General features: G+C 72.1%; 106 protein-coding genes, 2 tRNA genes and 2 pseudogenes (2 of these 110 only partly in view). 45 read left to right on the top strand and 65 right to left on the bottom strand.

The window, feature by feature from the left end; translation table 11 throughout:
- The 3 genes from PVK74_RS21475 to PVK74_RS21465 all read left to right on the top strand — a co-directional run.
- Positions 1–109 carry the end of an NAD-dependent epimerase/dehydratase family protein gene (locus PVK74_RS21475; protein ID WP_051611303.1) on the top strand. 1,001 nt of this gene lie to the left of the window's left edge, so 109 of the gene's 1,110 nt are visible here — the last part of the coding sequence; the start codon falls outside the window, past its left edge; the stop codon is at positions 107–109.
- Positions 106–912 (top strand): WecB/TagA/CpsF family glycosyltransferase, encoded by an 807-nt coding sequence (locus PVK74_RS21470; protein WP_274477078.1) that lies wholly within the window; start codon positions 106–108, stop codon positions 910–912. Before PVK74_RS21475 ends, PVK74_RS21470 begins: the two co-directional genes overlap by 4 nt.
- 93 nt (positions 913–1,005) lie before the next feature.
- Entirely contained in the window at positions 1,006–1,608 is a 603-nt protein-coding gene (locus PVK74_RS21465) for a hypothetical protein (RefSeq protein ID WP_043327625.1), read from the top strand.
- On the opposite strand, the gene PVK74_RS21460 is transcribed toward PVK74_RS21465, so the two are convergent.
- The 3 genes from PVK74_RS21460 to PVK74_RS21450 form a co-directional block, all read right to left on the bottom strand.
- Positions 1,576–1,974, bottom strand: coding sequence for a hypothetical protein (locus PVK74_RS21460; RefSeq protein WP_043327626.1), 399 nt, complete (start codon positions 1,972–1,974; stop codon positions 1,576–1,578). The genes PVK74_RS21465 and PVK74_RS21460 overlap by 33 nt on opposite strands.
- A gap of 136 nt (positions 1,975–2,110) precedes the next feature.
- Positions 2,111–2,332: a DUF397 domain-containing protein gene (locus PVK74_RS21455; RefSeq protein WP_043327627.1), complete on the bottom strand. Its 222-nt coding sequence runs from the start codon at positions 2,330–2,332 to the stop codon at positions 2,111–2,113.
- A complete protein-coding gene (locus PVK74_RS21450) occupies positions 2,302–3,183 on the bottom strand; it encodes a helix-turn-helix domain-containing protein (protein ID WP_043327628.1) in 882 nt (293 codons plus the stop codon). The genes PVK74_RS21455 and PVK74_RS21450 overlap by 31 nt, the downstream gene beginning before the upstream one ends.
- A gap of 610 nt (positions 3,184–3,793) precedes the next feature.
- Here PVK74_RS21450 and PVK74_RS21445 point away from each other — a divergent pair.
- Both PVK74_RS21445 and PVK74_RS21440 read left to right on the top strand, forming a co-directional pair.
- Positions 3,794–4,081 (top strand): hypothetical protein, encoded by a 288-nt coding sequence (locus PVK74_RS21445; protein WP_030500482.1) that lies wholly within the window; start codon positions 3,794–3,796, stop codon positions 4,079–4,081.
- A gap of 97 nt (positions 4,082–4,178) precedes the next feature.
- Positions 4,179–4,631 (top strand): hypothetical protein, encoded by a 453-nt coding sequence (locus PVK74_RS21440; RefSeq protein ID WP_274477077.1) that lies wholly within the window; start codon positions 4,179–4,181, stop codon positions 4,629–4,631.
- A gap of 24 nt (positions 4,632–4,655) precedes the next feature.
- Here PVK74_RS21440 and PVK74_RS21435 read toward each other — a convergent pair whose 3' ends face one another.
- Positions 4,656–5,501 carry a PASTA domain-containing protein gene (locus PVK74_RS21435; protein WP_082931106.1) on the bottom strand — a complete coding sequence of 282 codons (846 nt, stop codon included), beginning with the start codon at positions 5,499–5,501 and terminating at the stop codon, positions 4,656–4,658.
- Between the two features lie 98 nt (positions 5,502–5,599).
- Positions 5,600–6,265 (bottom strand): PASTA domain-containing protein, encoded by a 666-nt coding sequence (locus tag PVK74_RS21430; protein WP_113972301.1) that lies wholly within the window; start codon positions 6,263–6,265, stop codon positions 5,600–5,602.
- A gap of 104 nt (positions 6,266–6,369) precedes the next feature.
- Between PVK74_RS21430 and PVK74_RS21425 the strand changes: the two are divergent.
- Positions 6,370–7,569: pseudogene (locus PVK74_RS21425) on the top strand (hypothetical protein); the annotation flags it as partial.
- A gap of 442 nt (positions 7,570–8,011) precedes the next feature.
- Here PVK74_RS21425 and PVK74_RS21420 read toward each other — a convergent pair.
- Together PVK74_RS21420 and PVK74_RS21415 are read right to left on the bottom strand one after the other, a co-directional pair.
- The gene (locus tag PVK74_RS21420; RefSeq protein WP_043327630.1) at positions 8,012–9,490 is read right to left on the bottom strand and encodes a glutamate-cysteine ligase family protein; all 1,479 of its coding nucleotides are present in this window, start codon (positions 9,488–9,490) and stop codon (positions 8,012–8,014) included.
- Positions 9,491–9,742: 252 nt separating this feature from the next.
- Positions 9,743–10,324, bottom strand: coding sequence for a YceI family protein (locus tag PVK74_RS21415; RefSeq protein ID WP_043327631.1), 582 nt, complete (start codon positions 10,322–10,324; stop codon positions 9,743–9,745).
- 101 nt (positions 10,325–10,425) lie between these two features.
- On the opposite strand from PVK74_RS21415, the gene PVK74_RS21410 reads away from it, so the two are divergent.
- On the top strand, positions 10,426–10,917 hold the full coding sequence (locus tag PVK74_RS21410; protein ID WP_043327632.1) for a MarR family winged helix-turn-helix transcriptional regulator: 492 nt from the start codon (positions 10,426–10,428) through the stop codon (positions 10,915–10,917).
- A 263-nt stretch (positions 10,918–11,180) separates the two neighbouring features.
- Here PVK74_RS21410 and PVK74_RS21405 read toward each other — a convergent pair whose 3' ends face one another.
- From PVK74_RS21405 to PVK74_RS21365, 9 genes are all read right to left on the bottom strand, one after another.
- Entirely contained in the window at positions 11,181–13,742 is a 2,562-nt protein-coding gene (locus tag PVK74_RS21405; RefSeq protein ID WP_274477076.1) for an ATP-binding protein, read from the bottom strand.
- A 101-nt stretch (positions 13,743–13,843) separates the two neighbouring features.
- Positions 13,844–14,992, bottom strand: coding sequence for an acyl-CoA dehydrogenase family protein (locus PVK74_RS21400; RefSeq protein ID WP_043327634.1), 1,149 nt, complete (start codon positions 14,990–14,992; stop codon positions 13,844–13,846).
- 118 nt (positions 14,993–15,110) lie between these two features.
- Complete coding sequence (locus PVK74_RS21395) at positions 15,111–16,643, bottom strand: acyl-CoA carboxylase subunit beta (RefSeq protein WP_274477075.1); 1,533 nt, start codon at positions 16,641–16,643, stop codon at positions 15,111–15,113.
- Positions 16,644–16,830: 187 nt separating this feature from the next.
- Positions 16,831–17,751, bottom strand: coding sequence for a hydroxymethylglutaryl-CoA lyase (locus tag PVK74_RS21390; RefSeq protein WP_043330791.1), 921 nt, complete (start codon positions 17,749–17,751; stop codon positions 16,831–16,833).
- Positions 17,752–17,777: 26 nt separating this feature from the next.
- The gene (locus tag PVK74_RS21385; protein WP_274479302.1) at positions 17,778–19,115 is read right to left on the bottom strand and encodes an acetyl-CoA carboxylase biotin carboxylase subunit; all 1,338 of its coding nucleotides are present in this window, start codon (positions 19,113–19,115) and stop codon (positions 17,778–17,780) included.
- Between the two features lie 77 nt (positions 19,116–19,192).
- Entirely contained in the window at positions 19,193–19,807 is a 615-nt protein-coding gene (locus PVK74_RS21380) for a TetR/AcrR family transcriptional regulator (protein ID WP_043327636.1), read from the bottom strand.
- Positions 19,808–19,865: 58 nt separating this feature from the next.
- Positions 19,866–22,712: a hypothetical protein gene (locus PVK74_RS21375; protein WP_043327637.1), complete on the bottom strand. Its 2,847-nt coding sequence runs from the start codon at positions 22,710–22,712 to the stop codon at positions 19,866–19,868.
- The gene (locus tag PVK74_RS21370) at positions 22,705–24,498 is read right to left on the bottom strand and encodes an HSP90 family protein (protein ID WP_274477074.1); all 1,794 of its coding nucleotides are present in this window, start codon (positions 24,496–24,498) and stop codon (positions 22,705–22,707) included. Before PVK74_RS21370 ends, PVK74_RS21375 begins: the two co-directional genes overlap by 8 nt.
- Before the next feature lie 163 nt (positions 24,499–24,661).
- Positions 24,662–25,801 (bottom strand): FAD-dependent monooxygenase, encoded by a 1,140-nt coding sequence (locus tag PVK74_RS21365; RefSeq protein WP_274477073.1) that lies wholly within the window; start codon positions 25,799–25,801, stop codon positions 24,662–24,664.
- A 90-nt stretch (positions 25,802–25,891) separates the two neighbouring features.
- Between PVK74_RS21365 and PVK74_RS21360 the strand changes: the two genes are divergently transcribed.
- The 3 genes from PVK74_RS21360 to PVK74_RS21350 are packed head-to-tail and all read left to right on the top strand — an operon-like array spanning position 25,892 to position 28,227.
- Entirely contained in the window at positions 25,892–26,491 is a 600-nt protein-coding gene (locus PVK74_RS21360) for a TetR/AcrR family transcriptional regulator (protein WP_069088782.1), read from the top strand.
- A gap of 15 nt (positions 26,492–26,506) precedes the next feature.
- Entirely contained in the window at positions 26,507–27,037 is a 531-nt protein-coding gene (locus PVK74_RS21355) for a SigE family RNA polymerase sigma factor (RefSeq protein ID WP_064448007.1), read from the top strand.
- Positions 27,034–28,227, top strand: coding sequence for a hypothetical protein (locus tag PVK74_RS21350; RefSeq protein ID WP_274477072.1), 1,194 nt, complete (start codon positions 27,034–27,036; stop codon positions 28,225–28,227). Before PVK74_RS21355 ends, PVK74_RS21350 begins: the two co-directional genes overlap by 4 nt.
- A 55-nt stretch (positions 28,228–28,282) precedes the next feature.
- Here PVK74_RS21350 and PVK74_RS21345 read toward each other — a convergent pair whose 3' ends face one another.
- The 4 genes from PVK74_RS21345 to PVK74_RS21330 all read right to left on the bottom strand — a co-directional run bounded on the left by PVK74_RS21345 (position 28,283) and on the right by PVK74_RS21330 (position 32,701).
- Complete coding sequence (locus PVK74_RS21345) at positions 28,283–29,185, bottom strand: sulfurtransferase (RefSeq protein ID WP_043327642.1); 903 nt, start codon at positions 29,183–29,185, stop codon at positions 28,283–28,285.
- Between the two features lie 89 nt (positions 29,186–29,274).
- Positions 29,275–31,371, bottom strand: coding sequence for a gluzincin family metallopeptidase (locus PVK74_RS21340; RefSeq protein WP_274477071.1), 2,097 nt, complete (start codon positions 31,369–31,371; stop codon positions 29,275–29,277).
- A gap of 158 nt (positions 31,372–31,529) precedes the next feature.
- Positions 31,530–31,976 carry a hypothetical protein gene (locus tag PVK74_RS21335; RefSeq protein WP_043327643.1) on the bottom strand — a complete coding sequence of 149 codons (447 nt, stop codon included), beginning with the start codon at positions 31,974–31,976 and terminating at the stop codon, positions 31,530–31,532.
- Positions 31,977–31,978: 2 nt separating this feature from the next.
- On the bottom strand, positions 31,979–32,701 hold the full coding sequence (locus tag PVK74_RS21330) for an SGNH/GDSL hydrolase family protein (protein ID WP_205797637.1): 723 nt from the start codon (positions 32,699–32,701) through the stop codon (positions 31,979–31,981).
- Positions 32,702–33,003: 302 nt separating this feature from the next.
- Here PVK74_RS21330 and PVK74_RS21325 point away from each other — a divergent pair, with 302 nt between their 5' ends.
- Both PVK74_RS21325 and PVK74_RS21320 read left to right on the top strand, forming a co-directional pair.
- Positions 33,004–34,497, top strand: coding sequence for a gluzincin family metallopeptidase (locus tag PVK74_RS21325; RefSeq protein WP_274477070.1), 1,494 nt, complete (start codon positions 33,004–33,006; stop codon positions 34,495–34,497).
- 19 nt (positions 34,498–34,516) lie between these two features.
- Positions 34,517–35,920, top strand: a complete 1,404-nt coding sequence (locus PVK74_RS21320) for a PQQ-like beta-propeller repeat protein (RefSeq protein ID WP_274477069.1) — start codon at positions 34,517–34,519, stop codon at positions 35,918–35,920.
- Here PVK74_RS21320 and PVK74_RS21315 read toward each other — a convergent pair.
- The 5 genes and pseudogenes from PVK74_RS21315 to PVK74_RS21295 form a co-directional block, all read right to left on the bottom strand.
- Entirely contained in the window at positions 35,904–37,082 is a 1,179-nt protein-coding gene (locus PVK74_RS21315; protein WP_210873290.1) for a WD40 repeat domain-containing protein, read from the bottom strand. The two genes, PVK74_RS21320 and PVK74_RS21315, sit on opposite strands and share 17 nt — an antisense overlap.
- The gene (locus PVK74_RS21310; RefSeq protein WP_043327648.1) at positions 37,079–37,609 is read right to left on the bottom strand and encodes a SigE family RNA polymerase sigma factor; all 531 of its coding nucleotides are present in this window, start codon (positions 37,607–37,609) and stop codon (positions 37,079–37,081) included. The genes PVK74_RS21315 and PVK74_RS21310 overlap by 4 nt, the downstream gene beginning before the upstream one ends.
- A 115-nt stretch (positions 37,610–37,724) precedes the next feature.
- Entirely contained in the window at positions 37,725–38,240 is a 516-nt protein-coding gene (locus PVK74_RS21305) for a putative immunity protein (protein ID WP_043327649.1), read from the bottom strand.
- Entirely contained in the window at positions 38,237–38,794 is a 558-nt protein-coding gene (locus PVK74_RS21300; protein ID WP_274477068.1) for a putative immunity protein, read from the bottom strand. The genes PVK74_RS21305 and PVK74_RS21300 overlap by 4 nt, the downstream gene beginning before the upstream one ends.
- Positions 38,791–39,116, bottom strand: a pseudogene (locus PVK74_RS21295) (hypothetical protein). The gene PVK74_RS21300 and the pseudogene PVK74_RS21295 overlap by 4 nt, the downstream one beginning before the upstream one ends.
- Positions 39,117–39,211: 95 nt before the next feature.
- On the opposite strand from PVK74_RS21295, the gene PVK74_RS21290 reads away from it, so the two are divergent.
- Together PVK74_RS21290 and PVK74_RS21285 are read left to right on the top strand one after the other, a co-directional pair.
- Positions 39,212–40,015, top strand: a complete 804-nt coding sequence (locus tag PVK74_RS21290; RefSeq protein WP_274477067.1) for a helix-turn-helix domain-containing protein — start codon at positions 39,212–39,214, stop codon at positions 40,013–40,015.
- Entirely contained in the window at positions 40,006–40,200 is a 195-nt protein-coding gene (locus PVK74_RS21285) for a DUF397 domain-containing protein (protein ID WP_104112354.1), read from the top strand. The genes PVK74_RS21290 and PVK74_RS21285 overlap by 10 nt, the downstream gene beginning before the upstream one ends.
- Before the next feature lie 211 nt (positions 40,201–40,411).
- On the opposite strand, the gene PVK74_RS21280 is transcribed toward PVK74_RS21285, so the two are convergent.
- On the bottom strand, positions 40,412–40,789 hold the full coding sequence (locus tag PVK74_RS21280; protein WP_064448017.1) for a VOC family protein: 378 nt from the start codon (positions 40,787–40,789) through the stop codon (positions 40,412–40,414).
- A gap of 173 nt (positions 40,790–40,962) precedes the next feature.
- On the opposite strand from PVK74_RS21280, the gene PVK74_RS21275 reads away from it, so the two are divergent.
- The 4 genes from PVK74_RS21275 (at position 40,963) to PVK74_RS21260 (ending at position 44,363) form a co-directional block, all read left to right on the top strand.
- A complete protein-coding gene (locus tag PVK74_RS21275; RefSeq protein WP_166456814.1) occupies positions 40,963–42,732 on the top strand; it encodes a proline--tRNA ligase in 1,770 nt (589 codons plus the stop codon).
- Positions 42,733–42,786: 54 nt separating this feature from the next.
- Positions 42,787–43,206 carry a CBS domain-containing protein gene (locus tag PVK74_RS21270; RefSeq protein ID WP_030499538.1) on the top strand — a complete coding sequence of 140 codons (420 nt, stop codon included), beginning with the start codon at positions 42,787–42,789 and terminating at the stop codon, positions 43,204–43,206.
- A gap of 78 nt (positions 43,207–43,284) precedes the next feature.
- Positions 43,285–43,710: a SufE family protein gene (locus tag PVK74_RS21265; protein WP_013283255.1), complete on the top strand. Its 426-nt coding sequence runs from the start codon at positions 43,285–43,287 to the stop codon at positions 43,708–43,710.
- 20 nt (positions 43,711–43,730) lie between these two features.
- Positions 43,731–44,363, top strand: coding sequence for a DsbA family oxidoreductase (locus PVK74_RS21260; RefSeq protein ID WP_274477066.1), 633 nt, complete (start codon positions 43,731–43,733; stop codon positions 44,361–44,363).
- A gap of 36 nt (positions 44,364–44,399) precedes the next feature.
- Here the strand turns inward: PVK74_RS21260 and PVK74_RS21255 are convergent, their stop codons facing one another.
- The 4 genes from PVK74_RS21255 to PVK74_RS21240 all read right to left on the bottom strand — a co-directional run bounded on the left by PVK74_RS21255 (position 44,400) and on the right by PVK74_RS21240 (position 47,664).
- A complete protein-coding gene (locus PVK74_RS21255; protein WP_043330797.1) occupies positions 44,400–44,948 on the bottom strand; it encodes a YbaK/EbsC family protein in 549 nt (182 codons plus the stop codon).
- A 59-nt stretch (positions 44,949–45,007) separates the two neighbouring features.
- Positions 45,008–45,205 (bottom strand): hypothetical protein, encoded by a 198-nt coding sequence (locus PVK74_RS21250; protein WP_043327658.1) that lies wholly within the window; start codon positions 45,203–45,205, stop codon positions 45,008–45,010.
- Positions 45,206–45,241: 36 nt separating this feature from the next.
- The gene (locus PVK74_RS21245; protein ID WP_274477065.1) at positions 45,242–46,021 is read right to left on the bottom strand and encodes an SDR family oxidoreductase; all 780 of its coding nucleotides are present in this window, start codon (positions 46,019–46,021) and stop codon (positions 45,242–45,244) included.
- 266 nt (positions 46,022–46,287) lie between these two features.
- A complete protein-coding gene (locus PVK74_RS21240; RefSeq protein WP_210869889.1) occupies positions 46,288–47,664 on the bottom strand; it encodes an MFS transporter in 1,377 nt (458 codons plus the stop codon).
- Positions 47,665–47,818: 154 nt separating this feature from the next.
- Between PVK74_RS21240 and PVK74_RS21235 the strand changes: the two genes are divergently transcribed.
- Positions 47,819–52,255 (top strand): cation-translocating P-type ATPase, encoded by a 4,437-nt coding sequence (locus tag PVK74_RS21235; protein WP_274477064.1) that lies wholly within the window; start codon positions 47,819–47,821, stop codon positions 52,253–52,255.
- Here PVK74_RS21235 and PVK74_RS21230 read toward each other — a convergent pair.
- Together PVK74_RS21230 and PVK74_RS21225 are read right to left on the bottom strand one after the other, a co-directional pair.
- Entirely contained in the window at positions 52,252–53,199 is a 948-nt protein-coding gene (locus tag PVK74_RS21230; RefSeq protein WP_043330800.1) for an L-threonylcarbamoyladenylate synthase, read from the bottom strand. The genes PVK74_RS21235 and PVK74_RS21230 overlap by 4 nt on opposite strands.
- A 20-nt stretch (positions 53,200–53,219) precedes the next feature.
- The gene (locus PVK74_RS21225) at positions 53,220–53,849 is read right to left on the bottom strand and encodes a winged helix-turn-helix domain-containing protein (RefSeq protein ID WP_069089560.1); all 630 of its coding nucleotides are present in this window, start codon (positions 53,847–53,849) and stop codon (positions 53,220–53,222) included.
- 65 nt (positions 53,850–53,914) lie between these two features.
- On the opposite strand from PVK74_RS21225, the gene PVK74_RS21220 reads away from it, so the two are divergent.
- Positions 53,915–54,505, top strand: coding sequence for a dienelactone hydrolase family protein (locus PVK74_RS21220; RefSeq protein ID WP_069089561.1), 591 nt, complete (start codon positions 53,915–53,917; stop codon positions 54,503–54,505).
- Between the two features lie 3 nt (positions 54,506–54,508).
- Here the strand turns inward: PVK74_RS21220 and PVK74_RS21215 are convergent, their stop codons facing one another.
- Genes PVK74_RS21215 through PVK74_RS21205 form a run of 3 tightly spaced genes read right to left on the bottom strand, consistent with a single transcriptional unit; the run spans position 54,509 to position 55,931 of the window.
- Positions 54,509–55,189: a PH domain-containing protein gene (locus PVK74_RS21215; protein WP_166456810.1), complete on the bottom strand. Its 681-nt coding sequence runs from the start codon at positions 55,187–55,189 to the stop codon at positions 54,509–54,511.
- Positions 55,190–55,242: 53 nt separating this feature from the next.
- The gene (locus tag PVK74_RS21210; protein WP_069089563.1) at positions 55,243–55,629 is read right to left on the bottom strand and encodes a VOC family protein; all 387 of its coding nucleotides are present in this window, start codon (positions 55,627–55,629) and stop codon (positions 55,243–55,245) included.
- Entirely contained in the window at positions 55,626–55,931 is a 306-nt protein-coding gene (locus PVK74_RS21205; RefSeq protein ID WP_043327664.1) for an ArsR/SmtB family transcription factor, read from the bottom strand. Before PVK74_RS21205 ends, PVK74_RS21210 begins: the two co-directional genes overlap by 4 nt.
- Positions 55,932–55,945: 14 nt before the next feature.
- On the opposite strand from PVK74_RS21205, the gene PVK74_RS21200 reads away from it, so the two are divergent.
- Both PVK74_RS21200 and PVK74_RS21195 read left to right on the top strand, forming a co-directional pair.
- Positions 55,946–56,533 carry an AAA family ATPase gene (locus PVK74_RS21200; protein WP_274477063.1) on the top strand — a complete coding sequence of 196 codons (588 nt, stop codon included), beginning with the start codon at positions 55,946–55,948 and terminating at the stop codon, positions 56,531–56,533.
- A 79-nt stretch (positions 56,534–56,612) separates the two neighbouring features.
- Positions 56,613–57,347 (top strand): LPXTG cell wall anchor domain-containing protein, encoded by a 735-nt coding sequence (locus PVK74_RS21195; RefSeq protein ID WP_113972324.1) that lies wholly within the window; start codon positions 56,613–56,615, stop codon positions 57,345–57,347.
- A gap of 66 nt (positions 57,348–57,413) precedes the next feature.
- On the opposite strand, the gene PVK74_RS21190 is transcribed toward PVK74_RS21195, so the two are convergent.
- Positions 57,414–57,812, bottom strand: a complete 399-nt coding sequence (locus PVK74_RS21190; protein WP_210883974.1) for an ester cyclase — start codon at positions 57,810–57,812, stop codon at positions 57,414–57,416.
- 147 nt (positions 57,813–57,959) lie between these two features.
- On the opposite strand from PVK74_RS21190, the gene PVK74_RS21185 reads away from it, so the two are divergent.
- Positions 57,960–58,844, top strand: coding sequence for an aminoglycoside phosphotransferase family protein (locus tag PVK74_RS21185; protein WP_274477062.1), 885 nt, complete (start codon positions 57,960–57,962; stop codon positions 58,842–58,844).
- Positions 58,845–58,890: 46 nt separating this feature from the next.
- Positions 58,891–59,454: a dihydrofolate reductase family protein gene (locus PVK74_RS21180; RefSeq protein WP_274477061.1), complete on the top strand. Its 564-nt coding sequence runs from the start codon at positions 58,891–58,893 to the stop codon at positions 59,452–59,454.
- Between the two features lie 63 nt (positions 59,455–59,517).
- Here PVK74_RS21180 and PVK74_RS21175 read toward each other — a convergent pair whose 3' ends face one another.
- Complete coding sequence (locus PVK74_RS21175) at positions 59,518–59,904, bottom strand: MerR family transcriptional regulator (protein WP_064448031.1); 387 nt, start codon at positions 59,902–59,904, stop codon at positions 59,518–59,520.
- Positions 59,905–59,999: 95 nt separating this feature from the next.
- Between PVK74_RS21175 and PVK74_RS21170 the strand changes: the two genes are divergently transcribed.
- Together PVK74_RS21170 and PVK74_RS21165 are read left to right on the top strand one after the other, a co-directional pair.
- A complete protein-coding gene (locus PVK74_RS21170) occupies positions 60,000–60,614 on the top strand; it encodes an NADPH-dependent FMN reductase (protein WP_274477060.1) in 615 nt (204 codons plus the stop codon).
- Between the two features lie 41 nt (positions 60,615–60,655).
- Entirely contained in the window at positions 60,656–60,832 is a 177-nt protein-coding gene (locus PVK74_RS21165; protein ID WP_274477059.1) for a DUF4259 domain-containing protein, read from the top strand.
- Positions 60,833–61,049: 217 nt separating this feature from the next.
- Here the strand turns inward: PVK74_RS21165 and PVK74_RS21160 are convergent, their stop codons facing one another.
- Positions 61,050–61,580: a pyridoxamine 5'-phosphate oxidase family protein gene (locus PVK74_RS21160; protein WP_274477058.1), complete on the bottom strand. Its 531-nt coding sequence runs from the start codon at positions 61,578–61,580 to the stop codon at positions 61,050–61,052.
- A 189-nt stretch (positions 61,581–61,769) separates the two neighbouring features.
- On the opposite strand from PVK74_RS21160, the gene PVK74_RS21155 reads away from it, so the two are divergent.
- Positions 61,770–62,048, top strand: coding sequence for a hypothetical protein (locus tag PVK74_RS21155; protein WP_064448033.1), 279 nt, complete (start codon positions 61,770–61,772; stop codon positions 62,046–62,048).
- A gap of 82 nt (positions 62,049–62,130) precedes the next feature.
- On the opposite strand, the gene PVK74_RS21150 is transcribed toward PVK74_RS21155, so the two are convergent.
- On the bottom strand, positions 62,131–62,628 hold the full coding sequence (locus PVK74_RS21150) for an SRPBCC family protein (protein WP_274477057.1): 498 nt from the start codon (positions 62,626–62,628) through the stop codon (positions 62,131–62,133).
- Between the two features lie 739 nt (positions 62,629–63,367).
- Here PVK74_RS21150 and PVK74_RS21145 point away from each other — a divergent pair.
- The 3 genes from PVK74_RS21145 to PVK74_RS21135 all read left to right on the top strand — a co-directional run bounded on the left by PVK74_RS21145 (position 63,368) and on the right by PVK74_RS21135 (position 66,611).
- Positions 63,368–63,877: a DUF4365 domain-containing protein gene (locus tag PVK74_RS21145; protein ID WP_274477056.1), complete on the top strand. Its 510-nt coding sequence runs from the start codon at positions 63,368–63,370 to the stop codon at positions 63,875–63,877.
- A gap of 86 nt (positions 63,878–63,963) precedes the next feature.
- On the top strand, positions 63,964–65,055 hold the full coding sequence (locus PVK74_RS21140) for a hypothetical protein (protein ID WP_262419414.1): 1,092 nt from the start codon (positions 63,964–63,966) through the stop codon (positions 65,053–65,055).
- A 1,349-nt stretch (positions 65,056–66,404) separates the two neighbouring features.
- Entirely contained in the window at positions 66,405–66,611 is a 207-nt protein-coding gene (locus tag PVK74_RS21135) for a tyrosine-type recombinase/integrase (protein WP_338020362.1), read from the top strand.
- A gap of 43 nt (positions 66,612–66,654) precedes the next feature.
- On the opposite strand, the gene PVK74_RS21130 is transcribed toward PVK74_RS21135, so the two are convergent.
- The 6 genes from PVK74_RS21130 to gyrB form a co-directional block, all read right to left on the bottom strand.
- Positions 66,655–66,730, bottom strand: a tRNA-Ala gene (locus PVK74_RS21130).
- Between the two features lie 10 nt (positions 66,731–66,740).
- Entirely contained in the window at positions 66,741–66,869 is a 129-nt protein-coding gene (locus tag PVK74_RS21125; RefSeq protein ID WP_013283222.1) for a DLW-39 family protein, read from the bottom strand.
- A 43-nt stretch (positions 66,870–66,912) separates the two neighbouring features.
- A tRNA-Ile gene (locus PVK74_RS21120) sits at positions 66,913–66,986 on the bottom strand.
- A gap of 144 nt (positions 66,987–67,130) precedes the next feature.
- Positions 67,131–68,063 (bottom strand): DUF3566 domain-containing protein, encoded by a 933-nt coding sequence (locus PVK74_RS21115; protein WP_043327671.1) that lies wholly within the window; start codon positions 68,061–68,063, stop codon positions 67,131–67,133.
- A 3-nt stretch (positions 68,064–68,066) separates the two neighbouring features.
- A complete protein-coding gene (gyrA, locus tag PVK74_RS21110; RefSeq protein ID WP_124778873.1) occupies positions 68,067–71,846 on the bottom strand; it encodes an intein-containing DNA gyrase subunit A in 3,780 nt (1,259 codons plus the stop codon).
- 130 nt (positions 71,847–71,976) lie between these two features.
- Positions 71,977–73,923, bottom strand: coding sequence for a DNA topoisomerase (ATP-hydrolyzing) subunit B (gene gyrB, locus PVK74_RS21105; protein WP_043327672.1), 1,947 nt, complete (start codon positions 73,921–73,923; stop codon positions 71,977–71,979).
- Between the two features lie 547 nt (positions 73,924–74,470).
- Here gyrB and PVK74_RS21100 point away from each other — a divergent pair.
- Complete coding sequence (locus PVK74_RS21100) at positions 74,471–75,025, top strand: hypothetical protein (protein WP_043327673.1); 555 nt, start codon at positions 74,471–74,473, stop codon at positions 75,023–75,025.
- Here the strand turns inward: PVK74_RS21100 and PVK74_RS21095 are convergent.
- The gene (locus PVK74_RS21095) at positions 75,010–75,498 is read right to left on the bottom strand and encodes a MarR family winged helix-turn-helix transcriptional regulator (protein WP_043327674.1); all 489 of its coding nucleotides are present in this window, start codon (positions 75,496–75,498) and stop codon (positions 75,010–75,012) included. The genes PVK74_RS21100 and PVK74_RS21095 overlap by 16 nt on opposite strands.
- 81 nt (positions 75,499–75,579) lie before the next feature.
- Between PVK74_RS21095 and PVK74_RS21090 the strand changes: the two genes are divergently transcribed.
- Entirely contained in the window at positions 75,580–75,819 is a 240-nt protein-coding gene (locus tag PVK74_RS21090) for a hypothetical protein (RefSeq protein WP_274477052.1), read from the top strand.
- On the opposite strand, the gene PVK74_RS21085 is transcribed toward PVK74_RS21090, so the two are convergent.
- The 5 genes from PVK74_RS21085 to dnaA form a co-directional block, all read right to left on the bottom strand.
- Positions 75,810–76,415, bottom strand: a complete 606-nt coding sequence (locus tag PVK74_RS21085) for a DciA family protein (protein WP_043327676.1) — start codon at positions 76,413–76,415, stop codon at positions 75,810–75,812. The genes PVK74_RS21090 and PVK74_RS21085 overlap by 10 nt on opposite strands.
- Entirely contained in the window at positions 76,408–77,538 is a 1,131-nt protein-coding gene (gene recF, locus PVK74_RS21080; protein WP_043327677.1) for a DNA replication/repair protein RecF, read from the bottom strand. Before recF ends, PVK74_RS21085 begins: the two co-directional genes overlap by 8 nt.
- Before the next feature lie 16 nt (positions 77,539–77,554).
- A complete protein-coding gene (gene gnd, locus PVK74_RS21075; protein WP_064448048.1) occupies positions 77,555–78,427 on the bottom strand; it encodes a phosphogluconate dehydrogenase (NAD(+)-dependent, decarboxylating) in 873 nt (290 codons plus the stop codon).
- A 40-nt stretch (positions 78,428–78,467) separates the two neighbouring features.
- The gene (dnaN, locus tag PVK74_RS21070; protein WP_043327678.1) at positions 78,468–79,601 is read right to left on the bottom strand and encodes a DNA polymerase III subunit beta; all 1,134 of its coding nucleotides are present in this window, start codon (positions 79,599–79,601) and stop codon (positions 78,468–78,470) included.
- 1,199 nt (positions 79,602–80,800) lie between these two features.
- Positions 80,801–82,633, bottom strand: a complete 1,833-nt coding sequence (dnaA, locus tag PVK74_RS21065; protein WP_274477051.1) for a chromosomal replication initiator protein DnaA — start codon at positions 82,631–82,633, stop codon at positions 80,801–80,803.
- Positions 82,634–83,208: 575 nt separating this feature from the next.
- On the opposite strand from dnaA, the gene rpmH reads away from it, so the two are divergent.
- From rpmH to PVK74_RS21015, 9 genes are all read left to right on the top strand, one after another.
- Complete coding sequence (rpmH, locus tag PVK74_RS21060) at positions 83,209–83,346, top strand: 50S ribosomal protein L34 (RefSeq protein ID WP_018788530.1); 138 nt, start codon at positions 83,209–83,211, stop codon at positions 83,344–83,346.
- A 34-nt stretch (positions 83,347–83,380) separates the two neighbouring features.
- The gene (gene rnpA, locus PVK74_RS21055; protein ID WP_043327680.1) at positions 83,381–83,794 is read left to right on the top strand and encodes a ribonuclease P protein component; all 414 of its coding nucleotides are present in this window, start codon (positions 83,381–83,383) and stop codon (positions 83,792–83,794) included.
- A 41-nt stretch (positions 83,795–83,835) separates the two neighbouring features.
- On the top strand, positions 83,836–84,075 hold the full coding sequence (gene yidD / locus PVK74_RS21050) for a membrane protein insertion efficiency factor YidD (protein ID WP_091567651.1): 240 nt from the start codon (positions 83,836–83,838) through the stop codon (positions 84,073–84,075).
- Positions 84,076–85,077 (top strand): membrane protein insertase YidC, encoded by a 1,002-nt coding sequence (gene yidC / locus PVK74_RS21045; protein ID WP_043327681.1) that lies wholly within the window; start codon positions 84,076–84,078, stop codon positions 85,075–85,077.
- A gap of 212 nt (positions 85,078–85,289) precedes the next feature.
- Positions 85,290–85,880, top strand: coding sequence for a Jag family protein (locus PVK74_RS21040; protein WP_030499504.1), 591 nt, complete (start codon positions 85,290–85,292; stop codon positions 85,878–85,880).
- Between the two features lie 236 nt (positions 85,881–86,116).
- Positions 86,117–86,983, top strand: coding sequence for a 16S rRNA (guanine(527)-N(7))-methyltransferase RsmG (rsmG, locus tag PVK74_RS21035; protein ID WP_197494959.1), 867 nt, complete (start codon positions 86,117–86,119; stop codon positions 86,981–86,983).
- A gap of 246 nt (positions 86,984–87,229) precedes the next feature.
- The gene (locus PVK74_RS21025; protein WP_374102395.1) at positions 87,230–88,570 is read left to right on the top strand and encodes a ParA family protein; all 1,341 of its coding nucleotides are present in this window, start codon (positions 87,230–87,232) and stop codon (positions 88,568–88,570) included.
- Between the two features lie 27 nt (positions 88,571–88,597).
- A complete protein-coding gene (locus PVK74_RS21020; RefSeq protein ID WP_187694427.1) occupies positions 88,598–89,638 on the top strand; it encodes a ParB/RepB/Spo0J family partition protein in 1,041 nt (346 codons plus the stop codon).
- A gap of 1,911 nt (positions 89,639–91,549) precedes the next feature.
- Entirely contained in the window at positions 91,550–92,407 is an 858-nt protein-coding gene (locus PVK74_RS21015; protein ID WP_043327685.1) for a hypothetical protein, read from the top strand.
- A 2-nt stretch (positions 92,408–92,409) separates the two neighbouring features.
- Here PVK74_RS21015 and PVK74_RS21010 read toward each other — a convergent pair whose 3' ends face one another.
- Together PVK74_RS21010 and PVK74_RS21005 are read right to left on the bottom strand one after the other, a co-directional pair.
- Positions 92,410–93,402, bottom strand: a complete 993-nt coding sequence (locus tag PVK74_RS21010) for a D-alanine--D-alanine ligase family protein (protein WP_043327686.1) — start codon at positions 93,400–93,402, stop codon at positions 92,410–92,412.
- Between the two features lie 7 nt (positions 93,403–93,409).
- Positions 93,410–94,723: an aminotransferase-like domain-containing protein gene (locus tag PVK74_RS21005; protein WP_064448053.1), complete on the bottom strand. Its 1,314-nt coding sequence runs from the start codon at positions 94,721–94,723 to the stop codon at positions 93,410–93,412.
- Positions 94,724–95,005: 282 nt separating this feature from the next.
- Here PVK74_RS21005 and PVK74_RS21000 point away from each other — a divergent pair, with 282 nt between their 5' ends.
- Entirely contained in the window at positions 95,006–95,671 is a 666-nt protein-coding gene (locus PVK74_RS21000) for a hypothetical protein (RefSeq protein WP_043327687.1), read from the top strand.
- A gap of 7 nt (positions 95,672–95,678) precedes the next feature.
- Here the strand turns inward: PVK74_RS21000 and PVK74_RS20995 are convergent, their stop codons facing one another.
- The 7 genes from PVK74_RS20995 to murJ form a co-directional block, all read right to left on the bottom strand.
- A complete protein-coding gene (locus PVK74_RS20995; protein WP_043327688.1) occupies positions 95,679–96,839 on the bottom strand; it encodes an N-acetylmuramoyl-L-alanine amidase in 1,161 nt (386 codons plus the stop codon).
- Between the two features lie 165 nt (positions 96,840–97,004).
- Positions 97,005–97,328, bottom strand: a complete 324-nt coding sequence (trxA, locus tag PVK74_RS20990; protein ID WP_030499495.1) for a thioredoxin — start codon at positions 97,326–97,328, stop codon at positions 97,005–97,007.
- Between the two features lie 38 nt (positions 97,329–97,366).
- Positions 97,367–98,320 carry a thioredoxin-disulfide reductase gene (gene trxB, locus PVK74_RS20985; RefSeq protein ID WP_064448138.1) on the bottom strand — a complete coding sequence of 318 codons (954 nt, stop codon included), beginning with the start codon at positions 98,318–98,320 and terminating at the stop codon, positions 97,367–97,369.
- 176 nt (positions 98,321–98,496) lie between these two features.
- Complete coding sequence (locus PVK74_RS20980; RefSeq protein WP_069089214.1) at positions 98,497–99,456, bottom strand: hypothetical protein; 960 nt, start codon at positions 99,454–99,456, stop codon at positions 98,497–98,499.
- Entirely contained in the window at positions 99,453–100,157 is a 705-nt protein-coding gene (gene sigM, locus PVK74_RS20975; RefSeq protein ID WP_274477050.1) for an RNA polymerase sigma factor SigM, read from the bottom strand. Before sigM ends, PVK74_RS20980 begins: the two co-directional genes overlap by 4 nt.
- Before the next feature lie 43 nt (positions 100,158–100,200).
- Positions 100,201–101,814: a protein kinase family protein gene (locus tag PVK74_RS20970; protein ID WP_064448056.1), complete on the bottom strand. Its 1,614-nt coding sequence runs from the start codon at positions 101,812–101,814 to the stop codon at positions 100,201–100,203.
- Positions 101,815–102,223: 409 nt separating this feature from the next.
- Complete coding sequence (murJ, locus tag PVK74_RS20965; RefSeq protein WP_064448057.1) at positions 102,224–103,972, bottom strand: murein biosynthesis integral membrane protein MurJ; 1,749 nt, start codon at positions 103,970–103,972, stop codon at positions 102,224–102,226.
- Positions 103,973–104,104: 132 nt separating this feature from the next.
- On the opposite strand from murJ, the gene PVK74_RS20960 reads away from it, so the two are divergent.
- Both PVK74_RS20960 and PVK74_RS20955 read left to right on the top strand, forming a co-directional pair.
- The gene (locus tag PVK74_RS20960) at positions 104,105–105,565 is read left to right on the top strand and encodes a CCA tRNA nucleotidyltransferase (RefSeq protein ID WP_043327693.1); all 1,461 of its coding nucleotides are present in this window, start codon (positions 104,105–104,107) and stop codon (positions 105,563–105,565) included.
- A 184-nt stretch (positions 105,566–105,749) separates the two neighbouring features.
- Positions 105,750–107,789, top strand: coding sequence for a S8 family serine peptidase (locus PVK74_RS20955; protein WP_043327694.1), 2,040 nt, complete (start codon positions 105,750–105,752; stop codon positions 107,787–107,789).
- 64 nt (positions 107,790–107,853) lie between these two features.
- Here the strand turns inward: PVK74_RS20955 and PVK74_RS20950 are convergent, their stop codons facing one another.
- From PVK74_RS20950 to PVK74_RS20935, 4 genes are read right to left on the bottom strand one after another with little or no spacing between them, the layout of a single operon-like run.
- The gene (locus PVK74_RS20950; RefSeq protein ID WP_043327695.1) at positions 107,854–109,362 is read right to left on the bottom strand and encodes a flotillin family protein; all 1,509 of its coding nucleotides are present in this window, start codon (positions 109,360–109,362) and stop codon (positions 107,854–107,856) included.
- 21 nt (positions 109,363–109,383) lie between these two features.
- Positions 109,384–109,926, bottom strand: coding sequence for an NfeD family protein (locus PVK74_RS20945; RefSeq protein ID WP_043327696.1), 543 nt, complete (start codon positions 109,924–109,926; stop codon positions 109,384–109,386).
- 31 nt (positions 109,927–109,957) lie between these two features.
- Positions 109,958–111,058 carry a TolB family protein gene (locus PVK74_RS20940; protein WP_043327697.1) on the bottom strand — a complete coding sequence of 367 codons (1,101 nt, stop codon included), beginning with the start codon at positions 111,056–111,058 and terminating at the stop codon, positions 109,958–109,960.
- A complete protein-coding gene (locus tag PVK74_RS20935; RefSeq protein ID WP_369799317.1) occupies positions 111,055–111,564 on the bottom strand; it encodes a SigE family RNA polymerase sigma factor in 510 nt (169 codons plus the stop codon). The genes PVK74_RS20940 and PVK74_RS20935 overlap by 4 nt, the downstream gene beginning before the upstream one ends.
- A 68-nt stretch (positions 111,565–111,632) precedes the next feature.
- On the opposite strand from PVK74_RS20935, the gene PVK74_RS20930 reads away from it, so the two are divergent.
- Complete coding sequence (locus PVK74_RS20930; RefSeq protein WP_043327698.1) at positions 111,633–112,112, top strand: methylated-DNA--[protein]-cysteine S-methyltransferase; 480 nt, start codon at positions 111,633–111,635, stop codon at positions 112,110–112,112.
- Between the two features lie 65 nt (positions 112,113–112,177).
- Here PVK74_RS20930 and PVK74_RS20925 read toward each other — a convergent pair whose 3' ends face one another.
- Positions 112,178–112,844: the 3' portion of an inositol-3-phosphate synthase gene (locus tag PVK74_RS20925; RefSeq protein ID WP_030499482.1), read on the bottom strand. The gene runs 413 nt beyond the window's last position; the window shows 667 of its 1,080 coding nt (coding positions 414–1,080); the start codon falls outside the window, past its right edge; it ends in the stop codon at positions 112,178–112,180.

The following is a 112,844-nucleotide window of genomic DNA, read 5'->3' as shown; positions in this document are numbered from 1 at the left end:
GGCCCGCTTCGAGGAGCACTACCCGTCCTGGAAGATCACGTACGACGTGCCGATGATCCTCCGCGAGATCTACGAGGCCAACGTCGACAAGTGGGTGCCGAAGGCATGAGCGCCGGGACCAAGCGCAACGTCCTCGGCGTCGGGGTCGACGCGACCGACTACGCCCGGGCCACCGAGGCCGTGGTCTCGGCCGCGCACGAACGCCGCCCACTGGCGCTCACCGCGCTCGCCGTGCACGGCGTGATGACCGGCGTGCTCGACCCGGCGCACAACGCCCGGCTCAACTCGTTCGACGTGGTCACCCCGGACGGTCAGCCGGTGCGCTGGGCGCTCAACCTGCTGCACGGCGCCGGGCTCACCGACCGCGTCTACGGCCCGGAGCTGACCCTGCGGGTGCTCGCCCGGTTCGCCGAGGAGGGGCTGCCGGTCTACCTCTACGGCTCCACCGAGGAGACGCTGTCCCGGCTCGTCCCGGCGCTGGAGCGCAAGTTCCCCGCGCTGAAGATCGCCGGGGTCGAGCCGTCCAAGTTCCGCGCCGCCGCCCCGGGCGAGGACGCCGAGATCGCCGACCGGATCCGGGCCAGCGGCGCCCGCCTCGTCCTGGTCGGGCTGGGCTGCCCGCGCCAGGAGGTCTTCGCGTACGCCATGCGCCCGCTGCTGGACATGCCGCTGATGGCTGTCGGCGCGGCGTTCGACTACCACGCCGGTCTGCTGCGCAACCCGCCACCGTGGATGCAGCGCGCCGGGCTGGAGTGGTTCTGGCGGCTCGGCCTGGAGCCCAAGCGCCTGTGGCGCCGGTACGTCATCCTCAACCCGGCCTACCTGACCCGGCTCGCCGCCCAGAAGACCGGGCTGTGGAAGGCCACCCCGCCGGCGCCGGCCACCACCCGACCGGCCACTTTCGACGTCTGAGCCGCCCCGACGACCCCTACGGGCCCGGATACGGGACGAACCGGGGTGCCGTCCCGGATTCGGCGAACGTCGAAACGGGCAAGGCTGGGGGGCATGGATGACCGTCTCGCCGTACTGCTTCCCGTCGCCGCCGTCTGGCTCGCCGCCGGACTGGTCGCGGAGGGCCTGCCCGGGCTCGACCGCGCCCGCGCGCTGCGCCGGCGTACCGGATGGTTGTCCGCCCTGGTGCTGACCGGCCTCGCGCTCACCGCGGCGGTCCTCGCCGCGGGCCTGCAGAGCGCCGGCGACACCGCTGTGGACCGGGCCGCCGCCGCGCTCGGCCTCGCGGCGGCGCCGGCGGCCGTGGTGGCGGTCTGCACGGTACGGCGGGTCCGGCGGCTGCGCTCCGGCGCGGGCGCGTTCGCGGCGGCGCCGGGAACGCCCGCCCCGCACGGGCTGCGCGCGGCCGCGGCGCATCCGCTGATCGCGCTGCCGTTGCAGGCGACGGCACTCGCGGTGCTGGTGGCCGTGCTGCCGGCGCTCGGCGTCGACCTGCTCGCCGCGCCCGGAGTGGCCGGCCCGGTGATCACCGTCGCGGTGCTCGGTGTGTGCGCGATCGGGGTACGCCACGCGCTGCGGCACAACCGGCTCGCCGAGCGGGCCATGCCGGCGGCCGAGCCGGTGTCAGCGCGACCGGCTCGCGCCCTGCACGTATAGCAGTTCCAGGATCGCGCGGGTCGCCTCGAACCATCGGTCCAGCCAGCCAGGCGGAGGGACGCTGCCCTTCGGCGGCAGTTCCATCAGCAGACCGCGCAGCAGCGGATGGTCCACCAGGGACTCCTGCTGCTCGATCGGCCAGCCGCTCGGCGGGAACGACGGCTCGGTGAGCGGGTTGGGGTCCAGCGACGGCAGGGACAGCGGCGTCGCGGCCTGCTCGGGCACGCCACCCTCGCGGGCCTCCTCGCCGTCGCCGGAGACCACCTCGGTGAGGACGGTGTCCCGGCGGGCGCCGCGGTACTTGCCACCGAACCGCTCGGGCTTGCCCGGGCCGCTGGTGAGGTTCTCTGAACCGATCGTCGTCATCCGTCTCGCCTGCCTCGTTCGGTTGCCGATCCGTGCGGTTCAACGAGGCGGATCGAAACTGGCGACGGGTGCGGCGTCCGGACGCGAATGGTCCCGCCCGGCAACGCTGCCGGACGGGACCACGCTGCGGTGCCGGTCAGCTCCGGCCGAACGCGCCGCCCCGGGCGCGGGCGACGAAGGTCTGCCAGTCGTCCGGAGCGAAGATCAGGGCCGGGCCTGTCTTGTCCTTCGAGTCCCGGACTCCGACCGCCCCGGTCACGTACGCGACCTCCACGCAGTTGTCGCAGTTCGGCCCGCTCTTCGAGCTCTTGAACCACGTCGCCTGCGTCAGGTCCACGGGGAACTCCTTGGTCGCCATTTCCACAGTGGCTCCTCTGCCAGTTTCGCGATATGTGCGATGGATTCCTCCGGGCGTATGGCCGCTGCTCGAATGTGATCGAAGATGAAGCTGTACTTCTGCAGTTCGTCGCTCTTCTCCAGGAAGAGCCCACCCGTGGCGTTCTCCGCGTACACGACATCGGGATCACTCGGCTCGGGGAAGCTGAGGATCGTGAAGGTGCCGTCCATGCCCGCGTGCGCGCCCACCTCGAAGGGCAGGACCTGCACTGTCACGTTCGGCAGTTCAGCCACCTCCACCAGCCGCTTGAGCTGACCACGCATCACCGCGTCGCCGCCAACCGGCCTGCTCAGCACCGCCTCATCGAGCACCACCCACAGATCGACCGGATCGTCCTGCGTCAACAACGACTGACGGCCCAATCGGACACGCACCCGTTGGTCTACTTGTTCGGCGGTGAAGTCCGGCCGGGCCGCCCGGATCATCGCGCCGGCGTACTCCTCGGTCTCCAGCAGCCCCGGCACGACCTGCTGCTCGTACGCCCGGATGGAGCTGGCCGCGGCCTCCAGGCCGACGTACGCCCCGACAAGCACCGTGCTGTACGGATGCCACCAGCCCTTCTGCCGGGCCTCACGGGCGATCTGCACCAGCTCGTCGCTCTCCGCGCCGACGACTCCGTAGATACGGAGCATGTCGCGCACGTCGCGCGGCGTGGCGGTGGTGTGGCCGGTCTCGATCCGGGAGACCTTCGACGCCGAGCACTCCAACTGCTCGGCCACCGCTTCTATGGTGATGCCCGCGGCCTCGCGCTGCCGGCGGAGTTCCGCCCCCAGCCGGCGCCGCCGGATGGTGGGGCTGCGCCGTTCGGTCACGGCATCTCCTCGGCTCGCGACTGCGTCACAGTCACCCGGTTACCTCCGGTCGGTCGCGCCCCGATTCCGCACCCACCGCGGGCGCGACCGGCGGGCGGCGGGCGAGCGTTCGCGGCAGGGGTGGTGCCGGTCGTCGACCGGCCGCGACGGGCGAAACCGGCGTCCAGTGTGACGCCCCGATACCTGACGCTTCAAGTTTCCCGTTCACGTGTCCTCCTCACCTATCCGCAAAACACGACGTGCAACTTGCATGTCGCACGTCGCTGTAGCACTCTGTCCGTATGGCACGGGTTACTCACCGTCTTCGAACGATCTCCGGGCGTGGTGACACCGCGGTCCGTGGGACGGCCGGAGGGGAGCCGTCCCGCGCCGTGCGACCTGCCCCGGAATGAAGACCCCGTCGCTGCAAGCCAGCTTGGCTGCGGCGGCGGGAGCGGTAACCGGGAGCAGCCGGGTGATGGTCGGGTGGCGGTCCGCCACCGCGGGTACGGCCCGACCAGCACCGCCAAACGACCGCCGGTCCACGAGGCAGACCCCCGTCACCGGACCGCACCGACCTCGTTCAGCCTCGCCGGTCCCGACGACCGGCCGACCCTCCCCAGGAGCCCATGTGCTTCCCCGCTCCGGTGACGTACTGCACGTGACGCGCGCGGCGAGTGTCCAGTTCTTCCGACCGATCATGTTCCGGGTGATCCGGATTCTCGACTGGCCGACCTACGACGGTTGGCTCTGGCTCGACGGCTACGAGTTGAACGCGGCGGGGGACGCGGTCAACCGGCGGTCGATCTTCGTACTCGAAGAGGGGTTGCAGCAGGTCCACGCTGCGCCGGTTCCCCGGCAGCACACCGTCCGGACGGCCCGCCGCCCGGTGGTCCGGACTCCGGTCCGGGTGGGCTGACCTCACGATTCCCGGTCGGGAGGGCGTGCCGACGCCATAGAATCGGTACGCCCACCCCGGCATGTTCCACCCGCGCGCCACGGACCCTGAACCTGGGATGGTCATGGTCAATCTGCCCGCCGCGCGGCGGCACCACCGGTCCCGTGTCGGCTATGCCCTCGGGCTGTTCGCCTTCCTCGTCGTGGCCACCGCGCTCGCGCTCGTGGTGCGGCACCCCGCCTTCTCCGCCACCCAGCAGCTCGCCGAGCCGGTGCCGGCCCCGGAGATCACCGTGGCCGGTGAGGACGGCCGAGCCGCATCCGGCGAGGACGCCCGGCCGGCGGCCGGCGAGGACGACGGCTGGTCTCCCACCGACCCGTCGCAGGACGAGGACGATCCGGAGGCCGACGCGCCGCCCGCGGGCACCGGAGGCGGCGAGGGCACGCTCGCCGAGCGGCCCACCGACCCCACCGACGACCTCAGCCGGTCGCTGTTCTACTCCGGCCTGCTCGGGCTCGCCATCTCACTCGCCGGCCTCGGGCTGGTCGGCGCCCGCCGGCGTCAGTGGTGAACGTTCCGACGCCGGTCGTGGACGTCAGGGCGTGGTGGTGGTCGCCGGGGCGGAACCCGGCGAGCTCGGGCCGGCGGTCGGCGGCGCGGGTACGGCCACCACGATGGTGACCCGGTCGTCCTCGCCCACCGGGTAGCCGGCCTCCGGATCGGTCGAGATCACCGTGCCGGCCGGCCGGTCCGACGCCCGCCGCTGCACCCGGTAGTCCACGTCCAGCCGGTCGAGCGCCGCCCGGGCGGCGGCCTCCGGCAGCCCCACAAGCGGTGGCATCGGCACCTCGACCGCCTCGGTCGTGGGTGGCGTGCTCGGCGGGGAACTGCTCGGCGCGGCGCTCGTCGGGGCGGCACTGGTCTGCGCCGAGGTGCTCGGCACCGCCGACGGCACCGTGCCCGGATCCGAGTCCCGGTCGGCGGCACGCAGCGCCAGCCACACGCCCGCCCCGATCAAGCCCAGCAGGAGCAGCGCCAGGATGCCCAGCAGGATCGGCATCCACCAGCGGCGTCCGGCCTGCTCGTCGCCGTACCACTCGCCCCCGGGCTCGGGATAGCCGGCCGGTCGCGGCGGCGGCACCCCGGCCCGGCCGGACCAGGCGCCCACCGGCTCCTGCGGTGCGGTGGCGTCCAACGGACGCCGCGACGGCCCGCCGGGCAGCGGACGGGTTGCGTCACCGCCCGCGTCCGGCGGCATCGCCCGGGTCTCGTCGCTCCCGGCGGCATTGCGCGGCATGGCGCGGGTCGCGTCGACGTCCTCTCCGCCCGAGTCGCGCGGCATCGCGCGGGTGGCGTCGGCGTCCTCCCCGGCCGGATGCCGGGGCATGGCGCGGGTCTCGTCCGCGTCACCGGCGGGAGGATCCTGACGGTCGTCGCTCATGGCACGTCCTTTCCCCACCGGGACGGGGCGCACGGCCCTCGATCGTCCACCGTAACGGGCCACCGCCAGGTCGGCCGGGATCAGCGCGCCCGCGCCGGTCAGCCAGTCGGCGACGGGGTGGCGGACGGCGACTCGGACCGGGTGTCGCCGCAGGTCAGCACCACCTGGTCGTTCCACCGCGCCGGGCTGCCCGCGACCGGCTCCTGTGCCGTGACCGGGCCCTGGCGACCAGTGCCGTAGCGGGGATAGAGCCCGGCGTCCACCAGATCGTCCGCGGCGTCGGAGCAGGACAGCGCACCCACGTCGGGCACGCTGACCGCCGGGGCCGGTCCGGTCACGAACAGGGAGACGGTGACGCCGCGCTTCACCGGCGTACCCGGCGCCGGGGAGGCGCGCTCCACCGAGCGTCCGGCGCCGGTGCCGAAGACCAGTCGCCAGCCGAGCCGGCGGTCACGCAACTCCCGGCGGGCCTGCTCGAAGTCGACGCCGACCACCTCGGGCACGGTGAGCCCGGCGGGCGTGCTCGTCCGCGTACCGGTCGGGGCCGTGGTCGCGGGAGGCGTGGTGGCGGGCGCGGACGTCGAGGCGGTGACAACCGGCGTGGCCTCGCCGGAGGCGGCCGGGCGGTCCGGGTCGCCGGCCAGGATCCAGCCGGCGCTGCCCCCGATCACCGCCAGCAGAACCACTGCCAGGCCACCCCCGAGGAACAGCCGGGCCCGTCCCGGGCCGGTGCCGTCGCCGTCCGGTTGCCGCTCGTCCGTCATGTCCCCCGCCCCCGCTCATCGACGACCGTATCCACCGCTGCCAAACGGTCACGGCGTGTCGCCACGACTCGCCGCGCCGACCTCGGGACGTTACGCTCCCCGGCATGGTCAGTCGGGGCTGGGGAGGATCGACCGCCGCCGCGCTCGGCGTCGCTGCCGGCGCGGGCGCCGCGCAGCTCGGTTTCGGGTACGGGTTGGGCATCATCAACTGGGCGCCGACCGGCGCGGTACGGATCGAGGCGGCCTGGGTGGCGAGCCTCGCGTGGGCGACCTGGATCGCGGCGACCTCGGTCATCGCCGGCGCGGTCTGCGCCCAGCGCCTGCGGGGCCGGGACGACGAGTCGCAGGGCCGGCCGCCCCGGTTCGCGCTGGTGCTCGCCGCAGCTGTCGGCGCGCTCGTCACCGTACTGCTGGTGGCGGTGCCGGCGCGGGCGGCCCAGGTGCCGGACGTGTCCGCGCCGCAGACCGTCGCCGCTGCGTACGCGGGAGCCGGACTGCTTCTCGGGATGCTGCTCGCCACCTGGGCGCTGCACACCCGCGCCGCCGCCACCAACCTCATCGCCACCTCGGGCTGGCTCTGGCTGCTCGCCGTCGTGTCGGTGGTCGACGGGGTGATCGCCGGCCGTGGCCTGACCACCGCCCAACTCGGCATCTGGCAGATCAGCGCGGACCGAGGAGCGTTCTGGATCCGCGACTACTTCTACTGGCCCGGCGCGCTGCTGTCGGTGCTCTCCGCGCTCGTGATCGGCGTGCTGGCGGCCCGGCGCGCGGCCCGCGCCGCCGAGGTACGGGTCGGCGCGGCCGCCTCCGGAGCGGCCGGACCGCTGCTCGTGGCACTGGCGTACCTGCTCGCCGTACCGCGGCTCGCCGGGATCGCCGCCGAGCAGTTGTCGGCCCACCTGATCGCCCCGTACGCGGTGATCGCCGGCGTCGGCGGCTCGATGCTGACGGCCGCGCTCGCCCAGCGCGCCGAGCGTCGCGCCGCCGAGCGGGTCACCGTTCCGCGCCAGCGCACCGGCGAGCCGGACCCGGTCGTCGGCGAGGCCGACCCGGCGACCGGCGACCCGGCCTCGAAGGACGGGCCGTCGGAGCCGGCCGGATCCGCGTCGGACCCGTCCGGCACGTCGTCGGCGGGCAGTTCCGGTGAGCGCCCGTCGGGTGTGTCGCGCCGGCGCTCGACCGGATTGTTCGGGGCGCGGAAGGCCCGCCCGTCAGCGGCAGATCCGTCAAGCCCGTCAGCGGTCGGCACGTCGGGTCCGTCGGCGGCAGATCCGTCGAGCCCGTCAGCGGTCGGCCGGCCAGCATCGGACCGGTCGGCTTCGGACCGGTCGGCGTCGGACCGGTCGGCGGACTGGGCGGCCGGGACGGACAAGGCACCGGACACCTCGGCCGGCACGCGTGAGGCGACGGCCGCAGCCGAGCCTGGCGTAGCCGTCGGCCGGACCGGAACGGAGAAGGGCCGTGCCACCCGGTCGGCTACCGGCCGTCGGGGTCGGGCCGTCCCGCCGCAGCGCCAGCCCGAAGCCCTGGACCACCCGCAGACCAGCCAGGACGGTCCCTCGTCACGTTCAGACAAGCCCTCGTAGTACCCCGAGGCTCCTCAGCGCTCGCCCGAATCCCGCCCACTCCCATCGATCTTGGAGTTGTGGTGCCTCCCAAACCGCCCAACAAGGGCATCCCAGGCGCCACAACTCCAAGATCGGCGAGGCGGGGGGCGGGAGGGCGGGGGCGGGGGCGGGGGCGGGGTTAGTCGGCGGGCCAGGTGTGTACGGGCTCGTTGCTGCGCTGGAGTTCGGCGTAGCGCTTGACCATGTGGTGCAGGGCGGCCTCGCGGTCCAGGCCGCGGTGCCGCTCGGCCGCCCACACCGTCTCGGTCTGCCAGACCGCGCCGTTGCGGCCGGTACGGCAACGGCCCTCGATCACGCCCAGCAGACGGTCCCGCTCGGCCGGGGCGACGCCGAACCGGTCCAGCCCCTGCTCGGCCACCGGGAGCAGCGTCTCGAGGACGAGCTTGGTCACCGGTACGTCGCCGAGGCGCGGCCAGTGCAGGACCGCCTCGATGCCGCGCCGGGCGGCGGCGTGGAAGTTCTCCTCCGCCGAGCTGAACGTCAGCTGGCTCCAGATGGGACGGTCCGCCTCGGCGAGGCCGCGGGCCAGCCCGAAGTAGAACGCCGCGTTGGCGAGCATGTCCACCACTGTCGGGCCGGCGGGCAGCACCCGGTTCTCGACCCGCAGGTGCGGGCGGTCGTTCATGATGTCGTAGACCGGCCGGTTCCAGCGGTAGACGGTGCCGTTGTGCAGCCGCAGCTCACCGAGCTGGGGCACGCCCCCGGCGTGCAGCACCTCGACCGGGTCCTCGTCCTCGCAGATCGGCAGCAGCGGCGGGAAGTAGCGGACGTTCTCCTCGAACAGGTCGAAGATCGAGGTGATCCAGCGCTCCCCGAACCACACCCGGGGGCGTACTCCCTGGGCCTTCAGCTCGTCCGGGCGGGTGTCGGTGGCCTGCTGGAACAGCGCGATCCGGGTCTCCGCCCAGAGCTGCCGGCCGTAGAGGAACGGCGAGTTGGCCCCGACGGCGACCTGGACGCCGGCGATCGCCTGGGACGCGTTCCAGTAGTCGGCGAAGCTGTCCGGCGCGACCTGCAGGTGGAACTGGAGGCTGGTGCAGGCGGCCTCCGGCGCGATCGAGTCGGTGTGCGTACGCAGCCGCTCGACGCCGTTGATGTCCAGCTCGATGTCCTCGCCCCGGGCGCCCACGATCTGGTCGTTGAGGACGCGGTACCGCTCGTTCGTGGAGAGGTTGTCGGCGACCAGGTGGCGTTCGGTGAGCGTGGGCAGGATGCCGACCATCATGATCGTCGCGTCGGACTTGGCGGCCCGCTCGTCGGCGCGGCTGAGGCTGCTGCGCAGGTCCTGCTCGTAGTCGGCGAAGCCGCTGCCCTCGATCAGCCGGGGTGAGGCGTTCAGTTCGAGGTTGAACTGCCCCAGCTCGGTCTGGAACAGCGGGTCGGCGATGTCGGCCAGGATCTGGTCGTTGCGCATGGCGGGTTCGGCGGCGGCGTCGATCAGGTTCAGCTCGATCTCCAGCCCGGTCATCGGCCGGTCGGCGTCGAAGCCGAAGTCGTCGAGCATCAGTGCGAAGACGTCCAGGCAGCGCCGGACCTTCTGCCGGTAGCGGACCCGATCCTCGCGGGAGAAGGCGCCCTGGTCGACGTCTCTGCCCATGTGTCCTCCCGACGCCGGTGCGACGGAACCGTACCGTTCCGCAACGCATTGTGAACCATTCACGTGGTGCGCGTAAGTGCGCCCCGTCCACAGCCCGCTGTACGGGCGGCAGATCTGCACCTGTACCCCGTCGGCACCCCCACCAGCGCGGTCCGCCGGAGAACATCGGGTGACGATTCGCACCCGCTGCGCGTACACGGGAAGGGCCCGCACCGTCGGCGGACGGTGCGGGCCCCGCGGGCCTGGCCGGGCTCAGCCCTGGCGGATGGCCTCACCCTCGATCTCGATCTTGACCTTGCGACCGACCAGGACGCCGCCGGTCTCCAGCGCCACGTTCCAGGTCAGGCCGAAGTCCTCGCGGTCGATCTCGGTGGAGGCGGAGAAGCCGAAGATGTCCTGCCCGAAGGGGCTGCGGCCGACGCCCTCGAACTCGACCTCCAGCTCGACCTGACGGGTCACGCCCTTGATGGTCAGCTCGCCGACGAGCACGAACTCGTTGCCGTCGCGGGACTTCACCTCGGTGCTGCGGAACTCCAGCGTCGGGTACTGCTCGACGTCGAGGAACTCCGGGCTGCGCAGGTGCGCGTCGCGGTCCGCCTGCGCGGTGTTGATGCTGGCGGCCTGGATGCTGGCGGTGACCGTGGACTGCATCGGGTCGTCGGCGATGGTGATGGTGGCGGTCGCGTCGGCGAACTCACCGCGTACCTTGCTGACCATCATGTGCCGGGCGACGAATCCGACACGCTTGTGCGCGGCATCCAGAAGATAGGTGCCGGGGGTGGGGATGGTGAGACCCTCCCAGTCGCGGGTAGTCGCCTCGGTGCTGCTGGTCATGGTGCTCTCCTCCGGGGAAAACGGTTTAGTATCCCAACGACTGACTGAGCAACTATAGCTACAGCAATATTCCCTGTGTCAAGTGTTGCTAGGATGGTGGCGTGGACCAGAACGTGTTCGACGATCCCCGGATCACCGCCGTCGGCCTCCTCGTCGAGGCGCACGCCGGGCTCTCCGCCCGGTTCGCCGCCCAGTTCGACGAGCACGGCCTCTCCCCGGTCGAGTTCGAGGTGCTCACCCGACTCGCCCGCTCACCCAACAACCAGCTGCGGATGACCGACCTGGCGGCGCAGACCTCGCTCTCCACCAGCGGCGTGACCCGCGTGGTGGACCGGATGGAGCGGGACGGGCTGATCCGCCGGCGCGCCTGCCCGTCCGACCGCCGCAGCTCCTTCGCGGTGGTGACCGCAGCGGGCCTGAGCCGGCTGGACGCCATCCTTCCCGGCCACCTGCGGATCATCGAGCAGTGGTTCACCGGCCAGCTCGACCCGAGCCAGCTCGACGGGCTGCTGGACGGGCTGCGCCGGGTCCGGGACGCGGTCCACCCGGGCGCCACGGCCGGCAGCACCGAGCCGGACGAGGACGCCGCCTGACGGTCCACTGCCGACGGTCCACAGCTCCACTATCCGTCGATTGATACCGGCGGGTCACCGGCAGAATGACCGGCAGAACCGCTCAAGCAGTCGGGCAAAGGGGCGCGAATGCCCCCATATCTCTTGCAGCCCATCGGTAGTCTTCCCGGAGCGGGGGGCACCGGGGGGTGCTGGCGCGAGCGTCGAGCGAGGGGCAGCACCAGGGGGCTACTTCGTTCGCGCCACCCCCGCGCCCTCCGCCTCCCGGCGCACGCGGTCGCTGGTCAGCGTGCCTTCTGACGCCGGGCCGCCAGGGAGAAGAGCAGTTCCTCCTCCTGCGGCAGCAGGCTGACGCCGGTGGCCCGCCGAGCGGCGTCCAGGCGGTCCAGCACGGCCGGGTCCCCGCTGCTGACCGCCAGCCCCACGAGCGCCTCGACCAGGTCGCGCCGGCCCGCGCCGCCCGCCGCCGCGTCGGCCGCCGCCGCGAACCACTCCACCGCCAGTTCCCGGTCCCCCCGGCGCAGCGCCACGTGCCCCTCGATCAGCCCACGCAGCGCGTCCTCGGCGCGTGCGTCCGCCACCGCGCCGGGTGGATTCAGGCTCTCCATGACCGGCGGCCGACGCTGGCCCGGCACCGCACCCGAGGGCCACAGCTCGGCGGCCGCGGCCAGCGCCTCGTCGCCCCGGCCCTGGCCGGCGAGCGCCAGCGCGACCTTGCCGACCGTCCGTCGCTGTCGGCGGGGATCGCCCAGCTCGGCGAGCGCGGTCGCCACCCGGCGGCCCTGCTCGACCGCCTCCGCGTACCGGCCCTCCAGACGGGTCAGCTCGGCCTGATCGGCCCGCGCCAGCAGGCGCAGGCGCCGGTCGCCGCACTGCGCCGCCAGGCGGTCCACGGTGGCCAGCCGCCGCCGGGCGTCGGCCAGCCGCGCCGCGCGTACGTCGTGCCAGGTGAGGTGCGACTGGGCAACGGCCATCTCGCGTACCCGGCCGTGGCGGGTGGCCGTCGCCAGCGCGGCCTCGGCCTGCTCACGGGCCTCGTCGTGCGCACCGAGCCCGCGCAGCAGCACGCAGAGCACGGACCGGGCCGACAGCTCCCCGACCACGTCACCCGCCTCGGCGAAGATGACGAGCGCGGCCCGGGCGGCCGGCAACTCCTCCGCGCCCGCGCCGTGCTCGGCGGCCAGCCGGGCCGCGCCGAGCATCGCCCAGGCCCGCAGCGTGGACCGGGTGCCGGCGGTACGCGGATCGGCCAGCAGCCGCCGCAGCCAGCGCCGGCCGGAGACGTCCCGCCCGCGCAGCCGCCACCACCGGGGCAGCGACGCGGCCAGCAGCAGCGCCGTCTCCGGCGCATGCTCGGCGGCGTACGCGAGGGCGGCGGTGATGTCGCTCGTCGCCTCGTCGAGCAGGCGTACCGCGCCGGACAACTGTGCGCCCACCAGCCCGGGCGCGGTGCGGTGGACGAACCTGGCGATCACCGCGGCGTGCCGGAGCCGGATCCCGGCGGTCTCGCCCTCGACGTCGGCCTGCTCGGCCGCGAAGTCACGGACCGCGTCCAGCAACCGGAACCGGAACGGGCCGGCGCCCCGGACGCTGAGCAGGCCCAGCTCGCGCAGCCGGTCCAGCATCGGCGCCGCGTCCCACCGCTCGCCGCCACCGGCGAGCAGCTCCTCGGCCAGCTCGACCGACCAGCGGTTACGGAACGCGGAGAGCCGCCGCAACGCGGCCCGGTCGGCGGGCGCGAGCAGGTGGTAGCTGCTGGCCACCGCCTCGCGCAGCGTCACCGTGCCGGCCGATCGGTCGGCGGCGGGCTCCCACCCGGGATGGGCGCCGGTCAGGTCCAGCACGCGGTCGCCGTAGCGGTCGAGCAGTTCGGTGACGTCGAGGATGCGTCCCCGCGCCGCCATCAGCTCGATCGCCAGCGGCAGCCCGCCGAGGCGGCGTACCAGCGCGGCGAGCGCCGGCAGCTCGGCCGCCGTGGGTGGTTCGCGGCGGGCCTGGGCGAGGCGGGCGGCGAACAGCGCCGCCGCGGGCCAGCGATCCAGGTCGGCCCGGTCGGCGGGCGCGGCGTCCGCCGGTGGCACGTCGAGCGGCGCGACCGGGCGGACCAGCTCGCCGGGCAACCCGACCGGGCGGCGGCCGGTCACCAGCACCCGGAGATCCGGCGCGGCGGCGGTCAGGGCGCGAAGCGCCCCGGCCACCGGCTCGGGCGCCCGGTCGACCGCGTCGACGACCAGCAACGCCGGCCGGCCGTCGAGCCGGCAGGCGAGGTCGGCCAGCCGGTTCACACCGAACACCGACGCGGACGCGGCGAGCACGTCGGCGACGTCCGAGCCCTCCCCGACCAGCACCCCGCTGACACCGCCCGGGTGCCGGGCAGCCACCGCGTGCGCGACAGTGACGGCGAGCGCGGTCTTGCCGACCCCGGCGAGCCCGACCAGGCTCACCACCGGGTGGGCGTCGAGCAGACCGGACACCTCGGCCACGTCCCGGTCGCGGCCCACCAGGGGTACGGGCTGGGGCAACGCGACCGGCGCGGCCGACGGTCCGGCGGCTGCGGTGTCGGGGAGGCGGGGTCCGGGCCGGGCCGGCGTGGGCCGGGCGGTGGCGACGAACTCCCGCCGGTCGTCACCGGCCAGGCCGAGCGCGTCGGCCAGCAGATCCACTGTGGTGCGCTGAGGGCGGACGGCCCGCCCTCGCTCCAGATCGCGGACCGTCCGCACGCCCACGCCGGCCCGGCCCGCCAGCTCGGCCTGGGTCAGGCCGGCGGCGAGCCGGTGCCCGCGCAACAGATCGGACAGACCGGTGCGACCGCCTGGGCTCCGCGCACCGTCATGATCCGGAGTCATGGGCACGAAGAGTACGGATCGACTCCGACGCTCCACAGCCCATCGTCACCCACCCGACCGTCCCCTGCCGTTATCCGACAGGACGCGGACGAGTGCGCCTCTCACATGCCGAGGTCGCGGGCGATGATCATGCGCTGCACCTCGCTGGTGCCCTCACCGATCTCCAGGATCTTGGAATCGCGCCAGAAGCGGGCCACCGGGTACTCGTTCATGAAGCCGTACCCGCCGTGGATCTGCGTCGCCTCGCGGGCGTTGTCCACCGCGACGGTGCTCGCGTGCAGCTTGGCGATCGCCGCCTGGCGCTTGAACGGCTCACCGGCGAGCATCCGCGCGGCGGCGTCGTAGTAGGCCAGCCGGGCGGTGTGCGCCTTCATCTCCATGTCCGCGATCTTGAACTGGATGGCCTGGTAGTTGCCGATCGGCTGACCGAACGCCTGGCGCTCCTTGGCGTACTTGATCGACTCGTCCACGCAGCCCTGGGCCAGGCCGACGGCGAGCGCCGCGATGGCGATCCGGCCCTCGTCCAGGATGCGCAGGAACTGGGCGAAGCCCCGGCCGCGCTCGCCGAGCAGGTTGGCCGCCGGCACCCGGCAGTCGTCGAACGTCAGCTCGTGCGTGTCCGACGCGGTCCAGCCGACCTTCGAGTAGCCGGGCGCGACGGTGAAGCCGGGCGTACCCGACGGCACGATGATCGTGGACAGCTCCTTGCCTCCGTCCGGCCGCGTACCGGTGACTGCGGTGACGGTGACCAGCGCGGTGATGTCGGTGCCGGAGTTGGTGATGAACGCCTTCGAGCCGTTGATCACCCACTCGTCGCCGTCCAGGACCGCCCGCGTCCGGGTGCCGCCCGCGTCCGACCCGGTGCCCGGCTCGGTGAGCCCGAACCCGGCCAGCGCCTCACCGCTGAGCAGCTTCGGCAACCACTGCGCCTTCTGCTCCTCGGTGCCGAACCGGTAGATCGGCATCGCGCCGAGCGACACCGCGGCCTCCAGCGTGATCGCCACGCTGGAGTCGACCCGGGCCAGCTCCTCCAGGGCCAGGCAGAGCGCGAAGTAGTCGCCGCCCATACCGCCGTGCTCCTCCGCGAACGGCAGCCCGAACAGGCCCATCTTGCCCATCTGACGGACGATCTCGTACGGGAAGGTGTGCTGCTCGTAGTGCTCGGCGATGGTGGGCGCGACCACCTCGCGGGCGAATTCCCGGACGCTCTCCCGCAGCGCCTGCTGCTCCTCGTCGAGCCGGAAGTCCATGTCGATCCTCCTGGAAAGGGCGGGCCGCCGGGCGCTCGTGACGCCGTGAGCGGCTGAAGCGTTAGGAGGGGCCCCTTTACATGCACCAGGCGTTAAGAGGGGGCCCTTCCTTACCGGGTCAGACGGGGGTGACGCCGTGGCGGCGCCGGGAGAAGTGCCGCTCCTTGCCGCGCGCGGCGGCGAACCGGCGTACCAGCTCGGCGCGCAGCTCGTGCGGCTCGACGATCGCGTCCACCACCAGCTCGCTGGCGAGGCGGACCACGTCGATGTCGCGCTCGTACTCCTCGCGCTTCGCGGCCACGAACGCGGCCCGCTCGGCCTCGTCGGAGATGGCGGCGATCTTGTTGGCGTAGACCGCGTTGACGGCGGCCTCCGCGCCCATCACCGCGATCTTCGCGGTGGGCAGCGCGATCGTGGCGTCCGGCTCGAAGCCGGGGCCGGCCATCGCGTAGAGACCCGCGCCGTACGCCTTGCGGACCACCACACAGATCTTGGGTACGGTCGCCTCGGAGATCGCCGTGATCATCTTCGCACCGTGCCTGATGATCCCCTGCTTCTCCACCGCGCTGCCGACCATGAAGCCGGGCACGTCGGACAGGAACAGCAGCGGCACGTTGAACGCGTCGCAGAGCTGCACGAACCGGGTCGCCTTGTCGGCCGAGTCGACGAAGAGCACGCCGCCCTTGAACATCGAGTTGTTGCCGACCACGCCGACGACCTCGCCGTTCAGCCGGCCGAACCCGATGGTCAGCTCCTTGGCCCACAGCGCCTGGATCTCGAAGAAGCTGCCGGAGTCGAGCAGACCCTTGACGTACCGGCGCATGTCGAACGCCTGCCGCTCGCTGGCCGGCACCAGCGCGGCCAGGTCGGCCTTCTCCGGCGCGTCCACCGCTTCGGCGGCGGGCGGGTTCTGCTTCCAGTTCGACGGCAGGTACGACAGGTAGGTCCGTACCACGTCGAGCGCGTCGTTCTCGGTCTTGCAGAGGAAGTGACCGACGCCGGACTCGGCGCAGTGCACCTTGGCGCCGCCCATCGCCTCCAGCGTGGTCTTCTCGCCGGTGACCATCTCGACCATCCGGTCGGAGCCGAGGTACATGCTGGCGTTGCCGTCCACCATGGCGACCACGTCGCAGAACGCCGGGATGTACGCCCCGCCCGCCGCGCTCGGCCCGAACAGCGCGCACACCTGCGGGATCGAGCCGGAGGCGCGGACCTGGTTCCAGAAGATCTTCCCGGCGCCGCGCCGTCCGGGGAACAGGTCGACCTGGTCGGTGATCCGGGCCCCGGCCGAGTCGACCAGGTAGACCATCGGCACGCCGGTCGCGTACGCCCGCTCGATGATCCGGATGATCTTCTCGACGGTACGCGCGCCCCAGCTGCCGGCCTTGACCGTGGAGTCGTTCGCCATCAGGCAGACCTGGCGGCCGTCGATGGTCGCGGTGCCGGTGACGACGCCGTCGGCGGGCAGCCCGTCGGCCATCGCGTTGGCGTAGAGCCCGTCCTCGACGAAGGAGCCCTCGTCGACCAGGTACGCCACCCGCTCCCGGGCGAACAGCTTGCCCTTCGCGGCGTTCGCCGCGTGGTACTTGTCCGCACCACCGGCGCGGGCGCGCTTGCGCAGCTGCTCCAGTGCCTCACCGTCGAGCGTCACGCCGACTCCCGTTGCCACCGCCCGCGCAGGGCGCCACCGACCTGAACGATCGTTAGGCTACCCCACCGCCGCCCTCTCCGGCGACCCGCTCCTCGCACCCCCACCCATCCACTCCCGTGATCAAGGAGTTTGCGTCCTCCGCGCGGCCGAATGAGGACACAAACTCCTTGATCAACGCGCGAAACGGTCAGGAGGGGAGGGGGGTCAGGCGGGTACGGGGGCCGGCTCGGAGGACTCCCGACGGGAGTTTCTTGCCCACCAGGGTCTCGGCCAGCTCGGCGGCAGCGATCAGGGCGTCCAGGTCGATGCCGGTGTCGATGCCCATGTCGTGCAGCATGTGCACCGCCTCCTCGGTGGCCAGGTTGCCGCTGGCCCCCGGCGCGTACGGGCAGCCGCCGAGGCCGCCCACGCTGGCGTCGAACTCGGTGACGCCCAGCTCCATCGCGGTGAGCATGTTCGCCAGCGCGGTACCCCGGGTGTTGTGGAAGTGCAGCAGCACCGGCAGGTGGGCGTTGCGGTCCCGCACCGCCGTGACCAGCTCGCGGACGCGCCGGGGCGTACCCATGCCTGTGGTGTCGCCGAAGGCGACGCGGTCCGCGCCGTCGCGGGCGACCCGGTCCACGATCGCGGCGACCCGGCGGGGGTCCACGTCGCCCTCGTAGGGGCAGCCGAAGCTGGTCGCCACGATCACCTCGGCGGTCGCGCCCGCGCCGTGCAGCAGGTCGATCAGCTCGGCGATGTCGTCCAGCGACTCGTCGGTGGAGCGGTTGACGTTGCGCCGGTTGTGCGTGTCGCTGGCCGAGACCACCACCTCGATCTCGGTGAAGCCGGCGGCCAGCGCCCGCTGCGCGCCCCGGGTGTTCGGCACCAACGCGGAGTAGCGCACCCCGTCGGCCTTCTCCGCCCGCTGCCACACCTCGTCGGCGTCGGCCATCTGCGGAATCGCCCGGGGGTGGACGAAGGAGACGGCCTCGATGCGCCGCACCCCGGTACGGGACAGCGCGTCGAGCAGCCGCACCTTCGCGTCGGTGGGGATGGGCTCCTCGTTCTGGAGGCCGTCCCGGGGGCCGACCTCACGGATGCTCACGGAGTCGGGGAGTTCCGCCATCAGGTTCACCTCGTTCGGGTCGAAGGTCAGCGCATCCGGGAGACGATGCCGGTGTCGTAGTCGCCGGAGAGGAACTCCGGGTTCTCCAGCAGCTCGGCGAAGAACGGCAGGTTGCACTTCGGGCCGGCGATCTCGAACTGGGCGACCGCCGCCCGGGCCCGCTCGACCGCCTCCTCGCGGGTGTCCCCGCTGACGATCAGCTTGGCCATCAGGCTGTCGTAGAACGGCGTGACCGTGTTGCCGGCGACGTAGCCGGAGTCCACCCGTACGCCGGCGCCGGCCGGCTCGTTCCAGGTGGTGATCGCGCCCGGGCCGGGCAGGAAACGCTTCGGGTCCTCGGCGTTGATCCGCAGCTCGATGGCGTGGCCGCGCGGGGCGAGCGCGTCCGGGTCGAACGTCGGCACCAGCCCGGCCGCCACCCGGAGCTGCTCCTCGACCAGGTCGACGCCGTAGACGTACTCGGTGACCGGGTGCTCGACCTGCAGCCGCGTGTTCATCTCCAGGAAGAAGAACTCCTGCGTCGAAGGATCGAGCAGACATTCCACGGTGCCCGCGTTGCGGTAGTTCACCGCCTCGCCGGCCCGTACCGCCGCGGCCAGGAAGCGCTCGCGCAGCTCCGGCGAGACCGCCGGGGACGGCGACTCCTCGACCAGCTTCTGGTTGCGCCGCTGCACCGAGCACTCCCGCTCGCCGAGCGCCACCACCCGGCCGTCGGCCAGGCCGAGGATCTGCACCTCGACATGGCGTACCCGGGGGAAGTACCGCTCGATCAGCACCGAGCCGTCGCCGAACATCCGCTCCGCGAACGCGCGGACCTTGTCGTACTCGGTGCGCAGCGCCGCCTCGTCGGCGGCCACGCCCATGCCCATGCCACCGCCACCGGCGGCGGCCTTGACCATCACCGGGTAGCCGATCTCCGCGGCCGCCGCGACCGCCGCGTCCAGGTCGGCCGCCGGCTCGGTGGTGCCGGGCGCGACCGGCACCCCGGCCGCCGCCATCAGGTTCCGGGCGTTGATCTTGTCGCCCATCGCGGTGATCGCGTCCGCGCCGGGTCCGACCCAGATCAGGCCCGACCCCTCGACGGTACGGGCGAAGTCCGCGTTCTCGGACAGGAAGCCGTAGCCGGGGTGGATCGCCTGCGCGCCGGTGCTGCGGGCGGCCTCGAGGATCGCCTCGACGTTCCGGTAGCTCTGCGCCGGGTTCGCCGGGCCGACGCAGACCGCCTCATCGGCCTCGGTCACGAACGGCAGCGCGCCGTCGGCCTCCGAGTGCACAGCGATCGTCCGGATCCCGAGCCGCCTGCCGGTACGGATGATCCGGCGCGCGATCTCCCCCCGGTTGGCGACCAACAACGATTCGATCATCTTCTGCACGGACGTGACCCCTTCTCGACGCAAAGCCGGGGTCTCTTCTTAACATGCGTTAAGGTCCGGGCGGCGTGTCAGGTCGGGTCGGTGGGCGCGAGCAGGGCCGCGAGCGTCGCGCCGCGCAGCAGCTCGGCCCGGCGCCGGCGATCGACCTCGCCACCGAGGAACGGCGTCGAGTTCATCAGGCCGAACGCCGCGTGGGCGAGCACCCGGGCCGCGCCGTCCGGCAGGCCGGGGTGCAGCGCGGTCAGCACCGTCACCCACTCCTCGACGTACATCCGTTGAAGCCGGCGGATGCGCCGGCGCGGCTCGTCCGGAAGGCGGTCCAGCTCGTGCAGGTGCAGGGCGATCACCGCCGGGTTGGCCAGCGCGAACTCGACGTGAAAGTCGATCAGCGACTCCAGCGCGCCACGCGGGTCGTCCGGGTGCCCGGCGGCCCGCTCCCGCCCGCCCGCGAGCAGCCCCTCGCTGACCGGTACCAGCGCGGCGACGAGCATCGCCTCCTTGCCGGCGAAGTGGTGGTAGAGAGCCGGCCCGGTGACACCGGCCGCCGCGCCGATGTCGTCCATCGACACGCCGTGGTAGCCGCGCGCCGCGAAGAGGCCGACCGCGATCTCCAGGATCTCGTCCCGCCGGGACCGGCGCCGGGCCGTGCCCGCCGTCCCCCGTGCCTGCTGTTCCACCGCCACCGGATCAGCCTAGACCTCGGCGTCGATCTAGAGCAGCCGCGGTTACCCGGCAGTCGCCTCAGTCCTCCTCGATGCCGTGCTCGGCGCGGACCGTCGCCGCCTCGGCCGGCCGGCCCTGGTCGTCGAGCGCGCGGGCCAGCAGCCAGGCGGCATGCGCGGCGGGCCGGGAGCCGGTGGGCAGACCACCCAGCACCGGACGCAGCAGCCCTTCGGCCTGCTCCGGCCGGCCGTCGCGCAGCAGCAGCTCGCCGGTCAGCACCTCGACCTGCGCCGCCTCGCCGAACGCCTCGATCGACCGGAGCCGCCCCGGCACACCCTCCAGCCGGTCCAGCGCGGCGGTGAGCCGGTCCTCGCCGATCAGCACCCGGGCGACCGCGTCGGCGGCCATCGCCCGCTCGTACGTGACCACGGGCGGCTCGTCGGGCTGACCGGAGACCGCGGCCGCCGCGGCGTCCACCCCCTCGATCGCGGCCACCGCGGCCGGCAGGTCACCGGACCAGTGCAGGGCGAGGAGTTCCCGCCGCCGGGCCCGCAACTCGTCCACCTGGAATCCGGCCAGCCGCCACGCGCTGGCCGCCGCCGCGAACCGCTGCGCGGCCAGCGCGTCCCGGTCGGCGTCGTAGAGCAGGCCGCCGGACTCCTCCAGCACCTGCGCCCGGCGGGGAAGATTGTCCGGCCCGTCCAGGTTCTCCGCCAACGTGTCGAGCACCGCGAGCGCCAGATCCGTCTCACCGAGCCCCGCGTAGATCCCCGACAGCATGTGCCGGCACCGGTCCGCCTCCGCCTGCGCGCCGGCCCGGTCCAGGCCGAGCACCGCCTCCTCGGCCACCTCGGCGGCCTCGGCCAGCCGGCCGGCCATCCGGTACGCCTCGGCCAGCTCCCAGCGCAGCAGCGCGTCGCCCTCCAGCCCCTGCTCGACGCAGAGCGTGACCGCCTCGGCCAGATCGTCCACCGCCTCGCCGGCCCGGTCGGCGGCCAGCAACGCCCGGCCCCGGGTCACCCGCAGCGGCAGGTGGGCGCCGGCCGGGGCGACAGTCAGCGCCTCGTCGCAGGCGGCCACCGCGTCGGCCGGATCGTCGGTGGAGCGGGCGTACGCCAGGCAGGCGCTGGTCAGCATCTCGGCGTCGCCCAGCTCGCCGGCCAGCCGGCGGGACCGTGCCGCCGCGTCCCGGAACTCCTCGGCCCGCTCCAACTGCTCCAGCACGTGCGTGCGGTGCAGCGCGACCCGCCCGGCCAGCCACGGATCGGCGTCCGCCTCCGCATCGGCGCGGTCGAGCGCGTCGAGCGCCTCCGCCCACCGCTCCCGGTGCACGTGGGCGAGCGCGAGCCGGTCCCAACCGGCGGCCCGATCCCGCGGTTCGCCGTGCGCGGCCAGGTACGCGGCCGACTCCCGGGCCAGCGTCAGCCCCTCGTCCGCGCTCTCCTCGGTCATGCTCAGCAGCACACCGAGCCGCCCGGCCACCACCTGCGCCCGCAGCGGGTCCGGCACCTCCCGCCACGCGGCCAGCGCCTCCCGGTTGACAGCGGTCGCCACCGCCACGCCGTCGTCGTCCTCCTGGGACAACTCGCCCGCCCGCAGCTCCAGCCGCCACGCCCGGGTGGCCGGCGGCAGGTCGGCGTCGCCGTACCGCTCGTCGTACGCGCGCAGCACGGTGCCCAGTCCCTCCCGGCAGTTGGTGCGCCAGCACTCCTCGGCCAGCGCCAGCAGCTCGTCGGCGCCGGCGTCGGCGGGCACGCTGACCGGCGGCTCGGTCGTCGCCCGGTCGTCCGGCGCGGTACGCGGCGCGGGCACCACCGGGCGGCGCACGCTGGCGGAGAGCGGCAGGTGCTCGCCCTCCGGCCCGGCCACCAGCTTCCGGGCGATCAACGCGGACTGGTGCGTGGTGCCGTTACGCGCGTCGAAGCGCCCGGCCAGCCCGGTGGCCGTACCGGCCAGCTCGTCGGCGAGCGCGCCCACCGGCACGTCGGCGGCCGGCCGGTCACCGGAGGCGCGACGGTGCACAGTCAGCTCGGCCGGCACCTGACGCAGCGCTGCCGACGCGGCGGCCGCGAAGTGCATCGCGGCAGCCGGGGTGGGTGCCCGGTCCAGCCAGTCCAGGTGCCGCTCGACCAGCTCCAGCGCGCGGGCCTCGTTGCCGGTCGCGGTGCAGAACTCGATGTGCTCGGCGACGTCCCACAGGTTGGCCAGGTGCCCGCGCAGCCGCCGGTACGCCTCCCGGTGCGCGTCCCGCGCGGCGTCGCCCCGGCCGGTCTCGCGGTAGGGCGTGAGCAGCGCGGTGAGGATCCCCTGCGGCTGCTCGCTGCAGGTCAGCCGGCCGGCGAGCACCGGCTCGGCGAGGGCCACCGCCTCCTCGTGCCGGCCCAGCCGGACCAGGTGCGCGACCTGCGTGGTCGGGTCGCAGCCGGCGCAGTCGGAGAGCGTGTCGCGGGGCGTGGTCATCCACTTGCGGTACCACTGCTCCGCCGCGTCCTCATCGCCCACGTGCGCGGCGACCAGGTAGCGGTGCTTGTGGACCGCCTGCAACGAGTGCCCGGCGTCGCGGTAGCGCCGCTCCATGTCGTCGAGCACCGCGTACGTCCGGTCCAGCGGCAGCTCCGGGAACTTCACCATGGCGTTGACCATGTACTTGAAGGCCCAGAGCAGCTGGTGCGTGTAGCCCTGGTGGTAGGGCTGCGGATCCTTGTCGTACTCGGACAGGCACCAGGAGAACGTGACGAACGACTTCGCCGGTTCGCCGCCGTAGACGTACGCGGTGGTGCCGGTGACCCGGGCGGCGAAGGCGAGGTGCCGGTCGTCGCCCGCGTCGGCGCGGCGCAGCAGTTGTTCCAGCGCGGCGATCTGCCCCGGGCCGTACGGCATGGTTTCGATCTCGTGGTGCATGCGCCAGAGGTCGTCGTCAGTCACGGGTCACTCCCGGTACGGCCCGGCCGAGCAGGCCGAGGAAGGAACTGTTCAGCAGCGCGGCGTCGGCCGCCCGGATCGGGTGGTGCCCGAGCAGCAGGGCCTGCCCGTAGAGCGCCTCGACGGCCAGCCCGACCAGCTCCGGGTCGGCGAGCGTGGTCACCCGGCGGACCAGCGGGTTGCGGTGGTTGAGCACGAGTTGCGGGCGGTCCGGCGGGGCGGAGGCGGCGAGCGCGTCGAGCACTCCGCCCCACAGCTCGTCGGCCTTGTCCCGGCTGGCGGCGAGCTGGTCGTGGAACGCGGCCGAGCGGGACACCAGGTAGAGCGCGGGCAGCGAGACCGGGTCGTACGCCCGGATGACGACCTCGCAGCCGAGCCGTTCCAGCGCCCGCTGCGCGCCGGTCAGGAACGGCCGCAGGGCCAGCTCGGTCGCCGGGTCGAGGATCTCGAACCGGGTGGTGAGGTCGCTGGGCTCCAGCCGTTCGATGAGCACCGATCGATCCACTGTGGGCAATCGCTCGATCAGCTCGGTGTCGTACGTGTAGCCGCCGTTCACCACCGCCAGGTCCTGCGCGGCGGCCACGGCGGCGAGCTGGCGGAACTCGTCCAGGCCGGCGGCGTACCGGAGCACGCCGTGGCGCTGCCGGAACTCGGCGAGCGTCATCGTGCCGACGTTGGTGTCCATCGGCCACCACTGGTCGACCAGCCGCAGCATCTCGTCGTCGTGCATCGCGAGCGCCTTGACGCCGAGGTGGTGCACCTGGAGGAACTCGCCGAGCCGGCGCGGGTCGTGCTTGGCCAGCCGCACCAGCCAGCCCCGGATCTGGTCGCCGAGCGCCTCCCGGACGGAGGTGAGCAGCGCGTCCTCGTAGAGCGCCTCGCGGCTCGCGGTCGGGCGCAGCTCGCTCGCGTCGACCACGCAGTGGGCGAAGAAGGCCCACTCGGGCAGCAGCCCGTCGGCGTGCTCGCTGAGCAGCATCCGCTTGAGGTAGACCCGGTGCCCGGCGCGGGCGGCCGGGTTCACCGCGGTGGGCAGGATGAACGCCACTCCGGTGAGGCCGGCCTCAGGCACCGACAGCGGCACCACGTCGAACGGGACGAACCCGAGCAACTCCTGCGCGTACCGCTGGAGCCCGGCGCGGTCGACGGGCGCGCCGGGCGTGGCGGGCCACGGCGGCGGCCCGGCGGTGGTCGACGTGTCGCCGACCCGGACGTCGACCGGCAGCAGGCTGCCGTAGAGGCGGGCCAGCTCGGTGACGGTGGGTACGCCGAGCCACTGGTCGGCGTCGCGCCGGGGCACCAGCGTCACTGTGGTGCCGGGCTCGTCGCGGGCCTGCTCCGGCTCGGCGAGCCGCACCGCGTACCGGCCGTCGGACCAGCCCGTCCAGAGCACCGTGGGCTCGTCGGCGTGCCGGGTGACCACCCGGATCTCGTCGGCGACCAGGAAGCAGGAGAGCAGCCCGATGCCGAACTGGCCGAGGAACTCGTGCCGGGAGAAGCCCAGCTCGTCGCGTTTGGAGCTGCGGCCGATGGTGGCGAGCAGCTCGTGCACCTGCGCCTCGGTCAGGCCGATGCCGGTGTCGTGCACGCGCAGGGTGCCGTCGCCGGTCAGCTCCGGCGGCTCGATGCGTACCCGGGCCGGGGCGTTCGGCTCGGTGGACCGGCGCGCGGTGATCGCGTCGACGGCGTTCTGGAGCAGCTCGCGCACGTAGACGCGCGGGCTGCCGTACAGGTGGTGACTGAGCAGGTCGACCACGCCACGGAGGTCCACCTGGAAGGTGCGGTCCAATCGCGCTCCCGGTTCGGATTTCGGCGCTCACCGTACCGGTCAGCGCCGACAGTGTCCGACCCGTTTCATCCCTCCCCCGCCCACCCACCTCCTCGCTGATCTTGCACTTTCCGCCCGGTCGAAGGCGCACAAAAAGGACCTGTCGAGGGCCCGAACTGCAAGATCAGCGGGGTGGGGGTTCGAAGCCGGCGAGGCGGGTTGCGATTCGGGCGCGCATCGGGGGGAGGGTGGAGACGAGGCGGAGCAGGAGGTTTCGCAACGGGCGGAGTGGGGGTGGGGCGGCGGCTAGGCGGGTCAGGGTGGCGGCGAAGCCGAGCACCTCCTCGGCGCGGGGGCGGCGGTCGGCCGCGTACCCGTCGAGGGCCCGCGGACCGGCGGCGAGCGCGTCGCCGAGCGCGACCGCGTCGCGCAGGCCGAGATTCATCCCCTGCCCGCCGGCCGGGCTGTGCACGTGCGCCGCGTCCCCGGCGAGCAGCACCGGCCCGCAGCGGTAGGTGCTCGCGATCCGGTGGTGGATCCGGAACCGGGACGACCAGTCCATCCCGGTGATCCGGTCCGGCCGGCGCGCCGGACCGCGCTCGTCGAGCAGCGCCTGGAAGTGGTGCGCCTGCGGGTCGCGCGGCGCGTCCGCCACCGCGGCGACCAGCCGCACCGTACCGTCGGGCAGCGGCGCCCAGACCAGCGGGCCCCGCCGGGACAGGAAGAGGCTCACCTGGTCGCGCGGCAACGCGCTGTCCACCCGGACGTCGGCGAGCAGGAACGACTCCCCGGGATCGGCCGGGCCGCCGAAGCCGATGCCGGCGAGTTCGCGGACCCGGCTGTGCATCCCGTCCGCGCCGACGACCCAGCGCGCCCGGACCGCGAGGCCGCCGTCGAAGCGCGCGAGAGCGCCGTCGCCGTCGAGGTCCAGGCCGGTCATCTCGTACGGCCGCAGCACGCGCCCGCCGAGCGCGGCGAGCCGGTCGGTGAGCACCGCCTCGGTCTCCGCCTGCGAGATCAGCAGCGCGTACGGGTAGCGCGACGGCAACCGGTCGAAGGGGACGGTGAGCAGCACCCGGTCCCGGTCGCGGACGCTGAACCGGGCCGAGCGCAGCCCTCGGGCGGCCAGCGGCGCGGCGACAGCGATCCGGTCCAGCACTTCGAGGGTGCCGGCGTGCACGACGGCGGCGCGCGACGTGACGGGCGGCTCGGCGAGCCGGTCGACGACGGTCGCGGCAACCCCGTGCCCGGCCAGCGTCACGGCCACCGCCAGGCCGGTCGGCCCGGCGCCCACCACGAGGACGTCGGTGCGTTCGGGCAGCATCGCTCCCACCTCCGGCTCGGTCAACAACTGTTTGCCAACACATGTTGACTTCACAGTAGAGGCGATGTCAACACGTGTTGGCCTACAGTCGTGGACGTGACCGAACCCGCCACCCGAACCCGCCGCTCGGACGCCACCCGGGCGGCCATCCTGCGCGCCGCCCGGGAACGCTTCGCCGCCGACGGCTACGACCGGGCCACCATCCGGGCCATCGCCGCCGACGCCCACATCGACCCGTCGATGGTGATGCGCTACTACGGCAGCAAGGAGGGACTCTTCGCCGCGGCGGCCGAGTTCGACCTGCGCCTGCCCGACCTGGCCGAGGTGCCGCCGGACCGGCTCGGCGAGACACTGACCCGGCACTTCGTACGCCGCTGGGAGGCGGACGGGACACTCGTCGCCCTGCTCCGGGCCGCCGCCACCAACCCCGGCGCGGCCGAACGGATGCGCGGCATCTTCGCCGGCCAGCTCGCCACCGCGGTGGCCCGGTCGAGCGTCGACCCGGCGACCGCCGAGCGGCGGGCCGGTCTGGTGGCCAGCCAGATCCTCGGACTGGCCCTCACCCGGTACGTCGTCCGGCTGCCACCCGTGGTGGACCTCGACCCGGAGGAACTGACCGCCTGGGTCGGCCCGACGATTCAGCGCTACCTGACCCAACCTTTGCCCCCGTCCCGCGCGTCTGGCCGGTGACGGAGGAGGAGCCGGATGGGGCGTGACTCGGACGACGGGCGGGCGGACTACCTCGCCTTCGTCGAGTCGCACCAGCACCGGCTGCTGCGCGCCGCGTACCTGATCTGCGGCAACCGGCACCAGGCCGAGGACCTGCTCCAGGACGCGCTGCTCAAGCTGGCGCTGCGCTGGCCGTCGGTGCGCGACGGCGACCCGGCCGCGTACGTGCGCGCCATCCTCTACCGCGACGCCGTGTCCTGGTGGCGACGCCGGCGGCGGGAGTGGCTCAGCGCGTACCCGCCGGAGCGGCCGGACACGGACGGCGACCCCGCGTTGCGGCTCACCGTGCGCGCCGCGCTGGACCGGCTGCCGCCACGCCAGCGGGCCGTCGTGGTGCTGCGCTACTTCGAGGACCTGACCGAGGTCGCCACCGCCGAGGCGCTCGGCGTCACGGTCGGCACCGTCAAGAGCCAGTGCCACGACGCGCTGCGCCGGCTGCGCGACGTGGTGCCCGCCCCCGGCCGGTCCGGCGACGGCCTGGCCGCCGGAAGCGAGGTGAACCCGTGAACGAGACGGAGCTGAACCGGCTGCTGACCCGGGCCACCGAGGAGATCCACCCGACCCGGCCGGCCGCCGCCGGATGGGAACGGGCCGGGCGGGTCCGTCGTGCCCGCCGCGCCGCCGGGGCCGCCGCCGTCGCCGTGGTCCTGGTCGGCGGCGGTACGACGGCGCTCCTGCACCGCTCCGGCCCGCCCCCCGCGGCGCCGCCCCGCCCGGCGGTGACCTCGGCCCCCAACGCGCCAGTCGTGCAGCGGCCCCCGGACCGGCTCGGCGAGGCGGGCGACCCGCTCGGCCGGGTCGGCGACCGGGTCGGCGCCGACCTCTCCGACCGCCCGGTGAGCCGGGCGCTGGCGCTGTACCAGCCGGTCGACCCGGCCACCGGCGAGGCGGGCACGGTCCGGGTGCTGGGTGACGACGGCATCGTCCGGGAACTCGACGTGGTCACGCTCGCGCCCACCCGCGACGCCGGGGGCAACGAGGCGACGGCACTCAAGCCGGGCAGCCTGTCGCCGGACGGCCGGACCGCCGCGTTCGCGCAGACCGGCGAGGTGGTGGTGGTCGACCTGACCGACGCCGAGGTGCGTCGCTATCCGCTCGCGGGCTACCTGGAACACGTGGTCTGGGCCGGTGACCGGCTGATCGTCGGGGACAACGACACCGCGTACGAGCTGGACCGGCGCACCGGAGCGGCGCCGAAGCTGACAGTCGACCCGTGGACACTCGTCGTACCCGAGCCGGCCCGGTCCGGCGACCTGCTCACAGTGGGCGGCTGGTCCGGGGACGGCGGCCTGGCCGTACGCCGGTTCCCCGCCTCCGGCGGCGCGCCGGACCGGCGGCCGGTGACCACCGGCGCGCTTCCCCCCGGCTACCGGCTGGACGAGGTGTACGGGCGGGGCTGGCAGCGCGGCGACCGGATCGGCCAGGCCGGGTGGACCACCACCGCCAGTGGCGCCGGCACGATGAGCGGGGGCGAGGGCGTGGCGGTGCTGGACGCCCGCACCGGCGCGGTGACGCGCCTGCTCGACCTGGGCCGGGAGGGCCGGGCCAAGGCGTGCTGCGAGGTGTACGGCTGGACCGCCGACGGCGGCCTGCTGTTCCGCTACGACGCCGGGCTGGCCCGCTGGCGACCGGAGACCGGCGCTGTCGACCTGGTGGCGGCCGACGTCCCCGGGAGCCTGTCGATCGCCGCCCGCTGACGGGTCCGGAACGCGGCCGGTCCCGCCGCGGTGACGGCGGGACCGGCCGGGACGCTCAGCGGGTCAGGCCGCCGGGCTGGTCGCCCTTCACGACGGGAGCCCGGACCAGGTTGCCCCACTCGGTCCACGAACCGTCGTAGTTGCGCACCTGCGGGAAGCCGAGCAGGTGGTGTAGCACGAACCAGGTGTGGCTGGACCGCTCGCCGATCCGGCAGTACGCCACCACGTCGTCGGACGGGCTCAGACCGAGCTGGTCGGCGTAGATGGCGCGCAGCTCGTCGGCGGACTTGAACGTGCCGTCGTCGTTCGCGGCGGACTTCCACGGCTTGCTCACCGCGCCCGGGATGTGCCCGCCACGCAGCGCGCCCTCCTGCGGGTAGTCCGGCATGTGCAGCATCTCGCCGGTGTACTCGCCCGGCGACCGCACGTCCACCAGCGGCCGACCGGCCGCCACGTGCGCCATGACCTGCTCCCGGTACGCGCGGATCGGCGCGTCGTTACGCTCCGGCACCGGGTACGAGGCGCGGGGCCGGCTCACCTTGTCCCGGGTCAGCTCCCGCCCCTCGGCGATCCACTTCTGCCGGCCGCCGTCGAGCAGCCGTACGTCCGGGTGACCGAAGAGGGTGAAGACCCAGAGGGCGTACGCGGCCCACCAGTTGAAGTTGTCGCCGTAGAAGACGACCGTGTCGTCCCGCCCGATGCCCTTGGCCGCGCACAGCTCGGCGAAGCTCGCGGCGTCCAGGTAGTCGCGGGTGACCTGGTCGTTGAGTTCGGTGTGCCAGTCGACCTTGACGGCGCCGGGGATGTGGCCGGTGTCGTAGAGGAGCACGTCCTCGTCGGACTCGACCACCACGAGCCCTTCGTCGCCCAGGTGCTCGGCCAGCCATTCGGTGGTGACCAGGCGCTGCGGGTCGGCGTACGACTGGAGATCAGGATGCGGATCGCTCGGCACAGGCATGATCCCCAAGGTACGCCGGATCGCGGGCCACGGATGTGACACCGGCCCCACCGCCTCGGAAAGGTGGTGGGGCCGGTGCGGTCAGGTGCTCAGCCCTCGGCCACCAGGAACGTCCAGACCTGCTCGGGCGAGCGGGTGCCGTCCGCGGTGACCCCGACGACAGTGAGCGTGTGCGTCCCACCCTCGGTGGGCGTCCAGCTCACCGTCGCCCGGCTGCCGGTCTCGACACGCTGCTCGACGCCGTCGTCGAACCGGTAGAGGAAGGCCACCGTCGTGGTGAGTTGCGACGTGAACCGGAACTCGCCCGGCTGGCCCGGACCGCCCATGGGCACGTCCGTCCGGTACGGGTCGGCGGTGACGGCGGGGCGCAGGTCCCGCACCCGGAAGGAGAAGGTCGCCGGCTCCGACACGGTGCCGTCCCCGCTCACGCTGCGCACGACCAGGTTGACCACGCCCGCCTCGGTCGGCGCCCAGGTGACAGACGCGGTGCCGTCGGCCTGCGCGGCCACCACCTGCTGGTCCTCGCCGGTGAACTGGTAGCGGTAGCTGACCGTGTCGGGCAGGCGGGGGGTGAAGGTGAAGACGCCCGGAATACCCTGCCCTCCGCTGGGGATGGGCAGGTAGACGGTGGCCGAGACCTTCGGCGCGGTCGGCAGGGTGAACTGCCGGCTGCTGGTGGCCTCCACGCCGTCGGCCGTGACGCTGGTGACGGTCAGGGTGCGGGAGCCGCCCCGGGTCGCGGTGACGGTGATCGCGGCGGAGCCGTCCGCCGCGGCGTCCACCGTCTGCTCGGGGTCGCCGTCGAGGGCGTAGCGGTAGCGCACCACGCCGTCCATCTGCGGACGCAGCTGGAACGTGGCAGGCACCCCGATCTCACTCAGCCGTCCCTCCACGACCGGCGACACGTCCGAGGCGCGGAACGTGTACTCGGTGGTCGCCGAGCGGTTGCCGACCGCGTCGAGGCTCCACACCCGCAGGGTGTTCGGGCCGCTGTCCGGGGTGAGCGTGACGGTGGCCGTGCCGCCCGTCCGGTCCGCGTCGATCGTCTTCTCGACGCCGGAGTCCAGCGAGTAGCCGTACCGCACCACGTCGGCGGCGCCGTTGGCGGTGAAGGTGAACTCGCCGGGCAGAGCCGGGTACCACCCGTCGTCGTCGGGGAAGTCGGTCGACGTCACGACGGGCGGCGTGGCCGGCCCCCGGACGTCGAGGCGGAAGTAGCAGACCGGGCTCCACTCGCCGGTGGCCCGGCTGTCCGCCGCCCGCATCTGCCAGGCGTACGTCCGGTCGTGCTCGAACGGCGACGGATAGATGGTGTCGTAGCGGCCGACGGCCCGCTCGCCGTCGCGCGCGTAGTCGGTCTGCTCAATCCGCGCCTCCGGCTGGTCGACCGGCCAGGCCGCGAAGGAGACGGTGAGCTGGTCCGTGCCGCCGCTGTCGGTGCGGTCCCGGTCGTGCACCACTCCAGAGGGGACTGGGTAGCGGATCACCTGGTACGGCTCGGTGGTGGTGCACGCCGTGCCGGTCTCGCTCCGCAGGTCGGTCGGCACGCCGGGGCGGAAGTTGTAGTCGATCGAGATGCCGACCTTGGTGGCGTACTTCCGGGCCAGTGCCGGGTCCCGCTCGGCGTCGGCGGGCAGCCGCAGCGAGAGGGTCAGCGTCGACCGGCCCTCGGCGAGCGCCTGGCGCAGCCCGTCGACCGCGTCGAACTCCAGCCGGGGCGCCGGGCAGACGGTCTGGTCGGTGAGCTGGCGGCTGTCGACCAGCCCCAGGTCGGCCGGGGGGTTCCGCCAGCTCGACCGGGCGGTGTAGGCGGCGGTACGCCGCAGCTCGACCACGGGACGTCTGGTGCAGTCGCCGCCTGCCGTCTCCTTCACGTCGAGGACTGCGGACTGGATGTCCGCTCCCCGGTAGCGGGAGATGTCGAACGTGAAGTAGGCGCGCGACGTGTGCGGGCGGCCTTTCCCGTCCTTCCACGTGCCGACCGGCACGTCCCCGGACCGGTCGATGTCGACCATGGTGGGCGAGTGCGAGTCGGTCCAGGCCCACGAGGTGTTCGTCTCGTAGCGGATGTCGTACGCGGCTGCCGGCGCCGCGGTGGCAGCCACCGTTCCGGCCGCGACCACCATCGACAGCGCGGCGGCGAGCACGCCTCGCCGGGCGGTTCGACGTGGATTTCTGTCAGGCATGAGGGTCATCCCTCATCCACCTTTCCCCGATTTCGCCCCGTACTCGATCGACGGGGGTAGCGGATGCTATCCAGTGGGGCGGACATCGGGCGATCCCGATAAGCGGGCAACCGGACACATCGGACGAACGGCGGTGAAGGTCGAGCCGTGCGGCGGGGTCAGGCGCGGCGGTGCACCAGGCGGCCGGCGACCACTGTGGCCAGGCAGGCGCCGTCCGGGCCGAACACGGCGAGGTCGGCCCGCCCGCCGGTCACCAGTGCGGGCGGCCGCACGCCGGGCAGCACCGCCACGTCGTTGCGGGCCGCGGCAGCCCGCAGCGCCGGGTCGGCCACGTGCTCCTCGACCACCGCGGCGACGCCGAGCCGGAACAGCGCGTGCACCCGCTCGCGCGGCGTGGGCGCCGGGGGCAGCGGACCGTCGTGCACGAGCGCCGGCCCGAGCGTGCCGGCCCACCGCCGCACCCGCATCCCGGGGTACGCGCCGGGAAGCTCGTCCGTCGGCACGATCGCCTCGACCCGGTCACCGGCGACCACGACGGCCAGCCCCGCTCGGGGCGGGTCGTCGGCTGTCAGCCGTAGCAGGTCGGCGGCGTGGACGGTACGCACACTCAGTCGCGCTCGACCGGCCCGAGCACCGGCCGCTTGGCGGTGACGAAGTCGCCGGAGGACCGCCCGGTCAGCCGGCGCCTGATCCACGGCGCCAGGTGCTTGCCGGCCCAGCGCAGGTCGGCGGCGCGCGCGGCGAGCCACGGGCTGGGCGCCGGGTGCGGCGGGACCAGCAGCCACTCCTCGTCGCAGCCGACGCCGAGCGCGGTGAGCACCTGGGCGGCGACCCGGCGGTGGCCCGCCGCCGACAGGTGAATCCGGTCGGTGCTCCAGAGCAGCGGGTTGAGGTAGGTGTCGTCGGAGTACAGGTCGACCAGGATCGCGCCGTGCCGCTCGGCCACCTCGCCGACCACCCGGTTGAGCAGCGTCACGCGCGGGGCCATCAGCCGCTGGCCGGGCAGCCGGGACATCACGTCGGCGAACCGGAACAGCACCACGTCGCTGCCGCCGGAGCGCAGCCGCTGCACGACCGAGTCGAAGCGGGGGACGAACGCGTCCGGGTCGAAGGTGCGGCGCAGCACGTCGTTGCCGCCGGCCGCGAAGCTGATCAGGTCGGGCTTCATGGCCAGCGCGGACGGCACCTGCTCGGCCACCACGTTCGGGAACAGCCGGCCCCGGATGGCCAGGTTGGCGTAGCCGAAGTCGGGCCCGGCCTCGACGGCGAGACGGGTGGCGACCAGATCGGCCCAGCCCCGGTAGCTGCCGTCCGGATACGCGTCGTCCATGCCTTCGGTGAAGCTGTCGCCCACCGCCACGTAGCTGCGCCAGCGCACGGCGCCTCCCTCAGACGTCCCGGCAGAAGTGCGTCGCACAGTCTGTCACCGCGCGGGCCGCTCCCGCTGGCCCTGGACGCCGGACGTGGCGGATGTCTCGACGTCCTGTTCACGACAACCACCCCCGGGGACAAAAGCCCCGACCCGTCCAGGCGGGGCAGAATCCGTCGTCCGGACCGGGGATGATGGCTGCCGTCATCCGGCCGCGCGAAACCGTCCGGCCGGTCCCGCATCCGGCACGAGCGAGGAACCACATGACGCAGGGGCACCCACCGGCGGCAGGTTGGCCACCGCCCGGCAACGCCGACCCCCGGTACGGCGGACCGCCGCCGCCCGCGCAGCCGGTGCCGTGGGGTACGCCGCCCCCGCCGCCGAAGTCCCGCCGTGGGCTCTGGATCGGGCTCGCGGCGGGCGCGCTCGCGCTGGCGGTCTGCGCCGGCACGGCGGTCGGCGTCGGGCTGGGCCTGCGCGGCGACGACGAGGACGGATCCGCGCCGAAGGCGGCAGCCGGCGCGAACGGTGTCACCGTCACCGACGCCGAGCTGACCGCCCTGCTCGACCGGCACAGCAAGGCGCTGGCGGCGAAGGACCTGGACGGCTACCTGGCCGCGTTCGACCCGGCCCGCAAGGAACTGATCGCCGGGCAGACCCAGCTGTTCCGTAACCTGGGCAAACTGCCGCTGTCGGTGGCCCGCTACGAGACGATCGAGAAGCAGGGCCGCGTCAGCGACGCCTTCGGGCAGGGCGTCACGTTCCAGCTCGACGTCTCCTTCGTGCACCAGCTGGACGGCTACGACCTGGCGCCGGTCGCCGAGTGGTACCGCTGGACGATCGTCCGCGCCGGCAAGGACGCGCCGATCCAGGTCACCGCCGTCACCGGCGCACCGGCCGGCGGCAACGGCGACTCGAAAACCGTCTACTACCCCGGGCCGTGGGACAAGTGGCGGGACATCCATGTCGAGCGGACCCCGTACGCCCTGATCATCACCGATGCGGCCCGGGCGGCCGTGGCGAGGCGGTACGCCCCGGCCGTCGACAAGGCGGTGACGAGCAACCTGGCCGTGTGGCGGGCCAACGCGCCGCCCGAGCCGGTGTCGGACAAGTTCGTCGTCACGCTCGCCGCCGGCAAGGACGAGATGACCTCGCTCTACCGGATCGGCACCGAGAAGGCCACCGAGGCGGGCTACTCGGTGGGCATGGTCGCGGCCGAGCGCAAGGACGGCAGGAACACGATCGGCGGCACCCGCATCGTGGTGGACACCGGAGATCGTTACTTCACCCGCTCCGGCGGCGACAACGACGCCCACATGGTGTTGCGGCACGAGATCGCGCACTCGCTGATGACGCCCCGCACCGACCCGGCCGCCGTGGACGAGTTCAGCAAGCTCGACGAGTGGGTGGTCGAGGGGTTCGCCGAGTACATCGCCTTCCACGGCCGCCCGCTGGCCGCCAGCGAGCGCACCGCGCCGGCCCTGCAACTGGTCCGCGACGGCGGGAACGGCTGGAACGGCACGCTGCCCAGCAACGCCGACTGGCAGAAGAGCGGCCTGCTGACCTTCCACTACTGGCTCGGGCACACCGCGATGACGCACCTCGCCGAGAAGCACGGTGAGCCGAAGCTGTTCCGCTTCGTCGAGGCCGTCTACGCCGGCACCCCGACCGACCGCGCCGCCCGGGACGTGCTCGGCGTGTCGCTCGACGAGTTCCAGGCCGGCTGGTCCGACTACGTCCGCGAACTGGCGGGCTGACGGAAACGGGAGACGACCGATGACGTATCAGCACCAGCAGTACCCGCCGCCCGCGTACCCACCGGTGGGCCGGCCGGGTCCGGGCGGTGCGCCGCCGGCGGCGCCGAAGCGGCGCGGGCGCGTCGCGTTGCTGGTGGCCGGTGGGCTGGTGGCCGTGCTCGCGGTCGCGGCCGGCACCGCCTACGGCGTGTCCCGGCTGGTCGGCGGCGGTGACGACGGCGGGAGGAAGCTGCGTGCCGCGTGGGTGCTCGACTTCCCGGAGCTGCAGCGCAACGGCCTGAAGACGTACGACGGGCAGGACATGTTCGGCGCCTGGCTGGTCGGCGACGCGGTGGTCCGGGCGCAGCCGGACGGGATCATCGCCTACCGGCTCGGCGACGGCGGCCAGGCGTGGGGCGTGCCCGCGCCGCAGGGGGCATCGTTGTGCGCGGCCGCGCAGACCCTCGCCGACGGGCGGGGTGTGGTGGCGCTCGGCCCGGCCGACTCGTGCGACACGCTCGTCGGGTTCGACGCGGCCGGTGGCACGCAGGCGTGGCGGGCGACGTTCCCTGTGGAACGCCGGACGGGCCGGTCCGAGACCGTCGCGCCCGACCTGTCGGTGGCCGCCGGGCAGGTGATCGTCCGCAGCGGCGGGAACGTCCTCGGCTACTCGCTGGCCGACGGCAGGCGGCTGTGGCAGACCGACGCCGATCGGCTGCTGCCCGGCCGCGACTGCCGCCTGACCGACGCGCAGGCCGCCGGGGACCAGGCCGTCGTCACCACGCTCTGCGACGGCGACCGGGGCGCGCTGCTCGGCCTGGACCCGGCCACCGGCAAGCCGCGCTGGAAGCAGGACCTGCCCGCCGCGCAGCAGAGCGACGGGGTGCTCAGCGTCGACCCGCTGGTCAGCCGGCCCGGCCTGAGCACCGAGACGTTCGTCGCGCGCGACGCCACCGGCAAGGAGCGGGCCGCGTTCGGCAATCCCGTCGACGGTACGCGGTTCAGCGACCTGCCGGTCAACCGTTCCAACACGGTGAGCGGGCCGGCGGTCCGCCCGTACCTGGCCGACGCGGACACGCTCTACCTGCCGACCGAGCCCTCTCCGGTGGGGGACAAGATGCGCCAGGCCAACCAGGTGGTGGCGATCGACCTGGCCACCGGGAAGCGGCGCTGGGTGTCGGCCGGGCACACCGACAGCGAGGTGGAACTCGTCCGCCTCGACGGGCAGGGCGTGCTGGCGTGGGAGGTGGGTGACCGGCGGGATCTCGCCCCACGGCTGGTCCGGATCGACCCCGCCACCGGGAAGGTGGGCGTGGTGGCCGAGGCGCCGCTGTCGGCCGGCACCGAGGGCAGCGACGCGAAGGTGCTGGAGCGCGACGGCACAGTGGTGCTGGTGCCGTGGAAGCAGGTCACGGCGGACGCGGCGATCACGGTCCTGCGGTGATGATCTGCATGTCCCGCAGCGCCGAGGGCTCCGCCCGCTCCGTGATCTTCTTGCCGTTCGCATCCACCAGGACCACCGTGTAGCGGTCACCGCTGCGGACCCGGACCACCATCGACCCGTCCGGCTGGAAGAAGACCTGCCGCAGTTGACGTCCCTCCAGCGGCAGCGACACCTCCGCGCCGGTCCGGGTGTCGAGCACGGCGTTGACCAGTAGCTCCCGTGCCGCGTCCCCGTACGTGCCGTTCCGGTCGATCCGCAGGAGCGCGACCCGCCGGCCGTCCGGGGAGAGACTGGACAGGTCGAAGGAGACGTACCGGCTGCCCTTGGTGCCCAGGTCCGGCACCGTCCGGCGCGCCCTGCCGTTCCGGTCGGTGAGGACGATCGTGCCGTCGGAGCCGTCGGCGAACGCCAGCGTCCCGTCCGCCGCGAACACGGCGTGACAGCCGTCGAGGCCCGTCACCCTGGTGAACTTCCCGGAGGAGACGTCGAGCACGCCGGTGGCCGGGTCGTCGCCGCCAGCGTTCAGACGCACGACGAGCTGTTGCGAGTTCGGCAGCCAGACGGGTGACCAGCAGACGTCGTCGACGCCGTCCCGGAGCTTGCGCCGCCCCGAGCCGTCGATGGCCGACACCCACACCGCACCGGTCGTCTCGACCCAGGCAACCCTCTGTCCGTCGGGTGACACCGAGACGTTGACCTGCGCCGGCCCGTACGGGAGACCGAGCAGGCGGACCGGGTCGTCGCCCGGACGCCAGGACTGAAGCCGGACGGTGCTCGTCGGGGACGGGGCGTTCGCCAGGTCGGACGGGCCGTAGACGAGCCGCCCGAAGGTCGCGTCACCGTTCGACCCCCCGCCTGTGGTTTCGCTGGGACTGGTCGACGGCGTGCTCGACGGCTCGGCGGACGAGGTCGGGGTGGGCTCGACCGGCGGGGCGGTGACTGTCACCGACGGCCCGGCCGGCACGGGCGTCTGGCTGTTCGGCCGGATCGCCAGTGCCGTTCCGGTCGCGGCGGCCAGCACCACCAGCACGGCGGCAGAAGTGGCGGCGGCCCGCTGGAGGCCGAGCCGCCGCGAGGTACGCAGTGCCCGGTCCCGCAGGTCGACCGGGGTGACCTCCTCGGCCAGATCGGCCAGGTCGAAACGCAGTCGGTCCTGGTTCATCGGGCGGTTCCTTCCGTGACGTACAGCTCGGCGAGCTCCGGTGCCACGCTGCGCAGCTTCGCCAGCGCCTTCGAGGTCTGGCTCTTGACGGTGCCGACTGTCACACCGAGCAGGTCGGCGGCCTCGGTCTCGGTGCGGTCCTCGAAGAACCGCAGAACCAGCACGGCCCGCTGTTTGGGAGAGAGCCGGGCCAGCGCGGCCCGGAGGGTCAGCCGGAGCGTGGTCTGCTGGGCGTGGTCGGGGGCCGAGTCGCCTCCGCGCGGCTCGGGCACGTCGCCCGGCATCGACTCGGCCACCCGGCGGCGCCGCCACCAGGAGACCTGCAGGTGGTACATGACCTTCCGGGTGTACGCCTCCGCGTTGCCGGTCTCGTGCAACCGATTCCAGGCACGGTGCGTACGGGCCAGCGCGGACTGGACGAGGTCCTCGGCCAGATGCTGGTCGCCGGTCAGCAGGTAGGCGGAGCGCAGCAGCGCGGGCGTACGAGTTCGAACGAACAGGTCGAACTCAGTCAGGAGAAGATCCACACGAGCCGGTCCTTGGGGTCAGGTGGTGCATCGGCGTGACGCCTTCCGAGACGCCACCCGGCCACGCCATGGTTGCCACCTCCGGTGGCACTTTCCCGGCAGGCTCCGGCCGGTGTCAGCAGTCGAAGACCGACCAGCAGATGTCGTTGCGCAGCCGCTGGTCGTCCAGGACCAGCTCGCGGATCTCGGCCGGAAGCTGATCGCGCTGCCACCGGCACTCGTCGCGCCCGGCCGCCTCGCCGAGACCGGCGGGCGCCGCCGCGCGTACCGCCTTGATCGCGTACGCGGCGGCGCCGAGTTCGTGCGCGGCCACGTGGGCCACGACGGCGGCCTGTCCGGCGGCGTACGCGGCGTTGCGTGCCGCCCCGCGCAGGTCCCGGGCCGCGCCCATGGCGTGCCCGCCCGCCGCACGCGCCTCCATCATCCTGACCTCGCCCCGCACCCAGGCGCGGGCGTACGCGATCGCCTCACGCGGGCGGCTGTCGTCCGGCCGGACCGCCTCGAACAGGCCGAGGACGTGCTCCGCGCAGGTGGCGGCCCAGAGCGCCAGCAGATGGTGGTGCTCGTCGGTGAGCGTGCCGCCCCGGCGGATCGTGGTGAACCGGGGATCGCGGACCTTCGGCAGGATCACGACGCGGCCTCCGGCCCGGCGGCGCCCTGGCGCAGGTCGTGGTCGAGTGCGCTCATCAGCCGGGCGACCCGGCTGCCGCCGCCGGTCACCGGCGGATAGCGGCGGAGCACGTCGACCAGCACGGGGGTGGCGAGCCGCCGGTACCGGTCCAGCGCTGCCACGCCGACGATCTCGTCACCGCCGGCCTCCAGTTCGGCGACGCGCGCGGCGTTGGCGGTGGCCCGCAGAATGTGGCCGACCTGGGTGGCCTTCGCGATGGGGTGCAGGTACGCGGCCGCGGCGGCGTCACCGGCGGCCCGGGCGGCCAGGCGCGCGGACTCGGTGGGCGCGGACCGGGCGGCCCGGTGCGCGTCGAGGGACGTGACCCGCTGGAGTTTCGTCCGGGCGGCACCGCGCGCGAACGTCCACGCCGCCTCGACAGCCGCACGGGGACGCGGATCGCCGGGAACCGCCCGCTCGTAGACCGGGAGGACGTCCTCCGCGTGCCGGACCGCGTACCGCGCCACCTCGCGCAACTCGTCCATCGTCAGGTCGAAGTCCCCGGGCGCAGTCATGTCGCGGGCATCGTATCGGTGATGCCGCGCCGGTACGGGCCCCAGCCGACGAACCGCTCGAACAGCTCGCGCGGGGTCGGCCCGTCCTGCGGGTTGAGGCGGAACAGGTCGTGGGTGGCCTCGTGGTAGAGCCCGGACAGGTAGACGGCCAGGTCGACGGGGTGGTCCGCGTACTCGACCTTGAGCAGTAGGCGCGCCTGCGCACAGCGCCGCAGGCGCGGCACAGCCAGAGCGGCCGGATCGGCAGGTGGGCCGGGTGGTCCGGCGGGTAGGGGCGGGGCCGATCGGGGTACGGCCCGAGCCGCGGTACGGGAAGGTTCATGCGTGACAGTCTGCTGATCGCGCCACTACGCTCGGAAGTCCTCGCTGCCGGTCCGGGGAGAGGCCGGGAGACCGGCCGCAATCTGAGGAGGACGTGTGGAGAACGAGCCGACCGCCGAGCTGATCCGCGCGCAACTGCGGCGGCTGCGGGTGCGGGCCGAACTGAGCCAGGAGGAGTTCGGGAGGCTCGTGCACTTCTCCGGCTCCCAGGTGTCGGCGGTCGAGCTGGGCCACCGGCCGCTCGACAGGTTCTTCCTCGCCCGGGCCGACGAGGTGCTCGGCACCGGCGGACTGTTGATGTTGCTGCTCAAGCTCGCCGAGCGCGACGGCCAGCCGAGCTGGTTCCGCCCCTGGCTGGAAGCCGAACGCCAGGCGCAACAGTTGCGCACCTACCAACCGACCCTGGTTCCCGGACTGCTCCAGACCGAGAACTACGCCCGCGCGATGATCCGCACGGATGACCTGATCACCGATGACGAGGTGGAACGACGCCTCGGAGTGCGGCTGGACCGGCAGTCGATCCTCTCCGACCCGGGCCGCCCGAAGTACATTGCCGTCATCGAGGAGTCCGTTCTACGCCGCGCCGACGAGGGCTACCGCGGACTCATGGCCGAGCAGATCGCGCACCTCGTCGAGTGCGCCGAGCGCCCGCACGTCGACATTCACATCGTGCCGACCTCGGTTACCGTGCACGTCGGCCTGGTCGGACCGTTCGCGCTGGCCCGGGGCACAGACGGCGGCTGGGTCGGCCACCTGGAGAACCAACTCGGCGGCGTCGTGGTCGACAAGGACGAGGACGTGGCTATCCTGCTGTCCAGATGGGAGAGTGTCCGCAGCGAGGCACTACCGCGCCGGCAGTCGGTCGAGCTGATGAAGGACGTGATGACCTCGTGGAGCTGACTGGAGCGATCTGGCGGAAGTCCACACGCAGCGGTACCCAGGGCGACTGTGTCGAGGTGGCGGACAACCTGGCCGCTGTGGTCGGGGTGCGGGACAGCAAGGACCCGGCCGGGCCGGTGCTCACCTTCACACCCGACGCCTGGCGGGCCTTCGTCCGGCTCAGCGGGAGCCGCGCGTCGCGCTGATCAGCACCGTGTGGGCCGATCCGGTGCCACAGCTCGCCCGTGCCGGCCCCGACCTCCAGCACGTCCCGGGCCAGTGGCAGCCGCTCGCCCAGCCAGGCGAACCAGCTCTGCGGATTGGTGCCGTAGGCGTGCAGCGCGATGCGAGCGGTCAGGTTGCCGGTCGTCGTCGCGTACTGGCTGGTCGCCCGCGCCGACGCGGTGGCGTCGCCCGTCATGAGAGGTAGAAGCAGAACGGGTGACCATCCGGGTCGAGGAGCACCCGGACGTCGTCCTGCGGCTGGAAGTCGGGCAGCGTCGCGCCCACGGACACCGCGTACGCCACGGCTGCCTCCAGGTCGTCGACCTTGATGTCCAGGTGGACAGACATCTGCTGGTCGCCGGGACCGGCCGGCCACACCGGCCGCACGTAGGCCGGCTCGTCCTGGAACGCCAGCCAGTGGCCGCCCTCGGGCGGGGCGAGGAGGACCCAGTCGGATTCCTTCTCGCGCCGGATCCAGCCGAGCAGCCGCTCGTAGAACGCGGCCAGGTCCTCTGCGGACGGCGCGTCCAGCACCGTTGTCGTCAGCTTCATCAGCGGTCGCTCAGCCATGCCGCATTCCTACCCGGCACCCGCGACATTTACCGGCCCATCCGCACCATCTCGGCGGGGTGGCGGCATCGACACCAGTCGGATGCCGCCACCTCCCCGAGCCGGCGACGATCGGTCCGCGCGGACGCCGAAAGGGGTCGCCCGGCCCTCCGCTCGCGCCATAAGCTGCGGCAATGCTGCTGCGCATGTCGACCCTGCTGCTCCGGACCCTGCGTGAGGACCCGGCCGACGCGGAAGTGCCGAGCCACCGTCTGCTGCTGCGCGCCGGATACGTCCGCCGGGCCGCGCCGGGCGGCTACACCTGGCTGCCGCTGGGCAAGCTCGTGCTGGACCGGATCACCGCGATCGTCCGGGACGAGATGACCGCGATCGGCGACCAGGAGGTGCACTTCCCGGCGCTGCTCCCGGCCGAGCCCTACCGGACCAGCGGGCGGTGGACCGAATACGGGGACGACATCTTCACGCTCGCCGACCGCAAGGGCGCCGACCATCTGCTCGCGCCGACCCACGAGGAGCTGGCCGCGCTGCTGGTGAAGGACCTGTTCACCTCGTACCGGGACTTCCCGGTGACGCTGTTCCAGATCCAGACGAAGTTCCGCGACGAGGCCCGTCCCCGCGCCGGTCTGCTGCGCGGGCGCGAGTTCCTGATGAAGGACGCCTACTCGTTCGACCTGGACGACGCGGGGCTCCAGGCCGCGTACGACAGGCACCGGGCCGCCTACGAGCGCGTCTTCACCCGGCTCGGGCTGGACTTCACCACTGTCCACGCGATGTCCGGCGCGATGGGTGGGTCGGCGTCGGAGGAGTTCCTGGCCGCCACGCCGGTCGGTGAGGACACGTTCGTCGGCTGCACCGCCTGCGACTACGCGGCGAACACCGAGGCGGTGGTGACCCGCGCCCCGGCCGCCGGTGACCCGGACGCGCACCCGCCCGCCGAGACGCACGACACCCCGGAGACGCCCACCATCGCGGCGCTGGTCGAGCTGGCCGAGGCCCGCAAGCTGGGCGGGCGCACCGGCTGGACCGCCGCCGACACGTTGAAGAACGTGGTCCTCACCGTCCGCAGGCCCGGTGCCGAGCAGGCCGAACCGCTGGTCATCGGCCTGCCCGGCGACCGCGAGGTGGACCTGAAGCGGGTCGAGGCGGTGCTGGCCCCCGCCACGGTGGCGGTCTTCGAGGACTGGGACGCCCACCCGGAGCTGGTCCGCGGCTACATCGGGCCGCAGATCCTGGCCAAGCACGGCATCCGCTACCTGGTCGATCCCCGCGTGGTGCCCGGCACCGCCTGGCTGACCGGCGCGAACGAGCCGGGCCGGCACGCCACCGACGTGGTCTGCGGGCGCGACTTCGTACCGGACGGCACGATCGAGGCGGCCGAGGTGCGGCCCGGTGACCCCTGCCCGGCCTGCGACGCCGGTGAGCTGACCATCCGGCGGGGCATCGAGGTCGGGCACATCTTCCAGCTCGGACGCCGGTACACCGACGCGTTCGCGGTCGACGTGCTCGGCCCGGAGGGCAAGCCGGTCCGGCCCACGATGGGCTGCTACGGCATCGGCGTGTCCCGGGCGGTCGCCGCGGTGGCCGAGCAGCACCACGACGACCGGGGGCTGGTCTGGCCCGCGGCTGTCGCGCCGTGCGACGTACACCTGGTCGCCGCCGGGAAGGGGCCGCAGCTCGACGCGGCGCTCGACCTCGGCGGGCGCCTCGCCGCCGCCGGCCTGCGGGTGCTGGTCGACGACCGCACGCACGTCTCCGCCGGGGTGAAGTTCACCGACGCCGAGCTGATCGGCATTCCGCGCGCCGTCGTGGTCGGCCGCCGTCTCGCCGACGGGTACGTGGAACTACGTGACCGGGCCACCGGTGAACGGGCCGAGGTGCCGGTGGAGGACATCGTGGAGCGTCTGCGCGACGAGGTGGGCGCGACGCGCCACGACGGGGTGTAGCGAACGCGGTACCGGGTACCGCATACGGATCGACCGAGGTGTTCGGAGGCTCTCATGTACCGCGTCAGTGACGTGATGACCAGGCAGGTGATCTACCTCCCGGCGGAGACCCCGCTGGACGAGGCGGCCCGGGTGATGAAGGAGTCGGACATCGGCGACGTGGTGGTGACCGACGGCGCCACGCTCGCCGGCATGCTGACCGACCGCGACATCGTGGTGCGGGCGGTGGCCGAACGCGCCGACCCGGGCACCACCACGATCGGCTCGATCATCACCCGTGAGGTGGTCATGATCGAGCAGCACTGCACAGCGAACGAGGCGGCGGCGCTGATGCGCGAGCGCAACATCCGGCGCGTGCTGGTCTGCGACAGCGACCGCAAGCTCGTCGGCATCGTCTCCCTCGGTGACCTCGCCATGCAGCTCGACCCCCAGTCGGCGCTCAGCGACATCAGCGAGGCCGCGCCGAACGCGTGAGAGCGGGCCCGCTCGCGTGACGCGGGGCACCGCCACCGCCGTCGCATGACGGCGCGCGGCGGCGGATAGCCTCGACTCATGCCCGAGATGCCGACGAAGCTGGCCGAGATCGTGGACGAGTTCGCCGCCGCACCGCGCGACGTCGTGCTGGAGATGCTGCTGGAGTTCGCCGACGTGATCCCGCCTCTGCCCGAGGGTGTGAACCGGGAGGAGCTGGAGCAGGTCCCCGAGTGCCAGACCGCGTTCTTCCTGCGCGCCGAGGTGAACGCGGACAAGACGGTCAGCACCGTCTTCGACTGCCCGCCGGAGGCGCCCACCACCCGGGCGTTCGCCGGCATCCTCGCCGAAGGGTTGGCCGGGGCGAGCGCCGAGGAGGTGCTGGCCGTGCCGGACGATCTCTACCAGCGGATGGGCCTGGCGCAGGCGATCAGCCCGCTGCGCGTACGCGGCGGCACCGCCATCCTGGCCCGGCTCAAGCGCCAGGTCCGGGAACAGATCTCCTGACCGGCGGGTTGTCGCTGGTCATGGACATCGAGATCTACGCCGACGTGGTCTGCCCCTGGTGCTGGATCGGCAAGCGCCGACTGGAACAGGCGCTGGAGTCGTACGACGGCGAGGTGAACGTCCGGTTCCGGCCGTTCCAGCTCGACCCGACGCCGGTCACCGAGCCGAAGCCGCTGCTGGAGGCGCTCGGCGACAAGTTCGGCGGACGGGACAAGGCCGAGGGCATGGCCGCGCACGTCACCGGCGTCGCCGCGGGCGCGGGCCTGGACCTGCGGTTCGACCGGGCGGTGGCGGCGAACACGTTCGACGCGCACCGGCTGGTGCGTTTCGCCGCCGAGTGCGGCCGTTCCGCCGAGATGGTCGAGCGGCTCTACCGGGCGCACTTCCACGACGGCATCGACGTCGGATCGATCGACGCGCTGGTCACGCTGGCCGTCGAGGCCGGTCTGGACGAGACCGAGGCGCGGGAGTACCTGGAGTCGAACCTGGGCCGCCGGGAGGTCGTCGCCGACCTGAGCGCCGCGCATCAGCTCGGCGTCTCCAGCGTGCCGACGTTCGTGCTGGCCGGAAAGTACGCGGTCACCGGCGCGCAGGAGCCGGAGACGCTGCTCGCCGCGTTGCGCGAGGTGGCGCAGCGCGAAGCGGCAGCCTGATGTTTCACGTGGAACAAGATCGATGCGAATGAGGACCTAGGCCGGCCTGGCCAGGTCCTCCACCACCCTCGCCCCGGGCAGCGCGCCGAGCGCCGGCCCGGGCAGGGCGATCTTGCTGTGCCGTACGCCTGATCCGATGATCACGTGCGGGGTGGCGATCACCCGGGAGTCGACGAGGACCGGCCAGTCCGCCGGCAGCCCGATGGGCGTGATGCCGCCGTACTCCATTCCGCTCAACTCGACCGCCTCGGCCATCGGCGCGAAGCTCGCCTTGCGCACGTCGAGCAGCTTGCGGACCACGCCGTTGACGTCGGCGCGGGTGGTGGCGAGCACGACGCAGGCCGCGTACCGGGTCTCGCCGCCGCGCTTACCGGCGACCACCACGCAGTTGGCCGATTCCTCCAGCCCCACCTGGTACGCCTCGCAGAACGCGGCGGTGTCGGCCAGGTCGGCGTCGATCGGGGCGACGAGTACGTCGTCCACGTCCACCGGGGCCTCGGCCGGCCACTCCTGCAGCGCCGCGGCGACCGGCGGGGCCAGCAGGTCGAGCCGTGCCCGGGCCGGCTCCGTCTTCAGCGTCCCCATCATGTCGCGATCCTCGCACCTGCTTCGCGGATCGACCCTCCGGGCCCCGGCTCCGCCCCTCAGTTGGGATTGCTGAGGAACGCGTTCTCCTGCGCGAAGTCCCGGTTCTCGGCGGTGGTGAGCTGCCGGCGGCGCAGCACCTCGGGACGGTTCGCCTCGGCGTCCTCGATGCCGTGCCGGACGCCGACCCTGATCACGCCGTAGAGGAAGACGAAACCGAAGACGTAGAGGAGCACTGTGGCGACGAAGACCAGCATGCGGTCACGGTAGGCCGATGCGGACCCGACCGGTTCTCATCTTCCGCCGGTTCCCCCGTACGTGTCCGCGAGGTAGTCGGCCCAGGTCCGGGTGCCGGTCGGTGTGGCCGTCGTGGTGAGTCCGCCTCCGCGCAACTCCCGCCCGAGGCGGCCGGGAATCCGGACCGGCAGCAGCGGACGGCGTACCCGGCGGGCCGCGAGCCAGGTGCGGGCCGCCTCGTCGAAGCGCAGCACCTGCGGCCCGGCGAAGTCCTCGACCCGGTGCGACGGTCCGGCGAGCAGCAGCACCGCGAGCCGGTCCGCCACGTCGGCCGGGTCGACCGGCTGGGCGAGTACGGCCCGGTCCCCGATCACCGGGCCGAGGCGGCTCGCGCCTTTCAGCAGGTCCGCCAGGAACTCGGGGAACTGGGTCGCGCGCAGCACGCTCCACGGCACCGTTCCGGCGGCCACCACCTCTTCGGCCGCGAGCTTGTGCCGGTAGTAGGGGATCGGCACCCGGTCGACGCCGACGATCGAGACGTACACCAGGTGACGGACCCCGGCGTGGTCGGCGGCCATGGTCAGCCGGCGGGTGCCGAGCACGTCGATCTCGTGGGTACGCCGTTGCGGCGACGAGGCCAGGTGCAGCACCGCGTCCACCCCGGCGACCGCCTCCGCCAGCCCGGCCCCGGTGGCCAGGTCGGTGCTCACCCATTCCACCCCGTCTCCGGTACGGGGCCGACGGCTGGTCGCCCGGAGCGTGAAGCCCTCGTCCCGCAGCCGGGGCACCACCACCCGCCCGAGCCGTCCGGTCGCCCCGGTCACCAGCACCCGCATCGCCACTCCTCCCAGCCACGCCCTGCCCACTCGGTCCGCATTCAGGACGGCAGCCCGGCCGGGATCGTGACCGCTCGCCGGGCCGTCGGCCCGAAGTCGCGCTTGCCGGGCTGCTCCATCACAGTGTGTGAGCCCCGCGCAGGCGACTACGACTGTTGAGCGATATACCTGAGAGTCATAATCATGACCAGGAGTCATACCGCAGTCAGGCGATGCCTTCGGCAGGAGCGTTACTGCGCGTGAGCGGCGACCGGGCCGGCGACGCCTCAGCCCGCCGGGCGAGGCACCACTCGACCGGCAAGGGTCAGGCCGAGCAGGCCGCAGCCCGCTGCCACCGCCAGCGTGGTCGCGTAGCTGGCCGGGCCGGGTGACGCACCGGCGGCCAGGACGGCGCCGGTCAGCGCCAGCACGGTGGCCGCGGCGAGCGAGTCGCCCAGTTGCAGCGCCGAGCTGTTGCGGCCCTGCTCGGCCGGGGCCGACTGCTCCAGGGTGAGCACCGACAGCGACGGGTAGAGCAGTCCCATGCCGAGCCCGGCCACGGCCCAGGAGAACACCGCCGGCAGCACCGGCAGCCCGGGCAGCAGCGCCGACGCGACGCCCGCCGTACCGATGGTGATGCAGGCCAGCCCGGCCCGGGGCAGGCTCGCCGCCGACCGGGGCGAAGCGATCCGGCCCTGGATCCACGAGCCCACCGACCAGGACAGCGCCCCCACGGTCAGCACCAGGCCGGCGCCGGTGGGCGAGAAGCCGCGCTCCCGCGACAGCATCAGCGGGATCACCACCTCGGCGGCCACGAACGCCGCCGACGCCAGCGCGCGCAGGCCGATCACCGTCGGCAGACCGCGTGCCGCGCGCAGGAACCCGGACGGCAACAGACGCGGTACGCAGACGAACAGCCCGGCCAGCGCCCCGGCGATCAGGCCGGCGGCGAGCACGCCGCGCTGCTGCCCCCCGTAGTGCAGCAGTGCGGCGCTCGCCCCCGCCCCGCAGGCCCAGCCGACGCGGGCCAGCGCGCCCGCGGGCGGCCGGGTCGGCACGGTGCCGGCCAGCGCCTTCAGACCCGGCTGGATCAGCAGCGCCGCCGGAATCGCCACCGCCGGTACCGCGAGGAACACCCATCGCCAGCCCAGATGTTCCACGATCAGGCCGGCCAGCGCCGGGCCGACCAGCGACGGCACCACCCAGGCCGCGGCGAACGCGGCGAAGATCCGCCGCCGCAACTGCTCCGGGTACGCCTGACCGACCACCACGTAGAGCGCCACCGAGACGAGTCCGGAACCGAAGCCCTGCACCACCCGCCCGACGACCAGCATCTCCATGGTCGTCGCGGAACCGGCCACGACCAGCCCGGCGACGAACCAGGCGACGCCGTGCCACATCGCCGGCCGTGGTCCGCGCGCGTCGCACCAGATGCCGGAGGCGACCATCGCCACCACGCCGGAGGCGAACGAGCCGCCGAACGCCAGCGCGTACAGGCCGAGCCCGTCCAGCGCGCGGGCCACCGTCGGCATGGCGGTGCCCACCGCCAGCGCCTCGAACGCGAGCAGGGACACCAGGGCGACGCTGCCCACAGTCATCGCCCGAAGGCGCGGCGACCACAGGTCGACGGGTGGATCGGCCGGGAGGGCGGCGGTGCTGGTCATGGGCTACAGCCTCGGACCTCACCCCGGGTTGAGGTCAACTGTGGTCCCCGTCTCGTCCGGCGGGAACGACCGGACCCCGAACTTCTGCCGTCCGGGTGGCATAACGGACGCCGCGCCGGGAAGTCGGGCCGCCGGGACGAGACCGGGAGGCGAGATGGCGCTGGGACGCTTCGCCGGCCTCCTGCTGTCCCCGACGGTCGTACCCACCAAGGTCTCCGAGGTCGCAGGAAGCGTGGGTACGGCCGCCGCCCGGCTGGCCCGGCTCACCGGGCTGACCAGCCGCCGGGTGTGGTCGCAGGACGGCCGCCACCACATCGAGGTGCACGGCGTCTGCCAGGACGGCGGCGACCGGCTCGCCCGTCAGGTCGAGGCGGCGCTGGAGTCGATGCCGGGCGTGACCTGGGCGCGGGTGAACGCGCCGTCCGGCCGGGTGGTGGTGGCGACCGGGGAGCCGGCGCCGAAACTGCGCGATCTGATCGCCACAGTGGCCCGCGTCGAGCAGACCTGCCCGTACGAGCCGGACCCGGAGATCGAGCCGCCGCAGCCGCCCGAGGACGGCCCGCGTACCGCGCGCACGTTCGGCGCGCTGCTGTCCGACGTGCTCGGACTGGGCATCTCCGCCGCCACCCGGGTGCTGCCGCTCACCCCCGTGCCGGCCGAGGTCGCCGGGCTGCTCGGCGCTGTCGACCTGCACCCGAAGCTGCACGCGCTGGCCGGGCTGGGCATCCGCGCCGACCCGCGCGCCGAGGTGCTGTTCCCGCTGGCCGAGGCGGTGGTGCAGGGTCTCACCGGCGGCTGGGCCGGGATCGTGCTGGACGGCGCGCAGCGCGTCGTGCAGTGGGGCGAGGGGGCCGCTCAGCTGGCCGCGTGGCGGCGGGCCGAGCCACACCTGACCGGTGACCCGGAACGGGCTGTGGCCCGGGTGCCGGACGGCGAGCGGCCGTGCCCGGTGCCGGACGGGCAGCCGGAGCGCTACGCCAAGCGGGTACTCCCGGCCGGCGCGGTCGCCGGAGCGGCGGCGCTGCCGGTGCTGGGACCCAAGCGGGCCGCCGCGCTGGCACTGTCCTCGCTGCCGAAGGCGCCCGGTTCCGGCCGCGAGGGTTACGGCGCCCAACTGGGCCGGATGCTCGCCCGGCGCGGCGTGATCGCCATGGACCGCAGCGTGCTGCGTGAGCTGGACCGGATCGACACGGTGGTGCTGGACGCGGCGGTGCTCGGTTCGGACCGGGGGGTGCTGGCCGACCTGTCGCCGCTGGCCGACGCCGACACCGGGCAGGTCGCCGCCCGGGCGTTCGCGCTGTTCGACCCGGCCGAGCCGGACGCGGTACGCGCCGCCGACGGCTGGCGGATCGGCCCGCTGGACCGGCTCGGCGCCGACGATCCCGGGGACACCGCGGACAGCGCGCGGCTGCGCGCCGACGGTGGACGGCTGCTCGGGCTGGCCGAGAACGGCCGGCTCGCCGCCGTACTGCGGGTAGAGCCCGAGCCCGCACCGGGCGTGGACGCGCTGGCGTCGGCCGCCCGGCAGGCGGGCCTGCGGCTCGTGGTCGGCGGCGCGGACGACGGCCGGTACGACTTCGCCGACCTGCTCGTACCCGGTGGTGCCCGGCTCGCCGGCGCGGTGCACGACCTGCAACGCGAGGGCGCGGTGGTGATGGTGGTCTCCGGCGAGCGGTCGGCGCTCGCCGCCTCGGACTGCGGCCTCGGCGTGTACGGCCCGGAGGACCTGCCGCCCTGGGGCGCGCACCTGCTGGTCGGCGACGACCTGCGGGTACCGGCACTGCTCATCGACGCGGCCGGGGTGGCCCGCCGGATGACCGAGCAGAACATCCGGGTCGCCATGGCCGGCACCGGGCTCGGCGCGCTCGGAGCATTCACCGCCGACCGTCGGCGGCTGCCCCGCCCGACGCTCGCGGCGGTGAACGGCGCGGCGGCGCTCGCGTTCGCGCACGGCGTGTTCCGGGCGCACCGGCTGCCGGACCGCACCGGCGTACCGGTGCCCGCGCTCAGCGCCTGGCATCTCATGCCGGTGGAGACCGTCCTCGAACAGCTCGGCACCGACGCGTCCGGGCTGACCGAGGGCGAGGCGACCCGGCGGCGGCGCGTCGAGGTCGGCGACGAGCACGGTCCGGCCGGGCTGCTCCGCTCGTTCGTCGAGGAGCTGTCCAACCCGCTCACCCCGGTGCTGGCCGCCGGTGCGGTGCTCTCCGCCGCGTTCGGCTCACTCGTCGACGCGGCGCTGGTCGGCGGCGTGGTGGGCGGGTCGGCGCTGGTCGGCGCGGTGCACCAGCGCAACACCGAACGGTCGCTGGCCGAGCTGCTGTCCCGCTCGGCGGTCACCGCCCGGGTGCTGCGCGACGGCGCGGAACGGGTGGTGCCCGCCGAGGAGCTGGTACGCGGCGACGTGATCACGATCAGCTCCGGGGACGCCGTACCGGCCGACTGCCGGGTGCTGACGAGTGACGGGCTGGAGGCGGACGAGTCGTCACTGACCGGTGAGTCGCTGCCGGTGGCGAAGAGCCCCGACCCGGTGGTCGCGGCGGCCATCGCCGAGCGGCACTCGATGCTGTTCGAGGGCACCACAGTCGCCGCCGGGCACGGCACCGCTGTGGTGGTGGCCACCGGCGCGGAGACCGAGTCCGGGCGGAGCCTCGCGATGGCCCGGCAGGCCCCGCCCGCAAGTGGTGTGGAGGCGCGGCTGGGCAAGCTGACCAGCAGCGCCGTACCGCTGGCGGCCGCCTCGGCGATCTCGGTGGCCGGTGCGGGGCTGCTTCGGGGCGTACCCCTTGCCGAAACGGCGGCGACCGCCGCGAACCTGGCCGTGGCGTCGGTGCCGGAGGGGTTGCCGTTTCTGGTCAGCGCCGCGCAGCTGGCGGCGGCGCGGCGGCTGGCCGAGCACGGCGCCCTGGTCCGCAACCCCCGGACCATCGAGGCGCTGGGCCGCGTCGACGTGCTCTGCTTCGACAAGACCGGCACGCTCACCGAGGGAAAGCTGCTGCTGGCCGGGGTGGGCACCGGTGACGGCCGGTACGCCGTGCTGGGCGAACTGGACGAGCCGCTGCGGTCGACGCTGGCAGCCGCGGTGCGGGCCACCCCGTCCGCCGCCGACCCGGACGAGTTGCCGCAGCAGACCGACCGGGCGGTACGCCACGGCGCGGACGCCGCCGGGGTGACCGAGCGGACCGGCGCCGCGGAGTGGACCGCCACCGCCGGGCTGCCGTTCGAGCCGTCCCGGGGCTACAGCGCCGCTGTCGGCCGCTCCTCCGGCGGGCTGCTGCTGAGCGTGAAGGGCGCCCCCGAGTCGGTGCTGCCGCGCTGCGCGTCGCGGCGCACCGCCGAGGGGGACCGGCCGCTCGATGCGGCGGGGCGCGAGGAGGTGCAGGCCATGCTGGCGGGGCGGGCCGGGGCCGGGCACCGCATCCTCGCCGTGGCCGAGTGCCGGGTCTCCACCGAGCAGGTCAGCGACGAGCAGGTGAACGGCCTGGTCTTCGTGGGTTTCCTGACGCTCGCCGACGGGGTGCGGGACAGCGCCCGGCCGGCTGTGGCCCGGATCCGGGCCGCCGGCGTACACACCGTCATGATCACCGGCGATCACCCGGCCACCGCCGAGGCGATCGCCGCCACGATCAGCCCGGAGGACGGCGGCCAGCGCGTTGTCACCGCCACCGACCTGGACCGGCTGGACGACGCCGCGCTCGCCGAGCGCCTGATGGCCACCGACGTGGTGGCGCGCTGCACGCCGGCGCACAAGGTACGGATCATCCAGGCGTTGCAGCGCCAGGACCGGACCGTCGCGATGACAGGTGACGGCGCCAACGACGCCCCGGCGATCCGGCTCGCCGACGTCGGTATCGCGCTCGGTCAACGGGGCACACCCGCCGCCCGCGCCGCCGCCGACCTGGTGGTCACCGACGACCGGCTGGAGACGATCATCGCCACGCTGGTCGAGGGCCGGGCCATGTGGTCGTCGGTGCGGCACGCGCTCAGCATCCTGGTCGGCGGCAACCTCGGCGAGATCGCGTTCAGCGTGCTCAGCGCCGCCGCGACCGGCCGCTCCGCCCTGAACGGCCGGCAACTGCTGCTGGTCAACCTGCTCACCGATCTCGCGCCGGCGCTCGCCATCGCGGTACGGCCGCCGGCCGACGACCGTGCCGACCACCTGCTACGAGAGGGTCCGGACTCCTCGCTCGGTGTGACCATGACCCGGGAGATCGGGCTGCGGGCGGCGTCGACCACGCTGGGCGCGACCGCCGGCTGGACGATCGCCAGGTGGACCGGCACCCAGCGGCGGGCCAGCACCGTCGCGCTGGCGTCCCTGATCGGCACTCAGCTCGGCCAGACCGTACTGGCCGGCGGCACCAGCCCCAGCGTGCTCGCCGCCACCGCCGCGTCGGTGGGCGCGCTGGTCGCGGTGGTGCAGACGCCTGGTGTCAGCCAGTTCTTCGGCTGCACCCCGATGGGCCCGGTGGGCTGGGCAATCGCCACCGGCTCGGCGCTCGGCGCGACGTTCGCCAACGGCACGCTCACCAAGCTGATGGACCGCATGCCGCAGCCCGGCTCGCACGGGCGTCCCGACGCGGAACAGTTCTAGTGCCAGGTGGCGGCGGCCCGGCGCAGCCGGTCGTTTATCGCGCGGCCCACTCCGGTGTCCGGCACCGGCTCGGCGACGATCTCGGTCACCCCGGCCGCGTCCAGCCGGTGCAGCGCGTCGAACAGTCGCGCCGCCGCCGCGGTCACGTCGCCGTCGGGCGACAGCACCTCCACCGCCGCCCAGTCGCCGTCCGCCGGTGGCTCCCGGAAGGCCAGGAACCCCCGCCGGCCGCCGCCGGGCTCGGCCGCCGCGCCCAACCGCAACGGGGTACGCGGGGCGTAGTGCGCGGCCAGCGTCCCGGGCGCGACGGGCTGACCGGAGCTGCCCTGGCGCACCTCGACCGGGCCGACCGCCTCGATGATCGCCTCGACCGGAAGCGCGCCCAGCCGCAGCACCACCGGCCGGTCGCCGCGCGCGTCCACGATCGTCGACTCGATGCCGCACCGGGTGGGCCCGCCGTCGAGCACCACGTCCACGGCACCGCCCAGCCCGGCCACCACGTGCTCGGCGCGTGTCGGGCTGAGCTGGCCGAACCGGTTCGCGCTCGGCGCGGCCACCGGCACGCCGGCCGCCGCGATCAGCGCCCGCGCCGACGGCTCGTCCGGTACGCGTACCGCCATGGTGTCCAGGCCGGAGGTGACGATCGGCGGGATGATCTCCGGTCGGTCCACGATCAGGGTGAGCGGGCCGGGCCAGAAGCGCTTCGCCAGCTCGGCCACCGCCGCCGGCACCTCGCCCACCAGCGCGGCCAGGTCGGCGGCGTCGGCCAGGTGGCTGATCAGCGGGTCGAAGCTGGGCCGCGCCTTGGCCTCGAAGATCCGGGCCGCCGCCCGCGCGTCGAGCGCGTTGGCGCCCAGGCCGTAGACGGTTTCGGTGGGAAAGGCGACCAGCCCGCCGGCGCGCAGAACGGCGGCGGCCTCGTCGATGCCGCGCTCGGCCGGCAGGACGCGCGGGGATCCGGTGCTCACGCTTCCGACGCTAGCCTGCTCTCTTCGCCGCCCCGGCGAGACCCCGTCGAAGGGGCGGGGTCCGTGTCCGGGAGCGTGGGCGCGTCCGTGGGGTAGAGGCCGGCGGCGAAGCCGTACACCTGGTCCCCGGCGCGGGGGATCTGCGCGAACCGCCGGGCCAGCGCCTGCACCTCCGCCCAGAACTCGCGGACGTCCTCGATCGGGATGCGCGCGTGCACGAGCGTGCACCGCAGTTCGTCGGCGGCGTGCGCGGCGGCCGCTTCAGCTGCCGCCTCGGCGAGGCCGTTGATCCGGGACACGACCTGCTTGTCCTCTGTCCGGGTGAGCGCGCCGACGTAGAAGGTGCGGGCGACACGCCCGTAGAACCGCTCTTCGATGGCGCGTACCCGCCGGGTCCGCACCACGCGCAGCAGCCCGGCGTCCACCAGTTGGTTCACGTGGTACGCGACGCTGCTCTTCGGCCGGTCGACCGCGCGGGCCAGCTCGTTCACCGTGGCGGCGCGTTCCAGGAGCAGTTCCAGGAGCGTGCTGCGCAGCGGGTCGGCGAGCGCGCGCAACTGCTCCGGGGCGGTGACCACGAGCAGGTCCTCGAGGTCGTAGTCCGGGATCCGCTGATTGACCGACATTTCTCGACCGTTCTAAAATTCTGGTTCGTTCGATAACTCTGGTCTGACAACTCAGGAGTGTAGTGATGGCCGAGATCGTGCTCTTCCACCACATTCAAGGACTCACCGACGGCGTACGCGCCCTCGCCGACTCCCTGCGCGCCGGCGGACACACCGTGCACACCCCGGACTTATTCGACGGCGAACGGCCGGCCGCCATTTCCGACGGCGCCGCGCTGGTCAAGAGCATCGGCGGCGACGTCCTCGACCAGCGCGCCGACGCGGTCGTCGCCGACCTGCCCGCCGACCTCGTCCACGCGGGTGTCTCCTGGGGCGCCGCCATCGCCCAGCGGCTCGCCCAGACCCGGCCCGGCGCCCGGGCCGCCCTGCTCTACGAAGCCTGCCTGCCGGTGACCGGTGAGTGGGCGATCGGCCCCTGGCCCGACGGCGTGGCGGTACAGGTGCACGGCATGGAGCAGGACCCGTTCTTCGGGCTGGAAGGCGACGTGGACGCCGCCCGCGAGCTGGTGTCGATCGTCGGCCCCGAACGCGGCGAGCTGTACGTCTACCCCGGCGACCGGCACCTGTTCACCGACAGCTCGCTGCCCTCGTACGACGCCGAGGCGACCGCGCTCGTGGTGAGCCGCAGCCGCGAACTGCTCGACCGGCTCGCCTGACGCCTACTCGTCACCCCGCAGCCGCGCCAACTCGGCCGCGTACTCGGCGTCGGTCAGCACCCCGCGCTCGTACTGCCGGGTCAGCGCGTGGATGTCACGCCGCCGCCCGGCGCTCGGCGCGGGCGGCCGGGTCCGGTCCGGACGGTCGACGCGGACCGGATCCGGCGCCGGGCTCGCCGCCGCGCGCTGCTCCGGGGGCCGGGCCTCGCGGTGGCACTCCCGCAGGGTCGCGAGGATCTCGTCGTAGTGCTCCGGCCAGGTGACCAGCCGGGTCAGCTCCAGGCGGAACGGCCGGACGATGGCGCCGGACTGGATCGGCGTCTGCACCGGCGCGCCGTCGGTCCGCTCGATGACGATCGCGTCGCGTCCCATGTCCAGACCTGCTATCGAACCCGTACCGCTGTGGATATCCGCGACCGACGCCCACGGCACCGTGGTCGTGCGGAGAAGCGAGCGCGAACGTACGCCGACGGGGCTCACCCAGACGCCGAGCATCGCGCGGCGGACCGCGACGGCGAGGACGCCGGCGTTCCACACTCCGAGGACGACCGCCTCCCGTTCCAGGAGACTGCCGCTACGGACCCCGAACACGATGAGCACGAAGTAGCCGACCGCCAGCCCCGCCACGACCATGGAGCCGGAGGTGGCCAGGTCCAGCGAGTACGGGCGCCGCCACACCGTCATGCCGCCAGGGTGACCGATCGTGTCCAGCGGTTCAGCGCGGCGTCAGCGCCCGGCTACCGGTACTGTGCGATCTGGATCAGGTTGCCGCAGGTGTCGTCGAACACCGCGGTGGTCACCGGGCCCATGTCGACCGGCTCCTGGGTGAACAGCACGCCGAGGCCCCGCAGCCGCTCGTGCTCGGCGGCCACGTCGTCCACCGCGAACTGCGTCAGCGGGATGCCGTCGGCCGCGAGCGCCTCCTTGAACGCCTTGGCGGCCGGGTGCGCATCGGGCTCCAGCAGCAGTTCCACGCCGTCCGGGGCGTCCGGCGACACCACTGTCAGCCAGCGGTACTCGCCGGTCGGCACGTCGGTCTTCTTCACGAAGCCCAGCACCTCGGTGTAGAAGCGCAGCGCCTTGTCCTGGTCGTCGACGTACACGCTGGTGAGGTTGATTCTCATGGGTTCTCCTGGGTGGGTTCGGCGGACCTGAGCCATCGTTCGGTGACGGCCCGCAGCGGCCGGGTGTCGAGGTGGTGGAACTTGTAGCGACCCTGCCGCCGCGTGACGACCAGGCCGGCGGCCTCCAGGACGTCGAGGTGCTGGGAGATCGCCTGCCGGGACGACGTGACCTGGTGCTTCGTGGCCAGCCGCCCGCAGATCTCGAACAGGGTCTGACCGTCGCGCTCGGTCAGCTCGTCGAGGATCAGGCGGCGGGTGTGGTCGGCCAGCGCCTGGTACAGATCGCCCACGTCACCCACCATAGGCAAGTGACAGCTTGCCTATCAAGCGGATTGCCCGCCATTCGGAGGACGACATGCCCGGATACATCCTCACCGGCGCTCCCGGCTCCGGTAAGACAGCGATTCTCCGGCGCCTGGAGATCGACGGGTACCCCGTCGTGGAGGAGGCGGCGACCGACGTGATCGCGCTTCACCAGGCGCTCGGACGACCGGAGCCGTGGCGTGAGCCGGGCTTCGCCGACCGGGTGCTGGATCTCCAACGGGAGCGCCGTCGCCGAGCCGCGGCGAACGCCGGCGAGGTCGTCTTCCACGACCGTTCGCCCGTCTGCACGCTGGCGTTGTGCCGCTATCTGGGCCGTGCCGCACCGCCCGCGCTGCTCGCCGAGATCGAGGGCATGACGGCGAATCGCCACTACGAACAAACCGTTTTCTTCGTACGCCATCAGGGCTTCGTGGAGGCGACCGCCGCTCGCCGGATCACTTTCGAGGAATCACTCGTCTTCGAGCGGATCCACGAGTTGACCTATCGCGAGGCCGGATTCGACCTCGCCGACGTGCCGGCCGGCCCACTGGCGAGCCGGGTAGCGGCGATAAGAGAGGCGGTTGATCGACTGCGCCGTTAGCGCAATCAATGCTCCTTGCGCTTCGAAGGGACGCCGGTAACATCTCCATGTTTTGATCTACACGGGGAGGAAAGTCCACATGCGATGGAAAATCCCGGCCGGCGCCCTGGTGGCGCTGGCCTTTGTGATTCCGGCGGCGCCCGCGGCGGCGCAGACCGCAGTGCCCGGGCTGAACGACGCCTGCCAGACGGTCGAACGCAAGGTGTACAAGGATTTCCGCGAGCTCGTCACCATCGACCTGGACACGGCCAACGTTTCCGAGCTGCGGCTGCTGGCCTACCGGCTCCTGGCCGAGGCGCAGGCCGAATCGTTGCCCGTTCTGCCGGGCGAGATCGAGGAGCGGCTGAAGGGCACCTCGGACGACCTTCGCGCATACCTCAAGAACGTGGAGAATCGCTGGGCGACGGCTCTGCGCGTCTCGATCGGCCAGACGATGACGGGTGCCGGCCCCAACGTGCGGGCCGCCGCGCAGAAGGTGCTCGACAACCCGTCCGTCGAGGCCTACCTCGCCTACCTGAACAACGGCCTGCACGAGGCTCGCGCGCTCGACTGCGCATCCCAGCCGACGCCGACGCCGTCTCAGCCCACGACCACGCCGACCGCGACGCCCAGCGCCACGTCGACAGTCGTGCCGCCCCTCAGTCCCTCCGCAAGCGTGGGCGTACCCGGCGGCGACGGTGGTGGCGAGGGTGGCGGCCTGCCGGTGACCGGCTCCGACACCGCGACAGTGGCCGGCATCGGCGGGGCGCTGCTGCTCCTCGGCGGCGCCAGCTACGTCATCGGACGCCGACGTCGTTCCCGCTTCGTCGCATAGCTTCCTGGGCGCGCCCAGCTCGATGTCGCATCGGGCTGGGCGCGCCGCGTTTTCCGGATTCCCCCGTCAGCCGGCGAGCTGCCGCCGCACCGAGTCGGTGTCCATCAGGTACGACATGTGCTTGAACTTGCCGTCCTGGAGCCGGTAGAAGGCGGTCTCGACGAACGAGACCGAGGCGCCGGTAGGTGCTAGGCCGTTCCACTCCTTGACCGGCGTTCCGGTGTCGACGAGGCGGGCGGCGATCCGGTCGCCCTCGACGACGACCTCCTGGATCTCCCAGTGAAGATCCGGCACCGCCTCGACGTGCTTGTAGAACTCGGCCACCATGTCCGCCATCCGGACCGGCGTGCCGTTCATGATCACCTCTTCGTGGGCGAAGTCGGCCATGCGGTCGAACTCCCGCTTGTTCGCCAGATCGACGTACCGCAGGTAGAAGTCACGCAGTTCCTCAGTGGTGGCGCTCATGATCGCTCGTTCCCCTCCGCATATTTTGTACCGCTCGGTTCGGAGCCAACCGTAGCAGAGTTCTGTACCGATCGGTTCATGATCAGGATCACGCCGCGCTCCGAATTCGATTGACCGTGTGATCCGGCGGGTCCTACGGTCGCGTCGATGCGTCCGGGAGAGATCGTCGTCACTGTGGAGCAGGTACGCGCCCTGGTCACCGACCAGTTCCCCGAATGGTCGAGCCTGCCGATCGTGCCGCAGCCGCTGAACGGCACCGACAACGCGCTGTTCCGGCTGGGCGACTCCCTGACGGCACGGCTGCCACGGGCGCCGTGGGCGGTCGACCAGGTGACGACCGACGCGACCTGGCTGCCGCGGCTCGCCCCTCACCTCCCGGTGCCCGTGCCGGTGCCGGTCGCGGTCGGCCGACCCGGCGGGAACTATCAGTGGCCGTGGACCGTCGTCCCGTGGCTCGACGGGGACAACCCGAAATCCGGGCAGGACCACGTCGACCTCGCCGTCGACCTCGCCGGCTTCGTACGGGCGATGATCGCGATCGACCCGATGGACGGGCCGGTCAAGGAAGGCATCCAGCGCGGCGTACCCCTGGTGCAGCGCGACGAACTGACCCGCCGGTCGATCGCGGAGCTGGGCGACCGGATCGACGGCCGGGCGGTGACCGCGGCGTGGGACGAGGCGATGGCGGCGGACGAGTGGCCGGGACCGCCGGTGTGGCTGCACGCTGACCTCCTGGCGGGCAACCTGCTGGTCGACCGGGGCCGGCTCACCGGCGTGATCGACTTCGGCGGTCTCGGCCGCGGCGATCCGGCCGTCGAGGTGCGACCCGGCTGGAGTCTGTTCGACGCCCGCGCCCGGGCCGCCTACCGGGAGGCGCTCGGGTTCGACGAGGCGACCTGGGTACGCGGATGGGCGTGGATGCTGTCCGTATCGCTCTACTGGCTGGCGGACCTGTGGGACTCGATCAGCGAGTACGACCGCCGGGACACCATCCGCCACATCGACTACATTCTGCGTCACCGCCACGACTGACCTGCGGGGTCCGGTGTTGCGGGACCGACCGACGGAGGCATGCGCTGTGCGGAAATTGATCTACGGCATGAACCTGACAGTGGACGGCTACGTGTCCGCGCCCGGCGACGACATCGGGTGGGGCGAATCGAGCGACGAACTGTTCCAGTGGTGGCTCGATCAGGAGCGGGCGGTCAGCCTGTTCCTGTACGGGCGCCGCCTGTGGGAGAACATGAGCGGCTACTGGCCGACCGGCGACCAGCAGCCGGGCGCCACCCCGGCGCAGATCGAGTTCGCCCGGAACTGGCGGGACACGCCGAAGGTGGTGTTCTCCTCCACCATCGACAAGGTCGACTGGAACGCCCGCCTGTTCACCGGGGACGCGATCGCTGAGATAACCCGGCTCAAGGCCGGGGACGGCGGCCCGATGAGGGTCGGTGGTGCAGCCCTCGCGGGGGCGGCCATGCGGGCCGGGCTGATCGACGAGTACGAGATCGTCACCCACCCGGTCCTCGTGGGCGCCGGCACGTCGTTCTTCGGCGCGCTGGACGGCTGGTCGAAGCTCGACCTGGTGGAGACGCGGACGTTTCCCGGCGGCGTGACCCTGAGCAGGTACGCGACGAAGCGGTAGCGACTTCCGGCGGCGTCTGCGGTCAGGGTCCAGCGCCTCCAGCCGGGTGCCGAGCCGGCGGCGTCAGGAGTCCAGTGCCGCTCCCAGATCGCAGAGCCTGGCGCCCGAACCGAGCAGTTCGAGCCGGGCCTTCAGGTCGGCCACGCGCTGCTCGGCCTCGGTGACGATGTGCTCGGCGACCCGACCCCAATCCTCGGGTCCCGGGTCCGCGGGAAGCGCGGAGAACAACTCGGCGATCTCGCGCACCGTCAACCCGACCCGCTGAGCGAGCTTGGCGACATGGATGCGGCAGGCCGCGGACTCGTCGAACCGGCGCTGGTTGCCTGCGGTACGCACCGCGTTGATCACGCCGTGCTTCTCGTAGAACCGCACCGCCGAGGGCGCCACTCCACTGTCGGCGGCGACCTCGCTGACGGTCGCGTATGCCACGACCGGGTTCGTGAGCGTCATGCCCTCACCGTACGCCGCGAGGGGTTGCTTCCCCCCGACGATGCGCGTCGATCCGGCTTGACTTCAACATATGTTCAACCCGCAGCGTGGTGGACATGACCGCTCCGACAGCACATGCCAATCACCACTCCACCACCGCCGCGCAGACCACGACGCGAGTCGCGGTGATCGCCTCCAGCATTCGCAACGGGCGGATGAGCCCGACCATCGCCGAGTGGGTCGTCGCCGCGCTCCAGCAGAGCAGTGGCGTCAACGTCGACCTGATCGACCTCGCCGGGATCACCCTGCCCGACGACACCCGGCTTTCTCCCGGCGGCGGCCCGAGGACCGAGGTCGCCGACCGGATCGAAGCCGCCGACGCGTTCGTGTTTGTCACCCCGGAGTACAACCACTCCTACCCCGCATCGCTGAAGCGGCTCATCGACTGGCACTACGCCGCCTGGATGCTGAAGCCGGCCACCGTCGTCGCCTACGGAGTCCAGGGCGGGTACGCGGCGATCGAACACCTGCGCGGTGTCCTGGCCGAACTGAACATGGTCACCACGCGACGCTGCCTCGGACTGGCTGCCCCGTGGGAAGCCCTGGACGACAGCAACCGCTTCACACCCGCCGACGGCACGAACAAGGCGCTGGCCAGCGCGCTGGCCGAACTGGCCTGGTGGACCGCCGTCCTCACCGACGCACGCGTCAACCGTCCGTTCCCGGCCTGAGGTCCTCGAACCCCGAACTTCTTCCTTGCAAAGCCCTTGGCTTGGACGACGACCTGCCACAACTGGCGATCGAAGCACTTGACCGGGTCCTCGGCGACGACTCCGAGTGGCGGAGCCTATGGGGTGAGGCGGGAGCGAGTGAGTTCCCGCAGATCAACAAGCTCCGCGCAGTGCTCTCCGGTCCGCCCGAACTGCCCGGCCAGATCGCGATGCTTTAGGGACGGCGCGTCCCTGGGCGGTGATCTACCCGTCATTCGAGTCATCGACCCAATCCATGCTGGGCTCCTCTTCGTCGGGCGACGTTGCGATCACCTGCTCCCATGTGTTGCCAACGGCCGCGGCCTACCGGCTTGAACGGGTCGCCCTTGGCCAGGCGGTAACGAGACCTCTGACGAAGCGAGTCCAGGACGCGCATCGGTTGGCCCGTGCTGTGGATCAGGGCTGGGACGCCACGGTGAGCTTTGCGAAGTCTGGGGCATAGACGGCCATCCAGTGCGGATGCAGCCGGTAGTAGACCACGTCGTTGTCCCAGTCGAAGAGGTCGTCGCCGTAGAAGTCCCTCAAGTACGCGAGCACGTCCGGCCAGTCCGTGGCCTGGTCGCCGTTGCGGGGGTTGAGGATCTCCACCTTGCCGTGCGTGAAGACGCCGAGGTCCTCACCGCGCATGTGTGCGGCGCTGACGGCGGGCCGCGCCGCGAGGTGGCGCGCCTTGGCGGCGTCGGGTGCCGTGCCGAAGTACCACTTGCCTCGCAGGAAGTGCCCGTCGACGCCGCTGATCCGCGGCTCGCCCTTCGCCGTCACGCTGGACAGAGCGAGGGTGCACATGCCGGTGAGGACCTGGGTGAGTTGCTCCGCGTCCAGTGTGCGCTCGGTGTTGATTATCGAGCGGAGGTGGGAGGTGGAGCCCGCGAGGGAGGCGTCGAGAAGGGCTTGAAGCTCTTCGAGATCTTGTGGGGTTTCCCGCATGGAGGTCCTTGTCTTTCCGCATCTATCTGCGCCGTGGTCCGCGCCTCTCACCGGCGCCGACCGATGAACCCATGCTTCACCCGAAACCTGACATCTTGCGTCATATTTCTTTCAACCAGCCGGCCCCGCAAGGTGACCACGGCGTGAGGCGGTCAACGCAGAAGACGACCCCTGTGAGAGCCTGTCGCGATGTCGCGTGCCCGCCTAGCGCTGACCGCCGGGGTTCTCCTGCTCATCGCCTCGTGCCTGCTGCCGTGCCTGCCGTTCCTGGATCTGTCCGGGATCTCGATGCCCTACCAGGACCCCACTCCCGAGATGCTGGAGAAGCAAGCCGCCGACATCACCGCAGCCGAACACAGACTCGCCGTCCACGCAGCCATCGCCGGCGCACTCGCCGTAATCGGCCTGGCCGCATTCATCTACGCCTGGAAGCACAGGCGGGCCCGCAAGGCCGACCACGGAATCTAGGCCAAACGTAAAGCATGTGCTGGGACGGATTCGTCAAGCATGTGGTGGGAGGTCAGGAGACTCCATATGCGGCAGACGGCCGTCACCTAGTAGGCGAGGGAGCGTCACCCGGCCGCGGGGGCGATAACACCATCGTCTGCCAGTTGCGGAACACGAAGCGGTGCACCGACTTCAACCCGACCCATAACGCCGGATACAGCACGGCGCGGCCGAACCCGCGGACTGTCACCGTCGTGGTCCGGGTGACGTGCGTGCCACGGCCAGCAGGGGCCATCTCGAATAGATCCCCGAGATAGTCAACGTAGCGGTGGAAACCGAGATCCGTCGACTCCATGTGGAACGCCAGCCGGGCTGGTGGCTCCCATACGGTGATCCGCTGCCGCACCACCCCTTGCTCCGAGACACACTGCCGGGCCGCGTCTACCTCGCCTGGGCCCTCGGGCAACCGACACATCGTCGGTCGAGGCGTACCCAGGTAGAACACCGGGCACCGGGGCTGCAGTTCGAGGCGTGAGTCGCAGAGTGCCGGCCACAGCACCTCAGGCGGGTGGGGGATCGTCCAGCGCGTACGCACGATCACGCCTCCGACGGTACTCCCACCGTCAACGGTGCAAGAGCGTCTAGCCGGACGTGTCACGGGCCCTGACCTGGCCAGATGATGTGGTGGAGCCCAGGGGACTCGAACCCCTAACCCCTGCCTTGCAAAGATCAAGACCTCCGTCGGCCAGCGTCGGTGACTGCCGCCGACCTGCTCGTCTTGTCGCCTGCCGTCGACCTTGGGCTGCATCCGTCAGTCGGCTTGGCTGTACGGATGGCTGTACAGGCATCTTCTGATCCGTAGCCCCGGGACGATGCGATCTCCTACGGCTAGCCCACGGCTCGCTCCGAGTGGTTCCGCCCCTGGCTCTTGCAGCTCAATTGGCCGCTGTACTGGACCGGCACGCACGAAGATCATCGGCAACGACCAGGGCGATCGATTGCCAAGGACGGTGAGGGTTCGCGCATCGTCGTGGCGGCGACCGGCGCGTCGGCGTCCCAGTTCTTCGTCGACCGCACCACGCCCTTGGATGCCACTTGTGCCGAAGATCAACGCTTCGCGCACCCAGTCTGGGGGCGTACGCGGTCGTGCGGCCTAGGAGCCACTCGATCCCGTCGTACCCCTGTTCGAGAATGTTCGTATGCCTGGCCGTACCTTGCACCTCCGAGCACGGCTTAGGCTGGGGAGGCCGTGTCAGCACGGATGCCATCGGAGGCAAGCTACCCTGCCGCTGTACGGTCAGGTGCCGAAGAATGCCCAGGCCAGGAGGTGTGTCAACGCTGTGAACGACAACGTTCACCAGGGGTTGCACGGGGAAGGGTTCATCTACGCTTTGGCCTGCGCAAGCGGTCTGACGACGTTCAAGATGAACCTGGACCTGGACGGAGTCGACTGGCAGGTGGCACATCCTGGCCCAAAAGGCACTACTCGGTCTCCCAAGATCGAACTGCAGGTCAAGTCCAGGTCCCAACCGGACCAACGCAACGGGTTATTCCAATGCCGCCTCCCGGTAAATAACTACAACCAGCTTGCGGGGCCCGGCTTTCAGATTCCCCGCTTTTTGGCATATGTTGTCGTGCCGGCGGAGGCAGCCAACTATGCAGTTTGCAGCACTGACCACATGCTGCTTGGAACGGCTGCGTACTGGCTTTCGCTCGCAGACGAAGACATCAAGCCGACCGGAGACGACGACCCGAAAAGCGTTGTGGTCGAGGTTCCGGTGAGCAACCTCTTAACCGTAGAAACTCTCCATGCTCTCTTGGCTGGAAATTTAGAGGGGGCGACGGTATGATTAACGCCCAGATTACCGATCGAAACGCATTGGCCGCACGCTCTCCGTCCGAGCTGGCAATGTATTTGCGTGCTCACAGCTGGGTGATGCGCGATAGGACGACTACGGGAGCTCTGTGGTTTAAGGTAGTCGACGGCGAGGAATTCGAAGCCCTTCAGCCTTTAGAGTCCGGCCTTCGAGACTACGGGTCTCGTGTCCTCGACGTTCTCCGTGTTCTGGCCGTCGCAGAAGAACGATCTGAGCTCGACGTGCTCCAGGACATCTCAAATGTGTCTATGGACGTGCACTCGGTGCGAACGTTTCCTGCCGACAGCGCTCCCGGTCTGATCGGACTTGATGACGGCGTCCAGGCGTTCGAGAGCCTGCGTAGCTTGATTGTGGCGGCTGCTTACTCCGTAAGTGCAGAACAGCCTAGAGCTGTACAGCCTGCCCGAAAGCCAGCAGAGGTGCTTAGGTTCCTTCGAGAGGTGCGAATTGGACCGAGCACCGAGGGCAGCTTTATCCTCTCGGCCCACACGCCAATACCACCACGTCTCACGTCTGGCCAACAGCCGCTATTCGATGCTGAGGCAGCCGGTATTCTAGAACCAACTGAGCCGTTTGAGCGTCGCGTCTCATTGCGTATCTACGATGCAGTCCTTGCCGCCAACAGCGCGGCGAAGGACGCGCTCGTCAGTCCTAACGGGCTTGACTCATTCACCGATTCGGTTCGGTTGGGCGTTAGCGCCAACCTATGTGAAGCGCTAGTCGGCCTAGGCGGTGAATCAGGCCATCCGTTTGATCTATCTCTCTCGGTTGCGCCAGCTCGACCTCTAGCGCATCGGGCGCTTCCGCCAATTCGCTTCAGGCGGGATCACATCCCCGTACTGGCGGCTGCAGCTCAGGAACTTAGAGAGCGCATCGCGGAAGAAGGCGTGCTCGTAGTTGGCAATGTTGTAAGACTCCATCGGGAGAGTACTGGCTCGGGCGAGATTAGTATTGCGGGCACTATTGAGGGCGAGGACCGACTTCGAAGGATCTGGATGAATCTGGTTGAAGTCGACTACGAAAAAGCGATGCGAGCGCATCAGGAGATGCGCAGCGTCTCGGTTAGAGGGGACCTTGTAAGGCGTGGAACAAGGCTCTACATGAGGAACCCATCGGCCTTTCAGGTCAATCAGGACAGTGAGGAAGACTGAGATGTCGCCCAGCTCTTTCCTGCCTCATTCGGACCGACGAAGGCGATCAGCTTGCCATCGACATTTCAACCAGTATCGACGAGTCGTCGGTACCCGCGAAAGTAGATCCTGGTGAGCCGCAAGGCGTTTCCACTCCAGTCGAAGCATAGACTTCTGTGGGCAATCGGCAGAGCTCTCTAGGCTAGCCTGGGGGCGCGTCCGTGGGGAACAACAAACTGGGCCCTCTTCGACGGCCCGCCGTTACGCCGTCACGCCATCCCACCTCAACCACCCTCGGGCCGGAATCGTTCGGCAACTCCATCTCGGAGTCGTCTGGCCCCCGCCGGAGGCATAGCTCTAACCTCCCTCCCTCACCCCACCACCCCTTCTCCACTCCAGGGCCTGGGCGACCGTGCGGAACCGTTCGGCAACTTCGTCCGCCGCGGTTAGCCTGCCGGGATCTCGTGCTGACTCGGATCGTCGGCATCGGGTGGAAGCGTGTGCGCCTGGCCCTGGTCATCCTTCGGGACTCGTCACCGGGTCACCTCACTGACCCAGGTGTGACGCGCGGGGCGGGGCGTGGGGTTCTGGCCGGCTGATTTCCGCCCCGGCGCCCTTGCGCCGGGGCCGGCGGCTCCGCAGGAGCCGTTTGCCGCGCCCCGGCCCGCGCCGCGCGGAACGCGCTTGATCCAGTACAGGCTAATTCGGCAACAGATCACCGGCTGCACTCCGAGTCGACTCGGCCAGCACGAACGCAACTCCGTGCCGTCGTCCGATATCACCTCGGCAGACCGCTGCGGCTCATCTCGTGCGTGAAGGTGACTGCCTCGTCCGCTCCGTGAGCGGTCGCCTGCCAACTCCGCCGACACCGACAGCACCGGTCCTCTTTTAACCGACCTGCTCAGGCTTCCACCTCCTCCGCGACTCAGTTCACACCATCGCCTACAAGCGACGTGCGAGGTGCGCCGGGGGCCTTGCCGGCTGACAGCGCGGAGCGAGCCTGCGGGACAGCACGAACTGACTAATCGGGCCGGAAGGGGCCGGAGAGACAACACCCCGGCCCCGCCTGAGCCTGCGCTGGCCGGATGTCGACCTGCCCGTAAGGCGCTGTTCGTTCGCCAGACGGTCCAGCGCACGGACCGCGGCTTGGAGTTCGTGCCGCCGAAGACGCACCGGTCGAGTCGGCCTCTGCCGCTGTCCGCGCTGGCGGTCCGGGCGTTGGAGGCTCAGCGGGCCCGGCAGGCCAAGGAACGACTCGCGGCGGGGAGCTGTGGTCGGACTTCGATTTGGTCTTCGCCAGCACGATCGGCACTCCGATGGAGCCGCGGAACGTCAACCGGTGATTCGAGCAGCTACGCGCGGCGGCCGGTCTGGACTGGCTGCACCTGCACGACCTGCGCCATGCATTCGCCACGTTCCTGCTCGACCAGGGCGAGGAGCTGCGCACGGTGATGGAGCTGCTCGGGCACTCCACGATCCGGATGACGTCCGACACCTATGGGCACGTCCTGCCGGCGCGGGCTCGTCAGGCTGCCTCGGCCATCGACCGGGTCCTCGGCGAGGAGGGGACGGCGTGACCGCTTGGCTGTACTCGGCACCGAGATCAACCGGGGAAAGTGCTGGTGGAGCCCAGGGGACTCGAACCCCTAACCCCTGCCTTGCAAAGGCAGTGCTCTGCCAGTTGAGCTAGGGCCCCGTGTCGGCGCTCAGCGCAGGTCGGGCGCGGTGGTCGCCTCGTGCCACAGGGCGCGCTCGTCGTTCGACGCCTTGACCTTCTTGGCCACGACGGCGGCCACACCGACGATGCCGGCCAGGATCAGGAGCTTCTTGAACATGTGCTTGACCCCTCGTGCTCGACTGCCGTCGGACGATGTGCGGTGGGGCTAGCTGGAATCGAACCAGCGACCTCAGAGTTATCAGCTCTGCGCTCTAACCGACTGAGCTATAGCCCCGCGTGGCGACGAGCAAGGTTAACCCATCGCCTCCGCCGCGCCCAAATCGGGGGGTCCGTGGCGGAAGCACCCGCGCCACCCCGAACCTACCCGGACGCACGACGCCGGGGCGACCGCTTTGCGCGGCGCCCCGGCGTCGACCGATCAGTCCCGCTCGGCGAGCGTCAGCTCGATCCCGCCGACCAGGTCGGCGCAGACGTTGTAGACGAATGCGCTGAGCGTGGCCAGCGCGGTGAACAGCACGACGTTGACCAGGCCGATCAGCGCCGACGTCAGGATCACGCCCTTGGCGGTGATCCGGAAGCCGCCGCCGCCCTGGCCGCCGCCGGCGTTCACCAGGTCGGTCAGGCTGTCGTTGACGCTCTTGAACACGCCCATCGCGTCCAGCGCGAGGTAGAGCACCGAGGTCGCCACGACGACCACGATGAAGAGCACCACGGACACCGCGAACGCGAACTTCATCACGGACCAGGGGTCGATCCGCTTCAGGTTCAGCCGGGCCCGTCGCGGCCCGCGCGACGCGGCCGAACTGACCGAGGTACGCGCGGCGCGTACCGCCTCGCCCACGCGCGCGGCGCCGACTGCGGCCGCGCCGCTGACGCCCGGCGGCAGGCCCCCGCCGTTCGCGGGCCGGGACTGGCCGGTGGCGCCGGTGGTGGTCGGACGGGCGCCGTCGGGCGACGTCTTCGGCGCGGTGCCCAGGCCGGCGCCGATACGCGGCTGGGTGCCGGTCGTACCGGTGGAGGCCCGGCCGGCCGCGGCCGGTGGCTTGATCGGCTGTGTGCTCGTGGCGTTCGCGGGCTTGGCCGCCGGAGCGGCCAGACCGTTGGCCGACGTCGGCGCGTCGACCTTTGTCTCGGCCGACGAGTCCCGGGAACCCGAGTCCTCGCCCGGCTTGTCCGGAGGCGGCGCCATGCCGGGGGCGCGGGTGAACTTCGGGGCAGGCGCATCGGCGGGAACCGTGGCCCGGCCCACGGCCGCACGGCCGGTAGCTGGTGTACCGCCCTGCGCAGCCTCCTCCTCGGCCGGGGTGGCCGAGGTCCCCTTGTTCCCCGACTTCGCCTGTGTCTCCGTCATCAACTAGTCCTGTTCGTCAGGCTCGTCGGCATTGCGAGCAATCGCCACGATAGTCACGCCGTCCGGGAGGTCCATCAGCTTGACCCCCATTGTGTTCCGGTCACGCGTACGGCGTACAGGCTTCACCGGAGTCCGGATGACGCCGCCGTTGCTGGTGATGGCGAACAGCTCGTCCTCCGGATCGATCACTACCGCGCCGACCAGGCCACCGCGTCGCTCGGTGATCTTCGCGGTCAGCACGCCCTTACCTCCCCGGCCCTGCACCGGGTATTCCTCGATCGGGGTACGTTTCGCGTAACCCCCGTTCGTCGCGACCAGAACGTCCAGACCCTCTCGCACCACCTCGACCGCGAGCAACTCGTCCTCGCCGCTGAAGCGCATGCCGATCACACCGGACGTGGCCCGGCCCATCGGACGCAGCGCCTCGTCGGTGGCGTTGAAGCGGATCGCCTGGGCGTTCTTCGACACCAGCAGCAGATCATCCTCCGGAGCGGCCAGGACCGCACCGACCAGTTCGTCCTCATCGCGCAGGTTGATCGCGATGATGCCGCCGGAACGGTTGGAGTCGAACTCCTCGAGCCGCGTCTTCTTCACCAGGCCGTTCTTCGTGGCCAGTACCAGGTAGGGCGCCACCTGGTAGTTCGGGATTTCAATGATCTGCGCGATCTGCTCGTCGGGCTGGAACGCGAGCAGGTTGGCCACGTGCTGGCCCTTGGCCACCCTACTGGCCTCGGGAAGCTCGTACGCCTTCGCCCGGTAGACCCGACCCTTGTTCGTGAAGAACAGGATCCAGTCGTGGGTAGAGCATACGAAGAAGTGGCTGACGATGTCGTCCTGGCGGAGCGTCGCCCCGCTGACGCCCTTGCCGCCACGCCGCTGCGACCGGTAGAGGTCGACCTTCGTCCGCTTCGCGTACCCGGTGCGGGTGATCGTCACGACCACGTCCTCGCGGGCGATGAGGTCCTCCATCGAGACCTCGCCGTCGAACGGGACGATCTTCGTACGCCGGTCGTCGCCCCACTTCGCGACGATCTCGCCCAGTTCCTCCGAGACGATCCGCCGCTGCCGCTCCGGCTTGGCCAGGATGTCCTTGAGGTCGGCGATCTCCAGTTCGAGCTTCGCCAGGTCGTCCAGGATGCGCTGCCGCTCCAGGGCGGCCAGCCGGCGCAGCTGCATGTCCAGGATCGCGGTCGCCTGGACCTCGTCGATGTCCAGCAGCCGGATCAGGCCCTGCCGGGCGTCCTCCACCGTGGGCGAACGCCGGATCAGGGCGATCACCTCGTCCAGCGCGTCCAGCGCCTTGGACAGACCGCGCAGGATGTGCGCCCGCTCCTCGGCCTTGCGCAGCCGGAACGCGGTCCGCCGCCGGATCACCTCGATCTGGTGCTCGACGTAGTACCGGATGAACTGGGCCAGGTTGAGCGTGCGCGGCACGCCGTCGACGAGCGCCAGCATGTTGGCGCCGAACGTCTCCTGGAGCTGGGTGTGCTTGTAGAGGTTGTTCAGCACCACCTTGGCGACCGCGTCGCGCTTGAGCACGAGCACGATCCGCATGCCGGTACGCCCGGAGGACTCGTCGCGGATGTCGGCGATGCCGGCGAGCTTGCCCTCCTTGATCAGCTCGGCGATGCGCTCGGCGAGGTTGTCCGGGTTGACCTGGTACGGCAGCTCGCTGACCACGAGCGCCGGCCGGCCACGCTTGTCCTCCTCGACCTCGACCACGGCGCGCATCCGGATCGAGCCGCGCCCGGTCCGGTACGCGTCCTGGATGCCCGCCTGGCCGACGATCAGGCCGTGGGTCGGGAAGTCCGGGCCCTTGACGATCTCCAGCAGGGCTTCCAGCGTGGTGGCCTCGTCGGCCTCCGGGTGCTCCAGGCACCACTGCACCGCCGCGCCGATCTCGCGCAGGTTGTGCGGCGGGATCTTGGTGGCCATGCCGACCGCGATGCCCTCGGAGCCGTTGATCAGCAGGTTCGGGATCCGCGACGGCAGGATCGTGGGCTCCTTGGCCCGGCCGTCGTAGTTGTCCTGCAGGTCGACGGTGTCCTCGTCGATGTCCCGCAGCATCTCCATCGCCAGCGGGTCGAGCTTGCACTCGGTGTTGTGGCTGACGAAACCGTCGGAGACGAACGAGTGGTCCTCGGTGTCCACCCGGATGCTGTAGACCGGCCGCACACCGGCGTCGGTGATCTCGGTCACCTCGGCGTAGTAGAAGCGCCCGTCGACAAGCGGCTCGACCACGTCGAGGATGCCGGGCTCGGTGATCCGGGCCGCGATCTCGTCGCGGTCCCGCTCCCAGCGCTCGATCCGGTCCACGTTGTGCCGGCGCAGCCAGTCGCGTTCGGTCCAGCGGCTCGCGCCGTGCTCGCGGACGAAGTCCCCGACGAACGGCACGTGATCGCCGGAAAGCGCGGTGCTGGTCGCCGGCACCTGGGCCAGCTCGGATTCCAGCTTGGCCTGCTTGCGGCCGAGGAAGCCGACGTGAGCGGCGAAGATCCGGGCGTCCCTACGGTTGGTGACGACGACCTTGATCTCACCGCTGTCGTACCGGCACTGCCGGCTGACCACGCCGAACTCCAGCAGCAGCTGCTGCACCTCGCGGGCCAGCCGCTCGCTGCGGGTCGAGTACGAGACCTGGATCGTGTGGCGGGGCAGCAGCGACGACGAACCGTCGCCCTCGAACAGCGCCTGGAGGAAGGCCCGCTTGACCGCGGCCGGTCCGCGCCAGACGAACTCCGGCACGAACTTGCCGGCGCTCCGCGCGCCCACCATCTCGCCGAGCACGCTCGCCCGAAGCGCGGTGAGGTCCTGCACGTCGAGCTCGTGCAGCCTGCTGCCGGAGGCGATGACCCGCTCGGCGACGTACCGAGGGCCGCCGACCGCGAGGTCGTAGGCGGTGAGGACCCGGACGAAGAACTCCCGGTCCACGTTGTTGAAGCCCGCCCGATTCTCCGACACCCACCCCTCGGACACGAACGCGCCCGCGAGCACGGCCGCCTCGACGTGTTCCAGCATCGGGTAGCCAATCTCGTCCGGCACGGTGCGCTGCAGGACCACCCGGTCGCCCGGGGCGATCTCGGCGAGCAGCTTCCACAGCAGGGTCGGCACGCCGGCCACGTCCACCAGGCAGAGCACCGGGTGGTTGTGGGTGCCGGTCAGCTCGTACCCCTCACGGGTGCGCAGCCGCAGCGTCGGGTGCTCGCCGGAGTGGAAAAACTTGCTGGCGCGGACCAGGTCGCCGTTGCGGTCGCGGACCTTGAGGTCGACGTCGGTCTCGCTGCTCGCCGCAGCGTCCGGCACGACGTCGCCGATCCGGACGGAACCCTCGGCGGTACGGATGCGGGCATCGCCGACGAGGCAGTATCGCATGGCGGCGGCCGGGTCGTTTCCGGGGGAGCCGAAGTTGCCGTTGCCGTCGACCAGCGGGTAGCGCAGCGACCAGGGCTGCGCCATCCGGACCAGCGCGTCGTAGATGGCGGAGTCGCCGTGCGGGTGGAACTGGCCCATCACGTCGCCGACGACGCGGGAGCACTTCACGTACCCGCGGTCCGGCCGGTAGCCGGAGTCGAACATGGCGTAGAGGATCTTGCGGTGGACCGGCTTGAGCCCGTCCCGGACGTCCGGCAGGGCCCGCCCGACGATGACGCTCATCGCGTAGTCGAGGTACGAGCGCTGCATCTCGACCTCGAGGCCGACCGGCTCGATCCGGTCGTGCTGGACGACCGCGGCCAGTGTCTCCGGGGTCTCCGGCTCGTTCGGGGTGGACTCGGGAGTATCGGTCACTGTTAACCCTTATCAGACTCTTCAGTCATGGTCTCGCTGTGGATAACGGCTGTGGAAAGCGTTCAGACTGTGGATAACTCTGTGGACTACCGGGCCGGCCGGTGGATCACCGGCCGGCCCGGCGCGTCCGTCAGATGTCCAGGAACCGCACGTCCTTGGCGTTGCGCTGGATGAACGACCGACGTGCCTCGACGTCCTCACCCATCAGGACGCTGAACAGCTCGTCCGCGGTTGCGGCGTCGTCGAGCGTGACCTGGCGCAGCGTGCGCGTCGCCGGGTTCATCGTGGTCTCCCACAGCTCGGGGTAGTTCATCTCACCGAGACCCTTGAACCGCTGGATGTCGTCCGGGCGGGCGTTGGGCTTCTTCTGCTGGCGCAGCGCGATCAGCCCGTCGCGTTCCCGGTCCGAGTACGCGTACTGGGCGTCGTCGCCCTTCTTGTTCCACTTGATCTTGTAGAGCGGCGGGGCGGCCAGGTAGACGTGCCCCAGCTCCACCAGCGGCCGCATGAACCGGAACAGCAGCGTGAGCAGCAGCGTCTGGATGTGCTGGCCGTCGACGTCGGCGTCGGCCATCAGCACGATCTTGTGGTAGCGCAGCTTCTCGATGTCGAAGTCGTCGTGGATGCCGGTGCCCAGCGCGGTGATCAGCGCCTGCACCTCGTTGTTCTTCAGCACCCGGTCGATGCGGGCCTTCTCCACGTTGAGGATCTTGCCGCGGATCGGCAGGATCGCCTGCGTACGCGGGTCGCGGCCCTGCTTGGCCGAGCCGCCGGCCGAGTCGCCCTCGACGATGAAGACCTCGGACTCGCGCGGGTCGGTGGACTGGCAGTCGGCCAGCTTGCCGGGCATCGAGCCGGACTCCAGCAGCGACTTGCGCCGGGCGAGCTTGCGCGCCTGCTGGGCGGCGATACGGGCCCGGGCCGCCTGGGACGCCTTCTGGATGATGATCTTCGCCTCGGCCGGGTTGCGGTCGAACCAGTCGACGAGCGACTCGTTGCAGACCCGCTGCACGAAGCCCTTGACCGGGGTGTTGCCCAGCTTGGTCTTGGTCTGGCCCTCGAACTGCGGGTCGGTGAGCTTGACCGAGATGATCGCGGCCAGGCCCTCGCGGATGTCCTCACCGGAGAGGCGCTCGTCGCCCTTGAGCAGCTTCTTGTCGGCGCCGTAGCGGTTGACGACGCTCGTCAACGCGGCCCGAAAGCCCTCCTCGTGGGTGCCGCCCTCGTGGGTGTTGATGTTGTTGGCGAACGTGTAGACCGACTCGCCGTACGACTCGTTCCACTGCATGGCGATCTCGACCGACATGCCGGTCTCCTCGGCGCCGAACTCGACCACCGTCTTGTGGATCGGGCTCTTGGAGGCGTTGAGGTGGCGGACGAAGTCGGCGATGCCGCCCTCGTAGTGGAAGGTGACCTCGCGGGTCTTGCCGTCCTCGTCCTCCGGCACCCGCTCGTCGAGCAGGTGGATGGTGAGGCCCCGGGTGAGGAAGGCCATCTCCTGGAGGCGCCGGTAGATGGTGTGGAAGTCGAAGTCGACGGTCTCGAAGACGTCGGGGTCGGGCCAGAAGGAGACGGCCGAACCGGTGCGGTCGGTCTCCTCGCCCTTCTCCAGCGGCGTCGGCTTGGAGTGGTCGTAGCGCTGGCGCCAGACGAAACCGTCCTTGTGGATCTCGACCGCCATCCGGGTGGACAGCGCGTTGACCACGGAGACGCCCACGCCGTGCAGGCCGCCGGAGACCGCGTACGCCTTGCCGTCGAACTTGCCGCCGGCGTGCAGCACGGTCAGCGCGACCTCGACACCCGGCTTCTTCAGCTTCGGGTGCAGGTCGACCGGGAAGCCACGGCCGTTGTCGGTCACCCGGACGCCGCCGTCGGCCAGCAGCACCACGTCGATGGTGTCGCAGTGCCCGGCCAGCGCCTCGTCCACCGCGTTGTCGACGACCTCCCACACCAGGTGGTGCAGACCGCGCTCGCCGGTGGACCCGATGTACATACCGGGGCGCTTCCGGACCGCTTCCAGGCCTTCGAGAACGGTGATGGACTCGGCACCGTACTTCTTGTTGTCCTCCGCTGCCACGCTCGGCCACTTTCTCGCACCGGCCGCGCGTGGGCGCGGGGGCGCGGGTTCGGCGGACAGGACGCGACGTCGGCGCGCACGGACCGCCCCTGGGATCACCAGGCACGGATCGTGTACGCCGGGCGCCACGGTTGCCCGCGGATCGCGATCGGCTCGGACCCGAGGCGGGACTATGATCGAGGGCCCGGAGGGCCCCTGCCCGTCGCTCCGTCTCGGGTCTTTCGTCTCGCTCCCAATCTTACTGTGCGGAGCCGACCAAACCGCCACTCGGCACCCTCTCCGAGGCGGCTGAGAATGCCGTAGCCGGACGAACCGCGCCTCCCGCGACTCCCCCTACACGCCAACGGGGCACCGCCGCGCCACCGGCCACCGTGAGCCGTGACGATCATCCGACCGGTGATCGGCTGCTGTCCCGACCGGGGGTCGCGGCCGGGTCCGGCGTGCCGTAGCTTTTGCGGCGCCGCCGTTGCGGTCTTGATCTTTCGCACCCGCAACCGGGACGATCGTCGAAGATGGTCCGAAAACGCTTGGTGAGAGGTGACGCCCGATGGGGCTGGACAACGTCGCGGTGCACTGGCCGCGGACCGGCCGCTTCTACGACCCGGTCGCGCCGGCCGAGTTCGTGGACTTCGGCGAGATCGTGGACGTCCCCCGGATCTCCGCGCCGACCGCCGCGCTCGCCGAGCTGATCGCCAAGACCGGCACGGTACGGGCGACCGCGTACACCGAACTGGTCGACCTGATCCTCGGGCTGGAAAATGTGCTCTACGCCACGGAGAACTCGGCCGAGGACGAGGACCCGGTGATCGACCCGGACGGCTGCTCGTGGATCGCCGAGGGCCTGGAGAAGTTCGTCGCCCGGCACCGGCCGTACGGCGAGGCGGTCACGTTCGAGTCGGTGAGCGAGGTGCTGCGCGCGTTGCTGGGTGACGGGCGGCTCGCCGAGCAGCAGCTCCGCTGGCTGGACAGCCGGCTGGACCGGCTGCGCGACGAGAGCGGCGACCCGCCGCAGTGGAACTTCACCTGCGCCGAGCTGAGCGTGCTGGCGGCCTTCTACCGGCGCTGCGCGGAGCGCGGCTTCGCGGTCTACGCCGACGCCTGACCGGGCGTCGCAGCGCCGGAAGAAGACGTGGCCCGGTTGGCAGCCGCGATCACCTCGGTCAGCGCCGTGTGCAGGTGCCGCAGGTCGGCCAGCGGCAGACCCAGGCGCTGCACGATGGCCGGCGGGATCCGCTCGGCCTGCGTCCGCAGCGCCTGCCCCTCGGCGGTGAGCGAGACGGCCAGGCTGCGCTCGTCGGCGGCGTCGCGTTCCCGCCGGATGTAGCCGGCCGCCTCCAGCCGCTTGAGCAGCGGTGACAGCGTGCCCGGGTCGAGCTGGAGCAGCCGGCTCAGATCCCGCCCGGACAGTGGCGCGTGCTGCCAGAGCGCCAGCATGACCAGGTACTGCGGGTGGGTGAGCCCCATCGGCTCCAGCAGCGGGCGGTAGACCGCGACGACGCTCCGGGCGGCGACCGACAGCGCGAAGCAGACCTGCTGCTCCAGCGCCAGGGGGTCCTCCTCGATCGGGTCGGTCACCTCGTCCTCCTCGTCGTCGTTGCGATCCTAGCAACGATTGGTGTACCAATGGTTTGCACACAAAACAGGGAGGGCGGCGGGATGAGCGACGACGAGCAGGTGGGCGACGCCTCCGGCAAGGGTGGCCGCCTGTTGGGCTGGGTGTTCCAGAACCTCGCCGGCCCCTCCCAGGTCCAGGGCGCGGTGCAGGGCGGCTCCCGGCTGGCCCGCGAAGCCTGGAAGCAGGACCTGGAACGCCGCAAGCAGTGGAGCCGCGAGCAGCGCGAACTCAAGCGCGCCCGGCGGGAGGCCCAGCGCTCGGGCGACGACGGTCAGCCGTAGGTGTCGCGGGGCCCGCGCCCGCGTACCCGCCGGGGGCCGCGCGACCACGACGGCGCAGCCGGGCCGTGAATGTGCAGCTTGCGCACCACGTTGTGGCCGACCTCGCGGGCGATCTGCTGCAACAGCGAGCCCGCCAGCAGACGCAACTGCGTCGCCCACGCCGTCGAGCGCGCCTCCACCGTCAGCTCGCCGTCCTCCAGCTTCACCGGGCGGCTGTGCTGGGCGACCTCCGGGCCGACCACCTTCTCCCACGCGCCGAACACCGTCGCCTCGGCCGCCGGCTGCTGCCAGCCCCGCGCCTTGACCAGCTTGTCCAGCACCGCACCCAGCGGCTGCGGGTCGCGCGGGTCCGGCCCCGGGCCGGAGTAGCCGCGCAGCCGCTTCTCGCCGTCGCCGCGGACCGCGCCGCGCCGCCGGGGAGCCGCCGCCTGCCGCCGGGCCTTCGCCGCGTCGAGCACCGCCCGCGCCAGTTCCGGCCCGGTCGCGCCCTCCGGCAGGTTCGCGCCCGGCTCGCCGTCCGCGGGCTTTCCCGGGGTACGCGCGTCGCGTCCCGGCCCGAGCCGCGCGGGCGGTAGCTGCACCTCGTCGTCAGACACGTCGCACCGTCCCGTCGCCCACCGCGTACCGGGTGCCGCGCAGGGTCGCCGGCACGTCGTCGTCCACAGCGCAGGTGACGAGCAGCTGGCTCGCGCCGCCCACCAGCTCGGCCAGCCGGTCCCGCCGGCCGGTGTCCAGCTCGGCGAAGACGTCGTCGAGCACCAGCACCGGCTCGATCCCGTCGGCGCGCAGCAGGTCGTACCCGGCCAGCCGCAGCGCCAGCGCGTAGGACCACGACTCGCCGTGGCTCGCGTACCCCTTGGCGGGCAGCGGGCCGAGGGTGAGCGCCAGGTCGTCGCGGTGCGGGCCGACGAGCGTGGTGCCGCGCTCGATCTCGGCGGCGCGGTTCGCGGTCAGCGCGGCGGCCAGCGCCTCCGCCAGCGCCGCGCGGTCCGCGCCGGGTTCGGGCAGCTCGACCGAGGGCCGGTACGCGATGCCCGCCGCGCCGCGGCCGGCCGCCACCGCGTCGTACGCCTTCGCCACGTGCGGGGTGAGCGCGGCGACCAGTTCCAGGCGGCCGGCGAGCAGGTCCGCGCCGTGCTGGGCCAGATGCGCGTCCCACACGGCCAGCGTCGACAGGTCACCGCCGCGTGTGCCACCGGTCTTGCGAGCGAGGTACGAGGTACGCAGCAGCGCGTTGCGTTGCTTCACCACGCGTTCGTAGTCGGCGCGTACCCCGGCGAAGCGGGGCTGGCGGGTGACCAGCAGGTCGTCCAGGTAGCGGCGACGTTCCGAGGGGTCCCCGCGGACCAGTTCCAGGTCCTCCGGCGCGAACAGCACCAGGCGCAGCGCGCCGAGGACGTCCCGGGCGCGCCGGGCCGGGGACCGGCCGAGGCGGGCCCGGTTGGCCTTGCCCGGCACGATCTCCAGCTCGACAAGCAGTTCCCGGCCCTCGTGCACCACCGCGCAGCGGATCACCGCCGAGGTGGCGCCCATCCGGACCAGCGGGGCGTCCGTGGCGACCCGGTGCGAATCCAGGGTCGCCACGTAGCCGAGCGCCTCGACCAGGTTCGTCTTGCCGACGCCGTTGGCGCCGACGAGCACGTTCGGCCCCGGCTCCAGGTCCACGCCGACGCGCTCGTACGAGCGGAAGTCGACCAGTTCGAGCCGGCGGACGTACACAGGCTGTGGATACCGGTCAGCGCTTGTGGACGGCGTGGCCGCCGAACTGCTGGCGCAGCGCGGCGACGGCCTTCATGGCGGGCGAGTCGTCCTGCCGGGAGGCGAACCGGGCGAACAGCGACGCGGTGATGACGTTGAGCGGCACGGCGAGCCGTACCGCCTCGTCCACGGTCCAGCGGCCCTCGCCGGTGTCCTCCGTGTAGCCGCTCAGCTCGGCCAGCTCCGGGTCCTCGTCGAGCGCCCGGTCCAGCAGGTCGAGCAGCCAGGACCGGACCACGGTGCCCTCGCGCCACGACTTGAACACGCCGGGAACGTTCGTGACCAGCTCGGAGGCGGTCAGCAGCTCGTAGCCCTCGGCGTAGGCGTGCATCAGGCCGTACTCGATGCCGTTGTGCACCATCTTGGCGTAGTGGCCGGCGCCGACCGGGCCGGCGTGCACGAAGCCGAACTCGCCCTCCGGCTTGAGCGCCTCGAAGATCGGCATCAGGCGCTCGACGTGCTGCTGCGCGCCGCCGACCATCAGCCCGTACCCGTTCTGCCGGCCCCAGACGCCGCCGGAGACGCCGACGTCGATGTAGCCGATGCCCTGCTCGTTCAGCCGCTCGGCGCGCGGGGCGTCGTCGCTGAACCGGGAGTTGCCGCCGTCGATGATGATGTCGCCCTCGCCGAGCACCTCGGCGAGCTCGTCGATGGTGGCGTCGGTGACGCCGGCGGGAACCATGACCCAGACCGCGCGGGGCGACTGGAGCTTCTCGGCCAGCTCAGTGAGGCTCGCGGCGTCGCTGATCTCCGGGTTGTGGTCGAAGCCGACCACCTCGTGCCCGGCGGCGCGCAGCCGCTCCCGCATGTTGCCGCCCATCCGGCCGAGTCCTACCAGGCCGAGCTGCATCTGCTCCTACCTCCGTACGTCAGGGTCGTGCTGCCTGCGATCAGCGGGACACGCGGATCGGCATGATGAGGTACCGGTACCCCGGTATGACCTCGCCATCCTCGCCGGCCGGGGAAATGACCGCGGGCTTGAACGCGTCGACGAACCGGAGCAGGGCGTGCTGGGCGCCGAGGTTGGACAGGCCGTCGATGAGGTACTGCGGGTTGAAGCCGATGGTGAGCGGCTCACCGGTGAAGGTGGCCTCCATCGCCTCGCTGGCCCGGGCCTCCTCGGTGCCGCCCGCCTCCACCACGAGGCCGTCGGCGCTGAAGCTGAGCAGCACGGGGGTGGTGCGCTCGGCGACGAGAGCGACCCGCTTGACCACCTCGATGAGCGTGGCGACGGCGACGCGGGCCTCGGCGTTGTGGTCGGCCGGGAACAGCGAACGCACCGGCGGGTAGTTGGCGCCGTCGAGCAGGCGGCTGGTGGTCCGGCGGGTGCCACCGGAGAAGCCGATCATGCCTTCGCCGGCGCCGCCGGAGGAGAGCGCCATGGTGACGTGGCCGCCGAGCGGGCCGAGCGCCTTGGCGGTGTCGTGCAGCGTACGGGCCGGCACCAGCGCGTTGAGGCTGATCTCCGGGTCGTCCGGGTTCCACTCCATCTCGCGCAGCGCGAGGCGGTATCGGTCGGTCGCCAGCATGGCCATCGTGCCGCCGCTCAGCTCGAGGCGTACACCGGTCATCATCGGCAGCGTCTCGTCGCGGCCGGCGGCCACCGCAACCTGGGCCACGGCCGTGGCGAAGGCGGCGGCGTCGACGGTGCCCGCGCTCTCCGGCATCTCCGGCAGCGTCGGGTAGTCCTCCACCGGCATGGTGGGCAGCGTGAAGCGGGCGCTGCCGCAGACCAGCTCCAGGTGGGCGCCGACGGCGGCGATGTCCACCGGCTTGGCCGGCAGGGCCTTGGTGATCTCGGCGAGCAGGCGGCCGGAGACCAGGGCGGCGCCGTCCGCGTCACCCTGCACCTCGACCGTCACCTGGCTGGAGACCTCGTAGTCGAAGCCGGAGACCTGCAGGTTGCCGTCGGTGACGCGGAGCATCACCCCGGCCAGCACCGGTACGGAGGGCCGGTTGGGCAGGCTCTTGGCGGTCCACGCGACCGCCTCGGCGAGCGCGTCGCGCTCCACTCGGAACTTCATCAATGCCTCCGCGTCGACGTCAGCGACAACTCTCTCATGCCGACCGCTGCCACCCGTCCCGCCCGACCGTGCGGGTACCCATCGCACCTTAGGGCGCGCGGGCATCGGCTGTGCGCCCGACCCCGTGGATCCAGGTGCCCGGGGTGACTGCCGACGGCAGCGCTCCGGCCCGATCCACAGGAAGTCCAACGGTGATGATTGGTTTTTGTTGTTTAGAAGAGATAACTCATCGTCTTCATCGCACCTGTGCAAACTGTGGAGAACCAACGTCTGCGCAGGTCAGACACGTTATCCACCGGTGGTTTGGCTGTGGAGAACCGGGGGTAAAACTCGTGTCCCGGTCCACAGCCCCCGCCGGCCGCCGGGTTTTCCACGGCTGTCCACCGGTTGTCCACCGCTAATCCACCGGTTTTCTCCCCAGCGCTGTGGACAGCGCCGACAGCGTCGACCGCCTTAATCCCCAGAACCTTCAACAGCTCGCCCACAGGCGACCTGTCATCTGGGGACAACGTGATCGTCATCCCCAGGCGTCCACAGCCTCGTCCCCAGGAGTTGTCCACAGTCTGTGGGTAACCGGCCGGGTGCGGACGGTGGTTGTCCACTGCCTGTGACACAGGGGCTGTGGACAAGGGGTACGAGCTGTGGATGAACACAGCGCCGATCCTGGGCCCTCCACCGGGTCGAGGGTCAACGAACCCGTGCTGTCGGCTTGCCGTCAGCCGCCTGTCGGCGTCCGCTGGTCACCTTCATCACGTCAACAGGGCGTCGACACGAGCCTTCCTCGGCGCGCCGCCCCCGTCCCCGCCCGTCCTCCGGCTCCCGCCTCGCACGTGTCGACCATGAAGTTGGCGGCAGTTGGCGCCCGGTTTGTCGCCGTCAACCTCATGATCGACGCAAAGTTTCGATGGGGCTCGGGGCCCCGGGCGACTCGTGCGAGGCCAAGCCCCGGCTCCGCAGAGATCTTGGAAGGCGAGGGCCCCTGTAGCGGCCGTTTCCTTCCAAGATCTGCGGTCGGGGTCCGTGCAGACACTGGGCGAGGCGCTCGGGTCGGCGGACTCCTGCGCAGCAGCCCCGCCCTGTTGACCAAGGAGTTCGGGGCAGGAATGACGTGTCGTCCCGACACAAACTCCTTGATCACCGCCGGAGCCGCCGGACGGGCAGTGCGCGGGCGGCGCGCGGGCGGCGTGGGAGAGCTGGGGTCAGGTGTTCTGCTTGATGCGGTTGGTCAGCTCGGCGATCTGGTTGTAGAGCGAGCGCCGCTCCGCCATCTGCTGGCGGATCTTGCGGTCCGCGTGCATCACCGTGGTGTGGTCCCGGCCGCCGAACGCCTGCCCGATCCGGGGCAGCGACAGGTCGGTCAGCTCGCGGCACAGGTACATGGCCACCTGGCGGGCGTTGACGAGCACCCGGGACCGGGAGTGGCCGCGCAGGTCCTCCAGGCTCACCCCGAAGTAGTCGGCGGTCGACACCATGATCTGGTCCGCGGTGATCTCCGGGCCGGCGCCGTCCGGGATGAAGTCCCGCAGCACCTCCTCGGCCAGCGACAGTTCGACCGAGGAACGGGTGAGGCTGGCGAAGGCGGTGACCCGGATCAGGGCCCCCTCCAGTTCGCGGATCGAGTTCGACACCCGGGAGGCGATGAACTCCAGCACGTCCGGCGGTGCGAACAGCCGCTCCTGGGCGGCCTTCTTCTGCAGGATCGCGATCCGCGTCTCCAGGTCCGGCGGCTGGATGTCGGCGAGCAGGCCCCACTCGAAGCGCGTACGCAGCCGGTCCTCCAGCGTCGCGAGCTGCTTCGGCGAGCGGTCGGACGTGATCACGATCTGCTTGTTGGCGTTGTGCAGCGTGTTGAAGGTGTGGAAGAACTCCTCCTGCGTCCGTTCCCGGTTCTCCAGGAACTGGATGTCGTCGATCAGGAGGATGTCCACGTCCCGGTAGCGGCGCTGGAACGCGCTGGTCTTGTCGTCGCGCAGCGAGTTGATGAAGTCGTTGGTGAATTCCTCGGTCGAGACGTACCGGACCGAGCGGGCGTTGCCGAGCGTCGTCGCGTAGTGCCCGATGGCGTGCAGCAGGTGGGTCTTGCCCAGCCCGGAGCTGCCGTAGATGAACAGCGGGTTGTACGCCTTGGCCGGCGACTCGGCCACCGCCACGCTCGCCGCGTGCGCGAACCGGTTGGACGAGCCGATGACGAACGTCTCGAACATGTACTTCGGGTTGAGCCGGTTGCCGCCGCTCTCCGTACCGCCGGGGAGCCTGCGGTCGGCCTGGCCGCCGCCACCCGGACGGTGGTGGTCGGCGCCACCCCGGCCGGGGCCGTTGTCGGTGGCGCCGTCGCGGGGCAGGCCGCGCATCGGCCCCGGGTCGGCGGCCGGGTTCTCCCGGTAGCGCGGCTCGTAACCCCCGGCGTCGGGAGCGGACGGCTCGATGCGCGTGCGCTCGTCGAAGGCGCGGCGCTCGGGTGCGGCGCGCAGCGGCTCGGCGAACGCGGCGCTGAAGAGCGTGTCCTGCGCGTCCCGGCCGGCGGGGATCAGGTGGGGCCGGCCGCCGTCCGCGGTCCGCTGCCGGGGCGCCGGTTCGTCCACCTGCTGTTCCGGGCGGGACTCGGCGTAACCGGGCTCGGGGCGGGAGTCGGCGTAGCCGGGCTCCGGGCGGGGCGACGGGAAGGTCGGGGCGGCCTGGTCGAAGCCGGGCAGCGGGGCGGCGCCGTCGTGCTCGGGAAGCGGTTCCGGGCTGCTGCGGTAGACGGTGCCGGCCGGGCGGGCGCCCGGGTCCTCGGTGACCCGTACGGTGACGGCCACCTGTATCGGCCGTCCGAGCCGGCGGCTCAGCGCCTCGGTGATGGTCGGGCGGAGCCGTGACTCGATCACGTCGCGGGTGAAGGCGTCCGGCACCGAGAGCAACGCGGTGTCCTCGACGATCGCCCGCAGCCGGGTGAGCCGGAGGTACGCCCGTTGCTGCGCGGAGATGATCTCGTCGGCGAGTTCGTCGGTGGTCGCCGTCCACACCGCGGCCAGGTCGGTCGCTCCGGTCACCGTCGTGCCACCCCCTCGCCTGCTCCTCACGCCCGCCCGGACGGCTGACCGGTCGTCATCCACAAGTTATCCACAGCCTGTGTACCGACCGATTGTGACCGCCCACCGGACGCGGGTCGGACCTGCCCCCCTCGATCCACGGAGGCGCTGAAGCGGGTTCACCGTGCCGAACGATTCAACAGCGTGTCCGGTCTTGCCGATCGGCGACAAACCCCGGACCCCCGACGCCGACCGCAATCGGGCACGCTAACAGCGCGGACCCCACGCCATCAACCGGCGACACCCTGACGACGTTGGCAACATCAGTGAAAACCGCCCCTTCGGTCGTCGTTCCGACGCAGGTCGGACGCCCGAGTGTGACGTTTGACGGTCATTGCGCCCCTGCGTAGGCTGGAGCGGCTGCTCTCTCGCCCTCTGCTAGGGTGATTGATGCTTGCTGTCCGTGGCTGTCACCTCGCATCGCCGGGGAGCGCGTCACGGCAGCGCCGATCGGAGGTCACCGACAAGGTGGCCTGGACCAGCACACGACCCCGGGCGATCCGCCGCGCGGGGCGTACGACAACGGAGAGCCTGACGTGAGCAAGCGCACCTACCAGCCGAACAACCGCCGGCGCGCGAAGACCCACGGCTTCCGGCTGCGCATGCGCACCCGTGCCGGCCGCGCCATCATCGCTACCCGTCGTTCCAAGGGCCGCGCCCGCCTGTCGGCCTGAGGCCGACAGGTCCGGTCCGGGGACGTGGGCAGTCGTGCTGGCCGCCGCGCAACGACTGCGGCGCAGTAGCGACTTCGCCGCAGCGGTTCGCGGTGGCCGACGCGTCGGCCGTGGCGCCGTCGTGGTCCACCTGACCATCCCCGAGCCGATCGGCACCACCGCGACACCTTCGCCGGAGCCGGCGCGGACCAGCGGTGCGGAGACCTCCGCACCGAGCCGCGCCGGCTTCGTCGTGTCCAAGGCCGTCGGCGGCGCGGTGGTCCGGAACAAGGTCCGCCGCCGGCTCCGGCACCTGGTCCGCGAGCGGCTGGCCGAGCTGCCCGCCGGCACGACCCTCGTGGTACGCGCGCTGCCGGCAGCCGCCGACGCCACGTACACCCGGCTCGGGGCCGACCTCGACGCCGCTCTCGCCGCCGCGCGTTCCCCCCGGGGACGGCGGTCGCGGTGACCGGCCCGACCGCGACTCCGTCGCCCACAAGCGGTGCCCGCATGCTGCTGGCGCCTATCATCGCGTACCGTCGGTGGATAAGTCCGGCTCTGCCGGCCCGCTGCCGGTTCTACCCGTCGTGCAGTGCCTACGCCGTGGAGGCGGTGTCCCGGCACGGTGCGCTGCGGGGCGCCTGGCTGACGGTCCGTCGGCTGTCGCGCTGCCATCCCTTCCACCCAGGTGGACACGACCCGGTTCCGGAGCCGGGCGACCGCCGCCGTGCCGACGTGACTGGAGCCTGAGTGTTTAGTCTCGACTGGATCTACTACGCGATCTCGTGGATCCTGCTGACCTGGCACTCGGCCTGGGACGCCATCGGAGTTCCGGTCGGGGCCGTGATCGGTACGAACTGGGCCTGGATCCTCGCCATCATCTTCCTGGTGGTGACGGTCCGGGTGATCCTGTTCCCGGTCTTCGTCAAGCAGATCAAGTCGCAGCGTGCCATGCAGGCGCTCCAGCCGAAGGTGAAGGAGCTCCAGGAGAAGCACAAGGGTGACCGGGAGACGCTCCAGAAAGAGATGATGGAGCTCTACCGGAAGGAAAAGGCCAACCCGCTCATGGGCTGCCTTCCGATGTTCCTCCAGATCCCGGTCTTCCTGGGCCTGTTCCACACGCTGCGCCGCCTCAGCCCGGACAACCAGGGCAAGACCCTGTACGGCTGGACTGTCGACCAGTTCAACAGCGCCTCGAACGCGACGCTCTTCACCGCGCCGATCTCCGGCAAGTTCGGCTCCACCGCCGAGGAGCTCAGCCGGCTGGGCGCGAACACCGGCACCGTCAAGGTCGTCGCCGGCATCCTGGTGATCATCATGATCGCCACCACCTACCTGACCAGCCGTCAGATGATCCTCAAGACCGGCTGGGCCGAGGACCCGCAGCAGCGCATGGTGCAGCGCCTGATGCTCTACGGCATCCCGCTGTCGCTGCTGATCTCGGGCGCGATCTTCCCGATCGGTGTGATCATCTACTGGGTCACCAACAACCTCTTCACGCTCGGCCAGCAGCAGTGGGTGCTGCGGAAGTTCCCGCCGCCGCCCACCGCGAAGAGCACCACCGCCGCCAAGAACACCGGCGGCAAGGGCCCGGTGCAGCCGGCCAAGACCGGTGGTCTGTTCGGCCGCAAGGCGGCCCAGCCGGCGGCGAAGGCCCCGGCCGCGGCGCCGAAGGTGGCCGGACCGAAGCCGGGCGCCAAGCCGGTCAACCCGAAGAAGGGCGGCAGCCGGCCCGCCAAGCGACAGGGCTGAGTTCCACCGGGCCACCGCCGCGACACCGGCGGTGGCCCGTTCCGGTCACGTGCTGCCATCCGAGGAGTCGGCGCCGGGCCGGAATCGCCGCGCGACGCGCGGCCGCGGGCGAAACTGGCCCGTACAGACGTGCCCGAGGGCAACCGGCGAACCTCCCGCCGGCCCCGGGAGACCAGCGGACCCCCGAACGGTCCGGCCGAGCGAGTACGGAGATGAGACCCGTGACCGAGACCAGCATCCCCAGCGCCGACCAGTCCCTGGACGAGGAGACCCCCGTTACCGCCGCCACCGAGACCGAGGACGCCTCGGGCGAGGCCCGGGAGAAGAAGGCCCCGGCCGACAGCGACCTGTTCCGGCAGAGTGAGATCGCCGCCGACTACGTCGAGGGTCTGCTGGACATCCTCGACTACGACGGCGACATCGACGAGCTGGTCTCCGGCGGCCGTCCGGTAGTCGAAGTGGTCGGCGGACGGCTGCAGAACCTGGTCGGCCAGCGCGGCGCGACCCTGGAGGCGCTCCAGGAACTGGCCCGGCTGGCCGTGTTCCGCCAGACCGGCACGCCGAGCCGCCTGCTGCTGGACGTCGGCGGTTACCGGGCCGCCCGGCGCAAGGAACTGGCCGCCGTGGCGAAGAACGCGGTCGAGAAGGTCAAGGAGCACGGTGAGCCGGTGCGCCTGGAGCCGATGTCCGCGTTCGAGCGCAAGTGCGTGCACGACGTGGTGAACGCGATGAGCGGCGTGGAGAGCGAGTCCGAGGGCGTCGAGCCCAACCGCCGCATCGTCGTCCGTCCGGTGACGGACTGAGGTCCGTGATCTCCGACGAGACGACGGCAGGCGCCGTGGCCGGCCCGGGTGGTACGCCGCCCGGGCCGTCGGCTGTGCGCCCCGATCCCACAGTCGACCCGGTCTTCTCCGACGACGACGGGCCGGCCGACCCGGCGTACCCGGAAAGGGCCGCGACCGACCCCGGCGAGCCCGCCTTCTCGGCCGAGCCGGCGGTGGTGACCGGGGTCGAGCCCGCCGACCCGGCGGTGGACGTGATGCCCGCGTTCTCCGGTGAGCCGGCGGCGGACGTGGCACCGGTGGCCGCGGCTGCGGCGGCCGACCCGGTGTTCGCGGAGCCGGCGGAGGACACGCCATCCCCTGTGGACGGTGCGGAGTCGACGGCCGTCCCCGACCCGGCGTCCGCGACGCTGCCGCCGGAACTGGCGGAGGCGGCCCGCGCGCTCTTCGGCGACCGGCTCGACCTCGCCGCCGCGTACGCGGAACTGCTTGCCACCGACGGCGTCGTGCGCGGTCTGATCGGCCCCCGCGAGACGCCGCGGCTCTGGGACCGGCACCTGCTCAACTGCGCGGTGGTGGCCGAGCGGATCCCGGAGGGGGCGAGCGTGATCGACGTCGGCTCCGGCGCCGGACTGCCCGGCCTGGTGCTGGCGATCGCGCGTCCCGATCTCACAGTGACGCTCGTGGAGCCGCTCGCGCGGCGTACCTCCTTCCTGATCGAGGCGGTGCAACGCCTCGGCCTGACCCGCGACGTCCGCGTCTTCCGCGGGCGGGCCGAGGAGGCGGCGGCCGGGTCGCGAGACCGGGAGCCGCTCTCCGCCGACATCGTGACCGCCCGCGCGGTGGCGCCGCTGGACCGGCTCGCCGGTTGGTGCCTGCCGCTGCTGGTCTCCGGCGGCCGCCTGGTGGCGCTCAAGGGCGCCTCGGCCGCCGAGGAGATCGCCGAGCACACCGAAGCGGTGGTACGCCTCGGCGGCGGCACGCCGGAGCTGCACCGGTGCGGCGACGGGGTGATCGAGTCCCCGGCGACCGTGATCGAGGTGGTCCGTGAGCGCGTGGTGAACCCGCGCCGGGCCAAGAAGCCGAAGCGGTCGCGTGGCGGCCGCCGTCGTGGCGACCGCTGACCGAAACGGCTGTCCGGACGCCCACCCGGTCGTTGGACCGGGTGGGCGTGACGCGATCGATCACAACCCGACATGGACCCACCGCGCCCGTCGGCCGTAGGCTGACCGCGCGTCGATAGTGTGGAACGGCGGTGCCGGGCGGCACCCGAACCCGATGGTTCCCGCCGAGCCGACCACGCCGGGCGAGGGCCCGGTATTCGATTCGACGGGTGCGGACCGACCATCCGGAGCGGGTAGGGATGACAGGTGCATGACGACGGCAGGTACGACGATCCACGGTTGACCGGGCCCGGAGGGAAATCCCCCGGCCCCGTTTCACGTGAAACCAACTACCGGGAGTGGACGGTGAACGAGCCCCGCGATCCGTCCGCCTCTTACCCGCCGGCCGAGCCGCCGCCGCAGCGGCGGGACACGCCGCCCGCCGGTTCGGTACGGCCCGTCTCGTCGGCGCCGGCGAACGTCCCGCCGGCCCGTGACCCGCTCGACCCGGCAGACGGCCCGGCGAACGCGCCGACGCCGCGGCCACCCGCGGTGCGGGCGAACGTCGCGGTGCCCGCTCGCTTCGAACCCCAGCCGCCCGTCTCGGCCGTGCCGCACCAGGCCGCTCCCGAGGTCACCGTGACGCCGTCCGACACGCCACAGGCGAGCAGGTACGGCGATGAGGTAGACGCCAGCACGTACGTTTCACGTGAAACCCCGACGCGCGAAGAGGATGATCCACCGTTGGCTATGGAGGCGATGCGCGCCGTGCAGATCCTGAATCCCAGTGGCGAGGTCACCATGCCCCGCCCGGACCGGACCCGGGTGATGTGCGTCGCCAACCAGAAGGGCGGCGTGGGTAAGACGACCACCACCGTGAACCTGGCCGTGGCGCTCGCGCTGCACGGCAACCGGGTGCTCGTGGTCGACCTTGATCCCCAGGGCAACGCCTCCACCGGTCTGAACGTCCCGCACCACACCGGCGTGCCCGACGTCTACGACTGCCTGATCGACAGCGTGCCGCTCGAAGAGGTGGCCCAGGCCGTCGAGGGCATCCCCAACCTGTGGTGCGTACCGGCCACGATCGACCTGGCGGGCGCCGAGATCGAACTGGTCTCCGTGGTGGCCCGGGAGTCGCGCCTGGCGCGGGCGATCGCCGCGTACCCGGGGCACTTCGACTACGTCTTCATAGACTGCCCGCCGTCGCTCGGCCTGCTGACCGTCAACGCGCTCGTCGCCGCGCAGGAGGTGCTGATCCCGATCCAGTGCGAGTACTACGCGCTGGAAGGGCTCAACCAGCTGATCAACAACATCAACCTGGTGCGCCAGCACCTCAACCCGAAGCTCGAGGTCTCCACCATCCTGCTCACCATGTACGACAGGCGCACCCGGCTCGCGGACGCGGTGGAGCAGGACGTCCGGAACCACTTCGGCGACAAGGTGCTCCAGGCCGTCATCCCGCGCAACGTGCGTGTCTCCGAGGCACCGAGCTACGGCCAGTCGGTGATGACCTACGATCCCGGTTCGCGGGGAGCCACGAGTTACTTCGAGGCCGCCCAGGAGATCGCGGAACGAGGCGTCAAGGAGCCGGTGAGCCGGAATGCGTAGTGCGGAGATGTCGCTGGGAGGCGTCGCATGAAGAACCGTCCCCGCGGCGGACTGGGCCGAGGGCTCGGCGCCCTCATCCCCACCGGACCGGTACCGGGCGCCGAACCGGCGGCCACCGAACCGGAGTCGTCGGCAGTTACCGCGTCGCCCTCGGCTCCGGTCGCGGGCGCGACCACTGCCATCACCGGCGGTGTCGGAAGCACCCCGTCGCCGGCCGTCGAGCCCGAGTCGCACCTGAGCCCGGTGCCCGGCGCACGCTTCGCCGAGATCCCGGTCGACGCCATCGTGCCGAACCCGAAGCAGCCCCGGCACGTCTTCGACGAGGAGGCGCTGGAGGAGCTGAAGACCTCGATCCAGGAGGTCGGCTTCCTCCAGCCGATCGTGGTCCGCCAGCTCGACACCGAGAAGTACGAACTCGTCATGGGTGAGCGGCGCTGGCGCGCCGCCCAGGCGGTCGGCCGGGAGACCATCCCGGCGATCGTCCGGGACACCAAGGACGACGCGATGCTCCGGGACGCGTTGCTGGAGAACATCCACCGCGCCAACCTGAACCCGCTGGAAGAGGCGGCGGCCTACCAGCAGCTGCTGGAGGAGTTCGGCGCCACCCACGAGGAGCTGGCCCGGCGGATCGGCCGCAGCCGCCCGCAGATCTCCAACACCATCCGGCTGATGAACCTGCCGGCCGCTGTGCAGCGCCGGGTCGCCGCCGGAGTGCTCTCCGCCGGTCACGCCCGGGCACTGCTCAGCCTCGACGACGCCGAGGCGCAGGAGCAGCTCGCCAAGCGGATCGTCGCCGAGGGCATCTCCGTACGCGGTGCCGAGGAACTGGTGCACCTGGCGCTCGCCGAGGAGCCGGCGAAGACGGCTGCCGCGAAGCGCCGGCCGAAGCCGCACGCCCCGGCGCTCACCGATCTCGCGGACCGGCTCTCCGACCGGTTCGACACCCGGGTGAAGGTCGACATCGGCCGGAGCAAGGGCAAGATCACGATCGAGTTCGCCACCGTTGACGACCTGGAGCGGATCGTCGGGATCATCGGCATGGACGGTGAGGAGCAGCCCGAGGCGTAGCCGTCAGAGGTTGTCCGGCCGGCCGCATCGCCCGCGAGGGGGTGCGGCCGGTTCTCTTTCTCCAGGACGCGGTTTCGGTTGCGAACCGTCTGCTGCTGCCCGCGCGAGGGCGTGGCCGGCTCGGCGTCCTTCCCGCTGGTTTCACGTGAAACGAGAATGCCGGTGCCCGGTGCCCGGTGCCCGGTGACGCGGCGACCCGGTGACGCGGTGGCGCGGTGGCGCGGTGGCGCGGTGGCGCGGTGGCGTCGTGACGCGGGTGGCGGGGGTAGCGGTGGTAGCGGTGGTAGCGCGGTGGCGACGTGCCGAGGCGACGCGGTCGCGCGGCCGCGCGGCGGCGGGATAGGCCGGGTGACTAAGGCGACTGGCGCAACTTGGGCGGCTGGTTCGCTTCTGCTTCCGGGCTGGGGCGCCGAACTCGCAGACTCGCCTCAGAAGGAGGGCAAGGACGGGGTGCAGCCCGGTCGGTAGGCGGCGGCGTTTCACGTGAAACGGGTAGGCCCGCGTAAGGCCGCTGAAGCACTCCCGCCGCCCCGCCGATGCGGCGCGCGACGCTACTGGTCGAAGCTGTACATCGAACTGCCTACGAAGCGGCGGCCGCTGCCGAAGGTGAACCTCCGCTCGGGCGTGGGCAAAGGGCAACCACGTGGGTTGCAGACCTGGGCTCGTCGCCTTTGGCTACCGTGGCCCGCCCTTCGGGCGGCCCAGTCCCATCCCGGCCGCTACTGGCCACCCGGCCAAACGATGACGCGCGTCCATCGCGTCGATGCTGACATCGCGTCGCTGATGCGGCCGTCTCGCCGATGCCCCGCGCCGGTGGCCGTCGGTGCAGCCGCCGCCGCTGCGCACTCACCGCCCCGCACGCTGCCATCCCGCTAGAGCGGCAGCTGGACCGAGTGGAACACCATGGGTGTCAAAACGCCTCGGAGACACCCATGGTGTTCCACCGCACCCCGGGGCGGCTGGCGTTGGCGAGCCCGGACCGAAGTGGTTCCGTCTGGGGGCGCGCGTTTCCCAAGATGTCCCCGTCGCCCCGGCCGATGACCACCCTGTCAGCAACGCCTCCAGACCACCCGCACAGGAGCCGGATGAGTTGTCGCTAGCCGCTGATTTCTGGCAGGTTCGAAGCGGGCGCGAGAATGCTCGCCGGAGCGACCGAGCGACCGAGCGACCGAGCGACCGAGCGACCGAGCGACCAGAGCGGGCCGGAGCGACCAGAGCGGGCCGGAGCGGGCCGTCCGGCCGGGGCAGCCAAAGCGGCGGGGCGGCCGGGAACGGCAGGAGCCCCGGTGACCCGGCTGGCCCCGGTGGCTCGGGGTGAGCCGCGGTGGCTCGGGGTGAGCCGCGGTGCGCCGCTGACCCGAGGTGGCTCGGATGCCGCTTCGTGGGCCGGCCTGGCGGACGCCGCCGTCCCGGCGGCTTGGCACTCGGCGGGGTGTCCGGCCGGGCTGTGCCCTCATGTCGCAGGCCGGTTGGTCGACTCGGCGGGCGGCGGACCGGGTCGAGAGTCACAGTGGATCAGCCGGCCATCGAGAACCCCGGCCCAGCGAACCCCCGCGCCGGGCTGACGTGGGACCCAGCCTCCGGCGTACCGAGGACCGGCGTGGAACCACGGACGATCCGACCGCCGTCGTTTCACGTGAAACCGACCGCAAGAAGCCCTTCCCGAACCCGGTACGGATCGCGCGCCCGATCGTTGGAAGAACGGATCCACACGCCCTCCAGTTATCCACAGCAGTTGTCCACAGGCTCGTCTCGTTTCACGTGAAACGAAGCGCGGAAACCCTTGCTGAGCAGTGGATGACGCACCGTGCTGGTGATCTCGGCACCCTGTGGACAACGTGGTGGACAACCTGTGCGCGGCCAGTGGAACGGGTAGGGACAGGCGTCGCCAACTCGGTTAGGGTCAGCGTCGTGCCGGACACCCCTCCCTCAGTTCCAGACTTCACCCAGTGGCCGTCCTTTCCCTTCGAGGGCGATCTCCGCGTCAAGCAGCTCGACGAGCCCGTACCGTTCGAACCTCCCCGCCGCGGCGAGGCGGACCGGGAGTGCACCGCCTGCAATGCGCCCGACGAGGCGTACATCTGGGTCGGTGAGCGGTGGCGGGTCCGTGCCATGGACCGGCCCACCGGTCTGCCGATGGTCCTGATCCTGGAGTCCCGGTCCCACTTGGATCTGGGCGACCTGCCGAATCTGCTCGCCGCCGAGCTGGGCGTGATGACCGTGCGCCTGGAGCGGGCCGTCCGGTCGCTCGACGGCGTCGCCCGGGTCCACGTGAATCGTTGGGGCGACGGTTCCGCGCACCTGCACCTGTGGTTCCTGGCCCGGCCGTACGGGCGGCTGCAACTGCGCGGCACGTTCCTGTCGCTGTGGGACTCGATCCTGCCCCCCATCTCCGAGGACAAGTGGCGGGAGAATCTGGCCCTGGTGGCTGCGTGGCTCGCCGAGTTCGGTGGCCGGCCGCTCGCCGAGCCGCCGCGCATCCAGTGGCAGGCCCCGTCGAGCTTTGCCCCGGCCTCGGCTGCGGACGCCGCTGAGGAGCCCGAGGACGAGCCCGCATCAGTGATCGAGGCTGCGGACGAGATCCCGGAGTCCGAGGCGGCAGGGGGCGTCTCAGACCCCTCCGCGGGCCCGTCGGTCGACGACCCGGAGCCGGAGGACGGATCCGAGGCGGCCGAGGAGCAGGAGACCGGGGACGCCCCGACTGCGGGCGAGGCCGAGGACGTGGTCGAGGACGACCAGCCGCGGGCGGGGCGTACCCGGGAGGGCTGACCTCAGCGGCGGGCGGCGGCCCGGGTCACGAGCGTGCCGAGCACCCGGCCGAAGTCCAGCCCGGCCGCCTGGATCGCCAGCGGCAGCAGCGACGTCTCGGTCATGCCCGGGGAGACGTTCACCTCCAGCACGTGCGGGTCACCGCCGGCGTCGACGATCAGGTCGACCCGGGACACGTCGCGCAGGCCGAGCGCGGTGTGCGCGGCGAGCGCCACCTCGGTCACCCGGGCTGTCGTCGCGGCGTCGAGCCGGGCGGGCGCGTGCCAGGTGGTACGGCCGGCGGTGTAGCGGGCCGCGTAGTCGTAGACGCCGTTGCGCGGCACGATCTCGACCGGGGGCAGGGCCTGCGGGCCCTTGCCGAGGTCGAGCACGGAGACCGCCACGTCCATTCCGGGCACGTAGCGCTCCACGAGTGCGGTCTGGTCGTACGCGAAACAACCCACCATGGCGGCCGGCAGCGACGCCGCCTCCCGGACCACGGCGGCGCCCAGTCCGGAGCCACCCTGCGCCGGCTTGACCATCAGCGGCAGCCCGAGCCGGTCGACGATCCGGTCCAGGACGGCGACCGCGCCCAGCTCGGAGAAACGGTCGTGCGGCAACGCCACCCAGTCGGGCGTCGGGATGCCCGCCTCGCGCAGCACCGCCTTCGCCGACGGCTTGTCCCAGGCGAGCCGGGACGACCGGGCGTCGCAGCCGACGTAGGGCACGTCCCAGAGGTCGAGCACGCCGCGCAGCGAGCCGTCCTCGCCGGTGGCGCCGTGCAGGGCGATCACCACCGCGTCCGGCGGGTCGGCGGTCAGCGCGGGCAGCAACGCCACGTCGGCGTCGCGCAGCTCCGCCTGCACGCCGACCGCGCGCAGCGCGTCGAGCACCCGGCGGCCCGACCGCAGCGAGACGTCCCGCTCGTAGGAGAGACCGCCGGCGAGTACGAGCACGTGCAGCTCGTCGACGGCGGATCCGGTCACGGGAGGCGGTGCGGCAGGGCTGTCGGACATGCGGGCATCATGCCAAGTCGGGACCGGGCGCGTCCGAGCCGCCCTGGCGTCGGCGGGGTCCGGCACCGCCGACCGCACCGAAGACCTTCCGCATCGCGATCTCCTGCTCCATCACCCCGGCCAGCCGGCGGACACCCTCGCGGATCCGCTCCGGCGTCGGGAAGGAGAAGTTCAGCCGCATGTTCCCGGCGCCGGTGCCGTCGGCGTAGAAGCCGGTTCCCGGCACGTACGCGACGCGGGCGGCCACTGCCCGCGGCATCATCGCCTTGGAGTCGAGCCCGTCGGGCAGCGTCGCCCAGACGAACAGGCCGCCCTGCGGCCTGGTCCAGGTGGTGCCCTCCGGCATCAGGTCGGCCATCGCGTCGAGCAGCGCGTCCCGGCGCTCGCGGTAGATCTCGCGGTAGACCTTGAGCTGCTGCCGCCAGGGCATGGTGCCGAGGTACGTCGAGACGGCCGACTGGGCGTAGGCGCTCGGGCAGAGGATCTGCGCCTCACTGGCGATGACCAGCTTGTCGCGGACCGCGTGCGGGGCCAGGATCCAGCCCACCCGCAGGCCCGGCGCGAACGTCTTGGAGAACGTGCTCAGGTAGAAGACCCCCTCGCGCCGCCGGGCCCGCAGCGGCCGGGGCGCCTCGCCCTCGAAGCCGAGCTGACCGTACGGGTCGTCCTCCACCACGAGCAGCCCGGCGCGCTCACAGATGTCGAGCACCCGTTCGCGCCGCTCCTCGCTCAGCGTCACGCCGGCGGGGTTCTGGTAGGTGGGGATGGTGTAGAGGAACTTCACCCGGCGGCCGGCCCGGGCCAGGTCGGCGATGGCCACCTCCAGCGCCTCCGGGATGAGCCCTTCGTCGTCCATCGGCACGTGGGCCACCTGGGCCTGGGCGGCCTGGAACACCCCGAGCGCGCCGACGTACGTCGGCCCCTCGGCGAGCACCACGTCACCCGGGTCCAGGAAGAGCCGGGCCACCAGGTCGAGGGCCTGCTGGCCGCCGACGGTGACGACCACGTCCTCCGGGGAGGCGCCGCACGAGGCGTCGATCCCGGAGAGGGACATCACCTCGCAGATCCGCTCGCGCAGCTCCGGGGCGCCCTGGCCGACGCCGTACTGGAGGGTGGTGGCGCCGTGCTCGGAGCCGAGCCGGCCGAGCATCTCGCCGACCGCGTCGAGCGGCAGCGCCGCGATGTAGGGTGCCCCACCGGCGAGCGAGACGACCTCCGGCCGGTTGGCCACCGCGAAGAGCGCCCGGATCTCCGAGGCGGTCATCCCGCGGACGCGCCGGGCGTACCTGTCGGTGTAGTCGTCGAGCGTCGTGCCGGTCATGACATCACCTCGATCGGGTGTCGGCGGGGCTGCCGCCCGGTGTGGTACCCGCGATGCCGACATCCATTGGCGGCGAGGGCCGGTTGGTCGATCGTAGTCCCCGGTGACGGTAGCGGCACCGGCCGTGTGGACACGTCCACATCCCGGACCCGCCACTCGGCCGTCCGGGCGGGGGTTAACGCGTTCCCTCCCGTACCGCCGGACAGGGGCGTACGATCGCTCGTCGGGAGCAGGAGGGCGCGGGAGGAACCGGCGCTCCGAGCCTATTGGTGGGGTGCGCTCATGTCGCGACGTCTGGTCAGCCTGACCCTGGACACGCTGGAGGACCTGCCTCGATCGTGCCGGCGCTGCGTCTACTGGGAGCTGGATCCGGTCTCCGCCGAGCGGGCCTGCGCAGCAGGTGACCCGGGCCTGGAGAAGGAGGCGTGGGTCTCCCAGACGCTGCTGGAGTGGGGTTCCTGCGGCAAGCTCGTCTACGTCGACGGGATGCCGGCAGGCTTCGTCATGTACGCGCCGCCGGCGTACGTCCCGCGCTCGATGGCGTTTCCCACCTCGCCGGTCTCGGCGGACGCGGCGCTGCTGATGACGGCGCACGTGGTGCCCGCCTTCGCCGACGGCGGCCTGGGCCGGATGCTGGTCCAGGGCGTGGCCCGCGACCTGACCAAGCGCGGCATCAAGGCGATCGAGGCGTTCGGGGACGCCAAGTTCGGCGACGACGCGGACGACCCGGCCCGCGCCTGCGTGGCACCCGCCGACTTCTTCCTCTCGGTGGGATTCAAGACGGTCCGGCCGCACCCGCGCTACCCGCGCCTGCGGTTGGAGTTGCGGACGGCGCTGAGCTGGAAGTCGGACGTCGAGTACGCGCTGGAGAAGCTGCTCGGCTCGATGAGCCCGGAGACGCTGCTGCGGCCGGTCCGCCCGGCGCCGGCCACCCGCTCGACCAGCTGAGCGGGGATCAGTCGACGACGGTGCCGGCGGCGAGTGCCGCCCGCAGTTCGGTCACGTCGATCGAGCCGGTCGGCACGTCGCGCTCGATCGGCAGGTACATCCGCTGCACCGCGGCGACGATGGCCTCGGCCACCCGGTCCCGGAACCGGGGGTCGACCAGCCGGGCCCGGTCGTCCGGCGAGGTCAGGTAGCCGACCTCGACGCGTACCGCGGGCATCCGGGTGAGCCGGAGCAGCTCCCACGCCTTGGCGTGGGTACGGCAGTCACGCAGCCCGGTGCGGGCCACGATCTCCCGCTGCACCAGCCCGGCCAGACGTTCGCCGGTCGCCGACGTGACGCCGTTGTCGGTGCCGTAGTGGTAGGTGGCGACCCCCTCGGCGGCCGGGTTGGCGTGGTGGTCGGTGTGCAGCGAGATGAACACGTCGGCGCCGAGGGAGTTGGCGAGCTGGGCCCGGTCCGCGTCGGGCAGGCAACTCGCGGGCGCGGGGCCCCGGGTCAGCTGCACCCGTACGCCGGCCGCGGCGAGCCGCCCCTCCAGCCGGCTGGCGAGGTCGTGCACGAGGTCCGCCTCGGTCCAGTGCAGCGGGCCGTCGGGCACCACCACGCCCGGGTCGGTGCCTCCGTGCCCCGGGTCGATCACCACGGTCCGCCCGACCAGCTCCGGCCCGGCCTGCCGGATGGCGTCGGACTCGCGCAGCCACTGCGGGCGTCCGCCGACCACCTTGCGGCCGAGGCGGCGCAGCGCGTTGACGGTGTGCGGCCCGCACGACCCGTCCGGTTTCAGCCCCATCTCCCGCTGGAACTGGGCCACCGCGCGGGAGGTGCGGATGCCGTAGATGGCGTCGGCGCGCCCCACGTCGTACCCCATCTCCAGGAGGCGTTCCTGGAGCGAGCGGACGTCCTCGCCGGTGATCGGCTCGGGTACGGCGTGGAAGAGCGCGCGGGCGCCGAACCGCCAGCGGGCCGCGTCCAGCGCCCGCCAGGTCTCGGCGCCGACGCGCCCGTCGACGCTGAGGCCGCGGGACTGCTGGAACGCCCGGACCGCGCGTTCGGTCTCGGCGTCGTAGTCGTCGCCTCCGCCCTCGGCGGGAAGAAGCTCCAGGCCGACGAGGACGGTCCGGATCTCGGCCACCGCCGGTCCCTGGTCACCGGGTCGGATCGGATGCACGACGACCCCCTATGCACGGACGTTGGCAGGACCGGAACTCCGACGAGATGCTTACGGAGCGTACCGTGACCGGTACCCGGCGGGTTCGTGTTCATGCAGGTCAGAAAAGCCGGAACCCCCGTCACCCGGGCGGGGTGACGGGGGTTCCGGCGCTGCCGGTACGGCTCAGAGCGCCGACTCGATGAGCTTGAGCAACTCGCCCTTCGGCTTGGCGCCGGCGATCGACTGCACGGGCTGGCCGTTCTTGAAGATCGTCAGCGTCGGCACCGACATGACCCGGTAGGCGCGCGCCGTCTCCGGGTTCTCGTCGATGTTGAGCTTGACGATGGTGACCTGGTCCTTCATCTCGCCGGCGATCTCCTCCAGCAGCGGCGAGACCTTGCGGCACGGGCCGCACCACTCCGCCCAGAAGTCCACCAGGACCGGCTTGTCGGACTGCAGCACGTCGCTGACGAAACTCGCGTCAGTGACCGCCTTGGTTGCTCCCACTATGAACTCTCCTCCTCCGAACCTTGCTCGTCGAACTCTCAGCCCTGGATGGTGGCGATGAAGCGCTCGGCGTCCAGCGCGGCGGCACAGCCGGTGCCGGCCGCCGTGATGGCCTGCCGGTAGGTGTGGTCGACCACGTCACCGGCCGCGAACACGCCCGGCACGCTGGTACGGGTGCTCGGCGCTTCGACCTTCACGTACCCCTCGTCGTCGAGCTCCACCTGGCCGCGGAACAGCTCACTGCGCGGGTCGTGCCCGATCGCCACGAACACGCCCGTGACGTCGAGCACCTTGCTCTCGCCGGTGTGCACGTTGCGCACCCGTACGCCGTTGACCTTGCCGTCGTCGCCGAGGATCTCCTCGACCACGGTGTTCCACTCGACCTTGATCTTCTCGTTGCTCAGCGCCCGGTCCGCCATGATCTTGCTGGCGCGGAACGAGTCGCGGCGGTGGAGGATCGTCACCGACTCGGCGAACCGGGTGAGGAAGCTGGCCTCCTCCATCGCCGAGTCGCCGCCGCCGACCACCACGATGTGCTGGTTGCGGAAGAAGAAGCCGTCACAGGTGGCGCAGGACGACACCCCGTGGCCGAGGTATTCCTGCTCGCCCGGCACACCGAGCGGCCGCCAGGCGGAGCCGGTGGAGAGGATGACGGCGCGGGCGCGGTACGCGGTCTCGCCCACCCACACGGTGCTGACCGCGTCGGAGCCGATCTCGCCGGTGTCCTTCAGCTCGACCCGGGTCACGTCGTCGGTGAGGAACTCGGCGCCGAAACGCTCGGCCTGCTTGCGCATGTTGTCCATCAGCTCGGGCCCGAGGATGCCGTCGGCGAAACCGGGGAAGTTCTCCACCTCGGTGGTGGTCATCAGCGCGCCACCCGACTGCACGCCCTCGATCACCAGCGGCTTCAGGTTGGCGCGTGCGGCGTAGACCGCAGCCGTGTAGCCGGCCGGACCGGAGCCGATGATGATCAGGTTGCGGACCTCGTCCACTGCCGTCTCCCGATGTGTGTGTTCGTCACCGGCCGCACCGATGTCGATCCCGAGTGCCGACGGCTCAGCGGCGCCGGCGCCTGACTTGCAGAACGTCATCGTACGAAGCGGGGATTCCCGAGCCGGTCATCCGGTGGGTCAGGTCACGTGGCGGGACACGCGTGATGACCGCGTTTTCACCCTACCCGCGTACGGAAGCGCGTGTCCGCGCCGGACCCGGGCACGCCGCACTCCGGCCCGCTCGCCCAGCCCCAGCGGGCGCCGGTCGCGTCGGCGAACGTCACCACGAGCGCCGGAGCGCCCTGGTACCGGGCGTAGTCGATCATGTCGATGGTGAGCGGGGTGGCGCCGTGCTCCGCGCCGATCGCGGTGAGGCACGCGCCGAGCGTGTCCGGCCGGGTCAGCCGGTCCAGCCCGGCGAACCCCCCGGCGCGGTACTTGTCGCTGTACAGCGGCGTCTCCGGGCCGTTCTCCCGCGCCGCGCCGGACGGAGCGGCCATGTCCTGCGGCGTCGACTTCGCCCCGGTGGGCACGCGGGCGGCGGCGAGGCGTTCCGGGGTCCAGTCGGTGCCGCTGCGCAGCGCCGGTCCGGTGGTCCGGTACGGCGCGGCGGCCATCGGCGCCGCCTCCCCGGCCGCCCGGTCGGCCGTACCGCCGTCGCCCGGGTCGGCCAGCCGGCCGACGCCGAGCCCCACCGCCGCGACCGAGGCCGCGGCCAGGGCCACCGGGCCGGCGATCCGGGCCCAGCGCCGGGGACGACGACCGGGGCCGCTGTGCCGTTCGGGACGCGACGCGGCGCCGGGCGGGCGGGCCGCGCCGCCGGCCTGAGCCGGTACGACGGGCGTACCGTCGCGCAGCGCGGCCGGACCGGGCGCCGGTCCGGCCCCGGCGAGCGCCGCCGTGATCCGGTCGGTCACCGCCACCGGCATCTCCGGCGCGGGTTCCGACGCCCAGCCGGCCAGGTCGGCGTGCACCAGGTCGACCGCCTCGGCGAGCGTCTCGTACGCGACCCGCCATGCCGGGTCCTGCTCGACCAGCCGGGCCACTGTCGCCTGCTCGGGGGTGCCGTCCAGCGCCCCGCCGAGGTAGTCGGCGAGCAGGTCGTGGTCGACCTCGCTGAACTCCCGGGAAGTCACGGCTCCTCCTGGCTGACGGCCTGACGGGACGCTCCCGACGAGGATCCGACGCCCTCGGGGCCCCGCCGGTTCCCGGAGGTGACCCGCGGCACGTCGGCCGTAGGGGAGTCGGAACCGGTCCGCAGGTGCCCGAGCAGGACGGCGAGCCTCGCCCGGCCCCGGGCGCACCGGCTCTTCACGGTCCCCTCGGCGACGCCGAGCATCAGGGCCACCTCGGCGACCGGATAGCCCTGCACGTCCACCAGGACCAGCGCGGCCCGCTGTTCGGCCGGTAGCGCCGCGAGAGCCTGCCGGACCACGAGCGCGGTGTCGTGGTCGTGTGCCGGTGCGGCCGGTTCCCGCCCGCCGGTGTGCCGGCCCGGTTCGCCGTCGGTGTGCGTCCCGTCCGGCAGCGGGACGGTGGCGTGGGTCTGCCGCCGCCGGATCCGGTCCAGGCAGGCGTTCACCACGATCCGGTGCATCCAGGTGGTGACCGCCGAGTCGCCCCGGAACCGGGCGGCGGCGCGGTGGGCGGAGAGCATGGCGTCCTGGAGGGCGTCGGCCGCCTCCTCGCGGTCGCCGATCGTACGCAGGGCGACCGCCCAGAGCCGGTCGCGGTGCCGCTGGAACAGTTCGGTGAAGGCGTCCCGGTCGCCCGCCACGTGGGCCCGGAGCAGGTCCAGGTCGGAGCGGCCGGGCTGCGGGTCGTCGCGTTCCGCCATCACCACGTCCGGCGGAGGTGGCGCGGCGGGCGCGGCCGACGGGTCACGAGCCCTGGACCGTGATCTCCTGGACGCCGAGCTTCCAGGTGCTGCCGTTGTCCTTCACCGGCAGCTTGGTGATCCAGAAGAGGAGGTACTGGTACTTCTGGTCCGGCTGGAAGGCGTCGAAGATCATCTTCGTGCCGCCGTTCTCGTTCGCCGGCCCGACCACCGTGGAGTAGGCGTTCACCAGCTGCTTGTCGCCGGCGGAGGTGGACGGGAAGTCGCCGCGGGCACCGGTACGCAGCTCGACGGTGGCGCCGGTGGCCGACAGCGTCGCCTCCAGCTGCTTGACCGAGTGCGGGGCACCCAGGTCGATCCAGACGCCCATGCCCTTCTTGAGGCCGCCGAACTTGGCGTTCGTCCGGTAGGTGTTGGTCTCCCAGCCCTCGTCGTCGTCGCCGTCGATGACCTTCTCGGCGTTGCGCACCTCCGCGCGATCGCCGTCCGGGTCGATGATCCGTACGTCCTGGATGGTGAGCTTGCGGACCTGCGCTGCGGGCTCGTCGCCACCGCCGGCGCTGGCCGGCGCGCTGTTCGACGGCTGGGCGACCGGCTCCTTGTCGCCGTCGTCGCCACCGCCGAGCGCGTTGATGCCGATGAGCAGCCCGACCAGGGCGACAGCCAGCATGCCGGCGATGCCGATGGCGACCTTGCGCCCGCCGGCCGCGGCCAGCGGCGAGGGCTCCTCGCCGGGCTCGGCGGTGAAACGCAGCGGCCCGGCCTGCTCCAGGAACTGCTCGTCGGCCGGGATGTCGAGCCGGCTCAGCTCGGCGGCCAGCACGTCCGACGCCGGCGGGTCGATCTCCCGGTCGAGCAGGTCCATGGTCAGGTCGTCGAGGTACGCCGGTACGCCGGCACGCACCTGCCGGGGCGCGGCGATGGCGCCGGCGGCGTCGCGGACCGCGTCCGGCAGGGCGGCGCGGCCGTGCCCGGCGGTGGCGCCGTGCAGCGGGGCCTCGCCGTGCGGCCAGTGCCCGGTCAGGGCGAAGTAGAGCACCCCACCGACCGCGCGCAGGTCGTTCTGCTGGCTGTCCGCCCCGTCGGTACGCGCGTCGGCGAGCACCACCCGGCCGTCGTCGCTGATCATCACCGTGCCGGGGTGCAGGTTGCCGTGCACCATGCCGGTGGCGTGTACGGCGGCGAGGGCGCTCGCGACGGCGTTGCCGATCGCCGTGGCCCGAGCCGGGTCGAGCGGCCCGTCGGCGGCGACCATCTCGCGCAGCGACTGCCCGTCCACCCACTCGCGGACCACGTAGGCGCGGTCGTCCTCGTCGATCGCGTCGTAGACGCCGACCAGGTTGGGGTGGATGACGCGGCTCGCGGCGACCGCGGCCTGAAGCATCTCGGTGGCGGAGTCGCCACCCGGGTAGCGGAGGACCACCGCGACGGGACGGCGGAGCACCACGTCGACACCGCGCCAGACCAGCCGGCCCGCGCTGTCGTTGTTGATGTGCTCGACCAGTTCGTACCGCTCGGCGAGCAGCTCACCGACCGTGGGAGCACCGAAGGTCACGACCGCAGGAGAGGTCTCCTCCGCTTCCTGACCCTCGCCGACCTGGGTCACCCGTCCTCCCTCGGTGATCGCGTCGATCGATGGACCCGTGCTGCTGGGCATGTGGCTTCCCGCTCTGCCTTCGGTGGAACGGCCGCGGTCTCGACGCCGCGTCGATCCCGGTCGTACCCGTCGAGAGCGACCTTACCCGGGATGCCCGGTTCTCCGACATGTCATCTTCCCGCTGTGACCGGCCGGAAGGCCAGTCGCCACGGGCTCCCGGCCGGGTCGCCCGCCCACCCGGCGGGCGAGCCGGACACGCACCGCCAATCTAGAGGTTGACGGCAACGAGGTGGCACAGGGGCGTACCGGTGCGGCGACAGGGAGGTTTTCCCCTTCCCGGCCTGCGCTCCCTCGTCCGTACGGTTGGTTGTCCACAGGCCGAGAGGCCCAGTGGACGGGGGAATTCCAAGTTATCCACAGCCGTATCCCCAGCCTGGTGATCCTCGTTCACCGTCGGTCACCGAGGGGGTCAACGCCCGAGGCGCCGCCGGACCATCCCGACCACCTCGGTGATCTCGCCGATCCGCAGCACCATGGCGAGCCCGAGGTAGGTGGCGCCGATCGCCGCCCCGCCGATCACCAACTGGACCGCCGCGGCGAGCCAGCTCAGGCTCGCCGGGTCGCCCGGCAGCACCGCGACCACGAGCAGGCCGACGACCGCCGCGCCGAGGGCCGCCACGACCACCCGGCCGAGCGTGCGCATGATCCCGCCCAGCCCGATCCGGCCCACCCGGGGCCGCAGCAGCATCGCCGAGATGATCGCCGCCGCCAGGTACGACACGGCGTTGCCGAGCATCATCCCGGCCGCCGCGAACGTGTTCGAGAAGATCAGGAACAGACCGACCTGGAGCAGGACGCGCAGCGCCACCACCGGAATGTTGACCAGAGCCGGGGTACGGGTGTCCGGCAGCGCGTAGAACGCGAAGGTGAAGAGCTGGCTGACCGCGAACGGCACCAGGCCGAGCGCCGCCACCAGCAGCACCGTCGAGGTGGCCACCGCGTTGTCGCCGGTGAACGCGCCGTACCGGAACACCACCACCGAGATCGGGGCGGCCAGCACCGCGTAGCAGACCGCGATGGGCGCGAGCACCGCGGTGACCATCCGGGTGCCCCGGGACAGGTCGGCGGTGACGTCGTGGAACCGGTTCTCGGCGGCGGCCGCGCTCATCCGCGGCATCAGCGCGGTGATGATCGAGACGGCGATGATGCCGTGCGCCATCATCAGCAGCAGGAAGACGTTGTTGTAGATCAGCAGGCCGGCGTTCTGGCCGTCCCCGCCGGTGGCCCGGTTGAGCAGGTTGACCACCACGAAGAGGCCGAGCTGGTTGACCGCGACGTAGCAGAACATCCAGGCGCCGAGCCGGGCCAGCTCGCGCAGCCCCAGCTCGCGGAAGTCGAACCGTGCCTTCCACCGGAAGCCGACCTTGCGCAGCGCGGGCAGCAGGCCGATCGCCTGCACCGCGACGCCCAGCAGGGTGCCGCCGCCGACCAGCAGGATCCGGTCCCAGCCCACCTCGCCGGGCGGCAGCGCCTTCGCGCTGTAGACGACGATGTACAGGCCGAACGTGCCGATGGACACGATGTTGTTGAGGATCGGCGCCCACATCGGGGCGGCGAAGTGCCCCCGGGTGTTCAGCACCGCGGCGATCAGCGCGCTGATGCCGGTGAAGAACAGCATCGGCAGCATCAGGTACGACAGCCGGGTGACCAGCGTGGTGTACGCCGGGTCGTCGCTGCCGGCCGCGTACACGGCGGTGAGCACCGGGGCCAGCACCACGGCGATCAGCGCGGTCGCGGCCAGGGCCAGCACCGCGAGGGTCAGCAGGCGCTGCGCGTACGCCTCGCCCCGGTCCGCGTCGATCTTGCGGCGGCGGACCAGCACCGGCACCAGGACGCTGGTCAGCACGCCGCCGAGCAGGAACTCGTAGACCTGGTTGGGCAGGAACTGGGCGGTGGTGAACGCGTCACCGACCATGGTGCCGAGCGCGGCGCCGATCATCAGGTTGCGGATGAAGCCCGTACCCCGGCTGACCAGGCTGCCGATGGCCATCACCGCGCTGTTCGCCGCGGCGCTGGTCTCGGCCACCACCTCCTGCGGGGGCGCGACGGCCTCGACGCCCGGCTGGTTCAGCGGCTCGGCGGAGATGAAGGTGGCGCCGTCGTCCGGCGGCAGGCCGCCGCCGTGCGCGTTCGCGCTGCGGTAGAGCCCGCCGCTCATCTGCCAGCCTCCAAGGGGTACGTCGCAACCGGGTCCGGCCGGCCCCGCCCAACCGGAACCTTAGTCAACCTCCGCCCGTTACCCGCGCCCGGCGCGGTCGATCCACCCTCGGCCCGATAGGCTGGCGATCCCATGTCCGAAGCCTCCGCCTCCCACGCCGCCGACCGCCGCGAGCTGACCGCCGCGCAGCGCAACGCCGTCGCCGAACTGCTCCGAGTCTCACCGGTCGCCGACGAGCTGGGCCGGCGCTTCGCCCAGGCCGGTCACGAACTGCACCTGGTGGGCGGATCCGTCCGCGACGCGCTGCTCGGCCGGCTCGGCAACGACCTCGACTTCTGCACCGACGCCCACCCAGACGAGACGGTCAAGGTCATCCGTGGCTGGGCGGAGTCGATCTGGGAGACCGGGCGTGAGTTCGGCACCATCGCCTGCCAGCGCGACGGCCTCAACCTGGAGATCACCACCTTCCGGGCCGAGGTCTACGACCAGGTCAGCCGTAACCCGGTGGTGCAGTACGGCACCAGCCTGGTCGAAGACCTGAAGCGCCGCGACTTCACCGTCAACGCGATGGCGGTCAGCCTGCCCGACCACCGGTTCACCGACCCGTACGGCGGGCTGGCCGACCTGGCCGCCAAGATCATCCGTACCCCCGGCACGCCGCAGGAGTCGTTCCGCGACGACCCCCTGCGGATGCTGCGCGCGGCCCGGTTCGCCGCCCAGCTCCGCTTCGCCGTTCACCCGGACGTCCGCGCCGCGATGACCGAGATGGCCGGCGACCTGGACCGGATCACCGCGGAACGGATCCGGGACGAGTTCACCAAGCTGCTCTGCGGCGCCGACCCGATCACCGGGCTGCGGCTGCTCGTCGACACCGGCCTGGCCGAGCGCTTCCTGCCCGAGCTGACCGGCCTGAAGCTCACCATCGACGAGCACGCCCAGCACAAGGACGTCTACGAGCACACGCTCACAGTGGTCAGCAACGCCATGTCACTGGAGTCCGACGGCTGCGACTTCGTGCTGCGGATGGCCGCGCTGATGCACGACGTCGGCAAGCCGGCCACCAAGGCGGTCGGCGCGGACGGCCGGGTCAGCTTCCACCACCACGAGGTGGTCGGGGCCCGGCTGACCAAGGCCCGGATGAAGGCGATGCGCTACTCCAAGGAGATCACCTCCCAGGTGGTCAAGCTGGTCGGCCTGCACCTGCGCTTCTACGGGTACGGCCGGGGCGAGTGGACCGACTCGGCGGTGCGCCGGTACGTCACCGACGCCGGCGACCTGCTGTCCCGCCTGCACAAGCTGACCCGTTCCGACTGCACCACCCGCAACCGGCGCAAGGCCGCGCAGCTCGCGGCCGACTACGACGCGCTGGAGGAGCGGATCGCCCGGATCGCCGCCGAGGAGGACCTGGCCCGGGTGCGGCCCGACCTGGACGGCAACGCGATCATGGAGTTGCTCGGCGTACCGCCGGGACCGGTGGTCGGCCGTGCCTGGCAGCACCTCAAGGAGCTGCGCCTGGAGCGCGGGCCGCTGGACCGCGACGAGGCCGAGGCGGCGCTGCTGCGCTGGGCCCGCGACGAGGGCATCATCGGCTGACCTCCCCGCGCGGGGAAGCTCCACGACGATACGGCGGCGTGTCGACCGAAAGGTTGACGTGCATCGGTCGATGTCTCACGCATGATGATGGTCATCATCAGCCACCCGGATCGACGGGTACGGCTGTCCTGATCACATCCGCCCGTCCCGAAGGGACGGCCGCTGGACACGGGGAGAGCATTCAGTGTCACGTCATGGCGCGCTGCGCCGCTCCGCGCTGGTGGGGCTTGCCCTCACCTCCGCGACCTCCATCATCTGCGCCGCCACCGGCGGCGCCGCCTCGGCCGACCCGGCCGGCCCGAAGCGTGCCCCGGTCCGGGGCGCCGACACCGCCGCGGCGGTACCCGGCCGCTACATCGTCGTCCTCAAGGACGGCAAGGCCGGTCCCGCCAAGGTGAAGTCCACCGCGTCGGCCCTCGCCGGCGAGCACGGCGGCTCCGTACGTCGGGTGTTCGGCAAGGCGCTGTCCGGCTACTCCGCCAGCATGGACCGCCGGCAGGCGGAGCGCCTCGCCGCGGACCCGGCCGTCGCCTACGTGCAGCAGGTCCAGCGCTACCAGGCCACCGGCACCCAGACCACCCCGCCGTGGGGGCTGGACCGGATCGACCAGTCGCGGACGAAGACCGACGGCCGGTACACCTACCCGGCGACCGGCGCCGGAGTGACCGCCTACGTCATCGACACCGGAATCGACATCGACCACGAGGACTTCGGCGGCCGGGCCCGCAACGGCTACGACGCGGTGGAGTCCGACGACGTGGCGCAGGACTGCGACGGCCACGGCACGCACGTGGCCGGCACGATCGGCGGCACGAAGTACGGGGTCGCCAAGGACGTCGCGCTCGTCGCCGTACGTGTGCTCGACTGCGACGGCGGCGGCAGCAGCGAACAGGTGCTCGCCGGCATCGACTGGGTCACCTCGCACGCCACCGGGCCGTCGGTGGCCAACATGAGCCTCGGCTTCGGGGGCATCGACCAGGCGGTGAACGACGCGGTCGCCCGCTCCATCGCCTCCGGCATCACCTACGCCGTCGCGGCCGGCAACAGCATGCAGGACGCCTGCGGCGAGTCACCGGCGCGGGTGCCGGCGGCCATCACCGTCGGCGCCACCGACCAGATCGACTTCCGGGCCTGGTTCTCCAACTACGGCACCTGCCTGGACACCTTCGCGCCGGGCACCGGCATCGTCTCGGCCAAGGCCGGCACCGCCACCGGCACGGAGACGATGAACGGCACGTCGATGGCCTCCCCGCACGTGGCGGGCGCCGCGGCGCTGGTGCTGGAGGCACACCCGGGCTGGACCCCGCAGCAGGTGCGCGACTCGGTCGTGGGCACGAGCGTCAGCGGCGCGGTGCACGACATCATGGGCTCGCCCGACCGGCTGCTGCACGTCGGCGACGCGGTGGTGGCGCGCGAGTCGTACGGCCTCAAGGCCCGCGGCAACGGCCTGTACGTGACGGCGGAGAGCGGCGGCAACCGGCCGCTGATCGCGCGCGGCACCGAGGTCGGCGCCTGGGAGCGGTACGACGTGGTGGACGCCGGCAACGGCTACTACGGCCTGCGTGCCGTCACGAACAACCTGTTCGTCACCGCCGAGAGCGGCGGCAACCGTCCGCTGATCGCCCGGTCCGCCGCGATCGGCGACTGGGAGAAGTTCCAGATCGTCACGAACACCGACGGCTCGGTCAGTCTGAAGGCCGTCACAAACGGCAAGTACGTCACCGCCTCGAACACCACCAACCCGCTGATCGCCAGCAAGACCACCATCGGCGCGGCGGAGAAGTTCGACTTCGACGCGGCGCCCCCGGTGGTCGGCATCAAGGCGGTGGCAAACGGCAACTACGTGACCACCGAGAGCGGCGGCACCCGGCCCCTGATCGCCCGGGCCGCGACCGTCGGGGCCTGGGAGCGGTACGAGGTCGTCAGCGTGGGCGACGGGTTCTTCGCCCTGCGCGCGCTGGCGAACAACCAGTTCGTCACGGCGGACGCCGGCGGCAACCGGGCGCTGATCGCGAAGGCCACCGTGATCGACGCCTGGGAGGTCTTCGACTTCCTCGACTACAACACCGACGGCTCGGTCTACCTGCGGGCGAACGCCAACGGCAAGGCGGTCACCGCCGGCGCGACCGGGGGCAGCCAGCTCATCGCCAGCCGCGTCATCGACTGGAACAGCGAGACCCTGGGCCTGAGCACCGGCGAGAAGTTCGTCTTCGCCGCGCTCTGACCCGCCACACCGAAACGGCGCCCGCCGGCTCCCCGAGGGGAGACCCGGCGGGCGCCGTCGTTCGTCACGCGTCGACGGTGCTGCCGTCCACAGTGCTCTTGCCGTTGTTCTGCGCGCTGCTGCCCAGCCGCGCCAGCAGCCCGGCCAGGTCGATGCCGGTGAGGTCGCTGCCCAGCTGGAGACCCTGGGCGACGTTCCCGGCCACCGACTTGGTCAGCGACGACGCGCCGTCGGTGGAGATCACCGTCATCTTGTCGATCGCGCCGATCGGGGCGCTGGCCGCGCCGACCACCTCGGGCAGCACCTTGACCAGCAGGTCCAGGACGGCCGCCTCGCCGTACGCGGCGAACGCCTCGGCCTTGCGGGCCATCGCGTCGGCCTCGGCCTGACCCTTGGCGAGGATGGCCGCCGCCTCGGCCTGGCCCTCCCGCTCGACCGCCTCGGCGATCGCGGAACGCCGGCGCTGCTCCGCCTCGCCCTCCTTGGCGCCCTCGATCGCGTTCGCCTCGGCCAGCGCGGCCCGGCGGGCCCGCTCGCCCTCACCGGTGAGGCGGGCCTGCTCGGCGGCGGCCTGCGCGGCGGCGATGGTCGCCTGCCGTTGCGCGTCGGCGTTGAGCACCGCCGCGTTGCGGTTCGCCTCGGCCTCCTGCTCCACCTTGTACCGGGCCGCGTCGGCCGGCTTGCGCACCTCGGTGTCGAGCTGGCGCTGCTTCAGCTCGGCGTTGCGCTCGGCCACCTTCTGCTGCTCGGAGAGGATCGCCTGGTCCCGCTCGGCCTGGGCGAGCGGCCCGGCCGCCGCCGACTTCGCCTTGGCCGCGTCGATCTCGGCCTGGATGCCGGCCTGCTTGAGCGCCAGGTTCCGGTTCGCCTCGGCGATCGCCTCCTCGGCGAGCAGCCGCTCCTGCTCGGCCTGCTGGCGGGCCCGCGCCTCGGCGATGGCCGCGTCCTTGAGCACCCGGGCCGCCTCCGGCCGGCCCAGGTCCTGCAGGTAGGAGCCCTCGGCCAGGATGTCCTGGAGCTGGAACGTGTCCAGCACCAGGCCCTGGTTGGTCATCGAGTGCTCGGCCTCCTCGGCGACCGCGCTGGCGAACGCCGCCCGGTCCCGGATGATCTCCTCGACGGTGAGCCGCCCGACGATCGAGCGGAGCGCGCCGGCGAGCACCTCGCGGGTGAAGTTGTCGATCTCCTCCTGCTGGTTCAGGAAACGCTGGGCGGCGGCGCGGATCGCGTCCTCGGTGCCGCCGACCTTGACGATCGCGACGCCGTGCAGCTCGGTGCGGATGCCCTGCTTGCTCACCGCGCCGCGGATGCTGACGTCGATCCGGCGGCTGGACAGGTCGAGCGACTGGAGCTTCTGCACCACCGGCAGGACGAACACCGAGGCGCCGAGCACGACCTTCTGCCCGGACATGTCGGTGGAGCGGGCTCCGTCGGCGGTCTGGGTGGTGCGGCCCTTGCGGCCGGTGACGATGAACGCCTGGTTCGGCCCGGCCACCTTGATCCGGGACAACACGAAGAGGACGAGGACGACGGCGAGGAGGACCGCGCCGCCGATGGCGACGAGCAGGGGCATGGGCATTCCCGTCTGTTGGTGTCAGTAGGTCTCGACGTGCACGCTGGTCTCGCTCAGTGCTTCGACCACGAAGATCCGGGTGCCGACCGGGATCGGCCCGTCGGCGCGGGCGTTGAGCTTCACCGGCTGGCCGGCGAGGCGTACCCGCACCTCGCCGTAGCCGCCGCTGGGGATCGGCGTCACCACCAGGCCGATCGCGCCGGCCAGGTGGTCGCGGGTGGGGGTGGCGTCGGTGCGCATGTTGCGGGCCGCGCGACTGAGCCGGGCCGCCAGCCAGCCGGTGGGCACGGCGGCGAGCGCGCCGCCGGCCACCGCCGCCGCGATCATCCCGGGGGTACGCCCGCCGAGCAGCTCGTTGACGATCGCGGCGCCGAAGCCGAACGCGCCGGTGAACCCGGCGGCCGCCTCCAGCGACACCGGCCCGTCGACGTCCGGCTGGCCGAGGTGGAGCACTCCCGAGCCGAGCAGGGCGAGCGTCAGCACGCCCACACCGACCCCGCCGATGATCAGGAAGATGAGCGTCCCGGTGGCCATGACCTGCACGGTATCGACGCCGTGCAACATCCACTACGTCCAGCAGAGGTTCAGCGCCGGGTCAGCGCGGCGCGATCGTCACCTCGGCGAGGGCGAGGTCCTCCGGCAGCGGCTGACGCACGAGTTCGCGGCCGGTGGTGTCGGCGAGCACGAAGTCCCGCGACCCGTACGGCCGCCGGTAGAGCAGGCGGTCGTCGCCGACCCAGACGACGTCGGCCACCGGCAACGGGTTCACCACCCGGCCGGTCGCCGCCTCCACGAGCAGCGGCTCCTTCTGCCCCTGCACCACCACCAGCCGCCCGTCCGGTGACCACGCCCACGGCCCGGCCGGGTCGCCCGGCAGCGGCTCGAACCGGGTGGGCCGGCCGCTGTCGGCGGCGAAGAACTGCACGCCCCGGCGGGGGTGCCGGACCGCCTCGGACCGGGGACCGCTCGGGTCGGTCTGCGGTAGCAGCACCTCCCGCCCGTCCCGGCTCCACAGGAAGGGGCAGGAATCGGTGCAGGGGTAGCGGCCGGTGTCGACAGCGTGGGAGCGGACGGTGCCGTCCACGTCGAGCACGACGAACCCAGGGTGACCGACCCGGTTACTGGTGAACAGCAGGCTGCGGCCGTCCGGCGACCAGTTCGGCGAGCCCAGCGCGCGGCCCGGCTCGTACCAGCGGGTGGTGCCCCGGACCACGTCGACCAGGCCGACCTGCCGGGGCCGGTCGTCGTCCCAGACCGCCACCAGCGAGCCGGTGGGCGCGGGCAGGACGGCGTCGTAGCGGCCGTTGCCGAAGTACCGGCCGCGTCCCCGGTCGAGCAGGTACGACGGCCCGGCGGCGCCCGCCCTCGCCTGCGTGCCGGTGACCACCCAGTCGCCGGGCAGCACCAGCGGCCCGTCCGCCCAGTCCGGTCCGGGCGCCGACCTGATGACAGGCGACGGGTCGACGGTGACCGGCGGCGCGGTCGGCGGCGGGGCGGGACGCGGCCGGAGCAGGACGAACGGCAGCGCCACCGCGACCACGGCGACGAGCGCGGCAGCGGCGGTGCCCACCCGCCGTCGGCGGCGCAGCCTGCGGCCCCGGCCGAGCGCGCGCCACGCCAGGTCCGGCGCGGGCGCGGCGCCGTCGGCGAGATCGTGTACGGCTGTCCGCAGCGTCTCGTCCAGCGACGTGCTCATCGGGTCACCTCCGTCCGGTTCGTCAGCCCGTCCAGCCCCGGCACCAGCTTCCGGAGACGGGCCAGCGCCTTGGTGCTCTGGCTGGCCACGGTGCCGGGGCGGCAGCCGAGCAGCGCGGCTGTCTGCTCGACGCTCAGGTCCTCCAGGTAGCGCAGGGTGAGCACGGCCCGCTGGCGCGGCGGCAGTGTCCGCAGCGCGTCCCGCACCAGCAGCCGCAGGTCGCTGTCGTCGCCGGCGGCCGGTCGCTCCGGCAGTTCGGCCACCGGCACCTCCGCGCGCCGCGCCCGCCGCCGCCAGCCGGAGACCTGGTCGTGGTAGAGGATCCGTTTCACGTACGGCTCCGCGTCGCCGTGGATCCGGGGCCACCGGACGTACGCCTTGGCCAGCGCGTTCTGCAGCAGATCCTCCGCCGCGTGCTGGCTGCCGGCCAGCGCGTAGGCGACCCGCAGCAGGGCCGCTCCCCGCTCGTTGACGAACGCGGTGAACTCCCCGTCGACCTCTGCCACCGTCCACCTCCGCATCTCCAGACGCCCGGGGCGGGGAAATCTTTGCCCGTCGCGCGACAATGGGTGGCATGCGCTGGACAGTGCTCGACTCACCGATCGGGGAGTTCTCCGTCGGCACCGACGACGACGCGGTGCGCGGCGCGCACTTCGGCCGGGTGGACGGGGCGGCCGACGAGCCCGGCGACGCGGTGGCCCGGCTGGCGGTGACGGAGCTGCGGGCGTACTTCGCCGGTGAGCTGACCGAGTTCACGGTGCCGGTGTCGGCCCCGCGCGGCTCGGAGTTCGAACGCGCGGTCTGGCGGGAGATGACAGGCATCCCGTACGGGGAGACGAAGACCTACGGCGAGGTGGCGAAGGCGGTCGGCGACCCGGGCGGCGCGCGGGCGGTCGGGGTGGCCTGCAACCGCAATCCGGTGCCGGTGATCGTGCCCTGTCACCGGATCGTCGGCGCGGGCGGCAAGCTGGTCGGCTTCGGCGGCGGGCTGCCGCGCAAGGTGACGCTGCTGGAGCTGGAGGCGGCCGTGGCGCTGCGGCGCGCCTGGTCCTGACGTACCCGAAGAAGGAAGGCCGGGTCCGCGCGGACCCGGCCTTCCTTCTTCAGCGTTTCAGCGCGTCAGCGCTCGATCTCGCCGGCGATGAACGCCTCGACGGCGGCGTGCGCGTCGTGGTCGGCGTACTGCTCCGGCGGGGACTTCATGAAGTACGAGGAGGCGGAGAGGATCGGGCCACCGATCTTCCGGTCCAGCGCGATCTTCGCGGCCCGGACGGCGTCGATGATGACACCGGCCGAGTTCGGCGAGTCCCACACCTCGAGCTTCAGCTCCGCGTTGAGCGGGGTGTCGCCGAAGGAACGGCCCTCCAGGCGGATGTACGCCCACTTGCGGTCGTCCAGCCACGGCACGTGGTCGGACGGGCCGATGTGCACGTCGCTCTTCTGCATCTCGTGCGGGATCTGGGAGGTCACCGACTGGGTCTTCGAGATCTTCTTCGACACCAGGCGGTTGCGCTCCAGCATGTTCATGAAGTCCATGTTGCCGCCGAAGTTGAGCTGGTACGTGCGCAGCAGCTCGACCCCGCGGTCCTCGAAGAGCTTCGCCAGGGCGCGGTGCACGATCGTGGCGCCGACCTGGCTCTTGATGTCGTCGCCGACGATCGGCAGGCCGGCGTCGGTGAACTTCTTCGCCCACTCCGGGTCGGAGGCGATGAAGACCGGCAGGGCGTTCACGAACGCGCAGCCGGCGTCGATCGCGGCCTGGGCGTAGAACTTGTCGGCCTCCTCG

It is taken from the genome of Micromonospora chalcea, assembly GCF_028768405.1.
In the GTDB taxonomy this organism is placed as follows: domain Bacteria; phylum Actinomycetota; class Actinomycetes; order Mycobacteriales; family Micromonosporaceae; genus Micromonospora; species Micromonospora chalcea.
This window is presented reverse-complemented; position numbering and strand designations above follow the sequence as displayed.

What these genes read in the sequence shown, in the direction of transcription:
- PVK74_RS21090 (WP_274477052.1), top strand. Translation starts at nt 75,580, where the DNA reads ATGAGCGACGACGAGCAGGTGGGCGACGCCTCCGGCAAGGGTGGCCGC.
- PVK74_RS21420 (WP_043327630.1), bottom strand. Translation starts at nt 9,490, where the DNA reads ATGGGCAGAGACGTCGACCAGGGCGCCTTCTCCCGCGAGGATCGGGTC.
- PVK74_RS21435 (WP_082931106.1), bottom strand. Translation starts at nt 5,501, where the DNA reads ATGAGCGACGACCGTCAGGATCCTCCCGCCGGTGACGCGGACGAGACC.
- PVK74_RS21010 (WP_043327686.1), bottom strand. Translation starts at nt 93,402, where the DNA reads ATGTCCGACAGCCCTGCCGCACCGCCTCCCGTGACCGGATCCGCCGTC.
- murJ (WP_064448057.1), bottom strand. Translation starts at nt 103,972, where the DNA reads ATGAGCGGCGGGCTCTACCGCAGCGCGAACGCGCACGGCGGCGGCCTG.
- dnaN (WP_043327678.1), bottom strand. Translation starts at nt 79,601, where the DNA reads ATGAAGTTCCGAGTGGAGCGCGACGCGCTCGCCGAGGCGGTCGCGTGG.
- PVK74_RS21175 (WP_064448031.1), bottom strand. Translation starts at nt 59,904, where the DNA reads ATGACGCTCACGAACCCGGTCGTGGCATACGCGACCGTCAGCGAGGTC.
- PVK74_RS21265 (WP_013283255.1), top strand. Translation starts at nt 43,285, where the DNA reads ATGCCCGAGATGCCGACGAAGCTGGCCGAGATCGTGGACGAGTTCGCC.
- PVK74_RS21000 (WP_043327687.1), top strand. Translation starts at nt 95,006, where the DNA reads ATGTCGCGACGTCTGGTCAGCCTGACCCTGGACACGCTGGAGGACCTG.
- PVK74_RS21440 (WP_274477077.1), top strand. Translation starts at nt 4,179, where the DNA reads ATGGTCATGGTCAATCTGCCCGCCGCGCGGCGGCACCACCGGTCCCGT.
- PVK74_RS21405 (WP_274477076.1), bottom strand. Translation starts at nt 13,742, where the DNA reads ATGACTCCGGATCATGACGGTGCGCGGAGCCCAGGCGGTCGCACCGGT.
- sigM (WP_274477050.1), bottom strand. Translation starts at nt 100,157, where the DNA reads ATGGCGGAACGCGACGACCCGCAGCCCGGCCGCTCCGACCTGGACCTG.
- PVK74_RS21270 (WP_030499538.1), top strand. Translation starts at nt 42,787, where the DNA reads ATGTACCGCGTCAGTGACGTGATGACCAGGCAGGTGATCTACCTCCCG.
- yidD (WP_091567651.1), top strand. Translation starts at nt 83,836, where the DNA reads ATGCTGCTGGCGCCTATCATCGCGTACCGTCGGTGGATAAGTCCGGCT.
- PVK74_RS21275 (WP_166456814.1), top strand. Translation starts at nt 40,963, where the DNA reads ATGCTGCTGCGCATGTCGACCCTGCTGCTCCGGACCCTGCGTGAGGAC.
- PVK74_RS21225 (WP_069089560.1), bottom strand. Translation starts at nt 53,849, where the DNA reads ATGTCGGTCAATCAGCGGATCCCGGACTACGACCTCGAGGACCTGCTC.
- PVK74_RS21345 (WP_043327642.1), bottom strand. Translation starts at nt 29,185, where the DNA reads ATGCCTGTGCCGAGCGATCCGCATCCTGATCTCCAGTCGTACGCCGAC.
- PVK74_RS21195 (WP_113972324.1), top strand. Translation starts at nt 56,613, where the DNA reads ATGCGATGGAAAATCCCGGCCGGCGCCCTGGTGGCGCTGGCCTTTGTG.
- PVK74_RS21125 (WP_013283222.1), bottom strand. Translation starts at nt 66,869, where the DNA reads ATGTTCAAGAAGCTCCTGATCCTGGCCGGCATCGTCGGTGTGGCCGCC.
- PVK74_RS21320 (WP_274477069.1), top strand. Translation starts at nt 34,517, where the DNA reads ATGACGTATCAGCACCAGCAGTACCCGCCGCCCGCGTACCCACCGGTG.
- PVK74_RS21235 (WP_274477064.1), top strand. Translation starts at nt 47,819, where the DNA reads ATGGCGCTGGGACGCTTCGCCGGCCTCCTGCTGTCCCCGACGGTCGTA.
- PVK74_RS21170 (WP_274477060.1), top strand. Translation starts at nt 60,000, where the DNA reads ATGACCGCTCCGACAGCACATGCCAATCACCACTCCACCACCGCCGCG.
- PVK74_RS21190 (WP_210883974.1), bottom strand. Translation starts at nt 57,812, where the DNA reads ATGAGCGCCACCACTGAGGAACTGCGTGACTTCTACCTGCGGTACGTC.
- PVK74_RS21100 (WP_043327673.1), top strand. Translation starts at nt 74,471, where the DNA reads ATGGGGCTGGACAACGTCGCGGTGCACTGGCCGCGGACCGGCCGCTTC.
- PVK74_RS21415 (WP_043327631.1), bottom strand. Translation starts at nt 10,324, where the DNA reads ATGACCAGCAGCACCGAGGCGACTACCCGCGACTGGGAGGGTCTCACC.
- PVK74_RS21155 (WP_064448033.1), top strand. Translation starts at nt 61,770, where the DNA reads ATGTCGCGTGCCCGCCTAGCGCTGACCGCCGGGGTTCTCCTGCTCATC.
- PVK74_RS21430 (WP_113972301.1), bottom strand. Translation starts at nt 6,265, where the DNA reads ATGACGGACGAGCGGCAACCGGACGGCGACGGCACCGGCCCGGGACGG.
- PVK74_RS20950 (WP_043327695.1), bottom strand. Translation starts at nt 109,362, where the DNA reads ATGCCCCTGCTCGTCGCCATCGGCGGCGCGGTCCTCCTCGCCGTCGTC.
- PVK74_RS21400 (WP_043327634.1), bottom strand. Translation starts at nt 14,992, where the DNA reads ATGGACTTCCGGCTCGACGAGGAGCAGCAGGCGCTGCGGGAGAGCGTC.
- PVK74_RS21470 (WP_274477078.1), top strand. Translation starts at nt 106, where the DNA reads ATGAGCGCCGGGACCAAGCGCAACGTCCTCGGCGTCGGGGTCGACGCG.
- PVK74_RS21255 (WP_043330797.1), bottom strand. Translation starts at nt 44,948, where the DNA reads ATGGGGACGCTGAAGACGGAGCCGGCCCGGGCACGGCTCGACCTGCTG.
- PVK74_RS21210 (WP_069089563.1), bottom strand. Translation starts at nt 55,629, where the DNA reads ATGAGAATCAACCTCACCAGCGTGTACGTCGACGACCAGGACAAGGCG.
- PVK74_RS21160 (WP_274477058.1), bottom strand. Translation starts at nt 61,580, where the DNA reads ATGCGGGAAACCCCACAAGATCTCGAAGAGCTTCAAGCCCTTCTCGAC.
- PVK74_RS20940 (WP_043327697.1), bottom strand. Translation starts at nt 111,058, where the DNA reads ATGAGCACGTCGCTGGACGAGACGCTGCGGACAGCCGTACACGATCTC.
- PVK74_RS20960 (WP_043327693.1), top strand. Translation starts at nt 104,105, where the DNA reads ATGTCCGAAGCCTCCGCCTCCCACGCCGCCGACCGCCGCGAGCTGACC.
- PVK74_RS21185 (WP_274477062.1), top strand. Translation starts at nt 57,960, where the DNA reads ATGCGTCCGGGAGAGATCGTCGTCACTGTGGAGCAGGTACGCGCCCTG.
- PVK74_RS21205 (WP_043327664.1), bottom strand. Translation starts at nt 55,931, where the DNA reads ATGGTGGGTGACGTGGGCGATCTGTACCAGGCGCTGGCCGACCACACC.
- PVK74_RS21280 (WP_064448017.1), bottom strand. Translation starts at nt 40,789, where the DNA reads ATGGCTGAGCGACCGCTGATGAAGCTGACGACAACGGTGCTGGACGCG.
- PVK74_RS21385 (WP_274479302.1), bottom strand. Translation starts at nt 19,115, where the DNA reads ATGATCGAATCGTTGTTGGTCGCCAACCGGGGGGAGATCGCGCGCCGG.
- PVK74_RS20945 (WP_043327696.1), bottom strand. Translation starts at nt 109,926, where the DNA reads ATGTTGCACGGCGTCGATACCGTGCAGGTCATGGCCACCGGGACGCTC.
- PVK74_RS21300 (WP_274477068.1), bottom strand. Translation starts at nt 38,794, where the DNA reads ATGACTGCGCCCGGGGACTTCGACCTGACGATGGACGAGTTGCGCGAG.
- PVK74_RS21040 (WP_030499504.1), top strand. Translation starts at nt 85,290, where the DNA reads ATGAGACCCGTGACCGAGACCAGCATCCCCAGCGCCGACCAGTCCCTG.
- PVK74_RS21140 (WP_262419414.1), top strand. Translation starts at nt 63,964, where the DNA reads ATGCGCGATAGGACGACTACGGGAGCTCTGTGGTTTAAGGTAGTCGAC.
- PVK74_RS21465 (WP_043327625.1), top strand. Translation starts at nt 1,006, where the DNA reads ATGGATGACCGTCTCGCCGTACTGCTTCCCGTCGCCGCCGTCTGGCTC.
- gnd (WP_064448048.1), bottom strand. Translation starts at nt 78,427, where the DNA reads ATGCAGCTCGGCCTGGTAGGACTCGGCCGGATGGGCGGCAACATGCGG.
- PVK74_RS21250 (WP_043327658.1), bottom strand. Translation starts at nt 45,205, where the DNA reads ATGCTGGTCTTCGTCGCCACAGTGCTCCTCTACGTCTTCGGTTTCGTC.
- PVK74_RS21215 (WP_166456810.1), bottom strand. Translation starts at nt 55,189, where the DNA reads ATGACGGTGTGGCGGCGCCCGTACTCGCTGGACCTGGCCACCTCCGGC.
- PVK74_RS21365 (WP_274477073.1), bottom strand. Translation starts at nt 25,801, where the DNA reads ATGCTGCCCGAACGCACCGACGTCCTCGTGGTGGGCGCCGGGCCGACC.
- PVK74_RS21325 (WP_274477070.1), top strand. Translation starts at nt 33,004, where the DNA reads ATGACGCAGGGGCACCCACCGGCGGCAGGTTGGCCACCGCCCGGCAAC.
- PVK74_RS20970 (WP_064448056.1), bottom strand. Translation starts at nt 101,814, where the DNA reads ATGCCCAGCAGCACGGGTCCATCGATCGACGCGATCACCGAGGGAGGA.
- PVK74_RS21115 (WP_043327671.1), bottom strand. Translation starts at nt 68,063, where the DNA reads ATGACGGAGACACAGGCGAAGTCGGGGAACAAGGGGACCTCGGCCACC.
- PVK74_RS21455 (WP_043327627.1), bottom strand. Translation starts at nt 2,332, where the DNA reads ATGGCGACCAAGGAGTTCCCCGTGGACCTGACGCAGGCGACGTGGTTC.
- PVK74_RS21240 (WP_210869889.1), bottom strand. Translation starts at nt 47,664, where the DNA reads ATGACCAGCACCGCCGCCCTCCCGGCCGATCCACCCGTCGACCTGTGG.
- PVK74_RS21460 (WP_043327626.1), bottom strand. Translation starts at nt 1,974, where the DNA reads ATGACGACGATCGGTTCAGAGAACCTCACCAGCGGCCCGGGCAAGCCC.
- rsmG (WP_197494959.1), top strand. Translation starts at nt 86,117, where the DNA reads ATGCCCGCGTTCTCCGGTGAGCCGGCGGCGGACGTGGCACCGGTGGCC.
- PVK74_RS21020 (WP_187694427.1), top strand. Translation starts at nt 88,598, where the DNA reads ATGAAGAACCGTCCCCGCGGCGGACTGGGCCGAGGGCTCGGCGCCCTC.
- PVK74_RS21330 (WP_205797637.1), bottom strand. Translation starts at nt 32,701, where the DNA reads ATGGACGACGCGTATCCGGACGGCAGCTACCGGGGCTGGGCCGATCTG.
- PVK74_RS21005 (WP_064448053.1), bottom strand. Translation starts at nt 94,723, where the DNA reads ATGACCGGCACGACGCTCGACGACTACACCGACAGGTACGCCCGGCGC.
- PVK74_RS21220 (WP_069089561.1), top strand. Translation starts at nt 53,915, where the DNA reads ATGGCCGAGATCGTGCTCTTCCACCACATTCAAGGACTCACCGACGGC.
- PVK74_RS21245 (WP_274477065.1), bottom strand. Translation starts at nt 46,021, where the DNA reads ATGCGGGTGCTGGTGACCGGGGCGACCGGACGGCTCGGGCGGGTGGTG.
- PVK74_RS20930 (WP_043327698.1), top strand. Translation starts at nt 111,633, where the DNA reads ATGCGCTGGACAGTGCTCGACTCACCGATCGGGGAGTTCTCCGTCGGC.
- PVK74_RS21340 (WP_274477071.1), bottom strand. Translation starts at nt 31,371, where the DNA reads ATGCCTGACAGAAATCCACGTCGAACCGCCCGGCGAGGCGTGCTCGCC.
- PVK74_RS21315 (WP_210873290.1), bottom strand. Translation starts at nt 37,082, where the DNA reads ATGAACCAGGACCGACTGCGTTTCGACCTGGCCGATCTGGCCGAGGAG.
- PVK74_RS21390 (WP_043330791.1), bottom strand. Translation starts at nt 17,751, where the DNA reads ATGGCGGAACTCCCCGACTCCGTGAGCATCCGTGAGGTCGGCCCCCGG.
- PVK74_RS21260 (WP_274477066.1), top strand. Translation starts at nt 43,731, where the DNA reads ATGGACATCGAGATCTACGCCGACGTGGTCTGCCCCTGGTGCTGGATC.
- PVK74_RS21355 (WP_064448007.1), top strand. Translation starts at nt 26,507, where the DNA reads ATGGGGCGTGACTCGGACGACGGGCGGGCGGACTACCTCGCCTTCGTC.